Below are 97,029 nucleotides of genomic sequence, written 5' to 3'. Positions count from 1 at the left end.
CAAAAGCGGGGCGATGATCGCCCATTCCTCGTCCGTCAATTCGTGGCGGCGCATCTCTCTCTCCCCTATCGAGAGAGGTTGAATCACGCTCCTAGCCGGCCCGCAAATTTATGGGGCCACTGCCTAGACGGATCGGCGACGGACGGCTCAGGCCGCCGCGTCGCTGGCATCCGCCGCCGCGTCCTCGCCGTCGGCCGCGCGCAGGGTCTGGCGGGCACGTTCGGCCTCGCGCTGGCGCTCCCACATCGAATGGTACAGGCCATGGCGCAGCATCAGTTCGGCATGGGTGCCGCGCTCGCGGATCACGCCGTGCTCCAGCACGATGATCTCGTCCGCCCCCACCACTGTGGATAGACGATGCGCGATCACCAGCGTGGTGCGCCCGCGCGAGACGCGGTCGAGCGCGTCCTGGATCTCACGCTCGGTGTGGCTGTCCAGCGCCGAGGTCGCCTCGTCGAGCAGGAGGATGGTCGGCGCCTTCAGGATGGTACGGGCAATCGCCACGCGCTGCTTCTCGCCGCCCGAAAGCTTCAGCCCGCGCTCGCCGACTTCCGTTTCGTAGCCCTTGGGCGTGCGGCGCACGAAACCATCGATCTGGGCGAGCTCGGCGGCGGCGGCGACCTCAGCGTCGCTCGCACCGTGGCGGCCATAGCGGATATTGTAGCCGAGCGTGTCGTTGAACAGCACCGTGTCCTGCGGAACCATGCCGATGGCGGCGCGCAGGCTTTCCTGCGAGACCTCGCGCAGATCCTGCCCATCAATGGTGATACGCCCGCCCGCGACGTCGTAGAAGCGGAACAGCAGGCGCGAGATGGTCGATTTGCCGGCGCCCGAGGGGCCGACGATCGCCACCGTCTTGCCCGCCGGCACCTCGAAGGAGATGCCCTTCAGGATTTCGCGGTCGGGATCATAGGAGAAGCGCACATCCTCGAAGCGAACCGTGCCGCCGGAAAGCTGGAGTGCCGGCGCGGCGGGCCGGTCCTCGATCTCCGGCGAGCGGGAGAGGATGGCGAACATCGCCTCGATGTCGATCAGCGACTGCTTGATCTCGCGATAGATCATGCCGAGAAAGTTCAGCGGCTGGTAGAGCTGGATCATCATGGCGTTGACCATGACAAAGGAGCCGACCGACTGGCGCCCGGCGCGAATGTCTAACACGCACAGCACCATCACCGCGGTCAGGCCGAGGGTGAAGATCACCGCCTGCCCGAAATTGAGCCAGGCCAGCGAGGTGTGGGTGTGCACGGTCGCGCGCTCGAAGCGGGCCATGGAGCGGTCATAGCGCTGGGCCTCCCACTTCTCGGCGCCGAAATACTTCACCGTCTCGTAATTGAGCAGGCTGTCGACGGCCTTGGCGTTGGCGTCGGTGTCGCTCTCGTTCATGGCGGCGCGGATGCCCATGCGCCATTCGGTCATGATGAAGGTGAAGAGGGTGTAGCCGCCGATCATCAGCACCGAGGCCAGCGCATAACGCCAGTCGAACACCCAGAGCAGCACGCCGATCACCATGGCGAATTCCAGGATGGTCGGGGCGAGGTGCAGCACCAGCATGCGCACGATGGTCTCGATGCCCTCGCGCGAGCGCTCCAGGATGCGCGTCAGACCGCCGGTCTTGCGCTCCAGATGGAAGCGCAGCGACAGGGCATGCATGTGCTCGAACGTCTCAAGCGCGAGGCGGCGCACGGCATGGACCGCGACCTTGGCGAACAGGCCGTCACGCCACTGGGTAAGGCCGGCCATCACGATGCGCGAGAAGCCATAGGCCAGCGCCAGCGCGGCGGGCGCGGCGATGATCAGGCTGATGGCATCGGTGCTGATGCGCGCGCCCTCGGTCTCGGCCACCGCGTCCGTCGCCCATTTGAAGATGAACGGCGTCGCCATGGTGGCGACCTTGGCGAGCACCAGCAGCAGGAGGCCCCAGGTCACGCGGGCGCGCAAATCCGCCCGGTCCGCCGGCCAAAGATAGGGGACGAGCCCCTTGAGCGCGACAAGGAGGCTGCCGCGCGGATTGATCTCGGAGGCTTTGGTGGTGCGCGACAGGGCGGCGCCGCGGTCAGGTGCAGACATCATTCATTCCAGTCATTCGAGCGAGGCGGGCGGGGCGGCCTCACCCTGTACGTGATCATAGATAGGGGCGCCGACGGCGATATGCTCCGGCTCGGGCCGCATGGCAGACCCGACGCAGGCCAGCGCGGCCAGCGCATCGGCAAGCGCCGTGCGGTCGAGGCAGTAGCAGGAGCGCGGCCCCTCGACCGTTCCGTCGATCAGCCCGGCGTCCTTGAGGATCTTCAGGTGCTGCGAGACTGTGGACTGCGCCAGCGGCAAGCCCCGCACGATCTCCCCGCAATGGCAGCGATCCGCCCGCGCCAGCGCCCGCAGGATAGCCAGCCGTGCGGGGTGCCCCAACGCGCGCAGGCGCAGGGCGAGAAGCTCGTCGTCGATCGGGGCACTCATGGTCATCGTTCATCGTCGATAGACGATGATTGCGGCATTGGGAAGACATCGCCGTTTCTGGCGCGCCGGTTGCTAGAAGGCCGGGGTGCGTCCCGCTTGACGCCTTCCTGTCGCACGGCATCATGGTGAACATGACCAAGATCAAAAGCGTATGCGTTTATTGCGGAGCGGCCTCTGGGGCGGACTCCGTCTATCTCGAAACCGCCATCGAGCTCGGGCGCCTGTTCGCCCGGGAGAACATTCGTCTCATCTATGGCGGGGGCGGCGTCGGGCTGATGGGGGCGACCGCGCGGGCCTGCGCCGAGGCCGGCGGACGTGTCACCGGCATCATCCCGGATTTCCTGATCGGCAAGGAGCAGGCGTTCGAGCATGCCCATGAACTGATCGTCACCAAGGACATGCACGAGCGCAAGCGGCTGATGTTCGAGCGGGCCGATGCGTTCATCGCCCTGCCCGGCGGCATCGGCACGCTGGAGGAACTGGTCGAGCAACTCACCTGGGTGCAGCTCAACCGGCACACCAAGCCGGTCATGGTGCTGAACATCGCCGGCTTCTGGGACCCGCTGCTGACGCTGTTCGACCACATGCAGGCCACCGGCTTCGTGAATGTGGCGCGGCCAATCCGCATGCTGGTCGCGCACAATGTCCGGGCGGTGCTGCCCAAGCTGAACACCGCGCTCTCCGCCGTCCATGACCGCGATCCGCAGGGCGACGCGGCGGAGAAGGTGCTCGACCGCATGTGAGAGTCGCGCGACCTCGCCGGCGCCTATCGGTCGCGTAGCACGGTGCGCAGCGCGCTCGGCGGGGCGACGAATCGCGGGGCGGCCTCGGGCAATGCGTAGCGGTTGCGCCCGCGCCGCTTGGCCAGATACAGCGCGTTGTCAGCCTCCTCGATCATTGCGGCGATGGACGCATGGTGGCCCGGCTGCCAGACCGCGAGGCCGATGCTGAGCGTCACCGGGATCGTGGTGCCGTAATAGAATAGCGGGTTACGGCCCATCAACTCGACGAGGTCGCCGGCAATGGCGGCGGCGGGCTCAATTCCCGTGTCGGACAAGAGGACGCAGAACTCATCGCCGCCGAGCCGCGCCAGAAGATCGCCCTGACGCAGCCGCCCCGAGACCAGCGCGCTGAAATGGGTAAGGCAGGCGTCGCCGGCGGCGTGGCCATATTCGTCATTGATGGTCTTGAAGCGATCGATGTCTATCAGCAGCAGCGCGAAGCCGCGCCCCTCGCGGGCGCTCAGCTCCTGCTCCGCCTCCATCCGCGCGGTAAACATGCGCCGGTTGGGCAGGCCGGTCAGTTCATCCACCACGGCGAGCGAGTGCGCCTCCGAATGCAGGCGCTCGATCACCAGCAGCACAAAGCCGAAATTCCAGATGAAGCCGCCGAAGATCGTCGTCAGCAGCGTCACGAACAGCACCGCATTGTAACTCTCGTCGGAAAGCTCGCCGGCATAGTGCATCACCAGACCGCCATAGCGCACCGCGATGGCCGCGATCACGGCGAGCATCGAGACCAGCGCGAGCGGCGCGCCGGTATGGCGTCGCGCGCCCACCAGCAGTGGCAGGCACAGCACGAGCGGGACGGACTGGCCCAGCGCGTAGACCAGGTTCCGCATCAACCGGGAATCGTCGAAGGCAATCAGCACGCACAGCGCCAGCAGCGTGCTGATAAGGGTCGCGTTCCAGGGCGCGCGCCGCCCGAAGAAGCGGCAGAGCCCCGTCCAGTTGAGGAAGAAGCCCAAGATCACCAGCGTGTTGCCGAGAATGGCGGGCGAGAGCGGACCCGCGCGCGTCTCCAGCACCATGACCAGCCCGCCCGCGAGCGCCGCGAGGTTGGCGAGCATCCAGTGCCGCGCCGCCTCGTGCCGACTGTACAGCCGCCAGATCGCGCACCAGAGCACCGACAGCGCGAGCCCCTTGAACAGGATCACGGTGTACAGGGTGAACAGGTCCATCACCACGCGCGCAGGTCCCCAAGGCACGCTCATGTCGACTTCCCCGCCAAGGGTGAAGCCGCCGGCACGGTGTTCTGTATACCATAACCGAGGAGATGGTACGAAATCGCTGGCAATATCGTCGGATTCTCACCGACGCGCGGGGCGGCCGTGCCCCCCGAAAGGAACGGCGCTCAGCCGGCGGCTCTCTCGCCGGTCAGGCTCTTTTCCAGCGTCGTGTTGCCGAGCCAGACGTCGCCGAGGGTCACCGTGTTGCGCTGGCGCGGCACATAGCCCCGCTTCTGGAAGAAGCCGAGCGCGGTGTCGCTGGCGTCGACGGTGAGGCTTTTCGCCCCGCGCGCGGCGGCGAGCTTCTCGGCCGCGTCGCACAGCAGCGCGGCCACGCCCTCACCCGCGACGGTAGGATGGACATAAAGCAGGTCGATCTGGCGGTTGTCGGCGAGCGCAATGAATCCCGCCGGCTCGCCGCCGCGGGTCGCGACCAACGTCAGCCGGTCGCCGAGCCTTTGGGCGAGCGCTTCCTCGTCGTCGAAACGTGCGGCCCAGGCTTCCTGCTGGTTGGCGTCGTAATCCTCGCCCGTCAGCTCGAAGATCGCGGCCTGCGCGATGGCGGCGAGCATGCCGGTATCGGAGGGCAGGGCAGGACGCAGACCGATCCCGGGCACGCCCGGAGCGGCCGGGCTCACCGCTTCGGCTCCCAGCTCGTGGTGCCGTCCTTGTTGTCCTTCAGCGCCACGCCGAGCGCGAGAAGTTCGTCGCGGATGCGGTCGGAGGCCGCCCAGTCGCGATTGCGCCGCGCCTCGATGCGCTCGGCAATGCGCGCTTCCACCATATTCGCGTCGACATCGAGCTGCGGCGCGCGGGAGGCGGTCCACTCGCGCAGCGGCCCGGCCTCGAAGCCGAGGAAGGCCAGCGTTCCCGCCAGCGCCTTCTTGCCGGCATGGTCCTTGAGCCCGTGCATCTCGGCAATGGCCTTGGGCGTGTTGAGATCGTCGGCCAGTGCCTCCAGCACCGCCGGCGCCGGGCGCGGATAAGCGTCGGGCGCGGCAGCGTCGAACCACTGCTCCAGCGTCTTCGCGCTTTCCTCAAGCCCCTTCACCGTCCAGTCGATCGGTTGGCGGTAATGCGACTTGAGCATGTTGAGACGCAGCACCTGGCCCGGCCAGTCGGCGAGAAGCTGGTTGATGGTGATGAAGTTGCCGAGCGACTTCGACATCTTCTCGCCTTCCACCTGCAGGAAGCCGTTATGCATCCACACCTTGGCCATGATGCCGGAATGGAAGGCGCAGCGCGACTGCGCGACCTCGTTCTCATGGTGGGGGAACACGAGATCGATGCCGCCGCCATGAATGTCGAAGGTCTCGCCCAGATGCGCCCAGCTCATGGCCGAGCACTCGATGTGCCAGCCCGGCCGACCGGGAACCGCGATGCCGGCGGGAGACGGCCAGCCCGGCTCGCCGGGCTTGGACGGCTTCCACAGCACGAAGTCCATCGCGTCCTTCTTGTAGGGCGCGACGTCGACACGGGCGCCGGCGATCATGTCGTCGAGCGGCCGGCGCGAGAGCTGGCCGTAATCGGGCATGGAGGGCACCGAAAACAGCACATGATCTTCAGCGACATAGGCATTGCCCGACGCGACCAGCTTTTCGATCAGCTCGCGCATCTGGCCGATATGCTCGGTCGCGCGGGGCTCCACGTCGGGATGGAGCACGCCCAGCGCTTCGAGGTCGTCGTGGAACTGCGCCTCGGTCTTGAACGTCACCCTGGCAATCGCCTCGTTGAGGTCGAGCCCGGGGAATTCGCTGGCGGCGCGCGCATTGATCTTGTCGTCGACGTCGGTGATGTTGCGCACATATTTGACGTGCTCGGTGCCATACAGATGGCGCAGCAGCCGGTACAGCAGATCGAACACGATCACCGGACGGGCATTGCCGATATGGGCGTAGTCATAGACCGTCGGGCCGCACACATACAGCCGCACCAGAGCGGCATCGAGGGGCACGAAGGCCTCCTTGGCGCGCGTCAGCGTGTTGTAGAGTTTCAGCTCGGGAAGCCCCGACCCGGAAATGCCCGACATCCGTCAATCTCCTCCCGCTCCCCGCGCGGGGAGCGACGGCGCGTCTGTCGTCCGTTTGCACCGCCACGTCAAGCCGTCGTGCGGATTTGAACGACCCGCGCACCGCCGCGGCGACATATCGTCGGGCAGCCGAAATGGCGATTGACGCCCCTTCGGCCCGGGTCTATTCCGGCGCCGAAATCGCGGCGGAAACTTTCGCTGCCTGTCGTTAAAGGTCGATTTAAACCTTTTGCCCACATTGGCGTTATCGGACCGCACGTCCGATCAACCCGAACCTTCGCGAACCCCACCATGCGCTCCGCCCCGCGTTTCCGCCGCAGCCTCCTCGCCGCGCTCGTCCTCTTCGCCCCCGCCGTCGCGGTGGCGGAGACGAGCGACAACATCTTCATCGTGGACAATTCCGATGGCTACGGCGTCGACAGATGCCTCACCTCGGGCTCGGCCTGCGGGCAGGCGGTCGCCGATGCCTGGTGCCGCGTTCACGATTTCGAACGTGCCACCAGCTTCGGCAAGCTCAAGACCGATGCGATCCTTGCCTCGGCCTCGACCGCGCCGGTGCGCACCGCCTGCGTGGGCACCGCCTGCACCGACAGCGTGGCGATCACCTGCGCGCGCTGAGTCCGCGGGCGCGCCGGACTCCGGCGTGCCCCCTTCCGCCGAGGCTCAGTTCAGAAAATCCGCGCATTTCGGCGCCTCGGTCTGCGCGCCCCAGGGCATGATCGGCACGGCGGTGGTCGAGTTCTTCGGGCTGCCGTCGATCAGCTTGTCGGAATAGACGAGATAGACCAGCACGTTGCGGGTCGTGTCGCAGCCGCGCACGATTTGCATCTTCTTGAAGATCAGCGAGCGGCTCTCGCGATAGGCAACGTCGCCCTGCCCGAACTTCGACGTGAAGGCGATCGGACCGACCTGCCGGCAGGCAATCGAAATATCCGACACCTCCTCCGCCACGCCGAGCATGCCCTTCACCCCGCCCCGCTCAGGAATGGTGTAGTAGCAGGCGACGCCCTCGACCACCGGATCGTCGATGGCATAGGTGGCGAGCTTGTCGTCGGGGGTGAGGAATTTCCACACCGTGGACTTCTTGAAGATCAGGCTCGGCTCCTGCGCCTGAGCGTCCGGCGAAAACGCCACCGCTGCAATGACGGCGAAGGCGAGCAGGCCGCAGGAAACGGCACGACTGACAACACGGTGCATGGATGGCTTTCTCCGAAGGACCATAAGACATATGGGAACGCCGGGGCGACGCGCAAAGATCTTGAACGGTCCGGGGTTGCGCCGCGCGCCGAATGCGTCTTCAAACTTTGGCCCATCTCCGCGTGCTAAAGCACCCGGAGCGATTCCCCGCAGCCTTCTGGGGAAGCCGGCACAGGACATGAACGGCAGAGTGACGATGACCGAACGCACACCCATGGCCCGCGCCTTCGCGGCCACGCTCGCGAGCCTCGCCGTTCTGGCGCTTGGCCCGGTGGCCGCGAGCGCGCAGACCGATCCCAACCTGCCGCCCGGCGCGGTGGGCGGCGGGCCCGATCGCTCGGTGTGCATGCGGCTCGAAGGCCAGCTCGCCCAACTCGACCGCGGCGGCGGGCAGCAGCGCGACGTCGGCGCCCTGATCGCCCAGCAGCAGCAGGAACTGGCGAACATCTCCGCGCAGGTCCGCCAGCTCGGCTGCGACAAGCGCGGCTTCCTGATCTTCCAGCCGCAGCTTCCCCCGCAATGCGAGGCGCTGAACCGCAACCTCACCCGCGCCCGCTCCGCACTCGACCGCACCATGATGGAAGCGCGCGGCGAGCGCAGCGGCAATGACGAGCAGCGCCGGCAGCTGGTCTATGCCCTCGCGCAGAATGATTGCGGTCCGCAATACCGCGCCGCGCTCGGCAATGGCGGCGGCCGCGCCAGCAATATTGAGCGGCGCCCACGCAATTTCTTCGAGCAGTTGTTCGGCGCCCCGGTGCAGAGCGGCGAGGAGACAGGCCCGCTGGACGCCGAGCCGCTCTACGAGCTGCCCAAGGTCTCGACCTACCGCACCGTGTGCGTGCGCACCTGCGACGGCTTCTTCTTCCCGATCTCGTTCGCCGCCACCCCGGCGCGGTTCTCGACCGACGAGGCGCAGTGCCAGGCGCAGTGCCCGGGCACCGAGGCCAAGCTGTTCGCCTATCGCAATCCGGGGGAGGATATCGAGCAGGCGGTCGGCACCAATGGCGAGCGCTACATGTCGCTGCCGAACGCGCTGATGTTCCGCAAGCAGTACGTCAATGCCTGCTCCTGCCGCCCCGCCGGCATGGGCTGGGCGCAGGCGCTCGGCGGCGAGAACGACACCACGCTGCGCAAGGGCGACATCGTGGTGACCGAGGACGCCGCGCGCGAAATGGCGCAGCCGCGCCCTGCCGCCCCGCCCGCGACCCAGAAGAAGAACTGAGGCGGCTCAGGCCGTTTCGCCGAGCAGGCGCGCCCGCGCCTTTTCCGGCCCGATCAGCGGCAGCAGCGCTTTGAGCTCCGGCCCGCTCTCCGCTCCCGTGAGCGCAAGGCGCAGCGGGTGAAACAGCGCCCGCCCCGCGCGCCCGCTGGCGGGCTTCACGGCGGCGATCCACGCCTGATAGGTGCTGGCATCCCAAGGAGCCGGCGGCAGCAGCCCGGCGGCCTCCTGCAGGAAGGCTGCGTCGTCCGGCGCGGCGGCGGGCGCGATGGCGCCGTCGACCACACGCCACCACGCGGCGGCCTCCGCGAGCCGACCAAGATTGCCGCGAACTGCCAGCCAGAATGCCTCGCCGCCCCCGACGCCGAGCGCGGCCAGCCGCTCCGCAACCGCAGCGTAAGGTAGCCCGTGCAGCGTCGCGGCGGTGAGCGCGGCGAGGTCGTTGGGATCGAAGCGCGCCGGGGCGCGGGAGATTTTCGACAGGTCGATCCACCCCGCCAGTTCGTCGAGGCTCGCCGCCGGCTCCACCGCCAGCGAGGTGCCGGTCAGCACCGCGAGCGCGGCCACCGCCAGCGCCTCCTCACCCGCCTCGCGCAGCGCACGCAGCGAAAGATGGCCGAGCCGCTTCGACAGCCCCTCCCCGTTCGGCAGGGTCAAGAGATTGTGGTGGCCGAAGGCCGGCGCCACAGCTCCCAATGCCTCGATGATCTCGATCTGCACGCCGGTATTGGTAACGTGGTCCTCGCCGCGAATCACATGGGTGACGCCCATCTCGATATCGTCGACCACCGAGGTCAGCGTATAGAGATAGGAGCCGTCGGCGCGAACCAGCACGGGATCGGAGAGCGCCGCGGTGTCGACGCCCTGCTCGCCGCGCACGAGGTCGTCCCACGCCACGCGGCGCCCGTCGAGCTTGAACCGCCAATGCGGCACGCGGCCTTCGGCCTCCAGCCGCGCGCGCTCTTCCAGCGTGAGCTGAAGGGCCGCCCGGTCATAGATCGGCGGCAGGCCGCGGAGCCGGCGGCTGACGCGCTTCCTCTCCAGCTCGTCCTCGGTCTCGTAGGCCGGATAAAGCCGCCCCACCGCCTTCAGCCGCTCCACCGCCGCGTCATAGCGCGCGGTGCGATCCGACTGGCGCTCCACCCGGTCCGGCGTCAGGCCGAGCCAGGCAAGGTCCTCGGCGATGGCGTCGGCGAAGGCGGCCGTGGAGCGGGCAAGGTCGGTATCGTCATAGCGCAGGATGAAGGTCCCGCCCGCCCGCCGCGCATACAGCGCGTTGTAGAGCGCGGTGCGGGCATTGCCGACATGAAGAAGACCCGTCGGCGACGGGGCGAAGCGGAGGATGGGGGGCGTGGCGGATTTCGACATGGCGCGCTTATCGCCGAGGTTAGGGGATGGGAGCAAGCCGCCCAGCCGAATTGGCGTTCTCGATCTTTACCGGATGAGGCATAGCCGCGTATTCTGCGACCGGTCAGCCAAATACTCGACTTCGCAACGGGCCGACAGAATTTGGAGCCCGATGTGACGCCAATATTTCAGGATATTTTTTCGATCTTCTTTGTTCTCGCTTTAGGATACATTGCCGGAAAGCGCTCAAGTTTCGATCAGGCCCAAGCGTCCGGCTTCAATCACCTCGTCCTGACCTATTGCCTTCCGGCTCTTCTGTTCGTCTCTATTGCCAATTCCTCCCGCGAGGAACTGCTTTCCGACACGCGACTACTGGTCATATCCGTTGCCGTCCTACTTTTCTGGTATTTGGTAGCCTTTTTCGGCGCCCTGTTCGTGTTCGGACATGATCGCCGTGAGGCAGGTATCGCCGGGCTGAGCGCCGGCGCCCCGACCGTCGGGTTCCTGGGCATGGCAGTGCTCTCGCCGCTGTTCGGCGGCAGCGCCGCGCTCAGTGTCGCCATCGTTGCGCTGGTCGTGAACGTGATACTGGTACCTCTGGGCATGTTCTTCGTCGCCCCCAAGGGCACGAAGCCGATGGCCGCCCTGATCAATGCCGCCAAGGAGCCGGTCGTCCTCGCTCCGATGATCGCCGTCATCCTCGTCGTCACCGGCATCCAAATGCCCGAACTGTTCCGGGCGCCGCTGGCGTTGATCGGTCATGCCACGTCCGGCGTCGCGATATTTGCCGCCGGTTTGGTGCTCTCCGCACACAAGTTCCAGCTCAACGCCGAAGTCATCTGGAACTCGGTGATCAAGGTCGGCTTCATGCCCGCCTCGATGTTGGCACTGGCCCTCGCCACCGGCGTGAGCGCAACGCATCTTGAGCAGGTGGTGTTGCTCGCCGCGCTGCCGCCGGCATTCTCCGGGATCGTCATTGCCGGGCGCGAGCGCACCTATGTCAGCCTCGCCTCGTCGACCCTCATTGTCAGCGTACTGGGATTTGCGGTCGCCGCGCCGCTCTGGACGGCCCTGGCCCGCCACCTCGCGGGATGATGGGCGGCTACGCCCCCTCGCGGAAGCGGTTGGTGATCGGATAGCGCCGGTCGCGGCCGAAATTGCGGGGGGTCACCTTCACCCCGGGCGCGGCCTGCCGGCGCTTATATTCGGCAAGATTGAGCATCCGCTCCACCCGCGCCACCAGCGCGGCGTCGAATCCCTCCTCGACGATCGTGGCCACCGGGCGCTCCAGTTCGACCAGCCGTTCGAGGATAGCGTCCAGCACCTCATAGGGCGGCAGGCTGTCCTGGTCCTTCTGGTTCTCGCGCAGCTCGGCCGTCGGCGGCTTGACGATGATGTTCTCGGGGATCACCTCGCCGCCGGGGCCGAGCGCATAGGCCGGCTTCCAGCGGTTGCGCAGATGGCACAGGCGAAACACCTGGGTCTTGTAGAGATCCTTGAGCGGGTTGTAGCCGCCGTTCATGTCGCCATAGAGCGTGGCGTAGCCGGTCGACATTTCCGACTTGTTGCCGGTGGTGACCACCATCGCGCCGAACTTGTTGGAGATCGACATCAGCAGCGTGCCCCGGACGCGGGACTGGAGGTTCTCCTCGGTGACGTCGCGCGGGCGGCCCTCGAACAGCGGCCCGAGCAGCCGCTCCAGCGCTTCCACGCCTTCCGCGATCGGCACGATGTCGTAGCGGCAGCCCAGCGCCTTTATCACGCCCGCCGCGTCCGACAGGGATTCTTCCGAGGTGTAGCGATAGGGCAGCATCACGCAATGCACGCGCTCGGGCCCCAGCGCATCGACCGCCATGGCGGCGACCAGCGCGGAATCCACGCCGCCCGAGAGGCCCAGCACCACGCCGGGGAAGCGGTTCTTCTCGACATAGTCCTTCAGCCCCATGACGCAGGCAGCGTAATCGGCCTCGTCATCGGCGACCAGCGGGGCGCGCGCGCCCTCCTCGCAGCGCCAGCCATCGGCCCAGCGCTCCCAGCGGGTGATGCGCAGGCGCTCCTGAAAGTTGGGGAACTGGATCGCCAGCGAGCGGTCAGCGTTCAGCACGAACGACCCACCGTCGAACACCAGTTCGTCCTGCCCGCCCAGTTGGTTGATATAGGCGAGCGGCAAGCCGCTCTCGACCACGCGAGCCACCGCGACATTGGTGCGCTCGTCATAGGCGGTGCGGCGATAGGGCGAGCCGTTAGGCACCAGCAGCATTTCCGCGCCGGTCTCGGCGAGGCACTCCACCACGTCGGGGCCCCAGATGTCCTCGCACACCGGCACACCGAGCCGCACGCCCTTGAACGGGATCGGCCCCGGCATCGGGCCGGGCGAGAACACGCGCTTTTCGTCGAACACGCCGTAATTGGGCAGGTCCACCTTGTGGCGCACCGCCGAGATGGCGCCATCCTCCAGCAGCAGCACCGAATTGTGCAGCCGTCCGCCCTCGACCCAGGGCGAGCCGATGAGGATGGCGGGCCCGCCATCGGCGGTCTCGGCGGCGAGCGCTTCCACGGCCTGCCGGCAGGCAGCCTGGAAGGCCGGCTTCAGCACGAGGTCTTCCGGCGGATAGCCGGCGATGAACAGTTCGGTGAATAGGATGAGATCGGCGCCCTGCTCGCCGGCCTGCGCGCGGGCGGCGCGGGCTTTCTCCGCATTGCCGGCGATGTCGCCGACGATCGGGTTGAGCTGGGCGAAGGCGATGAGAAGCTGGTCGACCGGGGCGCTGGACATGGCAGGAAGATTTACCGTTCTGTCGCGCGCGGGGCAATCGGGGGGCGTGTCACTATTGCGCTCTCAGCGCCGCGACCAGATCGCGCGCCACCTCGTCCCATGTCCGCAGGTGAAGCGCGGCGACCTCCGCCTCGCGGGCGCGCAGATAGTCACGGTCCCGGATCGGCCGCTCCAGCGTGTCCGCCATGTCCTCCACCGCGTTCGGATCGAAATAGTCGGCCGCCGCGCCCACCACCTCGGGGATCGAGGAGGCATGCGAGGCGACGCAGAACCGGCCGAACCATGCGCTCTCGCCCACCGGCAGGCCCCAGCCCTCGAACAGCGACGGGTAGACCGAGAAAAGGCAATGCCGATAGAGCGCGGCGAGGCGCGCATCGTCGGGGCGCTCCACCAGCTCGATGACGCCGCGCATCTGCGGGTGGCGGGCGAGGAAGGCGTCGAGCAGCGCGCTCTTGCCGCCATGGCTCCCCGCGATGACCAGCTTGGGCAGGCTCTCGCCAAGGCGTTCGTGCAGCCGCGCCCAGGCCTGCATCAGCCGGGGGAAATTCTTGCGCGGATAGCCAAGCGAGCCGATGGTCAGCACATACTCGCCATCAATCCCGGCCGGCCCGATCTCCCCGTCATAATCGAAGACATGGGCGAGCGGTACGATATCGAGCCGGTCGACATGGCCGCCGAGGGCGGGCACCCGCGCCGCGATCTCCCGTCCGGTGAAGGCCGAGACCGACACATAGCGCCGCACCAGCAACGCCATGCGCGCGAACCAGTCGCGGAACTCGGGATTGTCGACGTCCATCGGCGGGTCGGCGAACGGGATGAGGTCGTGCACCAGCAACACGATCTCGACATCGCCCCGCGCCGCGATCTCGCGCAGCCGCGCGGGATGATCGTCAAGCGCCCAGGCGGTGCCCAGCACGACGAGCCGCACGCGGCCCAGCGGCAGGCCACCCTCGCGCAGCGCCCAGCCCGCGGGGCGGCTCTCGCCGGGCGGCGGCACATGGCGCACCTTGCGGCGGAAGCGCAGATAGCGCCGCCAGCGCCGATACCACGCGCGCAGCGGGCGGCCGCGATATTTCAGCTCGTTGATCGGGAAATAGGCGTCGGCGAGGCCGAGCCCGTGGATCAACGCCGCCGGCTGCTCCAGCGCCTGTGCGACCGCGGCAGGGTCGATCGCGGCATAGGCGCCGCGCGCGGGATGGAGAAACACCAGCGCCATGCCCTCGGCATCGGCGCGGTCCGTGATATGGCGCAGGATTTCCAGCACCACGCGGGCAATGCCGCCGACGCCCGCCTTGCGGTGCAGCAGCATGACGAGATCGGTAAGGTCGAAGACAAGGGCGGGTGCGGCTTGCGCCGTCTCAAGTGCCCCGGCGCGCGCGCCATGCTCATTCATAGGCTGGTTTCCGTCCGACCCGGCATTCCCGTTCCGGCATACCGCGCCGCTCGCGCCGACGTAACCCCCTTCGCACAGGCCGCCCGGCCGCCCGGCGCTCCGCTGCACTCAGGACGAAGGCTCCGCCCGCCAGTCCGCCGGCTTGGCCTCGCCGCCGCCGCCCGGCTGCGGCGGGTCCGGCCGGCGCCGGAGGCGTGCGCGCAGCCGCCACTCGATCACGCGTTCCAGGGTGCGGTAGCGGAAACGGCGGAAGGCGCTGGTGCTCTTGCGCTGGCGGTAATTGCGGTAGGTGGAGGCGTCGTGGCGCGCGGACCACAGGCGATATTCGAGGTCGGCCACATCCACCCGGTCGGCGGCGACATCGAGAACGATGCGCTCCAGCAAGCCGGTCTCCTGCGCGTAGAATATGGAATCATGCTCGCAGAAATAGACGCGTATCGGCTCGATCGTGGCACGCCGGCTCAGATAGCGGATGTGGCGCCTGTCGAGATTATAGGGATCGAACACCGCGTAGATGCGTACGTCGCGCGGCGGCACCCGTTCGTCCCACATCCGGCGAACGCGGGCCATCTCCCAGCGTTTTTCCCACGACAGGGTTAGGCTCGCCTGCGGAGAGAAGGCCAGAACGGCATCGGCGCGCAGCGCGTCCGCAAAGCGGATTGCCGCATAGCCGCCCATGCTATGGCCATAGGCAACCACCCGAGCACCGGGCGGAATCTCCGCGCGGATAGCCGCCAGAAGCTCGGGCATCTCGGGATACTGATACCAGAGGTTGCTTTCGCTGATGAAGTGATAGGCGGTGAAGCCGCGCTTGGCGAAGAAGGCCTCGCCGAAACCCTCGCGTCCCGGTTGGCGCTCGCCCGGCACCAGCGGCTCGAATGTCACGAAGACAACGTCTTCACGCCGACCCGGTGTCTTGATCACCGAGAGTTCTTCGCTCTCGAAAACGATCTGCCGCACCCGGACGCCCCTCCCTTCGAACCGGCATCCCCGGCAGCGCAAAGCCGCCGGGAATGTCGGACTTACGCGGGTAGCGCATTCTCACGGCTTCCGCCGCAAGATCACGCCGCCGTCGCCTCACTCGGCGGCGGCGATCACCGGGCGCTCGCGGCCCACGCGCGCCTGCTTGAGCAGTTCGGCGACGAGGAAGGCCATCTCGATGGCCTGCTCGGCGTTGAGGCGCGGGTCACAATAGGTGTGGTAGCGGTCCTTGAGGTCCGCATCCGAGATCGCGCGCGCGCCGCCGGTGCATTCGGTGACGTTCTTGCCGGTCATTTCCAGATGAATGCCACCGGGGAAAGTGCCCTCGGCCGCGTGAACCGCGAAGAAGTCCTTCACTTCGCGCAGGATCTGGTCGAACGGGCGCGTCTTGTAGCCCGAGGCGGCCTTGATGGTGTTGCCGTGCATGGGATCGCACGACCACACCACGGTGCGGCCTTCGCGCTGGACCGCGCGCACCAGACCCGGCAGGTGGTCGCCCACCTTGTCGGCGCCGAAGCGGGCGATCAGCGTCAGACGGCCAGCCTCGTCCTGCGGATTGAGCTGGTCGATGAGGCGGATGAGATCGTCCGGCTTCAGCGACGGGCCGCACTTCAGGCCGAGCGGGTTCTTCACGCCACGGGCATATTCCATATGCGCATGGTCCGGCTGGCGGGTGCGGTCGCCGATCCAGATCATGTGGCCGGAGGTCGCGTACCAGTCGCCGGTGGTGGAATCCACGCGGGTCAGCGCCTGCTCGAAGCCAAGCAGCAGCGCCTCATGCGAGGTGAAGAAATCGGTCGCTCGCATCTCCGGATGGCTTTCCGGATCGATGCCGATGGCGCGCATGAAGTCGAGCGCCTCGGTGATGCGGTCGGCGAGCGCCTGATAGCGGCCGGACTGCGGGCTGTCCTTGATGAAGCCGAGCATCCACTGGTGCGCGTTGGCCAGATTGGCGTAGCCGCCATTGGCGAAGGCGCGCAGCAGATTGAGCGTTGCCGCCGACTGGCGGTACGCTTCAAGCTGGCGGCGCGGATCGGGAATGCGCGCTTCCGGCGTGAACTCGATGTCGTTCACGATGTCGCCGCGATAGGACGGCAGCTCGACCCCGCCCACGGTCTCGGTCGGCGCCGAGCGCGGCTTGGCGAACTGGCCGGCGATGCGCCCGACCTTCACCACGGGAGAGGCGCCGGCATAGGTCAGCACCACCGCCATCTGCAGGAAGACGCGGAAGAAATCGCGGATGTTGTCAGCCGAGTGCTCATAGAAGCTCTCGGCGCAGTCGCCGCCCTGGAGCAGGAACGCCTCGCCCTTCGCCACCTTGGCAAGCTCGCGCTTCAGGCGGCGGGCCTCACCGGCAAAAACCAGCGGCGGAAAGGAGGCAAGCTGACGCTCCACGGAAGCCAAAGCTTCTGCGTCGGGATATTCCGGCACCTGCTGAATGGGCTTGGCCCTCCAGCTTTCCGGTGTCCAGCGATCGGACATGTTTGCCTCCTAAAGACATCAACCGCCCGCCCCTTCTTGACCTTCCGGGGGACGGGAAAGGCGCGCCTTATACACCCAAGCGCAAGGGAAACGCCAGAAGGCCGCGACGCACGCCCGCAGGAGCGCCGTTGCACCGATGCCTAGATCGCCGGCGTGGATTCCGCCGACTGCTCGGGCAGGTCGCTGCTGTCATGCTTGGTACGCAGCGTCACCAGTTCCTCGGCCGCGCTCGGGTGCAAGGCGAGCGTGCGGTCGAAATCGGCCTTGGTGGCGCCGACAGTCATGGTGATACCGACGATCTGGATGATCTCGGCCGACGCCTCGCCAATGAGATGCACGCCGATCACCTTGTCGTCCTTCTGGTCGACGATGATCTTCATGAACACCCGCGATGGGCTGCCGGAGAGCGTCGCCTTCATCGGACGGAAATCGGTCTTGTAGATGTCGAGCCGGCGGCCCTGCGCCCGCGCCTCTTCCTCCGTCAGCCCGACCACGCCGATCTCCGGCTCGGTGAACACGGCGGTGGGCACCAGCGAGTGATCCACCACCCACGGCTTGCCGCCGAACACGGTATCGGCGAAGGCATGGCCCTCGCGTATCGCGATCGGGGTGAGGTTCACCCGGTCGGTGACATCGCCCACCGCATAGATCGAGGGGATATTGGTGCGCGAATTCTCGTCGACCACGATGGCGCCGTTGGGATTGAGCTGGACGCCGGCCGCTTCCAGCCCGACTCCGACCGTGTTCGGCACCCGGCCGATGGCGAGCATCACCTCATCCGCCAGCAGCACCCGCCCGTCGTTGAGCCGAACGCGCCGGCCCTGATCGGTGGCGTCGATGGAATCGATGGTGACGCCGAATTCCAGCGCGATGCCGGCGGCCTCCAGCTCTTTCGACAGCCGTTCGCGAATCTCCTCGTCGAAGCCACGCAGCAGCTTGTCGCCGCGATGCACCACCGTGACCTTCGAGCCGAGGCCGGCCAGCAGGCTGGCGAATTCGAGCGCGATGTAGCCCGCGCCCTGGATCACGATGCTCGCCGGCAGGCGCGGCAGGTGGAACATCTCGTTCGATGTGATGCCGAGTTCGCGGCCGGGAATGTCGAGCCCGAGATTGGGCCGCCCGCCGGTCGCGACCAGGATATAGCGCGCGGTGACACGGCTGCCATCGGCAAGCTCGACCTCGTTCGGGCCGGTGATGACCGCGCGCTGCGGCACGATCTCGACGCCCGAGCGCTCAAGATTGCCGCGATAGGCGCCCTCCAGGCGCTCGATCTCGCGGTCCTTGTTGGCAATCAGGGTCGGCCAGTCGAAGCTCGTGCCCTCCACCGTCCAGCCGAAGCCGGCGGCGGCGGTGAACTCATGGGCGAAGCGCGACGCGTAGACGAACAGCTTCTTGGGCACGCAGCCGCGGATCACGCAGGTGCCGCCGAGCCGGTATTCCTCGGCTATCCTGACCCGCGCGCCATGGGAGGCCGCGATGCGCGCGGCGCGCACGCCGCCCGAGCCCCCGCCGATGACGAAGAGGTCGACGTCGAACTTGTCCATGAAAGCGCACCCGGTGACATTTCCAGCTCACCGGCATGTCGCCCCGACGGCGCGCCACGTCAAGCCGGCGCATGGCTGACCTCCGGCAATCGGTTAGCCTTCCGTGTATCTCGACAGCGCCCCCGTGCCGCTCTAGCTTCGCGTCCAGCGTAAAGACGGTGCTGCCCCCACAAGCGCCGCACGCACGACCTGGAGGAAAACCATGAATCAGAATTTCCGCGGCGCCCTGCTTGCGGCCGCTTTCGCCTTGGCCCTTCCGCTCGGCGCCGCCCAGGCGCAGAGCGAGCTGAAGATCATGGCGCCGGCCGGCCCCGGCGGCGGCTGGGACCAGACCGCGCGCTCCATGCAGCAGGTGCTCCAGTCCGAGAAGATCGTCCCGAACGTGCAGGTGATGAATGTTCCCGGCGCCGGCGGCACCATCGGTCTCGCCCAGTTCGTGAACTCCGCCAAGGGCGACCCGAACCAGCTCATCGTCGGCGGCTATGTTATGGTCGGCGCGATCATCACCAACAAGTCGCCCGTGAACCTCTCGCAGGTGACCCCGATCGCCCGCCTGACCGGCGAATACGAGGCCATCGCCGTGCCGGCCAGCTCGCCGCTGAAGTCGATGGCCGACCTCGTGGCCGCGCTCAAGGCCGATCCGCAGAAGGTGTCCTGGGCCGGCGGCTCGGCCGGCGGCACCGACCACATCACCGCCGGGCTGATCGCCAAGGCCATCGGCGTCGACCCGACCAAGGTCAACTACATCGCCTTCTCCGGCGGCGGCGAGTCGCTCGCCTCCATCCTCGGCGGCAAGGTCACGGTCGGCATTTCGAGCATGAGCGAGTTCGAGGCACAGGCCAAGGCCGGCAAGCTGCGCATCCTCGGCGTGTCGAGCCCCGAGCGGCTGGCCAACCTGCCGGATGTCCCGACCTTCAAGGAGTCCGGCGTCGACGTCGATATCCAGAACTGGCGCATGGTCGCCGCCGCGCCCGGCCTGACGCCGGAGCAGAAGGCGCAGGTCACTGCGACGATTGAGAAGATGGCCAAGTCCCAGGCCTGGCAGGACATGCTGGCCCAGAAGGGCTGGGTGAACACCTATCTCGCCGGCCCCGAGTTCGAGGCGCAGCTTGCCAAGGACATCGCCGCCACCCAGACCATCCTTAAGGACATCGGCCTCGCGCAGTAAGCGCGCGGCTGACCCGCCTGCCTTTTGCCGCTCCCCTGCCGGCCAACGGCCGCGGGGGAGCGCGCGTCTTCATCCCTCGGGAGCCGCCGATGTCCGACACTACTCCCTCATCACCCAGGACCGCCGACAAGGCTGGCTTCGCCATTGCCTTCGGCCTGGCGGCGCTCTCCCTGGTCGTGGGCTGGGACGCCTGGCGCCTGTCGAGCGTGAACGCGCATTCGGCGGTCGGCCCGGCGGCCTTCCCCACCATCATCTCGGCCGGGCTCGCCCTGCTCGCTGTCGCCACCGCGGTCGAGGCGATGCGCGCCGGCCCGGTTGACCGCCCGCGCGACGAGATCGTGCCCATGGCCTGGGTACTCGCCGGGCTCGTCGGGCAGATCGCTCTATTGCCGTTCCTCGGCTTCTCCATCGCCACCGGCTGGCTGTTCGCGGCCACCGCCAAGGGTTTCGGCAAGGGCCCGGTCTGGGGGCATTTCCTCGCCGGCACGGTGATGTGCTTCATCATCTACCTGATCTTCGCCAAGGGGCTGCAGCTCTCGCTGCCTGCCGGCCCGCTCGAACGGCTGATCTGAGGGGCCGCCGTCCATGGATACGTTCGCCGCTCTCAGCCAGGGCCTGCTGATCGCCCTGCAGCCCATGAACCTCGTCTTCGCCTTCGTCGGCGTCATGCTCGGCACGGCGGTCGGCGTGCTGCCGGGCATCGGCCCCGCGCTCACCGTCGCGCTGCTGCTGCCGATCACCTTCAAGCTCGACCCGGCCGGCTCGCTGATCATGTTCGCCGGCATCTACTATGGCGGCATGTATGGCGGCTCCACCGCCTCGATCCTCTTGAACACGCCGGGCGAAAGCTCCTCGATCGTCACGGCGCTCGAAGGCAACAAGATGGCCCGCGCCGGGCGCGGCGGCCCCGCGCTCGCCACCGCCGCCATCGGCTCCTTCGTGGCCGGCACCATCGCCACCATCGGCCTCGCGCTGATCGCCCCCACCGTGGTCGACATCGCCATCTCCTTCGGACCCGAGGACTATTTCGCGCTGATGGTGCTGGCCTTCACCACGGTGTCGGCGGCGTTCGGCTCCTCGGTCACGCGCGGGCTGACCAGCCTGTTCATCGGCCTCGCCCTCGGCCTGATCGGCATCGACCTGCAGAGCGGGCAGGCGCGGCTCTCCTTCGGCATCCCGGACCTGCTCGACGGCGTGGAAGTGACCACGCTCGCGGTGGCGCTGTTCGCCATCGGCGAGACGCTCTCGGTGGTCGCCGCCGGCGCGCGCGCGGACGAGATCATCCAGCCGGTGAAGGGCTCGGTGTTCATGAACCGGGAAGACTGGAAGCGCTCCTGGAGGCCGTGGCTGCGCGGCACCTTCCTCGGCTTCCCGATCGGCGCCATGCCGGCGGGCGGCGCGGAAATCCCGACCTTCCTGTCCTATGCGCTGGAAAAGCGACTGTGCAAGAAGCCGGACGAATTCGGCAACGGCGCCATCGAGGGCGTCGCCGGGCCGGAAGCCGCGAACAACGCGGCCGCTGCCGGCGTGCTGGTGCCCCTCCTCACCCTCGGCCTGCCGACCTCGGCGACGGCGGCGATCATGCTCGCCGGCTTCCAGCAATACGGTCTCAATCCCGGCCCGCTGCTGTTCGTCACCAATCCCGATCTGGTCTGGGGCCTGATCGCCAGCCTGTTCATCGCCAACACGATGCTGCTGATCCTCAACCTGCCGCTGGTCGGCCTGTGGGTGCGGCTGCTGGCGATCCCCCGTCCGTGGCTCTATGGCGGCATTCTCGTGTTCGCCACGCTCGGCACGCTCGGCGCCAACCCGTCGCTGGTCGAGCTTGGCATGCTGCTGATCTTCGGCCTGCTGGGCTATGTGCTGCGCCGCTACGACTACCCGATCGCCCCGGTCGTGGTCGGCCTCATCCTCGGCCCGCTGGCCGAGCAGCAGCTGCGCCGCGCGCTCGCCATCAGCGTCGGCGACCCGGTGGTGCTGTTCCAGAGCCCGATCGCGCTCACGCTCTACGCGCTGTCCGCGCTCGCCCTGTTCGGGCCGCTGCTGTTCTTCCTCGCGACCGGCCGCAAGGCCCCCGTGGGCGGCGACGAGGACTGAGGCGCGCCGGCCGCTGCCGCCTCCCGCACAAACAGAAATGCCCGGCTCGCGCCGGGCATTTTCATATCCGTCCTGCCGCGAGGATCAGATGGTGAAGCCGCGCTTCTTCATCTCCTCGCGCACCCGCGCTTCCATCTCGCGGGAGAACTTGGCGCTCCAGGTCTGGATGCCGCGCAGGCCCTCGTCCAGCAGTTCCTGCCGGCGCTGCACCAGCTTCACGCCCACCGGCGAGCGGTAGAAGGTCAAGAGCTCGGTCAGCTCAGCCTCGGAGAACTGCGCCGCATAGGTCTGCGCGAGGATCGCGGTGATCTCGGCGCGGCGGTTCTCATATTGCGGGATCATCGACTTGGCGACGTCGCGCAGGTCGCGGATCAGGTCCGGATTGGCCTGCACGAAGCTATTGGCCGCCTGCTCGATGACGCCGGGGATCAGCGCGTCGAAGGCGCTTGCCTCGCCATTGGCGACCAGCAGCTCGTTGGCAAGCTTGATCTGCCCGGCGCTCGGCGGGGTGGCCGGCTTGGCAGGGGCCGCCGCCTGCGCTTTGTCCATGGGGAAGGGCTGGCTCTGGGCCAGCGCCGGCCCGGCCGCCGCGATCCCGGCGATCAGCCCCAAGGCGGCGATCGTGTTCGCGGCCGGGTGCCGGAACCCGGAACGGCCTGCAAGCGCAAAACGCATGAATCTCTCCCTGACGAACTCGTGACCGTCACGCACGGTCGAGGACCGCTATGCCGTCGGCGCCCGCGAGAATGACGCGGCTCGCCAGATTGATGAACAGGCCATGATCCACCACACCCGGAACCTGCTCCAGCGCGCGGGCGAGGAGTACGGGGTCGGGAATCGCGCCATAGGCCGCGTCGAGGATCAGGTGTCCCTGATCCGTGACAAAAACATGGCCGTCCTTGCCGCGGCGCAGGGTAAGCAGCCCGGCGCAGCCGGCCGCGCGGGCGGCGCGCTCGATGCCCCGGCGGATCGCCGCGACGCCGAAATCCACCACCTCGATCGGCAGCGGGAAGGCGCCGAGGGTCGCGACATGCTTGGAGGCGTCGGCGATGACGATCATCTGCGCGGAGGCCGAGGCGACGATCTTCTCGCGCAGCAGCGCGCCGCCGCCGCCCTTCACCAGAGCGAGGCCGGGGCCGACCTCGTCGGCGCCGTCCACGGTGAGGTCGAGCGCGGGATGCTCGTCCAGCGTGCCGAGCGGCACATTCAAGCTCTGCGCCAGCGCGCGAGTCTGCTCGGAGGTCGGCACGCCGACCACCTCCAGCCCCTGCGCGACGCGCTCGGCCAGCAATTCGACGAAATGCTTCGCGGTGGAGCCGGTGCCAAGCCCGAGCTTCATGCCGGAGCGCACCTGCTCCAGCGCGCGGGCGGCTGCAAGGCGTTTGAGACTCTCGGCGTCGGACATGCGGGGCTCCAGAAATCCAGCTCCGCTGCCTACCGCCGAACCGCGGCGAGAACAAGCCCGCCGCGCCTTTTGCGCGCAGCTTCGCGCGCCGGAAAGCTGGTGCTCAGCGCGCCCCGGGCGTGCACACCACCACCGCCTCGGCCCCGCCATTGGGGCGCGGCATGTCGCGCACATAGCACACGCTCATCTCGCCGGTTTCCACATTGACCCGGAAGATGCCGGTCTCGCCGGAATAGCGGGTGGACACGATGTCGTAGCTGCCCTCCCCCGCCGGCCCGGCGCTGGGATCGCGCGGGAAGCACTTGGTCAGCCCGATCAGGCTGCCCTCGGGGCGCTCGAACTGGCAGGCCGAGACTTCGCCGGTGCGGGCATTGACCGAATAGAGACGGTTCGCCTGCGCGGAAGGCGGCGAGCCGAACACATAGGGCCCGGCATAAGACGGCGGCGCGGCGTCGGTGGAGGGCGCAGGCGCGGGCTTCGTCTCGGCCGGCGTGGTGGACTGGCCCTGCGCGAAGGCGATTTGCGGCGCGGCAAGCACCAGCACGGCCAGGGCGCCGGCGGTCAGGCTGGCGAGCACAGGCCTGCGCCGGACAGGGAAACGCGAAGGGCCGGTTCGGAACAGCGGCATCATCAGAAAACTCCCGGAAGCAAAGCCTTGACGAATGGATCGGCGCGCCGGCCGGCACCTGCGCCGTATGGACGCGGAACGCTGGACAGCAAAAGCGGCAGGATTGTAGGCCTGTAGCATCAAGCGCGTCGTCACGCCGTCCGCTCCCGCTTTTCGCCCGTTCGCATCTATCGCGTTTTATCTACGGAACCGTTTATGCCCTCATCGATCGCCTCCGCGCCAGCCGTCATCGCCTTCGATCTCGATGGAACCCTGGTCGATACGGCCCCGGACCTGCTCGACACGCTCGATCTGGTGCTGGCCGAGGCCGGCGCCCGGCCGCTGCCGCATGAGGACACCCGCAAGATGATCGGCGCCGGGGTCAAGGCGCTGGTGACGCGCGGCCTCGACGCCGCCGGTGTCACCGTGGACGAGGCGCGCTTCGCGGCGCTGGAGTCGATGTTCCTCGCCCACTACACCGACCACATCGCCGACCGTTCGCGCCCGTTCCCCGGCCTCGTCGAGGCGCTGGACGAACTGACCGCGCGCGGCCATGTGCTCGCCGTGTGCACCAACAAGCTGGAGCATCTGTCCAAGCTGTTGCTCACCCGGCTCGGCCTCGCCGAGCGCTTCGCCATCATCGCCGGCGCCGATACCTTCCCGGTGAGGAAGCCCGATGCCGGCCATCTGCTCGGCACCATCGCCGGCGCTGGCGGCCTGCCCGGCCGCGCGGTGATGGTCGGCGACAGCATGACCGACGTGCTCGCGGCCAAGAATGCACGCGTGCCAGTGGTGGTGGTGCCGTTCGGCTATACCGACATTCCGGCCGAGGAACTGGGCGGCGATGCCTTCATCGACCATTTCGCCCGGCTGCCGGAAACTGTGGAGCATCTGCTCCTAGCGCGTTGATTGCGGCAGGGCGCTTGACACCACTCATGTCGACACACTAAATCCAGCCCGCCTCACGGCACTGTTGCGGTTCGCCAAGAACCCGACGGGCGATTAGCTCAGCGGGAGAGCACTCCCTTCACACGGGAGGGGTCGCAGGTTCAATCCCTGCATCGCCCACCATTTCCTTCCGACATGTTGCAGTTGGCGGCCGCGTCTGCGGCCCTTAGAACTGGGTCCCTGTTCACAGCCGGGGCAAGCCGGGCGGGCGCGAGTATCTCCATGGCACAGTGGCAGTGGATTCTGACCCAGTTCAGCCGGCGCCTCTGGGTCCGGGCCAGCCTCATCGGCTTCCTCGGCGCCGCCGGCGCGGTGGTCGCCGCCTTCGTCGAGCCCTACGTTCCCTGGGAACTGCCGCACTCCATAGGCGCGGACGCGGTGGACAGTCTGCTGGACATCATAGCGTCCAGCATGCTTGCCGTGACCACCTTTTCGCTCAGCGTGATGGTGTCGGCCTATGGTTCGGCCACCAGCAACGTCACCCCGCGCGCGACACGCCTGCTGGTCGAGGATCGCGTCTCGCAGAACGTGCTGTCGACCTTCCTCGGCTGCTTCCTGTTCGGCATTGTCGGCATGATCGCGCTGAAGCTCAGCTTTTACGGCGAGCGCGGGCGCGTGGTGCTGTTCCTGATCACCATCGGCATCGTGATCCTCATTGTCATCACGCTGCTGCGCTGGATCGATCATCTCACCCGGCTCGGCCGCGTTGGCGAGACCACCGATCGCGTGGAGCAGGCGACCCGCATCGCCATCGAGCAGCGCCGGAAGGCGCCGTGCCTCGGCGGAAGGCCGCTCGGCGAGGCACCGCGCCCGCTACACGACGCGCGGGCAGTTGGGGCCGACCTCATCGGCTATGTCCAGCACATCGACATGCCGGCGCTGTCCCGCTGCTGCGAGGCCCGGCAGGTCGATATCCTCGTCCTTGCGCTGCCGGGAACCTTCACCTACCCGACGACGGCGCTCGCCCGCATATCGCCGCGCAAGGATGCCCCCACCGACGAGGGCGACGCAGATATGGACGGGCTGATGCACGAGGTTCGCGGCGCCTTCACCATCGCGTCGGAACGCAGCTTCGATCAGGACCCTCGCTTCGGTCTCGCCGTGCTCAGCGAGATCGCGATGCGCGCGCTGTCGCCGGCGGTGAACGATCCGGGCACGGCGATCGATGTCCTCGGTCGCGCGACGCGCCTGCTCGCGCTCTGGGCCGAGCCGGTGGAGGCGACGGAGCCGCAATTTCCGCAACTCTTCGTCGCGCCGCTCGCCGCCGACGATCTGATGGAGGATGCCTTCATGCTGATCGCGCGTGACGGCGCCGCGCTGATCGAGGTGCAGTTGCGGCTGCAAAAATCCCTCAATGCCCTCGCGCAGCTCGGCGATACCGATTTTCGCGCTGCCGCCCTTCGGCAGGCATCAATGGCACGCCAACGCGCGGAGGCGGCATTGACGCTCGTCGAGGACAAGCAGCGCCTGCGCGAGGTGCATGCGGATATCGAGGGCAGACCTGTGGCCCCGCTCTCCTGACCGACGCGACGCGGCACCTGGGCCATCACTGCCGGGGCCCGGCCCTCGGCTCAGGTCTTGAGCTGACGGGCGAGCCAGCCCATGGCGGCGAGCACCGCTCCGCCAATGACAAGTCCACCCAGGCCGCCCCAAACCGCGCCTTGGCTCCCGGCGAGCCAGTTGCCGCCGAGCAATCCCGCCACGCCGAGAATCAGCGGCGCCAGGCATCCGATCGCAATCATCCAGCCCCTCCCGGAACCCGTCCGGCCGAATCCGCAGACCACCGTCCACAGCGTCGCAAGACGTGTGGATAGCCACCCCTGAGACGGCGCCGCACGCGCGGTGACGCCTCGGGGGTCCTATGATAATGGCTGGAATGTCACGTGTCAGAGAAGCGGCGCCTTTTTGCACCAGTCCCTTTCCTATCGCTCCCATATTGACGGCCTGCGGGCGATCGCGGTTCTCGGTGTGGTCCTGTTCCATTTCGGGGCGGACTGGCTGCCGGGCGGCTTCATCGGCGTCGACGTGTTCTTCGTCATTTCCGGCTTCCTGATCTCGCGCTCCATCTTCGGGGACATGGCTGACGGCTCGTTCTCGATCGTCGGCTTTTATGAGCGCCGCATCCGCCGCATCGCGCCCGCCTTCCTGGTGGTAACGGCGGTTACCGCGCTCGCCGCCTCGCTGATCCTGCTGCCGCACGAATTGCTGATCTTCGGCCGCTCGATGCTGTGGTCGGTGTTTGCGGCCGGCAACATCTTCTTCTACCAGCGGCTGGACTATTTCGGCCCCGGCGCGCAGGAAATGCCGCTGCTGCACTACTGGTCCCTCGGCGTCGAGGAACAGTTCTATCTCGTCCTTCCCGCGCTGCTGCTGCTCTGCCGGCGCTACCGCCCCGGCGCGGTGCCGGCGATGATCGTGGCGCTGCTCCTCGCTTCGCTGGTGGCGAGCGAGGCGATGCTGCGCCATGACCCGGCCGCCGCCTATTTCCTGCTGCCGTTCCGCGCCTTCGAAATGCTGATCGGCTCCGCCCTCGCCCTGCCCGGCATGCGGTTCCCGGCCTCGGCGCCGCTGCGCGCGGGCGCGGTGCTCGCCGGCTGCGTGCTCATCCTGGGCGGCATGGTGTTCATCACCTCCGCCATGCCGTTCCCCGGCCTGCTGGCGCTGGTGCCGAGCCTCGGGGCGGCGCTGGTGATCTGGGGCGGGGAGAAGGGCGCGAGCCTGCCGTCGCGCCTGCTCAGCATCCCGCCCATGCTGTTCTTCGGACGGATCTCCTATTCGCTCTATCTGGTGCACTGGCCGATCGTCTCGCTGGTGTCCGAGCGCTTCGACGACCTCGACCCGACTTGGTTCCTGATCGGCGGCGTGCTGGCCTCGACGCTGCTCGGCTACCTGTCCTATCGCTTCGTCGAGCAACCGGTCCGCCTCAACCGGGCCTTGTTCACGCGCGCCCGGCTGGCCGGGGGTACGGCGGCGGCCACCGCCCTGCTCGCGGTGTTCGCGCAGGTCACGGTCTCCACGCGCGGCCTGCCGATGCGCTATGAGGGCGAGGTGCTGCGGCTCGCCAAGTTCGCCACCTACAAATCCGACCACATCTTTCGCTCGGGCAGCTGCTTCATCGTGTTCAGCCGGCGCGATACCGACCTCAAGCCGGAATGCCTGCCGACGCAGCGCCCCAACATCATCCTGTGGGGCAACAGCCATATCGCGCAGTTCGTCAACGCCATCGACGACGTGGCCAAACAGCACGGCTATGCGCTGGGTCAGGTCACCGGCGCGGCCTGTACGCCGTTTGCCGGCGGCCAGGGCGGGGGCTCGCCGTTCTGCGCCAGCATGAACCAGCTCGCCTTGGACTGGCTGATGAAGAACCGCCCCGACATCGTGGTAATCGGTGCGGTCTCGGCGATCTTCCCGGAATTCGACCGGGGCGTGGCTGAGTTGGCGAAGGCCGGCATCCGGGTAGTGGTGGTCGGGCCGGTTCCGCTCTTTCGGCGCACCGTGCCGAAAATCCTCGCGCGCCGCATCGCGCGCGGCGACACCGACATCATGGCGGGGCGCGACCTCAAGCCGGAGGTGGCGCAGGAAGACGCGGCGCTGAAGGCACATTTCGCCGGAAACCCGGACGTGACCTATCTCTCGGTGCTCGATACCGGCTGCCACGGCACCGACTGTCCGCTCTCAGCCAATGGCGAACCGCTGCAGTTCGACGCCTCGCATTTCACGCAGGCTGGCGTCGATTTCTTCGGCTTCCCCCTCGCCCGGCGCATCTTTGCGGATGCCGGCGTGGCGGTGGGCGCGTCGGCGACGCCTGTGTCTTCCGCGCCATAGCGCGTCCGCGACGGCGCCACCTCGCGACAAGATGAAGAGTTCTTTCGTACATTCGCCGCATACTTGCCACCTGCGCCCTTCGACGACGCCCGGCTCTCAAGCTAAGCTTGTCTGCCCGGCGCCGGGTCGGCAGGGGCAGGTTCGTTCCGTATGAGGCTGGCGATGCGACTGATGAAACTGGCGGCGGGGGCCGCCGCGCTACTAATGTTGAGCGCCATGGCACCCGCCATGGCCTATGAACCCGGCCAGAGCCGGTTCCTGGGCATCTTCCCGATGCCGTCCGATTTCGGCGTCGGGCCCAAGTCCGGCTATCGCGGCTCCTCGCCGATCCCGCGCCAGACTGTGCGCTATGACGGCAAATACGCGCCCGGCACGATCGTGATCAACACCGCCGAGCGGCGGCTCTATCTCGTCCAGCCCGGCGGCACCGCGCTGAAATACGGCATCGGCGTCGGCCGCGACGGCTTCCGCTGGTCCGGTACCAAGACCATTACCCGCAAGGCCGAGTGGCCGGGCTGGACGCCGCCGCCGCAGATGCTGAAGCGCCGCCCGGACCTGCCGCGCTATATGCCAGGCGGCATCGACAACCCGCTCGGCGCGCGCGCCATGTATCTGGGCTCGACGCTCTACCGCATCCACGGCTCCAACGAGCCGGAGACCATTGGCCAGGCTGTGTCCTCGGGCTGCTTCCGCATGACCAATGACGACGTGTCCGACCTGTACAACCGCGTCGCGGTCGGCACCCGGGTCTATGTGCTGAACTGACCCCGCGCAGGCGGCGCCGGCTCAATGCCGGCGCTGCGCTCCGGCCGGGTCGCGCGACTGGTTCTTCGCCGCGAGCTCCTGAAGGTAGCGCTTCCAGCGCTCCTCATACTCGTCGCCCAGCGTGCGGAATGTGTCCCAGGTGTAGATGCCGGTGGAATGGCTATCGTCGAAGATCAGCCGCACGGCATAATGCCCGACCGGGATCACTTCCTGGATGCGCACCTCGCGCTTGCCGGGCACGGTCTGGCGGTCGGCGGGCGAATGGCCCTGCACCTCGGCCGAAGGGCTCTCGACCCTCAGATATTCCGCCGACAGCGTGTAACTGGCGCCGTCGTCGAAGGCGATGGTGATGCCGCGGCGGTCCTTATGGACACGGATTTCGGTAGGCCAGGCGTCGGTCACGGGCGTTTCCCTCACATGTGCCCCCCACATAAGCCCACGGCGCGGATCCGCCAAGATGGCCGGGCAAAACGGAAATTTGAACGGTTTCCGCTATCGCCCGATAGGGTTCGCCGGCTTGGCAGTCCCACGGTCACCCCTTAGATAAGACAGGCGCGCCAATGCGATGCCAGGGAGTTGAGCGTGAGCGACCAGCGCGAGGCGATGATCGACAGGATACTTCGGGAGCCCGCGCGTGCGCCGCTGGTCGATACGTTCGGCCGCGCCGTCACCTATCTGCGCGTCTCGGTGACCGACCGCTGCGACTTCCGCTGCGTCTACTGCATGGCAGAACACATGACGTTCCTGCCGAAGCCCGAACTGCTGACGCTGGAAGAACTCGACCGGCTGTGCTCGGCCTTCGTGGCGCGCGGCGTGAAGAAACTCCGGCTCACCGGCGGCGAGCCGCTGGTGCGGCGCGATGTGATGACGCTGTTCCGCTCGCTCGGCCGCCATCTCGACTCCGGCGCGCTGGAAGAACTGACCCTCACCACCAACGGTTCGCAGCTTGCCCGCTTCGCGGACGATCTGGCGGCGTGTGGGGTCAAGCGCATCAACGTCTCGCTCGACACGCTTGACCCCGAACGATTCCGGGCGCTCACCCGCTGGGGCGACCTCTCCAAGGTGCTCGCCGGCATCGACGCCGCGCAACGTGCGGGCCTGCAGGTGAAGCTGAACGCGGTGGCGCTGGCCGGCGAGAACGAGCTTGAAATCCCCTCGCTGATCGAATGGGCGCATGGCCGCGGCATGGATGTCTCGCTGATCGAGGTCATGCCGCTGGGCGAGACCGGGGCCGAGCGCATCGACCAGTACCTCCCGCTCAGCCGCGTGCGCGCGCAGCTCGCCGAGCGCTGGACGCTGGAGGACATCCCCTACCGCACCGGCGGCCCGGCGCGCTATGTCTCGATTCCCGAGACCGGCGGGCGGCTCGGTTTCATTACCCCGCTCACCCATAATTTCTGCGAAGGCTGCAACCGGGTGCGCGTCACCTGCACGGGCACGCTCTATATGTGCCTCGGCCAGGACGACGCGGCGGATTTGCGCGCGCCGCTGCGCGCCTCGGAGAGCGACGAGAAGCTCCACGCCGCGCTCGACGATGCCATCTTCCGCAAGCCCAAGGGGCATGATTTCGTGATCGACCGCCCCGGCCGCCCGCCGGCGCTGCGCCGGCACATGAGCGTCACCGGCGGCTGAGGCGGCGGCGCACGCGGACATCTCATCGCCATCCGCACATGGCAGAACTGCGCCCCGGCCCCTTGCTGCGGCGCAGCATCGGGCGTTAAATCCGTAGAACTCCCTATAGCTGCGTCGCGCCCGTCAGGTCCCGACGCGCCGTGCGTGAAAGCCTCGTCCATGAGAATGCCGCTCCTTGCCCTCGCCATGGCCTCCTTCGGCATCGGCACCACCGAGTTCGTGATCATGGGCCTGCTGCCAGAGGTGGCGGCCGATCTCGGCGTCAGCATTCCCGCGGCCGGGCTGCTCGTGACGGGCTATGCCATGGGCGTGGTGATCGGGGCGCCAATCGTCGCCATCATCACCAATTCGCTGCCGCGCAAGGCCACGCTGATCGGGCTTTCCAGCATGTTCGTGCTCGGCAATTTCCTGTGCGCGGTGTCGCCGGACTACTGGATGCTGATGGGCGCGCGGGTGGTGACTGCGTTCTGCCATGGCGCGTTCTTCGGCATCGGCGCGGTGGTCGCCTCCAACCTCGTGCCGCCGAACCAGCGCGCCAGTGCCATCGCACTCATGTTCGCCGGGCTAACGCTCGCCAATGTGCTGGGCGTTCCCGCCGGAACGGCGCTCGGGCAGGCCATGGGCTGGCGCTCCACCTTCTGGGCGGTGGTGATCATTGGCATCGCGGCAGTCACCGCCATCGCGCTGTGGGTGCCGCGCAATATTCCCCATTCCAGCGGCAACATCGTTTCGGAATTCGCGGTACTGAAGCGCCCGCAGGTGCTGCTGGCCATGGGCATGAGCATCCTCGCCTCGGCCAGCCTGTTCACGGTCTTCACCTATATCGCGCCGCTGCTGCGTGACGTGACCGGCATGAGCCCGCACACCGTGACCTGGGTGCTGGTGCTGTTCGGCATCGGCATCACCATCGGCAACATCGTCGGCGGCAAGCTCGCGGACTGGCGGCTGATGCCGTCGCTGATGGGCATCTTCGTCGGGCTGGCCGCCGTCCTCGTGGTGCTGGTCTTCGCCGTGCCGTTCGCGGTCGCGGCCGTCGCCACGGTTTTCGTCTGGGGCATCCTGGTCTTCGCCGTGGTGCCGCCGATCCAGATGCGGGTGGTGGACAGCGCGGTCGGCGCGCCGAACCTTGCTTCCACGCTCAATCAGGGCGCGTTCAACCTCGGCAATGCCGGCGGGGCATGGATCGGCGGAGCGGCGATCACGCTCGGCGTCGGCTATGCCGAACTGCCCTGGGTTGGCGCGGCGCTGGCGGTCGGCGCGCTCGGCCTGTGCGTCGCCTCGCAGGCTCTGGAGAAGCGCGAGGGCGCGCCGCTCGCAGAGCCGGTCTGCGAGGAATGCTGAGCACGTCCGGCAAAAACACTGTAAAGCGTTTAACCTGTCCTGATCTGGCCGTGATTCACGGCTAAGGAACGCCGTCTCCCGCCGAAGCGTGATCCATGCATAACCATTCAGCCAATACCCGCGGCATCCTGCTGATGATCGCGGGTTCCTGCTTTTTCGCCGGCAATGACGCGCTCTCCAAGCTCGCCCTGACCGCGATCCCCTCCTCGCAGGTGCTGGCCGTGCGCGGGGCGATGGCTGGCGTGGTGCTGCTGGCGCTGCTGGCCATGCGCGGCGAACTGCCGGGGCTGCGGCATGCCTTCGACCGCCTCGTGATGCTGCGCGCGGTGATCGAGGCGGTGAGCGCGGTGCTGTTCATCACTGCCATTTCGGTCATCTCGATCGGCGACGCGGCGGCGATCATCCAGGTCGCGCCTCTGGTGACCATGGCGCTGGCGGTGCTGCTGTTTGGCACCAAGCTGAGCTGGCAGCGCTGGCTGGCGGTCATCACCGGCTTTCTCGGCGTGGCGCTGATCGTCAAGCCCGGCGCGCACGGCTTCGACCCGATGGCCTCGCTGCCCTTCCTCTGCGCCTTCCTGATCGCGTTCCGCGATTTCATCACCGGCCGTATCGGCGCGCATATCCCGACGTTGGTGGTGACGCTGGTGACCGCGATGGTCGGCATGATGCTCGGCTTTGGCGGCAGCGCGATCCAGGAATGGCAGCCGCTCGATGGTCCTGTGCTGATGCTGCTAGCGGTGGGCAGCGTGACGCTGGTGCTGGGCCACATGTTCACCATCGGCGCCTTCCGCGGCACCGATCCGGCGCTGATCACCCCGTTCCGCTACGCCACGGTGGTGTGCTCGGTGGCGCTGAGCGCGATCATCTTCCAGAACCCGCCGGATCTGGTCTCGATCGCCGGCATGGCGATGATCGTGGCGGCGGGGCTGTACACGATGCATAATCACCGCGCGAGCCACAAGGCCGCGCTTGCCACCACGGCGGCGGCCGAGCGCGAGGCGGTCTGAACCGCCTCGCCGTTGGAAGCCCTCAGGTCCGCGAGCGGGCGCGGATCATATAGCCGTCATAGGGATATTCGCCGACCTGCCACCAAAGATACGACTCGTTGCGGAAGTTCAGCATGGAGTCGTAGATCGTCTTGAAGTCCGCGTTCTGCGCGGAAATCTCGGCCATCAGCGCGGTGTTCTCCTTATAGGCGGCGTCCATCACCTCCGTCGGGAACGGACGAAGCTGCGCGCCCTGCGCCACCAGCCGGCGCAGCGCCGCCGGGTTGCCGGCGTCGTACTTCGCCAGCATGTCGGCATTGGCATAGGCGGACGCCGCCTCGAACGCCGCCTTGTAGGGCTTGGGCAGCGCGTCCCACGCCTTGTTGCCGGCGATGAAATGGATGGTCGGGCCACCTTCCCACCAGCCGGGATAATAGTAATAGGGCGCCACCCGCACGAAGCCGAGCTTCTCGTCGTCCACCGGCCCGACGAACTCGGCGGCGTCGATCGTGCCCTTCTCCAGCGCCGGGTAGATGTCTCCGCCGGCAAGGTTCTGCGGCACGAGGCCGAGCCGCGAGAGCACCTGTCCGGCAATGCCGGGAATGCGCATCTTCAGGCCCTTGATGTCGGCGACCGTCTTGATCTCCTTGCGGAACCAGCCACCCATCTGCGCGCCGGTATTGCCGCCGGCGAAGCCGATGACGTTGTACTTGGCGAGGAAGGCGTTCTGCAGCTCCAGCCCGCCGCCGTGATAGAGCCACGACGTCTGCATGCGCGCGTTGAGTCCGAACGGCAGCGTCGTGAAAGGCGCGAAGGCCGGGTTCTTGCCGATGTAGTAATACAGCGCGGTCTGGGCGACCTCGACCGTGCCGTTCTGCACCGCGTCGAACGCCTGGAGGCCCGGCACCAGTTCGCCGGGCGCGAACACGTCGATCCGGAACTGGCCGTCCGTCGCCTCGCCGACATATTTCGCCAGCAGCACCGCCGAGCCATAGATGGTGTCCAGCGACTTCGGGTAGCTGGAGGTCAGCCGCCAGCGTACCTTGGGCGCGGACTGGGCGATGGCGGGGGCGGCGAGCGTGGTGGCGGCGGCGGCAAGGCCAGCGCCCTTCAGCAGATGGCGCCGCGAGGTCGGTGTCGACATGGCGTTTTTCCTTCTTGGTCGTCGAGCCGATCGGCTCAACCGCGCGAACGGGCGCGGATCATGTAGCCGTCATAGGGGTATTCGCCGACCTGCCACCACAGATAGCCCTCGTTGCGGAAGGCGAGAAGCGAGTCCAGCACCTTCTTGAACTCGGGATTCTTGGCGGAAAGCTCGGCATAGAGCTCGGTGGTCGCCGTGTAGGAGGCGTCGAGGAAGCTCTGCGGGAACGGGCGAAGCTGCGCGCCCTGCCCCACCAGCCGGCGCAGCGCCGCCGGGTTGCGCGCGTCGTACTTCGCCAGCATGTCGGCATTGGCATAGGCAACCGCCGCCTCGAAGATCGCCTGATAGGGCTTGGGCAGCGCGTTCCACTTGGCGCGGTTCACCACGACGTTCATCGTCGGCCCGCCGTCCCACCAGCCGGGATAGTAGTAATAGGGCGCGACCTTCACGAATCCGAGCTTCTCGTCGTCATAGGGCCCGACCCATTCGCAGGCGTCGATCGTGCCCTTCTCCAGCGCGGCATAAATGTCGCCCGGCGCGATCTGCTGCGGCACCACGCCGAGCTTGGCCACCACCTGCCCGGCAATGCCGCCGATGCGGAATTTCAGGCCCTTGAAGTCGTCGAGCGTCTTCACCTCGCGGCGGAACCAGCCGCCCATCTGGGTGCCGGTATTGCCGCCGAGGAAGCCGACGAGATTGTACTTCTTTAGGAAGGCGTCCTGCAGCTCGCGGCCGCCGCCATGGTAGTACCAGGCGTTCTGCATGCGCGCGTTCAAGCCGAACGGCATGGTGGTGAAGCAGGCGAAGGTCGGGTCCTTGCCGACGTAATAATAGAGCGGGGTCTGGGCCAGCTCGACCGTGCCGTTCTGCACCGCGTCCAGCGCCTGAAGGCCGGGGACGATTTCGCCGGCCGCGAAATTCTGGATGACGAACCGCCCGTCGGTCGCTTCGCTCACATATTTCGACACCAACTCATTGGCACCGAAAATGGTGTCCAGCACTTTCGGCACGCTGGAGGTGAGCCGCCAGCGCACCTCGGGAGCGGACTGGGCGATGGCGGGGGCGGCGAGCGCGGCCGCCGGGGCGGCAAGGGCGGCGGAGCGAAGAAGATCGCGGCGCTTCATCAGGCTACTCCTTGGCGTCGTCCCTCCTTCGGAAGGACGATGGCCCGGCCGGGTGAGCGGCCGGGCCATGTGTCGAGCGGGCTCACGGACGAGCCGCAACGCGCGGGCCTATAGCACGGCCGGCGCGCCTGTGGGGAGGAAACGATCCCGTGATCAGCCGCGCGGGCGGGTGCGGATCTGGAAGCTGTCGAAGGTGTACTCAGCCACCTGCCACCACAGATATTCCTCGTTACGGAACGCCTGCATGGTGTCGATCGCCTTCTTGAAATCCGGGTTCTTGGCCGAGATTTCCGCCCACAGCTCGTTGGTCGCCTTCAGGCAGGCTTCCATAACCTCGGTGGGATAGGGGCGAAGCTGCGTGCCATTCGCCACCAGGCGCTTGATCGCCGGCGGGTTCTGCACGTCGTAGCGACCCTGCATGATGGTGTTGGCATAAGTGCTCGCCGCGATCAGCGCCTGCTGGTAGGTCTTGGGCAGGGAGTTGAACTTTTCAAGGTTGGCGAAGGCGTGGATGGTCGGGCCACCTTCCCACCAGCCGGGGTAGTAGTAGAACTTGGCGACCTTGTAGAAGCCGAGCTTTTCGTCGTCATAGGGGCCGATCCACTCGGCGCCATCGATCGTGCCCTTCTCCAGCGCGGGGTAGATGTCGCCGCCGGCGATCTGCTGCGGCACCACGCCGAGCTTGGCCATGACCTGCCCGGCGATGCCGCCGATGCGCATCTTCAGGCCGTTCATGTCGGCGACGTTCTTGATTTCCTTGGCGAACCAGCCGCCCATCTGCGCGCCGGTATTGCCGCAGGGCATGCCGTAGACGTTGTATTTCTTGTAGAATTCGTTGAACAGCTCATTGCCGCCGTTCTGGTAGAGCCAGGCGTTCTGCATGCGGGCATTGAGCCCGAACGGAACAGAAGCGGCGATTGCGAAGGTCGGGTCCTTACCGACGAAATAGTACGAGACGGTGTGGCACATCTCGACCGTGTTGTTCTGCACGGCGTCGAGCACCTGCAGGCCGGGCACGATTTCGCCGGCCGCGAAGACCTGGATCTGGAACTTGCCGTCGGTCAGCTCGGAGACCATCTTCGACATGACTTCCGCGCCGCCATAGATCGTATCCAGCGACTTCGGGAAGCTGGAGGCGAGGCGCCACTTGATCTCGGGGGCGGACTGGGCGATGGCCGGGGCAGCAACAGCCGTGGCCGCGACGCCGGTGCCGGCGGCGGCAAGAAACTGACGACGCTTCATCAGGGTGTTCTCCTTCGGGGGGTTCCTCATCGGCGCGGTTGGCGGCGACCGCCTCCACGCACGAAATGCTTGTTGGCAAAACAGTTACGCTAGGCCATCGCGGGGCGCAACGGCGTTGACCTGCGCCTTTTGTCGAGGGCAAACACGAGACCGTGCGGACGACCGCGCGGCTAAACGCACGCTCAAATATCTTACCCAACGTCACCCCCGACATCCCCGTCGCCGGCTCGCGCAGGACACGGCAATCGGCAGTACGCTTATCGGCCAGAGGTGGCTCTGCGCGCGGTCAGACGCTTTCCTGCAACGGGAACGCATCCATCAAGGTGATGATGCAGTCCGCCCGCTGGTGTGCGTTGATCAACGGCACCAGCCGGGTGAAATGCTCGCTCGCGCAATGGGCATCGAGTGCCGCACGGTCCGGCCATTCCTCGACGAAGACGAAATGGCCGGGGTCCTTCTGGTCGATGAACAGATCATAGGACAGGCAGCGCTCTTCCTGCCGGGTCTTCTCAACCAGCTCGCGATAGAGCGGCAGGACGGTGTCGACCGATTCCGGCCGGATGAAATCCTGCGCGATCACCTTCAGCATAGAGGGCGCCTCACCCCTCCATCACGATGCGCGGCGCCTGGCGGGCGCTGGCGTGCTTGCCGGCCAGCCGGTCGCGCACCGAGGCGGCGATGGTGCGGTAGATCTCGGCCTCGCGGCTCTCCGGGCTGGCGGCGACCACCGGGCGGCCGGCATCCGAGCTCTCGCGGATCGTCATGTGCAGCGGCACCTCGCCGAGGAACGGAACGCCAAGGCGCTTGGCCTCGTGCCGCGCGCCGCCATGGCCGAACACGTCGGAGCGCTCGCCACAGTGCGGGCACAGGAAATAGCTCATGTTCTCGACCACGCCGAGCACCGGCACGTTCACCTTCTCGAACATGGCGATGCCGCGCCGCGCGTCGATCAGCGCGAGATCCTGCGGGGTGGAGACGATGACCGCGCCGGCCAGCGGCACCTGCTGGGCCATGGTGAGCTGCGCATCACCGGTGCCGGGCGGCATGTCGACCACCAGAATGTCGAGCGGCGCCCAGTTCACTTCCTTGAGCATCTGGCTGATGGCGCTCATCACCATCGGGCCGCGCCAGATCATCGGCGTCTCCTCCTCGACGAGGAAGCCGATCGACATCACCTTGAGGCCCCAGGAGGCGAGCGGCTGCATGATGCGGCCCTGCACCTCGGGGCGGCCCTTCAGGCCCATGAGGCGCGGCACGGAGGGGCCGTAGATGTCGGCGTCGAGCAGGCCGACCTTGAGGCCGAGCGCGGACAGGCCGAGCGCGAGATTGGCCGCCAGCGTCGACTTGCCGACGCCACCCTTTCCGGACGCCACCGCGATGATCGCGCCGACGCCGGGCAGGCCGGGCGATTCCTTCTGCGGATCGGCCGGCGCGGCGTGCGAATGACCGGCGTGGGAATGCTCCGCATGCGAATGGCCGGGGTGCGAACCACCCTGACCCGAGACCCGCACCGGCTCGGCGGAAGCTCCCGCCGGGGCGCTTCCCGCCCGACGCTCGGCGGTCAGCGCCACCAGCGCGGAGCTGACCCCCGGCGTGGCGCGGACCGCGCGCTCCACGGCCGCGCGCACCGGCTCCCAGGCCTTGGCTTGCGCGGCGTCCACCGTCAGCGAGAGATAGACCTTGCCGTTTGACACGACGACTTCGGACAGCGCGCCGGTTTCGGTCACCGGCCGCCCGTCGGGCGCAGCCACCTGCGCCAGCCGTGCCTTCACCTCTTCCGCGGTCACCATGATAGCGCTCCAGATCTGGAATTCCTTGATGTTGTGAGACAACAGAGCCGGCGCAGCGTCAACCCGTTCTCCCCTGTCGAACGATCGGCGCAGCAAATGGTTTGGCGTTGCCCATAAGATGGACAGATGGAGCGGGTGGTCAGAATTGCATCACGCCCCGGTTGCGCTCCGCCTCGAAATAGTGCCAGCATCCGGCACCGGCAAAAAAACAATCCGGCACCAGAGCAACCTCCAGAGGGGAACAGAATGAGCCTCTTCACCCGCCTCGCTGCAGCGGCCGTTCTCGTCGCTGCGGCCACGACCGGCGTGTCCGCCAAGGAATGGAAGACGGTGCGCATCGGCACCGAGGGGGCCTACCCGCCCTTCAACTATGTCGAGAACAACGAGATCAAGGGCTTCGACATCGATATCGCCAAGGCGCTCTGCGAGAAGATGAAGGTCACCTGCACCTTCACCGCCCAGGACTGGGACGGCATCATTCCCGCACTGCTGGCCGGCAAGTACGACGCCATCGTCGCCTCGATGTCGATCACCGAGGAACGCAAGAAGCAGATCGCGTTCTCCAAGAAGTACTACAACACCCCGGCCAGCTTCGTGGCCCCGAAGGACACCAAGATCACCGACACCTCGCCAGCGGCGTTGAAGGGCAAGGTGCTCGGCGCGCAGGGCTCGACCATCCACTCCAACTATCTGGAGGACGTCTACGCCAAGGCCGGCGCCGAAGTGAAGCTCTACGGCAAGCAGGACGAGGCCAATCTCGACCTCGCCAATGGCCGCCTCGACGCCGTGCTCGCCGACAAGGTGGTGCTGCTGGAATGGATGGCCACCAAGGAAGGCGAGTGCTGCAAGTTCGTCGGCAGCGAGTACAAGGACCCGAAATATTTCGGCGAGGGCGTGGGTGTCGGCATCCGCAAGGACGACCCGGAACTCGTCGCCATGTTCAACAAGGCGATCGACGAAATTCTCGCCGACGGCACCTACAAGAAGATCAACGAAAAGTACTTCCCCTTCAGCGTCTACTGACGCGCTCCCCCAAGGACGCCGTTCCGGTCGAGGCTCCCGGAACGGCGCCCCCATGTCCCATGAAACGGCGTCGCAACGGCGGCGCGGCAGCGGAGCGCATTGGTCCACATGCTCAACCTCTTTGAGCTCCTGTCGTTCGGCCCGAACGGGTGGGGCGATGAAATCGCGCAGGGCGCGCTGCTGACGCTGGAACTGGCGATCGCCACCCTGCCGGTCGGCTTCGCCATCGGGCTCGCCGTCGCGCTCGCCAAGGATTCCGGCTCCTGGTTCGCCCGCAGCGCCGGCAACCTGTTCACCACCGTGTTCCGCGGCCTGCCCGAGCTGCTCACGCTGTTCATCGTCTATTATGGCGGGCAGATCCTGTTCACCCGCATCGCCGGCTATCTCGTCGAGGGCGCAACCATCGAGGTGAACCAGTTCCTCGCCGGCGTGATCGCGCTCAGCCTGGTGCTCGGCGCCTTCTCCAGTGAGGTATTCCTCGCCGCCATGCGCTCGGTCTCGCGCGGGCAAAAGGAAGCCGCGAGCGCGCTCGGCCTGTCGAAGTGGAAGGCGTTCCGGCTGGTGGTGCTGCCCCAGCTCTGGCGCGTCGCCCTGCCCGGCCTGTCGAACAACTGGATGGTGCTGCTGAAGGACACCTCGCTGGTGTCGGTGATCGCCATCAACGACCTGATGCGCCAGACCTCGATCGCGGTCGGCGTAACCAAGCAGCCCTTCTTCTTCTACCTGGTCGCCTGCACCATCTATCTGCTGTTCTCGATCCTTTCGAGCGTGGGTTTCAGCTATGCCGAGGCGCGCGCCAATCGCGGCCTGAAGCGGATCGGGGGCAAGGCATGATGGACACCTTGCTCTCCACGCTCGGCGCCGGCTTCCTCGCGCTGATGGGGCTGCTCGGCCTCAACGCCGACCTGATGGCGCGCTATGGCGAGCGCTTCCTCGGCGGCATCTGGGTGACGCTGGAGCTGGTCGGAGTCTCGGTGTTCTTCGGCTTCCTGCTGGCGCTGCCGCTCGCCATTGCGCGGGTGGAGGGCGGCAAATTCACCTCCCGCCTCGCCTTCGCCTATTCCTATTTCTTCCGCGGCACGCCGCTGCTGGCGCAGACCTTCCTGGTCTATTACGGCGCCGGCCAGTTTCGCGAACAGCTCACCGATATCGGCCTGTGGTGGTTCTTCCGCGACGCATTCAACTGCGCGGTGCTGACCTTCACGCTGAACACCGCCGCCTACCAGTCGGAAATCCTGCGCGGCGGCATCCAGAGCCTGCCGGTCGGCCAGACCGAGGGCGCCAAGGCGCTGGGTCTCAACGGGTTCCAGACCTACATCAAGGTGATCCTGCCGCAGGCCTTCGCCGTCGGCCTGCGCCCGCTCGGCAATGAGCTGGTGCTGATGGTGAAGGCGTCCTCCATTGCCTCCGTCATTACGGTCTACGACCTGATGGGCGTGACCCGCCTCGCCTTCTCGCGCTCCTACGACATGGAGGTCTATCTCTGGGCGGCGGTGCTTTACCTCCTCATGGTGGAAACCATCCGCCGGGTGTGGGATGTGCTGGAGCGCCGGCTCAACCGGCATCTGCTGCTGTCGCGCTAGAGCATTTTCCGCGAAAGTTGATCGACTTTCGCAAGGAGAAAATGCTCCAGCTTATTGAATCGAGAGCACTTTCTTATCGATCAGGCGATTCAGCCTGATCGGAAACGGCTCTGAGCAGTCGGGCGACCTCCGCCCGCAGCACCGGCACCAGCTCGGCATCGAACCACGGGTGACGCTTCAGCCAGCCGGTATTGCGCCAGGAGGGATGCGGCAGCACCAGAACGCGCGGCCCCTGCCGCGCCTGCCAGATCTCGCGCCAGCGCTCCACGCGCTCCGTCAGCCCGCCGGCCGCGAAGCGCTCCAACCCGAGCCGGCGCAGGTGATAGGCCTGCGAGGCCGCCCCGATCGCCAGTACCAGCTCGAAGGGCGGGCGCGCCGCGAACAGACGGTCGTGCCAGCGCGCCGCGCATTCCCGCCGCGGCGGCAGGTCGCCGCCCTTGGCGTCCTGTCCGGGAAAGCAGAAGCCCATGGCGGCGATGGAGATGATGGCGGGATCGTAAAAGGTCGCGCGGTCGATCCCCATCCACGCCCGCAGCCGGTCGCCGGATGGGTCGTTGAAGGATTGCCCCGACGCATGCACCCGCGTGCCCGGCGCCTGCCCGGCGACGAGAATCGGCGCCCGCGCGGAGACGCTGAGCACCGGGCGCGGCTCATGCGGCAGCGGTCGCCCACGCGGGCTCTCCACGCAGAACCGGCAAGCGCGAATCTCGGCGAGCAGGGTGTCGAGAGGGGACGGCGGGGCTGCATTCATGCGCCATAGATGAGGATGACGCCGCCCGCTGTCATCCCCTCACATGTTCCGCGCGCGCCAGTCCGCCGGCCGCTCGAACGGCCCGGCCCAGATGCCACGCTGGCTGGCGCGTGCCTCGCGCTCTTCCGCGCCGTAGGCGCCGAGCGAGATGGCGAGCCCCTGCGCCACCATGGCCCGGCCGAGATCGCGCCCGCCCGCCTCGCAGATCGCCACCGCGCGGCCGTAGCGGTCCTCGTCCACCGGGCGGCAGCTCACCTCGCCGGCATCGACCAATTTCTGAAGCGCCTCACGCGCTCGCCGCCCGCATGGCCATTCCCTGCCGGGCGCGCCGCAGGACTGGTGAAGCTCCGGCGCATCCAGGCCTTCCAGCCTGATGCGCTCCCCGCCGACCTCCAGGCTGTCGCCGTCGGCGACGCGCACACTGCCGGTGATCGCCGGGAGAAAACGCTCGACTGCGAGCGCGACCACGATCAGGATCAGCGCGACCAGCACCGATTTCCAGGTGTCCGGCCGCCAGCCGCGCCGGGAGCGGCGCCGGGGGGCGCTCAACGCCTCAGGCGTCCGCCACGCCGGCTTCCGCGAAGGTCGCCATGCCGGAATGGCAGGCCACCGCCGCCTTCACCACGCCGATCGCCAGCGCCGCGCCCGAGCCTTCGCCGAGCCGCATGCCGAGATCGAGAATGGGGCGCAGGCCGAGCTTCTGGAGCACCCGCGCATGGGCGGGCTCGGCGGAGACATGGCCGGCAAGGCAATGGTCGAGCGCGGCCGGGTTCAGCCGGTGCAGCAGCGCGGCGGCGGCGGTGACGACATAGCCGTCGAGCACGACCGGCACGTGCTGGAGCCGCGCGGCGAGGATCGCCCCGGCCATGGCCGCGATTTCGCGCCCGCCGAGCTTGCGCAGGATTTCCAGCGGGTCGTCGAGATGACCGCGCGCGCGCTCCACCGCCGCGCGCACCGCTTCGATCTTGCGCTCCAAAACCTCGCCGGAGGCGCCCGTGCCGGGGCCGACCCATTCCTCGGCCTCTCCGCCATAGAGCGCGTGGAAGATCGCGGCCGCGACGGTGGTGTTGCCGATGCCCATCTCGCCGAGGCACAGCAGGTCCGGCTCGCCGGCCAGCGCTTCCATGCCGAACGCCATGGTCGCCGCGCATTCCGCCTCGGTGAAGGCGTCGGCCTCCACGATGTCCGGCGTCGGCAGGTCGAGCGCGAGGTCAAACACGCGCAGCCCCGCGCCGAACGCCCCGCAAATCTGGTTCACCGCCGCCTTCCCGTCGGTGAAGGTCGCGACCATCTGCTTGGTCACCTCCGGCGGATAGGGCGAGACGCCCCGGCTGGCGACGCCATGGGTTGAGGCGAACACCGCGACGGTCGGCCGGTCGACCTTCGGAATGGGGCGCCCCTGCCACGCGGCGATGTGCACCGCGATTTCCTCCAGCCGGCCGAGCGCGCCCGGTGGCTTCACCAGCTGCGCCTGACGGTCGAGCGCGCCCTGCCGCGCCGCCTCGTCGGCGTGCGGCAGCGAAGCGGCGAGGTTGCGGATGTCGTCGAAGGGCAGTCCGGTGACGGCGCGCGGCATGAAGAGCTCCCTTGAGATGCATCTGGAGGGTGCATCGGGCGATGGCGCGGGGTAGACCCTCCTCGGGGCGAGAGCAACCCATATTCCCGCCTCCGACACCCGCGGAGACCGCATGAGCACGCCGCCGATCTTCGATGAGCGCTTCACCGGCGAACTGGCGCAGCTGTTCGCCTGGCGCCGCGACGTGCGCCATTTTCACACCCGGCCCCTGCCAGCGAGCGTGATCGACGAGTTGCTGGCGACCGCCTGCCGCGCGCCGAGCGTGGGCCTGAGCCAGCCCTGGCGCCTGGTGCGGGTGCGCCATGAGCCGCGCCGCGAGGCGGTGCGCGCGCTGTTCCGCCGCTGCAATGCCGACGCCTTGGCTCTCCAGCCCGCCGAGCGCGCGGGGCTTTATGCCCGGCTGAAGCTCTCCGGCCTGCAGGAGGCGCCGGAACAGATCGCCGTGTTCATTGATCCCGATCCCGCCACCGGCGGCGGACTGGGGCGCGCCACCATGCCGGAGACGCTGGCCTATTCCGCCGTGCTCGCGATCCACACGCTGTGGCTGGAGGCCAGCGCGCGCGGGCTCGGCCTCGGCTGGGTGTCGATCCTCGATCCCGACGCCATGTCCGCGACGCTGGATGTACCGGCACACTGGCGGTTCATCGCCTATCTGTGCATAGGCTATCCGCGTGAGCCCTCGGATGTGCCGGAGCTGGAGCGCGCCGGCTGGGAACGGCGCCTCCCGCTTGCCGACCTCGTGCTGGAACGCTGACGCCATGCCCGTTTCCATGGCCACCGAGTTCCTGCGCCATGTGCCCGCCGCGCTGCGCTTCCTGTCGCGGCTGCCGGTGCCGCGCCTGTCGTTCGAGCCTGAGAATGAGGCGCCGGACATGGCGAAGCTCGGGCCCGCGCTGCCGGTCGCCGGGGCGTTGATCGGCCTTGCCGGCGCGCTCGCTCTGCTGGTGGCGCATCTTGTGAGTCTCGGCGGCTTCCTCGCCGCCACCCTCGCCTTCGCCGTGCTGGCCGCGATCACCGGCGCGTTTCATGAGGACGGCCTCGCCGACACCGCCGACGCGCTGGGCGCGATGAACCGCGCGCGGCGGCTGGAGATCATGCGTGACAGCCGGATCGGCACGTTCGGCGCGGTTGCCCTCATTCTCGGCTTCGCCCTGCGCATCGGCGCGCTGGAGGCGCTGGCGGAGCTCGGCGTGATGGCCGCGGCCGGCGCGCTGGTGGCGGCGCAGGGCCTCGCGCGCCTCGCCGGGCTGTGGATATTGCACGCTCTGCCAGCGGCCCGCGACGACGGGCTCGCCTTCACCGCCGGCACGCCTGGCCCCCCCGGAATTCGCGAGGCCGCCCTCGCCGGCCTCGTGCTTGCCGCGCTGTTCGTCATTCCCGGCTTCGGGCTGATGGCCCTGCTGGCCGGGCTCGTGCTCGCCGCGCTGGTGCTCATGGCGTTCGGCCGCCTTGCAAGCGCCCAATTCGGCGGACAGACCGGAGATATTGCCGGTGCGGCGGCGGTGCTGGCCGAGATTGCCTTCCTGCTCGGCGTGCTTATCCTCGCGCGCTGATCTCGCGCGTGGCGAAAATTCGGACCCGGCCCCGCCGCGTAAGCAATGCCCTAATCATTATGGCCGATGATCCGTCCACCATGCCGATGACCATTTCCACCCCCTGCATCGCCGTGTGCACGCTGGATCGCGCCGGGCGACTCTGCCTCGGCTGCGGCCGCACCACCGAGGAGATCGGCGCGTGGGCGACGCTCGACGAGCCGCGCCGCCGCGCCATCATGGCCGAGCTGCCGGCCCGCCTCGATGCGGCACGGCCGGAGACGGCGCGATGAATGCCGATCGTTTCCTCTGGGTGGTCATTCTCGGCCTCGGCACCGGGGTCGGGCTGATCATGTGGGCGCATGAGGCGGGCGGGCTTGCCGGCCTCAGCGCCTCGGAGCTGGCCCATCTCGTGTTCTACGGCGCCATCCTGCTGGTGGTCGGCGCCGGCGCGGTGGCGCTGTTCACCGGCCGGATCGGTGAAATGATCGGCGCGGCGCTGATCTGGATGGCGATCTTCGCTGTCATCGCCACCGGTTACACCTATCGCTACGAGCTGCACGCAGCCGCCTATCGCGTGCTGGCGGAACTCGCGCCGGGCTATGCCGTGCCGCTCGCCCGCGATTCCGGACCGGCAGTCGAGGTCGCCCGCGCCCGTGACGGCGATTTTAACGTGCGCGTCGAGATCAACGGCACCCGCATCCCCATGCTCGTCGATACCGGCGCCTCCTCCGTGGTGCTGACGCCCGAGGACGCGGTAGCGGTCGGCCTGCCCATCGAGTTCCTGCGCTATGACATCCCGATCGACACCGCCAACGGGCGCGGCCGTGCGGCGGCGGTGGTGCTCGACCGGGTGGCGATCGCCGGCGACATCGACGAGCGGCAGGTGCCCGCGCTCATCGCCAGCCCCGGCACCCTCAAGCACAGCCTGCTCGGCATGACCTTCCTGTCGCGGCTCGACAGCTTCGAGATCCGCGGCGAGAAGCTGGTGATGCGGGCCAAGGTGGTCCAATAGGGCCGGCCCCAACGCGCCGCGTTCACCCGCTGCTGCGCCCCAACTCGCCGGCCCCCTGTCGACTTTGCCGGCGAATCCCTATCTTGAGACCCGATGATCGCCCGCCCGACACCTGACGCACCCGAATTCGACCCGGACGACGCCGAGCTGGCGGAGACCGAGGACGAGGCGCTTCTGGTCGCCGATCCGCTGTTTGAGGAGGCCGAGCCCAGCGCCGGCACGCTCAAGCTCGGCCGCGCCGCCATTCTCGCGGCGGTGAAGCACGCCCCGACCGGCGCCGGCGTCTACCGCATGATCGGCGCGGACGACGCGGTGCTCTATGTCGGCAAGGCCAAGAGCATCCGCAAGCGCATCATCGCCTATACCCGCCCGACCGGGCTCACCGCGCGCATCATGCGCATGGTGGCGGCAACGGTGCGGATGGAATTCGTCTCGACCCAGACCGAGACCGAAGCGCTGCTGCTGGAAGCCAACCTCATCAAGCAGCTGCGCCCGCGCTTCAACGTGCTGCTGCGCGACGACAAGTCGTTCCCTTACATTCTGATCACCCGCGACCACGCCGCCCCGCAGATCACCAAGCATCGCGGCGCGCGCAACCGGCCGGGCGATTATTACGGCCCCTTCGCCTCGGTCTGGGCGGTGAACCGCACCATCAACGCGCTGCAGAAGGCGTTTCTGGTGCGCTCCTGCTCCGACAGCTTCTACGAGGCGCGTACCCGGCCCTGCCTGCTGTTCCAGATCAAGCGCTGCGCGGGACCCTGCACCGGCGAGGTCTCCACCGCCGACTATGCCGACTATGTGCGCGAGGCGCGCGACTTCCTCTCGGGCAAGAGCCGGGCGGTGAAGGAACAGCTCGCCCACGAGATGCAGCAGGCCTCGGAGGACCTCGAATTCGAACGCGCCGCCGCGCTGCGCGACCGCCTTGCCGCGCTCTCAGCGGTTCAGGGAACTCAAGGTATCAACCCGCGCTCGGTGGAAGAGGCCGACGTCTTCGCCGTACATCAGGAAGGCGGGGCGACCTGCGTGCAGGTGTTCTTCTTCCGCACCGGGCAGAACTGGGGCAACCACGCGCTCTACCCCCGCGCCGACCGCTCCCTCGGCCCCGGCGAGGTGCTCGACGCGCTGATCGCCCAGTTCTACGAGGACAAGCCCTGCCCGCGCCTCGTGCTGCTCAGCCACGACATCGCCGAGCGCGAGCTTCTGGAGGAAGCGCTTTCCGCCCGCGCCGGCTACCGGGTCGAGATCGCCGTGCCCAAGCGTGGGGAAAAGCGCGAGCTGGTGGAGCACGCCCTGCAGAACGCCCGCGAGGCGCTGGGCCGCAAGCTGGCGGAGAGCGCCAGCCAGGCGCGGCTGCTCGACGAGCTGGCCCGCGCCTTCACCCTCCCCGCTCCGCCCCGGCGTATCGAGGTCTACGACAACAGCCACATCATGGGCTCGAACGCGGTCGGCGGCATGATCGTGGCGGGGCCGGAAGGCTTCGCCAAAAGCCAGTACCGCAAGTTCAACATCAAGTCGGCCTACCTCGTGCCGGGCGATGATTACGGCATGATGCGCGAGGTGCTGACCCGGCGCTTCTCGCGTCTTCTGCGGGAGAACCCACGCGCGGGCAGCGCCTCCCCCCCTGACGCGGCGCTTGCCGAGGCTCCCTCCCCCGATGGCGAGAGGGAATCGGTCGCGCCGCTCGGCGAGCGCCCCGCTACGATCGCACCTCCGGCTCCCTCTCCCCGTGAGGGTGAGGCGCCGGACCTCGCCGACGCCGCTACCACCGCATGGCCCGATCTGGTGCTGATCGACGGCGGTCTCGGACAATTGAAGGCGGCGCGCGAGACGCTGACCGAACTCGGCATCACCGACGTTCCACTGGTCGGCATCGCCAAGGGACCGGACCGGGATGCCGGCCGCGAGACCTTCTTCATCCCCGGCCGCGAGCCGTTCCGGCTGGAGCCGCGCGACCCGGTTCTGTACTTCGTGCAGCGGCTGCGCGACGAGGCGCACCGCTTCGCCATCGGCTCCCACCGCGCAAGGCGCAAGAAGGACATAGCCCAGGCCGGCCTGCAGGAAATTCCCGGCATCGGGCCGACCCGCAAGCGCGCCCTGCTGCATCATTTCGGCACGCTCAAAGCCATCGAGCGCGCCTCGCTGACCGACCTCGAAGCCGTGCCGGGCGTCAATGCCGCGACCGCGCGGGCGGTGTATGATTTCTTCCATTCCGGTCCCGGATGAGGCGAGCCGCATGGCCGGGACGGATTGACGTCGATGCCGAGGATGGCTACGTCCGTGGCAGGGAGCCCGACGAGCCATGGTTGATGTGACTTCCAGCCGAAGCAATGCGCCGGGTCCCGCTTCCGGCAAGCGCAGCCACGCCTTCTCGCTGCCGAACATGCTGACCTATGGCCGCTGCGTGGCGGTGCCGCTGGTCGCGGCCTGCCTGTTCTGGGCCGACATCATGGCCGGCGGCCTGTGGCTGCGCTGGCTGGCGCTCGGCATCTACATCGTCGCCGCCATCACCGATTTCTTCGACGGCTATCTCGCGCGCATGTGGTCGCAGCAATCGGCCATCGGCCGCATGCTGGACCCGATCGCCGACAAGCTGCTGGTCTCGACCTCGCTGCTGATGCTGGCCTCCGATGGCACCATTCGCGGCTGGTCGCTCTGGGCCGCCGCCGTCATCCTGTGCCGCGAAATCCTGGTGTCGGGCTTGCGCGAATTCCTCGCCGAGCTGCGCGTCAGCGTGCCGGTGACCCGGCTCGCCAAGTGGAAGACCGCGACCCAGCTCATCGCGGTCGGCGTGCTGCTGGCCGGCCCCGCCGCCGACAGCCTGCTGCCGGGCACCACGCTGGCCGGCATTCTGCTGCTGTGGATTTCCGCGATCCTGACGCTGTACACCGGCTGGGACTATTTCCGAGCCGGTGCCCGCCATCTGGTCGAGGACGAGCGGTGAAGATTCGCTATTTTGCCTGGGTGCGCGAGCGTATTGGGCGCGAGGCCGAGGACATCGAGCTGCCCGAGGACGTGCGCACCGTGGCCGAGCTCGCCGGCTGGCTCGCCGGACGCGGCGAGGGCTATGCCCATGCTTTCGAGAACCCGCGCGTGGTGCGCGCCGCCATCGACCGCCACCATGCCCGGCCGGACAGCCCGCTGGGCGACGCGCGGGAAGTCGCGTTCTTCCCGCCGATGACCGGCGGCTGAGACAGGAGGGCGGCATGTTCACCGTCCGCATTCAGGCCGAGGATTTCAACGCGGCCGACGAGACCGCCGCCTTGGCGCGTGGCCGCACCGATATCGGCGCCGTGGTCACCTTCGCCGGCCTGTGCCGCGCCGACGACACGCCCGGCGCCGCGCCGCTCAACGCGCTGACGCTCGAACATTACCCCGGCATGGCGGAAGAAGAGATCGGCCGCCTCATGGAAGAGGCCCGCGCGCGCTGGCCGCTCGCCGGGGCCACGGTGATCCACCGTCACGGCCGGCTGGTGCCGGGCGACAATATCGTGCTGGTCGTCACCGCCTCCGCCCATCGCGGCGCCGCCTTCGCGGCGGCCGAGTTCCTGATGGACTGGCTGAAGACCCGCGCCCCCTTCTGGAAGCAGGAGGAGCGCGGCGAGGGCCAGAGCTGGATCGCCGCCAAGGATGAGGACGACGTGGCGGCGGAGCGCTGGGGCTGAAGGCTGCGCGCGCTCTTTCCCGCACCTCCCTGAAACGAAAATGCCGGCCCGAGGGCCGGCATTTCTTTCAGTCACGGGGCTATGCCCTCAGGCCGCGGCCTTCTTGGGCTGCACTTCGGCCATGTAGTCTTCCATCAGCGTGCGCGTCACCGGGCCGGCCTGATAGTGGCGGCCGGCGATCTCGGAGACCGGCGTCACTTCGGCGGCGGTGCCGGTGATGAAGCACTCGGCGAAGTCCGGCAGTTCCTCCGGCATGATCGCGCGCTCGACCACGGTGAAGCCGCGCCGCTTGGCGAGCTCGATCACCGTCTGGCGGGTGATGCCGTTCAGGAAGGCGTCGGCCTCCGGCGTGTGGATCACGCCGTCCTTCACGAAGAAGATGTTGGCGCCGGTGCATTCCGCCACGCGGCCGCGCCAGTCCAGCATCATCGCGTCGGCATAGCCTTCACGCTCGGCGGCGTGCTTGGAGATGGTGCAGATCATGTACAAGCCGGCGGCCTTCGAGGTCGACGGCGCGGTCAGAGGATCGGGACGGCGGTACTTCGCCTCGCCGATGCGGATGCCCTTCAGCCGCTCGGTGGGGTCGAAATAGCTCGGCCATTCCCACGCCGCGATGGCAAGGTGGATGGTGTTGTGCTGCGCCGAGACGCCCATCATGTCCGAGCCGCGCCAGGCGACCGGGCGCAGATAGGCATTGGTGAGCTTCTGCTTGGCGAGAAGTTCGCGGCACGCCGCGTTGATCTCGGCCTCGCTGTAGGGGATCTCGAAGTCGAGCAGGCGGGCGCTTTCCTTGAGGCGCGCCGTGTGCTCGTCGAGCTTGAAAATCTCGCCGCCATAGGCACGCTCGCCCTCGAACACGCAGCTGCCATAGTGCAGCCCGTGAGTCAGTACGTGCACCTGCGCATCCGACCACGGCACGAAGGCGCCGTCATACCAGATCCAGCCGCTGCGTTTGTCGAAAGGTTCGCTAGCCATGGTTCTCGTCTCCCAAACCGGGGCCCGGCGCGCGCCATGGAAGGCGTCGAGACCCTTCTTGAATTCCTGAAGCATGTAGCCGCCCGGCATGCGCGTGAGCACATGTTTTGCCTAGCGGCCGAAGTCCCGTTATCGTTCGCGGCCCGCAAGGGTCCGCTTGAAGGCAACGCCCGGCGAAACGGTTTGGCAAGCGGTTCGAACCGTCTTGCCGAACGATCCTTTCGTCGAGCGGTGCATCTGGGTAACGATCATAACGAAAAAAGTCAACATGGCTGACATAAATGTCTCTTCGCCGGTCCGCGCCGGCGCCGTCGAATCCCCCGCTTCCGCGCGAGCGCCAACCGCGCCGGGAGACGAAACCATGCTCGACCTGATCGAGCTGTTCTTCTTTGCCTACAGGAACTTCGTCAGTGACCCCGACGAGATCCTGCAGGGCATCGGCTTCGGCCGCGCCCATCATCGCGTGCTGCACTTCGTGAATCGCCACCCTGGCATGCGCGTAACGGACCTCCTCGAAATCCTGCGCATCACCAAGCAGAGCCTGGGCCGCGTGCTGCGCGAGCTGGTGGATCAGGGCTTCATCGACAGCCGCGCCGGCAAGTCCGACCGCCGCCAGCGCCTGCTCCACCTCACGCCCAAGGGTGAGGCTCTGGCCCGGCAGTTCGTCGCCATCCAGTCCCGGCGCATCGCGCGCGCGCTCGCCGAATGCGGCCCGGAATCGCGCGAGCAGTCCCGCCGCTTTCTTGTCGCCATGATCGACCCCGAGGATCGCGGCTCGGTGGAGAAGCTCATCGCCCGCGCCGACCAGCTCGCCGCCGACCCCGCCCGCGGGCGCAAAACCTGACGCGCACAAAGCCTGAAGCGCCCGAGAGCACGCACCTCTGAGAGACCCGTGACATGCCGGATGTCGATGCGAAACCCCGTCCCCGCGCCGCCACCCCGGCGGACGACGCCCCGCATCTGTTGATCGTCGACGACGACCGGCGCATCCGCGACCTCATCTCCCGCTTCCTCTCGGAGAACGGATACCGCGTCACCACCGCGGAATCGGCGGCGGATGCGCGCGGCCGGCTCGCGGGCCTCACCTTCGACCTGCTGATCCTCGATGTGATGATGCCCGGCGAGAACGGTTTCGAGCTCGCCCAGTTCGTGCGCCGCGATTCGCACGTGCCGATTCTCATGCTCACCGCCCGCGCGGAGACGCAGGACCGCATCACCGGGCTGGAGATCGGCGCCGACGACTATCTCGCCAAGCCGTTCGAGCCGCGCGAATTGCTGCTGCGCATCGGCAACATCATCAAGCGCTCGGCCGCGCCGCCGACCCAGGCGATCGAGGCGGTGCGCTTCGGGCCGTTCGTGTTCCATCTGGAGCGTGGCGAGCTGACGCGCGAGGACGAGCCGGTGCGCCTCACCGACCGCGAGCGCGACATGCTCCGCGTGCTGAGCGAACGGCCCGGCGACACCGTGCCCCGGCAGGCACTGGTGGCTCCCGGCGTCGCGGCCGGCGACCGCGCGGTCGACGTGCAGGTCAACCGCCTGCGCCGCAAGATCGAGCGCGACCCGGCCAATCCCGCCTATGTGCAGACCGTGCGCGGCGTCGGCTACCGGCTGGTCGTCGCGCCTTGAGCCTGCTCGACGCCCATATGCGCGACGCCGCCCTCGAACGGGTGAGGCGCGCGCGCGCGCGCTGGCACGACGTGAACCTGCGGTTCGGCGGCTGGTTCAACCGCATCATGCCCAAGGGCCTGTTCGCCCGCTCGCTGATCATCATCGTCGCGCCGATGGTGATCCTGCAATCGGTGCTGGTTTTCGTGTTCATGGAGCGGCACTACAACACGGTGACGCGCCGGCTATCGGCCGCCGTCTCGCAGGACATCGCCGCGCTGTCCGACCTCGCCACCGCATTTCCCGACGCGGCGGATCAGGAGCGCATCAAGCAGATCGCGCAGTTCACCATGAACCTCACGGTGGACTTCCTGCCCGACCAGCATCTGCCGCCGCCCGGCCCCAAGCCGTTCTTCTCGATCCTCGATTCCAACTTCACCGGCGAGCTGGGAAAGCGGCTTCAGCGGCCGTTCTGGACCGACACGGTGGGCAATTCCAACCTGCTCGAAGTGCGGGTCCAGCTCGACGGCAAGGTCATGCGCGTCTTCGTCCGGCGCACCCAGGCCTATCTGTCGAACTCGCACATCTTCCTGGTGTGGATGGTCGGCACCTCGCTGGTGCTGCTGGCGGTCGCCATCCTGTTCCTGCGCAACCAGATCAAGCCGATCGAGGCGCTGGCCGAGGCGGCGGCGGCCTTCGGCAAGGGGCGCGACGTCACCGGCTTCCGCCCGCGCGGCGCGCGCGAGGTGCGCGGAGCGGCGCTGGCCTTCCTGGAGATGAAGCGGCGCATCGAGCGGCAGATCGAGCAGCGCACCACCATGCTGGCCGGCGTCTCCCACGACATGCGCACCATCCTCACCCGCTTCAAGCTGGAGCTGGCGCTGATCGGCGACAGCGTGGAAACCGAGGCGCTACGCGGCGATGTCGATGAACTCCAGAGCATGCTGGAGGCCTATCTCGCCTTCGCGCGCGACGATTCGGCGGGCGAGCTGCCGGCCCTGACCGACGTGTCGCGCATCCTCGACGATGCCCGCCGCAACGGCGAGCGCCACGGCGTCGAGATCGAGGCGCGGTTCACCGGCGAGCCGATGGTGATGCTGCGCGCCGACGCGTTCCGGCGCTGTATCGGCAATCTGGTCGCCAATGGCTGGCGCCATGGCCGCAAGCTGGCGATCAACGGCAATTCCGATGCGCGCTGGCTCACCGTGACCGTGGACGATGACGGCCCCGGTATTCCGCCGGACCGCCGCGAGGAGGTGTTCCGCCCCTTCGTCCGGCTGGACGACGCGCGCAATCAGGATGCCGGCGGCTCCGGGCTCGGGCTCACCATCGCCCGCGACGCCGCGCGCGCCCATGGCGGCGACGTCACGCTCAGTGACAGCCCGCTCGGCGGCCTGCGTGCCACGGTGCGGATACCGGTCTGAGCCTCAGAACAATCTCGCGCCGTTCGGCACCGGCTGGTCGGGCGCGAACAGCACCACCGCGCCGTCCTCATCGGGGAAGCCGAGCGTCAGTACCTCGGAGATCGCCGGGCCGATCTGGCGCGGCGGGAAATTCACCACCGCCGCCACCTGCCGGCCGATCAGGTCCTCGGGCGCGTAATGCACGGTGATCTGCGCCGTCGATTTCTTCACCCCGATATGCGGGCCGAAATCGATGGTCAGCTTCAGCGCCGGCTTGCGCGCCTCCGGGAACGGCTCGGCGAGGATGATCGTGCCGACGCGGATATCGACCTTCACGAAGTCCGCGATGGTGATCTGTTCGATAGGACCGAGACTCACGGGATCATCCTCATACTGAGTACATTCAGGCCGCCGCCGGCGCGGCGGGCGGTTCGGTCGAAGGCGACGGCTCCGGCCGGCGCGCGCCCCGGCGCCCGCAGCGCGCAAGGCGGAACAGCCGGTCCATCAGCCCGAGTGCCCGGCCGCCCTTGTCGAGTTCGCGGTCGAGCGCGGCCATGGTACGCGACAGCGCCGGGTCGTCATCGGCCACGAAAGTCTTCAGCACCCGCGCGAACAGCAGCGCCAGCCCCTGCGCGCGCACCGCGCCCTTGAGGCCGGAGGCGTCGATGCCCGCGCTCGCCAGCATCCATTGCTGCGAGCGCACGCTCAAGCGGTTCAGGCCCATGGCGAGTTGGGGATGGGCGCGGGCGGAGCGCGCGAGCGAGGCGATCGCCGCCTTGTGCGGAGCGAGGACGTCGAGCCGGCGCATCAGCACGTCGAACAGCCGGTCGCGGGCCGGCTGGTCGGCCATGTCGTCGCCGGTCCCCTCCAGCACCAGCGTATCGGTGCGCTTCACGAAGCCGGCGAGAATATCGAAGGTGGAGCCGAACGAGGCGCGCAGCTCGGCCAGCGAGACGCCGGCCCTGTCCGCGACATCGGCGAGCCCGATGCGCTCGAACGGCCGCTCGGCCAGCAGCGTGAGAAAACTGTCGATGATCGGGCCGCGCGGATCGGCGGCCTTGGCGCCGGAGCGGGTCCGGCCGGGGGTAGTCGCCATGAGAACCTCCTGTCCAGAAAATCGTCCTTCTGGAACTTAGGGTCAAAGGGTGGCCGGGAGAAGGCCTGCCCTTCGGGAAGCCTCAGCCGGCGAGTTCGCGCGAGCGCTTCGCGGCGGCGGCCACCGCTTCGGCCAGCAGCGGGGTGAAGCCGCGCGCCTCGTCCATCAGCACCGCCAGCGCCGCCGCCGTTGTGCCGTTCGGCGAGGTGACGTTCTTGCGAAGCTGCGCGGGATCGATGCCGGAACGGATCATCAACTCTCCCGCCCCGGCGACGGTGGCGCGGGCGAGCCGGTCGGCGAGGTCGGCGGGCAGCCCCGCCTTCGCCCCGGCCGCCGCCAGCGCTTCCGCCAGCAGGAACACATAGGCCGGGCCGGAGCCGGAGACCGCGGTGGCGAGGTCGATCATCGCCTCGTCGTCGACCCATTCCACCTCACCGGAAGCGCGCAGCAACCCGTCCGCGATCAGCTTTTGCTCCGCGCTCACCGCCCCGTTCGGCACCGCGACGGTGATGCCGCGCCCAATGGCGGCCGGCGTGTTGGGAATCGAGCGCACCACGGCGGTGCCGGGCGCGAAGCCGGCCTCAAGAAAGCCGAGCGTGCGCCCGGCCATCACCGACACCACCAGCGTGCCGGGCCCGGCCAGCGGGGCGACCTTGGCGATCACGTCAGGCGCCACCTGCGGCTTCACCGCCAGCAGCATCACGGCGGGCGGGCCGCCATTGAGCGGATTGAGCGCGACGCCGCGCGCCTCCAGCAGCGCCGCCACTTCCGGGGGCGGACCGGGATCGATCACCGCCGCCTTTGCCGGCTCCAGCCCGAGATCGAGCCAGCCTTCCAGCATGGCGCCGCCCATCTTGCCGGCGCCGACGAGCAGCACGCGGCCGGGAATATCGGAAAGTGCAGGCATGGTCGAAACTCTCGGCTGTCACCGGCTCACGCGCGAGCCCGCTGCACCATAGCGCCTTTGGCCGCGGGATGCCCGGCGCGAGGCTGGCCATCCACGATTTTGGCAGCAGCGCGAGGACGGGCGCCGCCCGTCACGCCTCGCCGACGGTCTCGAACAGCGTGGCGTCCATGGCCTCGCGGGCAGACTTGCCGGCCCAGACCACGAACTGGAATGCCGGAAAATAGCGCTCGACCGCCTCGATGGCGCATTCCATCAGCACCTCGCACTGGCGGTCGGTCGCTTCCGCGCCGGCCAGCAGAAGCGCATGGCGGAACATGATCACGCCCTCCTTCGACCACAGGTCGAAATGGCCGATCCACATCTGCTCGTTGATCAGCGAGAGCAGGCGCAGCACCTCGGTCTTGCGTTTCTCCGGCACCTTCAGGTCGAAGGCGCAGGCGACATGCAGCGCCTCCACCTCGTCCATCCACTGGAACGAGACATGGCAGTCGGTCCAGCGGCCTTCGAGGGAGATGGTGATCTCGTCCTCGGCGGAGCGCTCGAAGGCCCACTCATTGAGTGCAGCCATGCGTTCGATCAGATCGAGCGGGTTCAGGCGGGTATCGGCTTCGAAATCGGTATAGGTCATGCACGACCTCGCGAGGGTAGGCGCTGCAAGGACAGGAACGCACGCGACGCGCAGCCAGTAGCGGCGATGCCTGCAAATTTCGTTCGAATCGCCGTATCCGACTTTATCGCGCGCAACTCGCTCCCCGCTATGACCGACTGTCAGGAACCATCAACAATCGGTCCATGGCGACAAGATGTCCGGGATTCGGTGCCCCCTCGCAAGCGCGCAGGGGTCCCGTCCACAGGACCCGGCCGGAAGACTGGCCTTCAGCCCAGCGAATCCGGCGGGCTGAGTTTGGCTTCCAGCGCCGCGATGCGGGCTTCCAACCGCTCATTCTCCTCGCGCGCGGCGGCGGCGAGTTCCTTCACGGTCTCGAATTCCTCTCGGGTCACCACGTCGAGTTCGCGCAGGATGCGCTCGGCCTGCGCGCGCATCACGGTCTCGGCCTCGCGGCGCACGCCGGTGGCGACGCCGGCGGCGTCGTTCATGAGCTTGGCGAAATCATCGAAAATGCGGCTGGTGGTCTGGGTCATGCTCATTACTCCCGGTCTGGGCACCGAAGATCGGTCCACTCGCGCAGCCGTTTCTCTGAAGAGACAATGGGGCGCGCGGCTCCGCTTCGCAAGTGCAGCGCACAACTGCGCGCCGGTTAAGGCCTTGATCCCGTCACGCGACGCAGGCAAACCCGGCAGCATGCCGCGATACCCGTCCCGCCTGCCGGCGACGGGCCTGCCCCGGAAAGCGACGGACCCATGCTGCCCTTGCTTGCACTCCCCTTCCCCGCCATTGATCCGGTGCTGATCGAGCTCGGCCCCTTCGCGATACGCTGGTATGCGCTGGCCTATGTCGCGGGGCTGCTGATCGGCTGGTGGCTCGCCAAGAAGCTGTGCGCCAGTCCGGCGCTCTGGGGTGGCAAGGCGCCGATCGCGCCGGAAGAGTTCGACGATGCCATCGTCTGGGTCGCGCTCGGCGTCATCCTCGGCGGGCGCATCGGCTATGTGCTGTTCTACAACCTCGCCTATTACATCGAAAACCCGTTGCAGGCGCTCACCGTCTGGCATGGCGGCATGTCGTTCCATGGCGGCTTTCTCGGCTCGATCCTCGCCATGGCGCTGTTCTGCCGCCGGCGCGGCCTGCCGCTGCTCTCCATGCTGGACATCGCCGCTGCGGTGGTGCCGATCGGCCTGTTCCTCGGGCGCCTCGCCAATTTCATCAATGGCGAATTGTGGGGCCGGGTGACCGATGTGCCCTGGGCCTTCGTGTTCCCCCATGGCGGCCCGCTGCCGCGCCACCCGAGCCAGCTCTACGAGGCGGGGCTGGAGGGGCTGCTGATCTTCACCGTGCTGATGCTGGTGATCCGGCGCGGCGGCCTCGCGCGTCCTGGCCTTGTCGCCGGCCTGTTCGTGCTAATGTACGGCTTTGCCCGGATCATCGTGGAATTCGTGCGCGAGCCCGATCCGCAGCTCGGCTATCTCGCGGGCGGCTTCGTCACCATGGGCATGGTGCTTTCGCTGCCCATGCTCGCGGTCGGCCTCACGCTGATCCTGCGCGCGCGCCACCGGCCGGCGCTGGGCGGCGCGGCGTCATGAGCACGGGGCTCGCCGCCCTCATCGCCCGGCGCATCGCGGCAGACGGGCCGATGAATGTGGCCGAGTACATGGCCGAGTGCCTGTTCCACCCGCAGCACGGCTATTACACCACCCATGAGCCCTTCGGCGCGGCCGGTGATTTCGTCACCGCGCCGGAAATCAGCCAGATGTTCGGCGAGTTGCTGGGGCTTTGGGCGGCCGATTGCTGGATGCGCATGGGCTCGCCGCCCCGCTTCATCCTCGCCGAACTTGGCCCCGGACGCGGCACCATGATGGCGGACGTGCTGCGCGCCACCCGCATCGTGCCCGGCTTTCACGCCGCCGCGCAGGTCGTGCTGGTGGAAGCCTCCCCGCGCCTGCGCGCGAAGCAGGCCGCGACGCTGTCCGCCTACCCCGTCGACTGGCGCGGACGGTTCGAGGACATCCCGGACGGGCCGCTGATCCTGCTCGCCAACGAGTTCTTCGACGCGCTGCCGATCCGCCAGTTCGTCCGCACCGCCACCGGCATCGCCGAGCGCATGGTGGGGCTGGGCGAGGACGGTGCCCTCGCTTTCGGCCTGCGCCCCGATGCGCGTCCCGACCCGGCCGACGCCGCGCGGCTGATGGCAGCGCGGGAGGGCGCGCTGCTAGAAGTCTGCCCCTCGGGCACCGCCATCGCCGGCGACATCGCCGCCCGCGTCTCGCGCGAAGGCGGGACGGCGCTGTTCATCGATTACGGCCATGCTGGCGGCTTCGGCGACACGCTGCAGGCGTTGAAATCCCACGCCTATGACGATGTGCTCGCCCATCCCGGCGACGCCGACCTCACCGCCCATGTCGATTTCGCCGCGCTGGCGCAGGCGGGTATGGCGGCCGGGGCGCTCGCCCTCGGCCCGATCCCGCAGGGCGCGTTTCTCGCCCGGCTCGGCATCGCCGCGCGGGCGGAGCGGCTGAAGGCGAAAGCCGCGCCCGACGCCGCCGCCGCCATCGATGCTGCCACCCGCCGGCTCGCCGGGACCGGGAAAGACGAGATGGGGGCCCTCTTCAAGGCGCTCGCGCTGGTGCATCCTGCCCTTGGCGGCGCGGCGGGATTCGCGCCGCAGGATGTCTTCCCGACAGGCAAGAAGGTGGAACCATGAAGGTCGAATCCCCGGCGCTCGCCGCGCTCCCCGGAATCCGCCACGCCTTCTTCACCCGCGAGGGCGGCGTCTCGCAGGGCATCTATGCCGGGCTGAATGGCGGCACCGGCTCCAACGACGCCCCCGAAAATGTCGCCGAGAACCGTGCGCGCATGGCCCGCGCGCTCGGCGTGCCGGACGGCCATCTGCTCACCTGCTGGCAAATCCATTCGCCGGATTGTCTGATCGCCTCCGCCCCCTGGGACGAGCGGCCCAAGGCCGATGCGGTGGCGACCAACACGCCCGGCATCGCGGTCGGCGTCGCCATCGCCGATTGCGGGCCCGTCCTGTTCGCCGATGGCGAGGCCCGCGTGGTCGCCGCCGCCCATTCCGGCTGGAAGGGCGCAGTGGGCGGCGTGCTGGATTCCACCATCGCGCGCATGGAAGAGCTGGGGGCGAAGCGCGAGCGCATCGTCGCCGCCATCGGCCCGCTGATCCGCCAGCAGAGCTATGAGGTCGGGCCGGAATTCGTCAGCACGCTGACGGCGCTCGACCACGCCAATATCCGCTTCTTCGCCCCCTCCGAGCGCGACCACCACGCCATGTTCGACCTGCCCGGCTATATCCGGGCGCGACTGGAGACGATCGGCGTGGGTCAGATCGACGATCTGTGCCTCGACACCTATTCCGATGAGGCGCGCTTCTTCAGCTACCGCCGCACCACCCATCGCGGCGAGCCCGATTACGGCCGGCTGATCGCCGCCATCACCCTCGCCTGAGGAGCCGCGCCGATGACCCTGCATTTCACCGGCCCTGAATTCGCGCGCCGCCGCGTGCGCCTGCTTCAGGAGATGGCCGAGCGCCGTCTCGACGGGCTGCTGATGTTCCAGCAGGAATCGATGTACTGGCTCACTGGGTACGACACGTTCGGCTTCTGCTTCTTCCAGGCGCTCTACCTTTCCGCCGACGGCCGGCTGGCGCTGCTCACCCGCTCGGCGGACCTGCGGCAGGCGCAGCACACCTCGCTGATCGAAGACATCCGCGTCTGGACCGACCGCGCCGACGCCACCCCGCAGCAGCAATTGCGCGACATGGTGGCCGATCTCGGCGGCGCGGGCACGCGGATCGGCGTCGAATATGAGAGCTACGGCCTGACCGCCGCCAATGGAAAGAAGCTCGACGCCGCCTTTAACGGCTTCGCCACGCTGGAGGACGCCTCGCGCCTCGTCGACCGGCTGCGCGCGGTGAAGTCGGCGGCGGAAATCCTCTATGTGAAGCAGGCGGCGAAACTCGCCCTGGCGGCGCGCGACGTCGCCATCGACATGATCGGCGAGGGCGTCGACGAGGGCGACATCCTCGCCGGCATGCAGGGCGCGATCTTCAAGGGCGGCGGCGACTATCCCGCCAACGAGTTCATCATCGGCTCCGGCCCGGACGCGCTGCTGTGCCGCTACAAATCCGGCCGCCGCCGGCTGGAGGGCGAGGACCAGATCACGCTGGAATGGGCCGGCGCCTATCGCCACTACCACGCGGCGATGATGGAGACCGTGATCGTCGGCCCGCCGCGCGACCGGCATCTCGAACTGTTCGCCGCCGCCAGGCAGGCGCTGGAAGCCTGCGCCAACGCCATCGTGCCGGGCAGGACCGCCGGCGACGTGTTCACCGCCCACGCCCACGTCATGGACGGCCACGGTCTGGCCGGGCATCGCCTCGCCGCCTGCGGCTATTCGCTGGGCGCCAAGTTCACCCCGTCCTGGATGGACCCGCCGATGTTCTATGCCGGCAATGACTGGGTGCTGGAGCCGGGCATGGTGATGTTCGCCCACATGATCCTGATGGACAGCGAGACCTCGACCGCCATGTGCCTCGGGCGGACCTACCTCGTCACCGTTAACGGTAACGAGTGTGCGACCGATGCGCCTCTGGACCTGCTGGTCAAATAGCATTAACGGTTTCTTAAGGATTGCGGCGGCCGCGAGGCATCCCGTTGCGGGATGGGCGGGTGCCGGGCTCTCGAGAGAAACCGCGCCCCATGACCGATCGCCTTCGCCAGCGCCCCGCCCGACTGCTTCCGGTAGCGGCGGTTCTTTTCGGTTCGCTCGCGCTCGCGGCCTGCCAGACCGGCGGCGGCAATTCGCCGACCGCCAGCGCCGCCCTCTCCTCCGGCGCGCCCCGCGCCATTGCCTTCGAATCGATCGACGGTCCGCCTGAGCCGGTTTTCAACAAGCTGGTCGCCAATCTCTCCACCGCCGCCGATGCCCGCCAGATCCGTGTCGTCTCGCGCAATGGCGAGGCCGCCTATCGGGTGCGCGGCTATCTCGCCGCCTCGGTCGAGGGCGACAAGGGCTCGGTGGACTGGGTGTGGGACGTGTTCGACAAGGACCGCGAGCGCGTGCTGCGCGTGGCCGGCGTCGAGGCGGTCGGCAAGGGCAAGGATGTGTGGAACCAGGTCGACGACGCCACGCTCCAGCGCATCGCCACGCAGAGCCTCGACGAGATCGGCTCGCGCCTCGCCGGCAATCCTTCCGCTCCAGTCCGCAGCGCGCCGGCGGCCGCGCCCGCCACCGAGGAAGCGCCCGACATCCGCGCAGATGACGGCCCGCAGGTCGCCTCGACCGCGCCGGCCCCGGCCGATGCCGATCCCGACGAGACACTGCCCGCCGCCGCCGAGCCGACCGTCGGCGCCACGGCCCTCACCTTCGCCGCGCATCCGTGATCGGGGACGGCCGCGCCCGCTGCGCGCCAGCCCTGCGGAACATCGCGTCCGCAAGCGCTTTACAGCGCGCCTTCGCCCGCCTATCAGGGCTCCGCGACGGTCTTGCGACGGCCGCATTGTGAGATAGTACGGCTGGGAGCGTGCCGGATGTCGAGTGATAACGGGTCGATCAAAATCGTCGCCGGCAACAGCAACCGGCCGCTGGCCGAGGCCATCGGTACGTACCTTAATACGCCGCTGAGCAAGGCCGTGGTGCGGCGCTTCGCCGACATGGAAATCTTCGTCGAGATCCAGGAAAACGTGCGCGGCAAGGATGTGTTCATCCTGCAGTCCACCTCCTTCCCGACCAATGACCACCTGATGGAGCTGCTCATCATCACCGATGCGTTGCGCCGCTCCTCCGCCCGCCGCATCACCGCCGTGCTGCCCTATTTCGGCTATGCCCGGCAGGACCGCCGTTCCTCCGGCCGCACGCCGATCTCCGCCAAGCTGGTCGCCAACCTGATCACCCATGCCGGCGCCGACCGCGTGCTGACCGTCGACCTGCATGCCGGCCAGATCCAGGGCTTCTTCGACATCCCGACCGACAACCTGTTCGCCGCGCCGGTGATGGTGCAGGACGTCAAGGCGCGGTTCGACCTCTCCAACATCACCGTGGTCTCGCCCGATGTCGGCGGCGTGGTGCGCGCCCGCGCGCTGGCCAAGCGCATCGACGCCCAGCTTGCCATCGTCGACAAGCGCCGCGAGCGCCCCGGCGAGAGCGAGGTGATGAACGTGATCGGCGATGTCGAGGGGCGCCGCTGCATCCTGGTCGACGACATCATCGATTCCGGTGGCACGCTGGTGAACGCGGCCGACGCCCTGCTGGCGCGCGGCGCGACCGAGGTCCACGCCTACATCACCCATGGCGTGCTTTCCGGCGGCGCCGTGGCGCGCGTCACCGCCTCCAACCTCAAGGAACTGGTGATCACCGACACCATCCAGCCGACCGAGGCGGTGCGGGTGGCGCGCAACATCCGCGTCATCTCGATCGCCAGCCTGCTCGCGGAAGCGATCGGGCGCACCGCGCATGAAGAAAGCGTCTCCAGCCTGTTCAACTGAGCCGGCGACGCGCGATCCGTCGGACGAAAAGGGGCGCTGCGGCGCCCCTTGCTGTGTCTTCTCGGCCGCAGCCGCTAAATTCTGCCCGCACTTCCGCCATTCAGCTACCTGCGGGGGCACGGGATCGGGCGAAAATCGCCGGCATTGTGCATTGCGCCATGATCGCTCCACACTTCGTCAGCAGGTTTTGCACTCCGCAAACTTGTCAGGACGGACGACGCATGAACCGAGCCCTGCCGCGCGCCCATCTGGCGGCACGCCTCTCCTTCATCCTGCCGTTCACGCTGCTGGCGCTGCCGGCGGCCGCCCAGTCGGCGGGGACACCAGCCCCGGCCAATCCCTGGGGCGGCATCACCGTCATCCTGCTCTCGCCCACCGGCGAATCGCCCTATGAGGCCGCCCAGCGCGCGTCTGATGCCGCCGTCGCGGCGCAGACCGAGGCCGCGGCCGTCGCCGCACAGGCGGACGACGCCCCGCCCGCGGACAGCGAATATATGAGTGACGAGGACGCAGATGCCGCCATGCAGGGCTCGCTGGTCGAGGCCGGCGAGGCGCCGGCGCCCTCGCTGTGGAACGCGCTGCTCGGCAGCGTCGGCGTGACCTCCAGCGCCGCCCCCGCAAAATTGCCCGAACGTAAATCCATCGCCGCGCCGAAAACCGCCTCCATGCCGACCAAGCTGGAGCTGAAGCAGGGGCCGGCGAGCCTCGCGGTCTCAACCAGCGCCAGCGCCTCGGCCCCCGTCTCCGGCGCGCTCGCGACCAGCGCCGGCGGCGGCTCGGGCGAGATCAAGGGCCGGGTCGGCTTCGAACATGACAATCTCACGGTCTACAGCACCGGCGCGGTCGGGGCGTCGGCCAGCACTGGCACGCCCTCGCTCTACGACAATCTCGCCGTCGGCAGCACCTATTCCATGCCGCTCGCCCCGCTCGGGCTCGGCAATGAGAAGCTCGGCGCCAGCGTCGAGATGAACAGCACCCAGACCGTCACCACCGGGGTCGAGCTGCGCGCGCCGCTCGGCTCCTATGAGCGCTATATCAGCGTGAAACGCTCGGCCTCGCCGGATTCGGACGGCAGCGGCGTGGTCAGGGCCGGCGTGCTCGGCAAGTTCTAAAGCGCCGATCGCGGCGCACGCCTTGCCCCGCAACGCTTTTGCTGCTATGAGCCGCACCGGCTCGCGGCCTTTCCGCACCCCTGGAGGCGCGCCGCGGCCGATCCGATACCCAGCCGCGATTGGACGGGCCGCGCGAGCGGCCTTCTCCTTTTGCACCATATGCAAGGACTTATGCCATGACCGCCATCAAGGAACTGAAGGCGACGGCCCGCGCGAAGGTCGGCAAGGGGGCCGCTCGCGCTGAACGCCGCGCCGGTCGCGTCCCCGCCGTGATCTACGGCGACGGGAAGGCCCCCGTCACGATCTCGCTCGACCACACGCAGATCACCCGCACCATCTATGCCGGCCACTTCCTGACCACGCTGTTCAACGTCGATGTCGACGGCGAGAAGCACCGCGTGATCCCGCGCGACTACCAGCTCGACCCGCTCAAGGATCTGCCGGTCCATGTCGACTTCCTGCGCGTCGCCGCCGGCTCCAGCCTGACCGTTGACGTGCCGGTGCACTTCCTGAACGCCGACACCGCGCCGGTGATCAAGGAAGGCGCGACGCTGAACGTCGTCAGCCACACCGTTTCGCTGAACGTGCCCTCCGACGCCATTCCCGAGGCGATCGAGGTCGATATCTCCAGCTACGGCTTCGGCGATTCGATCCACCTCTCGGCGGTGAAGCTGCCGTCGGGCGTGACCTGGGCCGGCCATGGCGACGACACGCTGGCCACCATCGTGGCGCCGTCGGGCCTCAAGGAAGCCGAGGAAGACGAAGCCGCCGCCGCTGCGGCTGCCGCCGCCAAGGCGTGACCGGCGCGGGCCCCGGCCCGTCCGTCATTCTTCTCCTCGACAGGAGCCGGAAGTCCGCTTCCGGCTCCTTGTCGTTCCAGCGTCGCGGAGGCGTGCTGTGTACCTGTTCACGGGCCTCGGCAATCCCGGTCCGAAATATGCCGGCAACCGGCACAATATCGGCTTCATGGCGGTCGACGCGATCGCCCGGCATCACCGCTTCTCCCCCTGGCGCCGCCGCTTTCAGGGCGCGGCCTGCGAGGGCGAGATCGCCGGCGAGAAGGTGGTCGCGCTGCTGCCGGAAACCTTCATGAACGAGAGCGGCCGCGCGGTCGCCGAGGCGCAGCGCTTCTACAAGATCGACCTGCGCGACGTGTTCGCCTTCCATGACGAGCTCGACCTGCCGCCGGCCAAGGTGCGGGTGAAGCGCGGCGGCGGCAATGCCGGCCATAACGGGCTGCGCTCCATCACCGCCCATTGCGGCAACGAGTATGGCCGCGTCCGGCTCGGCATCGGTCACCCCGGCGACAAGGCGCTGGTGCACAATTACGTGCTGAGCGACTTCGCCAAGGCCGAGCGCGACTGGGTGGGCGCGGTGTGCGAGGGCTGCGCGGAGTTTGCCGGCCTGCTGGTCGCCCACAAGCTTGAGGAGTTCCAGAGCCGGCTGCACCTCTTCATGGAGGCGCGCGGCTTCGGCGAGCCGAGCCCCGTCGGCCGATCCGGCGCCAAGCCCGGCTGATACGCGAATTACGGGCCGAAGGCTTGCCTGCCGGCCCGCTCATGGCCTAACCAACGGCCACGTCCTTCAAGCGATTGCGAGCACCGACCCCATGGGCTTCAAATGCGGCATCGTCGGCCTGCCGAACGTCGGCAAGTCGACCCTCTTCAACGCGCTGACGCAGACCGCGGCGGCGCAGGCGGCCAATTACCCGTTCTGCACCATCGAGCCCAATGTCGGCGACGTCGCGGTGCCCGATCCGCGGCTCGACACACTGGCGAAGATCGCCGGCTCAGGCCAGATCATCCCGACCCGGCTGACCTTCGTCGACATTGCCGGCCTGGTGCGCGGCGCCTCCAAGGGCGAGGGCCTCGGCAACCAGTTTCTCGCCAATATCCGCGAATGCGACGCCATCGCCCATGTGGTACGCTGCTTCGAGGATGGCGACGTCACCCATGTCGAGGGCAAGATCGCCCCGCTCAACGACATCGACACCATCGAGACCGAGCTGATGCTCGCCGACCTCGACAGCCTTGAGAAGCGCGCCGGCGCGCTGGAGAAGAAGGCCAAGGGCGGCGACAAGGACGCCAAGGAAGCCATCGACCTGATCAACCGGTCGCTGGTGCTGCTGCGCGAGGGCAAGCCGGCCCGCCTCGTGGACGTGAAGCCCGAGGAGGAGAAGGCGTTCCGCATGCTGGGCCTCCTGTCCTCCAAGCCGGTGCTCTATGTCTGCAATGTCGAGGAAGCCTCGGCCAAGGACGGCAACGCGCTCTCCGCGCAGGTGTTCGCGCAGGCCGCCAAGGAAGGCGCCAAGGCGGTGGTGGTCTCCGCCAAGATCGAGAGCGAGATCGCCGTGCTGCCGCCCGAGGAGCAGACCGAGTATCTCGAAGCCATCGAGCTCGACGAGCCCGGCCTGAACCGCGTCATCCGCGCCGGCTATGAGCTGCTGAAGCTGGTGACCTACTTCACCGTCGGCCCGAAGGAAGCCCGCGCCTGGACCATCACCGCCGGCACCAAGGCTCCGGCGGCGGCGGGCGTTATCCACAGTGATTTCGAGAAGGGTTTCATCCGCGCCGAGACCATCGCCTTCGACGATTACGTCAAGGGCAATGGCGAGGCGGGCGCGCGGGACGCCGGCCGGCTGCGGCTGGAAGGCAAGGAATATGTCGTCGCGGACGGAGACGTGCTCCACTTCCGTTTCGCGAACTGACGCGAGGTCGCTCCGGCCTGCGGAGAGCGATTCAAGCCAGTTGAAACAGCCCGGCTGCGCAGGCAATCTCACGCGGCCGGTGGCACGCCGGCAGGGCGATAAGCGCGGCAGGGCGTCGTCGGGGGGCGGCATGATGAAGCTGGGGATCAAACTCGCGGTGCTGGCCGCCGTCGGGCTGTCGGCGCCGGTGGCGCATGCCGCGGACATGCCGGTGACGTCGGCGACGCCGGCGGTCGACTGGACCGGGTTTTATGTCGGCGGCCTCGTCGGCGGCGTGGCCAGCACCCTCGACCAGAACTCGATCGCCGGCGACGGCGGGCTGGGGTTCCAGAATTATGGCTGCGTCGGCGGCCTGTGCGACGGCAAGCGCGAGTCCTATGTGCTCGGCGCGACCTTCGGCTACAATCAGGCCTATGCCGATGGCGGCGTGCTGGGCATCGAGGCGGACGTCGCCTATAGCGGGCTCGACGAGGACCTCGACTTCGCCGGCATCGTGCCGCTCAGTGCCGACCGGCGCCTTGATGCCACCGGCACGGCGGGGATCGACACCCCGTTCTTGGGCACGCTGCGCCTGCGCGCGGGCTATGCGCTCGGCCGCTTCCTGCCCTTCGTCACCGCCGGCGTAGCCGTGACCTATTCCACCGTCGAGCTGCAATCGGTCAGCATCGTCGAGACCCAGGTCTCGCCCGGCAACTGGACGGCGACCGGGGCGACACCCACGTCGGTGCGCGGCAGCGGCTGGACGGCCGGATGGACCGCGGGCGGCGGGCTTGAATACGCGATCTCCGACCACTGGAGCGCCAAGGCCGAATATCTTTATGTCGACCTCATCACCTCAAGGCTAGGCGACGAGACGCCCACGCACCAGCTCGCGCGCGCCGGGCTGAACTATCGGTTCTGACGGCCCGGTACCGCCGGAGGCTCCGCCTCCGATGCGCGTCACGCCGCGTGCGCGCTGCTGTGCACGCCGGTCTGACACGCAATGGCCGGCCCGGTCATGAGCGCGCAGCCGCGAACGGGCCTCCCACATCCCCGCCGCCGACGTCCAACCATCCCACATCGCCACGCCGCTACCGCGCTGTTGGCCCTGCCGCCGCTTCGACCCGGCACCGACCATGAAAAAGGGCCCCGTGCGGGGCCCTTTCGCATTCGGAAATGATCGCGTGAGCCGCTCAGTGCTCGACGCTCTTCCACACCTTCTTCTTGGTGAAGTAGAGGAGGCCGGCGAACACGATCAGGAAGATCATGACCTGGAAACCGAGGCGCTTGCGCGCTTCGAGATGCGGCTCCGCCACCCACATCATGAAGGCGGTGACGTCCTGCGAATACTGCTCGACCGTCTCCGGCGAGCCGTCGGAGTAGGTCACCTGCCCCTCCGAGATCGGCTGCGGCATCTTGATGGCGTGGCCGGGGAAGTAGGCGTTGTAGTGCGCGCCTTCCGGCAGGTTGAAGCCTTCCGGCGGGGTGGTGTAGCCGTTCAGCAGGGCGTGGATGTAGTCCGGGCCCTGTTCCTGATACTGGGTGAAGATGTCGATCAGGAAGCCGGGGAAGCCGACCTCATAGGTGCGCGCCTTGGCCAGCGTCGAGAAATCCGGCGGGTAGGCGCCGCCATTGGAGGCGCGTGCCGCCTGCTCGTTGGGGAACGGCGAGGGCCAGCGGTCCGACAGCCGGCCCGGCCGGTCGAACATGTCGCCCGCATCGTTCGGGCCGTCCTGGATCTGGAAGCCTTCGGCGACCACGCGCGCCTGCGCGTCGGTGAAGCCCGGGCCGCCCGGCTGGGCAAGGTTGCGGAACGCCAGCAAATGCGCGCCGTGGCAGGAGGCGCAAACCTCCTTGAACACCTGGAAGCCGCGCTGCAGCTGGGCCTGGTCGAAGTGGCCGAACGGGCCGGCAAAGGACCAGTGCTCGCGCGGCGGCTTGGGCGAGCCGTGGCCGCCTTCTTCCGCCGCGACGGCGAGGCCGCCCGCCGCCGTGACCAGCGTCGCCGCCACGACGGCGCGGGCGATGAGCGAACGAAGGGAGGAGAGCTTGTTCATGGTCATGTTCATGATGTCCGCTCAACCCTTCGTCTGCGGCGCGTGAGCGCCAACCGAGGCGGGCGCGCCGCCCTTGGTCTTCTTGCCCAGCACCGCCTCGGTGATCGAGGCCGGCACCGCCTTCGGCCTCTCGAACAGGCCGAGCAGCGGAAGGATGATGAGGAAGTGCGCGAAGTACCACACGGTGAGGATGCGGCCGGCGATGACGTAGCCGCCCTCGGCCGGCTTGGAGCCCAGCCAGCCCAGACCGATGCACACCACGACCCAGATCCAGAAGAACTGCTTGAACAGCGGGCGGTAGACGCCCGAGCGCACCTTCGAGGTATCCAGCCACGGCACGAAGAACAGCACGATGATCGCGCCGAACATGGTGAGCACGCCGCCCAGCTTGTCAGGCACCGCGCGCAGCATCGCGTAGAACGGCAGGTAGTACCATTCGGGCACGATGTGGGCCGGGGTCACCAGCGGGTTGGCCGGGATGTAGTTGTCGGCGTGGCCGAGATAGTTCGGGATGTAGAACAGGAACCACGCGAAGAAGATCAGGAAGCACACCATCCCGAACCCGTCCTTGATGGTCGCGTACGGGGTGAAGGGAACGGTGTCCTTCGCGGTCTTGGGCTCGACGCCGGTCGGGTTGTTCTGGCCCACCACATGCAGCGCCCAGACGTGCAGGACGACGACGCCCGCGATCATGAAGGGCAGCAGATAGTGCAGCGAGAAGAAGCGGTTCAGCGTCGGATTATCGACCGAGAACCCGCCCCACAGCCACTCGACGATGGTCGGGCCGACCACCGGGAAGGCCGAGAACAGGTTGGTGATGACGGTGGCGCCCCAGAAGCTCATCTGGCCCCACGGCAGCACGTAGCCCATGAAGGCGGTCGCCATCATCAGCAGGTAGATGATGCAGCCGAGGATCCACAGCACCTCGCGCGGCGCCTTGTAGGACCCGTAATACAGGCCGCGGAACATGTGGATGTACACCGCGATGAAGAACATCGACGCACCGTTGGCGTGGATGTAGCGGATCAGCCAGCCATAGGACACGTCACGCATGATGTGCTCGACCGAGTCGAAGGCGAGCGTCACATGCGGGGTGTAGTGCATCACCAGCACCACGCCCGACAGGATCTGACAGACCAGCATCAGCGACAGGATGCCGCCGAAGGTCCACCAGTAGTTCAGGTTGCGCGGGGTGGGATAGGCGATGAAGGAGGAATGGATGAGGCCGACCAGGGGAAGCCGGCTTTCGAACCACTTGAGTGCCGGATGCTTCGGCTCGAATGTCGCGTGTCCGCTCATTGCATAGGTTTCCTGAAGCCGATCAGCCGATGGTGATCTTGGTATCGGACGCGAAGGCGTAGGGCGGCACCTCCAGGTTGGTCGGCGCCGGCCCGCGGCGCACGCGGCCCGCCTGGTCGTATTCCGAACCGTGGCAGGGGCAGAACCAGCCGTCATACTCGCCCGCATGGCCGATCGGCACGCAGCCCAGATGCGTGCAGATGCCGATCACCACCAGCCAGCGCTCCTTGTCGGGGGCGGCGCGGTTCTCGTCGGTCGCGGGGGCGTCGGGCGGCAGGTTGGCGTTGCGCGCGATCGGGTCCAGCAGCGCGGACAGCGCCACTTCCTTCGACTTGGCGACGTCCTCGGGGGTGCGATTCCACACGAAGACCGGCTTGCCGCGCCACTTCACGGTGACGATCTGGCCTTCGGCGATCTGCGAGGTATCCACATCCGTGGACGCCAGCGCCAGCACCGAGGCGTCCGGCTGCAACTGGGAAACGAAAGGCCACACCAGAGCGGCGGCTCCGACCGCGCCCATGGCGCCGGTCGCTATATAGAGAAAGTCGCGGCGCGTGGTTTCCGCCGTCCCGGTTGTTGCCACGATGGATCCCTTTCCCCTCATGCCCTCAACAGATACACGCCCGCCGGCGGTCCGGCTCCGCAATGCGAAGCAGGCAAGCGGACCCTGCGCAGGCTGGCGTACCTTCGAGTGCCTCTAATTGCACCGGAACAGCCCCTTGTCCAGATGAAGGCAGTGCGGCAGTCCGTCCTGCCCCCACTCTCCTGCCACGCCGTGTCCGCCGTTTCGCCGCCGAATGGCCATCGCGGACCCAACCTTCGGGAATGTCTCATGTCTCTCGTCCTGGCCCTGTTCGAACCCGACATCGCGCCAAACGCCGGCACGCTGGCCCGCACCGCGGCCTGCCTGGGGATCGAGCTGCACATCGTCGAGCCGGCGGGATTCCCCGTGGGCGATGCCGGCTTCCGGCGCGCGGGCATGGATTATCTCGACCGCGCCGTCATCCACCGCCATGCCAGCTTCACCGCCTTCGAGGGCTGGCGCGCCGGCGAGGGGCGGCGGCTCGTGCTGTGCACCACCCGCGCCGCGACGCCCTATACGGCCTTCGGCTTTGCGCAATCGGATGTTCTGCTGCTGGGGCGGGAAAGCGCGGGCGTGCCGGATTCGGTTCATGAGCGGGCGGACGCGCGGATCGTGATCCCGCTCCGCGCGCAGGCGCGCTCGCTCAATGTCGCGGTGGCGGGCGCGATGATTCTCGGCGAGGCGCTGCGCCAGACCGGGGGCTTTCCGGGCTGAGCGGGCGGATTACTCCGCCGCTTCCTCGACCGCCGCCTCGTCGGCGTCGATGAAGCCGCCGGACTGGCGCTTCCACAGCCGGGCATAGAGCCCGCCGCGCGCGATCAGCTCGGCATGGCTGCCGGTCTCGACGATGCGGCCGTGCTCCATCACCACCAGCCGGTCCATCTTCGCGATGGTGGAAAGCCGGTGGGCGATGGCGATCACGGTCTTGCCCTCCATCAGATCGTCGAGATTGGCCTGGATCGCCGCCTCGATCTCCGAATCGAGCGCCGAGGTCGCCTCGTCGAGCACCAGGATCGGCGCGTCCTTCAGCAGCACGCGGGCGATAGCGATGCGCTGGCGCTGGCCGCCGGAGAGCTTGACGCCGCGCTCGCCGACATGGGCATCGAGCCCGGTGCGGCCCTGCGGATCGACCAGCGTCTCGATGAAGCCCTCGGCATGGGCGCGCCGCGCGGCCTGCCAGATTTCCTCGTCGCTGGCATCGGGGCGGCCATAGGCGATGTTGTCGCGCACCGAGCGGTGCATCAGCGAGGTGTCCTGCGTCACCACGCCGATCTTCGCGCGCAGCGATTCCTGCGTGATTGCCGTCACGTCCTGCCCGTCGATCAGGATGCGCCCGCCCTCCGGGTCGTAGAAGCGCAGCAGCAGGCTCATCAGCGTCGACTTGCCCGCGCCCGAGGGGCCGACCAGCCCGACGCGCTCGCCCGGCTTCAGTTCAAGGTCGAGATGGTCGATCACCCCCTCACCCTTGCCGTAGTGGAAGCTCAGATCGTCGAAGCGGATCGCGCCCTGCGCCACGGTGAGCGCCGGCGCCGCTTCGCGGTCGGTCACGGTGTGCGGGCGCGCGATGGTGAGGATCGCCTCCTGCACCGTGCCGACATTCTCGAACACGCCGGTGACCACCCACATGATCCAGCCGGACATGTTGGTGATGCGGATGGCAAGGCCGGTGGAGAGCGCGATGGCGCCGAGATTGATCGCCTCGATCGACCACAGCCAGATGCCGATGCCGCCCACGGCGCCGAGCATGGCGCTGTTCAGCACGCTCACCGTCAGCGCCATGCGGGTGATCTGGCGCTGCTGGTCCTTGAAGGCGCGGTTGTGATTCTCCAGCGCGTCGCGGACATAGCTGTCCTCGCGGTCGCCATGGGCGAACAGCTTCACCGTCATGACATTGGTGTAGCTGTCGACGATGCGGCCCGAGAGCATCGAGTTCTTCTCGGAGGTGGCCTTGGACAAATGCCGCACCGAGGGCACGAACTTCGACAGCGCCAGTATGTACAGCGCGATCCACGCCACCATCGGCACGGCGAGCCGCCAGTCGGCCTCGGCGAACAGGATGACCGCGCTCACCGCATAGACGCTCACATACCAAAGCGCGTCGATCACCTCGACCACCGAGCCGCGCACCGCCGGCCCGGCCTGCAGCACGCGGGTCGCGATTCGGCCGGCGAAGTCGCCCTGGAAATAGCCGAGCGACTGCCGAACCACCCAGCGATAGGACTGCCAGCGGATCAGGCTGCCGACATTGGCGGTGATGGACTGGCGCACCAGCAGGTCGTGCAGCGCGTTGGACGCCGGGCGCGCGATCACCACGACAAACGCCATCCAGAGCAGCAGGCTGCCATGGTCGGTGAAGATCGTCCCCGGTGAGGAGCTCTGCAGCAGGTCGACGATCTGGCCGATATAGCGGAACAGCGACACCTCGACGATCGCCACCACGAAGGCGGCGGCGAGCGCGGCGATGAAGATCCAGCCGCTCTGCCGGACGAAATGCCAATAGAACGCAGCGAGCCCTTCCGGCGGCCGCGCGATGGGTACGGGACGGAACGGATCGACGAGATTTTCGAACCAGGCGAAGATGCGCGTGAACATGGCCCGCCTTGTGATACCGCGATGCGGCATGAGTGTGTCGTCGGGGCCGGAACCTAAGGACAATCGCCATGCGCAGCCATGTGGAACGCCATTACGTCACCCGCATCGGCTGGCTGCGCGCCGCCGTGCTGGGCGCCAATGACGGCATCCTGTCCACCGCGAGCCTGATGGTCGGCATCGCCGCCGCCAGCACCCAACGCGGTGACGTGCTGCTCGCCGGCCTCGCCGGGCTGGTGGCGGGCGCGATGTCGATGGCGGCGGGCGAATATGTCTCGGTGTCCTCGCAATCGGATGCGGAGCAGGCGGACCTCACGCGCGAGCGCGAGGAACTGCGCACCGACCCGCAAGGCGAGCTGGAGGAACTCGCCGGCATCTATGTCGCGCGCGGGCTGGAGCCGGGCCTCGCCCGCGAGGTCGCCGCCCAGCTCATGGCCCATGATGCGCTCAGCGCCCATGCCCGCGACGAGCTGGGCATTTCCGAAATCACCACGGCACGCCCGGTTCAGGCGGCCATGGCCTCGGCCGCGAGCTTCGCGGCCGGCGCGGCGCTGCCACTCGCCGCCGCGATCCTGGCGCCGGCGGACTGGATCGGCACCGGCGTCACCCTGTGCTCCCTCGTCGTGCTGGCGTTGCTCGGCGCGGTCGGCGCGCGGGCCGGCGGAGCGACGATGCTCAAGGCCGCGGTGCGGGTGACGTTCTGGGGCGCGTTCGCCATGGCGCTGACCGCGCTGATCGGCCACCTGTCGGGTACGCTGGTCTAGCGGCTTCCGGTCCGCGGCCGAAATCGCTACAAGCCGGGCCGACGAGACCCGCGCGAGGGAGGCCCGCCATGGCCGCGACGGAAGCAACCGCCACCGACATCGAGGCCCGCAAGGAAGCCGCGCGCCTCTGGTTCGAGGAACTGCGCGATCGCATCTGCGCCGCCTTCGAGGCGCTGGAGGACGAGGCGCCGGACGCGCTCTATCCCGGCGCGCCCGGCCGTTTCGAGCGCACGCCGTGGGCCCGCACCGACCATAGCGGCGCGCCGGGCGGCGGCGGGGTGATGTCGATCATGCGCGGCCGGCTGTTCGAGAAGGTCGGCGTGCACTGCTCGACCGTGCATGGCGAGTTTGCCCCGGAATTCCGCAAGCAGATTCCCGGCGCCGAGGAAGACCCGCGCTTCCACGCCACCGGCATCTCGCTGATCGCGCATCTCACCAATCCGCATGTTCCGGCGGTGCACATGAACACGCGCTTCGTCGTCACCACCAAGTCGTGGTTCGGCGGCGGCGCCGACCTCACCCCGGTGCTCGACGTCCGCCGCACCCAGGAGGACCCGGATTCGCTCGCCTTCCACGCCGCGATGCGCGGCGCCTGCGAGGGGCGGCCCCACATCGACTATGAGCGCTACAGGAAATGGTGCGACGAGTATTTCTACCTGCCGCACCGCAAGGAGATGCGCGGCATTGGCGGCATTTTCTACGACTGGCTGGATTCGGAGGATCGCGACGCCGATTTCCACTTCACCAAGGCGGTCGGCCTCGCCTTCCTCGACGTCTATCCCCGCCTCGTGCGTGCCAACTTCGCCACGCCGTGGACCGAGGCCGAGCGCGAGGAGCAGCTCATCCGCCGCGGCCGCTATGTCGAGTTCAACCTGCTCTACGACCGCGGCACGCTGTTCGGCCTGAAGACCGGCGGCAATGTCGATTCGATCCTCTCCTCCATGCCGCCCGTGGTGAAGTGGCCGTGAGCTAAATGGCTTCTGGAGATGCTGCCGATGGACAGGCTTGAGAAACAGTTCGACGAAGAGATGATGAGCATCTACCGACGAGCCAAGTCGGAAGCGAGATATACAGCCATAATTTTCTTCGACATGCTCAATCGAAATGGCGGCCTCGCAACTGCCAAGTATCTAATCAACTCGCCGAAAGTCTCTGACGGATATACTGCTCTCTATGAGAGAGGTTGCCTACACCTGACCGTCGAAGCAGTCGTTATCGAAAACACCCAATGGCATCGACTGTTCACGCCGGAAGAGCTCGAAAAGGCACGTAAACGTCTCGTGGCATATCAATATAAGTTCCGATAGCGGCTCTACCCCACCGCCTCCCGCACGAACCGCTCCAGCGCCGCCGCGTCCATCGGAAACCCCGCCTCGATCCACGCCTCTTCCGCCCGCTTGAGCGCGGCGCCGAGCGCCGGGCCGGGGGTGAGGCCGGCGGCGATCAGGTCGGCGGCCTTGAGCGGGAACACCGGCAGCGGCCAGCCCCGCGCGATGGTGATCAACGCGCGCCAGCCTTTATCCTCCAACGACGCGCCGGAGCGGGCGAAGGCGATCAGCGCGCGGTCGAGGAAGGCCTCGCGGCCCATGCGGTAGAGAAACGCCTTCTGCCCCTTCTCGCACATGCCTGGCGTCGCCGCCGGCCCCGCCATGGCGAGCAGCCGCGCCGCCTCGGCGTTTGAAAGGCGCAACTCCTCGCGCAGCGCCCGCGCGTCCTCCTCGCCACGCACCGCGAGCGCGCCCAGCCGGCGCACCGCGTCGGGCGGCAGGTCGAGCGCCGCCTCGATTTCGGCGAGCCGCGCGACGGTCGCGACATCGCCCGGCCGGCCGAGCACAAAGTCGAGCAGCCCGGCCTCGCGCATGATCGCGAGCGTTTCCGCCGCACGCGGGGCGACGAACAGCTTCATCAGCTCGGCCCGCACCCGCTCGCGCGACAGCCGCGCGAGGCCGTCTTTGTGGCGGATGGCAGCGGCCAGCGCATCGGCGTCGATGTCGCCGCGCCCATAGGCGGCGTGGAAGCGGAACAGGCGCAGGATGCGCAGATAATCCTCGGTGATGCGCCGGTCGGCCTCGCCGATGAAGCGGACATGGCCGGCGCGTGCGTCCTGTTCCCCGCCCACGAGGTCGACCAGCTCGCCGTCGCGGGTGAGGTAGAGCGCGTTCATGGTAAAGTCGCGCCGCTCGGCGTCGGCCCGCCAGTCGCGCCCGAAGGTCACCACCGCGCGGCGGCCATCGGTCTCGATATCCTGGCGCAGCGTCGTCACCTCATAGGGCTCGCCATCGGCAATGAGCGTGACGGTGCCGTGCTCGAAGCCGGTCGGCACCGCCTTCAGGCCGCCCGCGCGGGCACGGCGCACCACCTCCTCCGGCCGGGCGGTGGTGGCGATGTCGATATCCGAGCGCTGGCGCCGCCCGACCAGCCAGTCGCGCACCGCGCCGCCGACGATGCGGGCTTCCTCGCCGTCGCGGTCCAGCGCCTCCAGCACGCGGGCAAGGCCGGGACGCCCTTCCAGCAGGGGGTTCATTCGATATGGCCAGGGGTCAACACGCCGTCCTGCCAGGTCGGCGGCACGTAGCGCCCCGTGGTCGGCCCGCGCCCCTCGCCCTCGAACAGCACGAGGCTCAGCGTCACCAGCACCACGGCGGCAGCCGCGCACAGCGCGAAAGCGCGCGTCGACCAGCCTGCCAGCAGCGTGTCGACGCCCCGGCCATAGCGCAGATAGAGCGCGAACAGCACGAAGGGCAGCAGGAACAGCAGGATGTTGGTGATCGCGATACGGGCCATCAGGCGTACATCCTTTCATAGAGCGTGCGCAGGATGCCGGCGGTGATGCCCCAGATGAAGCGCTTCTCATAGGCCATGGCGTGGAAGGTGCGGATCAGCCCCTCCGCCTCGCGCGAGTGGCGCTGGTGGTTGGCCGGGCTCATCAGAAAATCCAGCGGCACCTCGAACGCTTCGTCGACCTCGCCGGGATTGAGCCTCAACCCGAAATCCGTCTCCACCGCCGCTACCACCGGCACGATGCGATAGCCGGTGCGCGAGAGATAGCTGTCGAGATAGCCGAGCGGGCGCACGCGGGCGCGCTCCAGCCCGACCTCCTCCTCTGCCTCGCGTAGCGCCGCGTCGAGCGGGCCGGCATCGGTCGGGTCGATCTTGCCGCCGGGAAAGGCGATCTGGCCGGCATGGCTCGGCAGATGCGCCGAGCGCAGCGTGAGCAGCACGGTCGGCTCGGGCCGCATGATCACCGGGATCAGCACCGCCGCCGCGCGCACTGGCCGCTGGTCCACCAGCGCGCGGAATTCCGGGGTCAGCTCATGGTCGCCGCGGCGCGGATCGCCGGCGATGTCCGGGGTGCTCATCAACTTCGTGCGCGCCCGCGTCAGGAAATCCGCCAGCGGCGCGGAAAGCTCCGCCTCGGCAGGGGCGGCATCAGAGAAAGGCACGGCGTGATCCATCATGTCCCGTTCCGTTCGTCCGCCGGCGCCAGCGGAAAAAAGGCGCCGGCCGATGCCACGCCGAACAGGCGCCGCCCATCGACCTCGCGCTCCTCGGCCCGCTCGGCCAGTTCAAGGAACACCGCTCGTGTGAGCCGGGCCCACAGGCGGCGCCGGACATATATATAGGGACGAACGCCGTCCGCGCCCGCCTGCGGCTCGAAGCGCAGCGGATGCTCAGTGTCGCAGCGTACGAGGTCGTCGAGATTGGTGCGGAACACCAGCCGCTCGCCCGCCTCATACGGCTCCGCCGCCATGTCGACCGCGAGGAACGGCGCGTCCTCCACCACGATCCCGACTTTCTCGACCGGCGTGATCAGCACATGGCGCTCGCCCTCGCGGGCCAGCACGGAGGCGAACAGCTTCACCAGCGCCGGCCGGCGGATCGGCGTACCGGCATAGTGCCACACGCCCTCGCGGTCGATTCTGAGATCGATGTCACCGCAATCGGGCGGATTCCAGCGCTCCAGCGGCGCCGGGCTGCGGCCACTCGCCTCCCCGACCGACCTCAATAAATCGTCAAGCCGCCCAGAAGCTTCTGAAATCACGGGAATTTCCCTGTCACACAGGCGTAATCGCGCAGTCGTGATGCCCCAACCAATGGTCGACGAGGCCCAAACTTAGCGTAAGCTTGAATGCGGGAAAGCCGCCCCGACGGCAACCGGTACGATGGTGCGTGCATTGCAATATCCATTGTTGCGGCGCAACATGGCCGGCAAAGGGTTTTCAGGAGCAGGACATGACGTCAGCGACCAGCGAGAACTTCCAATCCCTCGACGACATGATCGTGCGCTCGGCGGAGAGCACAGCCGCCAACATCCGCGCCGCCAAGGCCGGCATTGGCGCGGTGATCTTCGGCCAGGAAGCCGTGGTCGAGCGCACGCTCATCACCATCCTCTCCGGCGGCCATGGGCTGCTTGTCGGCGTGCCCGGCCTCGCCAAGACCAAGCTGGTGGAAACGCTCGGCACCGTGCTCGGCCTCGACGCGCGGCGCGTGCAGTTCACGCCGGACCTCATGCCCTCCGACATTCTCGGCGCCGAGGTGCTGGAGGAAAGCGCGGGCGGGCGGCGCTCGTTCCGCTTCATTCCCGGCCCGGTCTTCGCCCAGCTCTTGATGGCGGACGAGATCAACCGCGCCTCGCCGCGCACCCAGTCGGCGCTGCTGCAGTCGATGCAGGAAGGCCATGTCACCGTCGCCGGCGTGCGGCATGACCTGCCCAAGCCGTTCCATGTGCTCGCCACCCAGAACCCGCTGGAGCAGGAAGGCACCTACCCGCTGCCCGAAGCCCAGCTCGACCGCTTCCTGATGGAGATCGACGTCGATTATCCCGACCGCGACGCGGAACGGAAAATCCTGTTCGACACCACCAGCGCCGAGGAGACCAAGCCCAAGGCGGTGATGACGGCCGACGACCTCACCGCCGCCCAGCGCCTGGTGCGCCGACTCCCGGTCGGGGAATCCGTGGTGGAGGCCATCCTCACTCTGGTGCGCTCGGCCCGCCCCGGCACCGATGCCGGCGACCTGTCGAAGTTCATCTCCTGGGGCCCCGGCCCCCGCGCCTCCCAGTCCTTGATGCTGGCGGTGCGCGCTCGCGCGCTGCTGGACGGGCGCTATGCGCCGTCCATCGACGATGTGGTGGCGCTGGCCGAGCCGGTCCTCAAGCACCGCATGGCGCTCACTTTCGCCGCGCGGGCCGATGGCGAAACAGTGCCGGGCATTATCGCCAAACTTGCGTCCAAGATCGGGTGATGATGCGCGGGTGATGATGGCAGGGCGGACGACCGGGCGCGTACAGGAGTTCTGATCGGGTGGAGATGGACGCCGACATCGCCGTGCGCGGCGCAGCACAGGACGCGGCCGGCCTCATCGCCGCCATGCCCCGGCTCGTGCTCGAAGCCCGCAAGATCGCCGCCAGCGTCTATCACGGGCTGCACGGGCGCCGGCGCGCCGGCACCGGCGAGAATTTCTGGCAGTACCGCCGCTTCATGGATGGCGAACCTTCCGCCCGCGTCGACTGGCGCCGCTCCGCCCGCGACGATCATCTCTATGTCCGCGAGCGCGAATGGGAGGCCGCCCACACGGTGTGGATCTGGCCGGACCTCTCCGCCTCCATGGTCTATGCCTCGCCGCTGGTGTGGGAGACCAAGCGCGACCGCGCGCTGGTGGTCGCCTTCGCGCTGGCCGAACTGCTGGTGAAGGGTGGCGAGCGCGTCGGCATTCCCGGCATCATGCGCCCCTCCGCCTCGCGCCGCATTGTCGAGAAGATGGCCGAGGCGCTGGTGCATTCCCACCGCCTGCCGGAAAGCTTGCCGCCGAATTTCTCGCCCTCGCCGCTGGCCGAGGTGGTTCTCCTCGGCGATTTCTGGAGCCCGGCGAGCGAGGTGGTGGCGAGCCTAGCCGCGATTTCCGCCTCCGGCTGCCACGGCCATGTCGTGCAGGTCTGCGACCCGGCGGAAGAGACCTTCCCGTTCTCCGGGCGCATCGAGTTCCGCGAGCCGGAAAGCGGCAGCGTGCTCACGGTCGGCCGCGCCGAGACCGTGCGAGAGGATTATATCGCCCGCGTCGCCCGGCATCGCGCCACCATCCGCCATGAGGCGGAGCGGCGTACCTGGAGCTTCATCGTCCACCGCACCGATCGCCCGGCCAGCGAATTGCTGCTCGCTCTCCATGCCCGGATGAGCGGCGGCCTGCACACGCCCGCGATCGAGGCCGGCAGCGACAAAGCCACGACGGACCGGGGGCGCGCGGCATGAGCGGATTGTTCGGACTGCCCCTCGCTTTCTCCTCGCCGCTGATCCTCGCCGCGCTCGCCGGCCTGCCGCTGCTGTGGTTCCTGCTGCGGCTGGTGCCGCCGCGCCCGCGCCGCATCGCCTTCGCGCCGATGCGGCTGCTCATGGACATTCCGCCCAAGGAAGAGACGCCGGCGCGCACGCCGTGGTGGCTCACCGTCCTGCGCCTTTTGCTGGCGGCGCTCGTCATCTTCGCCGCCGCCGGCCCGGTGTGGAATCCCCCGGTGGCCGGCCCGGCCTCGACCGGCCCCGCCGTGCTGCTGATCGATTCCGGCTGGCCCGCCGCCGCGCACTGGAACGCGCGCCGCGCCAGCGCGGAGGGCGTGGTGGCCGATGCCGACATCGAAGGCCGCGGCATCGTCCTCATCCCGACCGGCGAGCCCCCGCTGGAGCCGCGCGTCATGTCGCCCAGCGAAGCCCGCGAGCGGCTACGCACGCTGGCCCCGGTCGCCCATCTGCCCGAGCGCGGCCCCGCGCTGGCGAGCCTTTCCAAGGCGCTGGCCGGCGCGCCGGACGCCTCGGTGATCTATCTCTCCGACGGCGTGGCGCTGGAGGGCACGGACGGCTTTGCCGCCGAGCTCGCGCGCACCGTCGGCACTCACCCGCTGATCACGCTGGCCGATGGCGTCGAGGAACCGCTGGCGCTGACCGGCGCCGACAATGCGGTGGACGCGCTCTCGGTGAAGGTGGTGCGCGCCGATCGCGACACCCTGCCCCGTGCCGGCATGGTCCGCGCCCATGATCTGCGCGGCCTCGCCCTCGGCGACGCGGGCTTCTCCTTCGAGCCGGGCGCGAAAGAGACCGAGGCGCGCTTCACCATTCCGGTCGAGATCCGCAACGAGATCGCCCGGCTCGAAATCGTCGACGAGGCCTCCGCCGGCGCGGTGCAACTGCTCGACAAGCGCTGGCGCCGCCGCACGGTCGGCCTCGTCTCCGGCGCCGCCGCCGACCAGCGCCAGCCGCTGCTCGCGCCCTCCTATTACCTCACCCGCGCGCTCGGCCCCTTCGCCGATATCCGCACCGCCGACGGCGCTTCGACCTCGGAGGCCATCGACCGCTTCATCGACCAGAAGCTGCCGGTGATCGTGCTCTCGGACATCGGCACGCTTCAGCCGGAGACCCGCGCACGACTGGATCGCTGGATCGAGGGCGGCGGCGTCCTGATCCGCTTCGCCGGCCCGCGCCTCGCCAATGCCTCCGACGACCTGGTGCCGGTCACGCTGCGGCGTGGCGGGCGCGTGCTCGGCGGTTCGCTGTCCTGGGAGCAGCCGCAGGCGCTGGGCGGCTTCGCGCCCGAAGGCCCGTTCCGCGACGTGCCGGTGCCGACCGACGTGACGGTCGAGCGCCAGGTGCTCGCCGAACCGGACGGGCTGCTCGCCGCCCGCACCTGGGCGACGCTGACCGACGGCACGCCGCTGGTCACCGGCGAGCGGCGCGGTGCCGGCACGCTTGCGCTGTTCCATGTCACCGCCGACACCTCCTGGTCCAACCTGCCGCTGTCCGGCGCCTTCGTCGACATGCTGCGCCGTGTGGTGGCGCTGGGCGGGGCGAGCGCGGCGGAGGTCGCCGCCGATGAGAGCGGTGCCAATGCCGTGACCGGCGAGACCGTAGCGCCGAGCCGCATCCTCGACGGTTTCGGCGCGTTCCGCCCGGTGACGCCGACTGCCAAGGCGATCCCGGTCGGGTTCAACGGCCGCGCCAGCGCCGACCATCCGCCCGGCTTCTACGGCCCACCGGAAGGCATGGTCGCGGTCAACGCCCTGCTGCCGCGCGACCGGCTGGCGCCGCTCGACCTCGCCTCACTCGGCCGGATCGAGCCCTATCGCGACGCGACGCCCAGCGATCTGCGCGCGCCGCTGCTGCTCGCTTTGCTGGCGCTGCTGCTGGTGGACGCGATCATCGTGTTCCTGCTCGGCGGCGGCCTCTCGCGCCTCGTGCCCCGCCGCGCCGCCACCGCCGCGCTGCTGGCGCTCGCCGTCGCGCTCGGCGCGGCGATGCCGATGGAGCGTGCGTTCGCGCAGGGAACGCCGACCGCCCCCACGCCTGCCGCGCAAAGCGAGGCTGCGGCCAAGCCGCCCGCGCGCCGCGAACTGACGCCGGCCGAGATCGAGTTCGCCACCAAGGCCTCGAATGCCACCCGCCTCGCTTATGTGATCACCGGCGATGCCGACACCGACCAGATCAGCCAGGCCGGCCTGACCGGGCTCACCGAATTCCTGCGCGAGCGCACCGCGCTGGAGGCCGGCGAGCCGATGGGCGTCGACATCGCGCGCGACGACCTCTCCTTCTTCCCGCTGCTGTACTGGCCGGTGCTGCCGGGCGCGACCACGCTGCCGCCGGAGACGCTGGCGCGGGTCGATGCCTTCATGAAGCAGGGCGGCACCATCCTGTTCGACACGCGCGACGCCGAATCCGTGCTGCCGGGCTCCAACGGCTCGGGCTCCCCGGCCAACACCGCGCTGCGCGCCATCCTTTCCGGGCTCGACATTCCCGAGCTGGAGCCTGTGCCGCGCGACCATGTGCTGACCAAGGCATTCTATCTGCTGCGGGATTTCCCCGGCCGCTTCGCCGAGGGCACCACCTGGGTCGAGGCGCTGCCCGCGGCCGAGGATGGCGAGGACCGCCCGGCCCGTGCCGGCGACGGCGTGTCCCCCGTGGTCATCACCTCGAACGACCTTGCGGGCGCCTGGGCGCTCGGCAGCGACGGCCAGCCGCTGCTGCCCATGTCCGCCGGCAGCCCGCGCCAGCGCGAAATGGCGTTCCGCACCGGCGCCAACCTCGTAATGTATGTGCTCACCGGCAACTACAAGGCCGATCAGGTCCACGTCCCGGCGCTGCTGGAAAGGCTGGGGCAATGACGCACCTCTCCCGGATGAAGACGACCTCCCCGATCGCCGCGGGCCGTGCCGCCCGGCTCACCCTCGCCGTCGCGGAGAGGCATAAGGCCCCCGCCGCCGTCATGCCGGGTCCCGTCCCGGCCATCACGACCGCCACAACTGATGCAGGCCATTCATGAATCTCGGCCTCGCCTTCGACCCCCTGATTCCGCTGCCCTGGCTGATCGCCGCCGCGGCCGTCACCGCCGTGGTCGCCCTGCTGCTGCTGGTGACGCGTACTCGCGGCGCGATCTTCCGTGCCCTCGCCCTCGTGCTCGCCGTGCTCGCGCTCGCCAATCCCTCGCTCACCCGCGAGGAACGCGAGCCGCTCTCCACCGTGGTCGCCGTGGTGGTGGACCAGAGCGCCAGCCAGGATTTCGGCGAGCGCACGCAGATGACGCAGGCCGCCCGCCAGGAGTTGGAGCAGCGCCTCGCCCGGCTGAAGGAGCAGGGCGCGGAGGTGCGCATGGTCGAAGCCGGCGGCGGCGCGGGCGAGGTGGACGGCACCCGCCTGTTCACCGCGCTCTCCGCCGCGCTGGCCGATGTGCCGCCCGAGCGCGTGGCCGGCGCGATCTTCCTCACCGACGGCCGCGTCCACGACATTCCCGCGACCATGGCCGGGCTCGGCTTCCGCGCGCCGGTGCACGCCATCATTTCCGGCCATGAGGGCGAGCGCGACCGCCGCGTCGCCCTCACCTCCACCCCGCGCTTCGGCATCGTTGGGCAGAAGCAGAGTGTGGGCTACCGCGTCGAAGACGAGGGCGCGCCCGCCGGCGCCCGCGTCGGCGTCACCGTGCGCCGCGACGGCGAGGTGGTGGCCCGGCCCATCGTCACCGCCGGCCAGCCGGCCAATGTGGAGGTCGAGATCACCCATGCCGGCGCCAACATCATCGAGATCGAGGCCGCCGCGCTCGACGGCGAGCTGACCCCGGTCAATAACCGCGCCGCGCTGTCCATCGACGGCGTGCGCGACAAGCTGCGCGTGCTGCTCGTCTCCGGCGAGCCCCATGTCGGCGAGCGCACCTGGCGCAACCTTCTGAAGTCCGACGCCAATGTCGACCTGGTGCACTTCACCATCCTGCGCCCGCCGGAGAAGCAGGACGGCACGCCGATCAACGAACTCTCGCTCATCGCCTTCCCGACGCGCGAGTTGTTCCAGCAGAAGATCAAGGATTTCGACCTGATCATCTTCGACCGCTACGCCCAGCAGGGCGTGCTGCCGATGATCTATTTCGACAATATCGTGCGCTATGTCGAAGAAGGCGGCGCGCTGCTGGTGGCGGCGGGGACCGACTACATTTCCGATGGCTCAGTCTATTACACCTCACTGGATTCCATCCTGCCCGCAGCCCCGACCGGGCGCATGGACGAGACCCCGTTCCGCCCCACCCTCACCCAGGCCGGCCAGCGCCACCCGGTGACGCGCGCCCTGCCCGGCTCGCAGAGCGACCCGCCGAACTGGTCGCACTTCTTCCGCGTGGTCGACACCCAGGGCGCTAAGGGCACCAGCGTGATGGACGGCCCGAACGGCAAGCCGCTGGTGCTGCTCGACCGGGTGGGCGAGGGCCGGGTCGCGCTGCTGCTCTCCGATCATTTCTGGCTGTGGGCGCGCGGCTTTGAGGGCGGTGGCCCGCACATCGACCTGCTGCGCCGGTTGTCGCACTGGCTGATGAAGGAGCCGGACCTGGAGGAGGAGCGCCTGCGCATGTCCGCCCATGGCGGCGACATCGTGGTGGAGCGCCAGACCATGGGCGACACCGCGCCGACCGTGGTGGTGACCACCCCCACCGGCGCCACCCGGCGCGTCACGCTCGATCAGGCCGAGCCCGGCCTGTTCCGCGCCACCTTCCCGGCCGATACGCTCGGCCTGTGGCGCGCCAGCGACGGCACGCTGACCGCGCTGGTCAATGTCGGCCCGCTCAACCCGCGCGAATTCTCGGAAGTCACCTCCACCACCGAAACCCTGCGCCCGGTCATCGAGGCCACCGGCGGCGGCGTCTGGCGCATGGCGGACCTTGCCGGCGGCGTGCCCCGCGTGGTCGGCGTGCGCTCGGGCGAGCGCTATGCCGGCGAGGACTGGATGGGCGTCGCGCTGCGTGATGTCTCGGTGGTGCGCGGGCTCGGCCTGTTCCCGCTGTTCGCCGGACTGTCGGGCCTGCTGATCCTCATGGCCGGCATCGCCGCCGCCTGGGCCCGCGAAGGGCGGTAGCCGTCCCCTCAGCCCGTATAGGGTACGATCTGCTTCTCGAAAACCTGCACGCCGAAGCCCGGCTTGCACGCACACTGGTACTGGCGGGCAATCTCGTTCACCAGCGCGGCGCGGCTGGCATGGGTGCCGGCAATGTGCTTGTCGAGCCATTCGTCCGGCACGCTCAACGACATGCCCGGCGCCATCCGGCACAGAATCAGCTTCAGCTCATCGCCCTGCACGCGAACCTCCCGACTGTCGCGATCAAACGTTCACCCACGCTATAGGATGGCCGACACCGCCGGTTCAAGCCGGCGGCGCATCCAGCGCGGCGTGAAATCAGCGTGAGCCGAAATCCTTGCGCACCGGCCCGCGCACCGCCTCGACCGGGGTGCCGTCCAGCGCGCACAGCAGCACGCGGCGCGGGTCGACCGGGCCGGGCAGCGCCACCTGGCCGGGCGGCACGCGCTTGAAGCCCATGCGCGCGTAATAGGGCTCGTCGCCGACCAGCAGCACCAGCGTGGCCCCGCCCGCCTTCGCCGCCTCCAGGGCGCGCTCCACCAGCCGCCGGCCGATGCCATGCGAGCGGAACGGCGGCTCCACGGTGAGCGGGCCGAGCAGCAGCGCGGGCGCGTCCCCGATCACGATCGGGGTGAGCCGCACCGAGCCGACCAGCATGGTGCCGATATGGGCGGTGAAGGACAGGTCGCGCCGGTGCGGATTGCCCTCGCGCAGGCGATAGGCGGTGCGGGCGAACCGGCCGGGGCCGAAGGTGCGCGCCACCAGCCGCTCGATCGCGGCATCGTCGGCGGGGGTCTCGTTCAGCAGGGCGATGGAAAGTTCAGTCATCGGGGCACTCGGACAGTGGAGTGAGGCAGCTCGCACCAGCGCCCCGCCGCGTTCACGGTCGCCGGCACGCACGAGCGTCGCAGCACACGCGCAGGGCTGCGCGGGCTCGCGGGTCTCGTCGTCGCTGGATGGACCGGGCGGTCATGAAGTCGGTTCCCGAAAAGGTCCGGCCGGATAGCACAGGCCGGGGGCGAGGTCGAGGGGCGCGCGTCCCGTATCAGATCGCGATTCGCCCCGTCGCCAGCCCGAACACGGCCAGCACCGCCCCGGCGCCCACCGCCATGAACAGCGCGAGTTCCACCGGGGTGAACACCTGCCGCCCGCGTTCCCGCTGCGCGATCACGAACAGCACGCTGCCCGGCGCGTAGATCACCAGCGACAGCAGCAGGAATTTCAGCCCGCCGGCATAGACCAGCCCGGCCGCGTAGAGCGTCGCGAGCCCGGCGCGCACCAGATCGCCGCGCCGGCCTTCATCCGGCCGGTAGCCCTCCCCGCTCAGCGCCAGCTTGAGCGCATAGGCGCCGGTCAGCAGATAGGGCAGCAGGATCATCGAGGAGGTGAGCTTGAGCGCCAGCAGGAAGGCTTCCTGCGCGAACAGCGTCACGATGAGGAAGAGCTGGATGAGCAGGTTGGTCAGCCACAGCGCGATGAAGGGCACGCCGTTGCGGTTCTCGGCGGCGAGGAAGGCCGGCATGCTGTGCATCTTCGCGGCCGAGAACAGCACCTCGGCCGCGAGCAGCGACCACGACAGATAGGCGCCGAGCACCGAGACGATCAGCCCGATGCTGACGAACACCGCGCCCCACGGCCCGACCACCGCCGCCAGCACGCCGGCCATGGACGGGTTGCGAAGGCTGGCGAGGTCCGGGCGCAGCATCACGCCATAGGAGAGCATGGTGACCAGCACCAGCAGGCACAGCACGCCGAGGAAACCGAGCAGCGTGGCGAGCCCGACATCCTCGCGCCGTCGGGCATAGCGCGAATAGACGCTCGCCCCCTCGATGCCGACGAACACGAACACCGTCACCAGCATGGTGCCGCGCACCTGCGCGAACAGGCCCGCGCCTTCCAGCCCCGGCCCGCCATGGAAATTCACGGCGAAGATGTCCGCCTTGAAACCGAAGGCGACGAAGATCAGGAAGATCAGGATCGGGATGATCTTGGCGACGGTCACCACGGTGTTGATGAACGCCGCCTGCTTCACCCCGCGCAGGATCAGGAAATGAAACAGCCAGATCCCGACCGAGGACAGCGCCACCGCCGCCACCGTGTTGCCGTCGCCGAAGACCGGGAACAGCGCGCCGAGCGTCGACTTGATCAGCACCCAGTAGGACACGTTGCCGAGGCAGCACACCGTCCAGTAGCCGAGCGCGGAGAGGAAGCCGGGATAATTGCCGAAGCCCGCTTTGGCATAGGCATAGACGCCGGCATCGAGCTCGGGCTTGCGCCGCGCCAGGGTCTGGAACACCAAGGCGAGCATCAGCATGCCCGCGCCGGCGATGGCCCAGGCGATCAGCGCGCCAAGCCCGCCGGTAACGCGCCCGAAGGTCTGCGGCAGCGAGAAGATGCCCGCCCCGACCATGGAGCCCACCACCATCGCGGTCAGCGTGGGCAGGGCGAATTTCTGTTGTTCGGGATGGGTCATGCAGGCGGGCCGCTCCGATGCGACGTGAAACGGGACGACTCGGCAGGGGGCGATTGCCGAGCCGTCCCGCGACTACCGACCGGATAAGAGGTCAGTAGTCAACGGCGTCGCGGATGATCGGGCAGGTCATGCAGTGACCGCCGCCGCGCCCGCGGCCCAGCTCGGAGCCGTCGATGGTGATCACCTCGATCCCCGCCTTGCGCAGCAGCGTGTTGGCATAGGTGTTGCGGTCATAGGCGAACACCACGCCCGGCGAGGCGCAGACCAGGTTGGCGCCGGAATCCCACTGCGTGCGCTCGCGCATGTAGTCGTTGCCGCCGGTCTCGACCACGCGCAGCTCCTTGAGGCCGAGCGCCTCGCGCACGGTCTCGACCAGCCCGCCATCCTTGGAGAGGGTGAGCCCGCCCTTGCCGTCCGGGCGATAGGAGAAGCATTCGATCTTGTCGACGATATCGGGGTAGAGCAGCACGCAGTCGCGGTCGGCGAAGGTGAACACCGTGTCGAGATGCATCGCCGCGCGCAGCTTCGGCATGGCGGCGATGATCACGCGCTCGGCCCCGCCCTTGTCGAACAGCGTTTGCGCGAGCTGGCTGATGGCCTGGCGCGAGGTGCGCTCGCTCATGCCGATCAGCACGTTGCCCTTGCCGATCGGCATCACGTCGCCGCCTTCCAGCGTGGCGAGGCCCCAATCCTGCGTCGGGTCGCCCCACCACACATTCACCTTGCCGGCGAAGTCGGGATGGAACTTGTAGATCGAGGTGGTGAGGATGGTCTCCTCATGCCGCGCCGGCCAGTAGAGCGGGTTCAGCGTCACCCCACCATAGATCCAGCAGGTGGTGTCGCGGGTGTAGAGCGTGTTCGGCAGCGGCGGCAGCAGGTACTCATTGGCGCCGGCGGCGTCGCGGATCAGGTCCAGCGTCGCCCCGCCGATGGTCTCGGGGAATTCGGTGGTCGACAGGCCGCCGATCAGCGTCTCGGCGAGCTGGCGCGCGCTCAAGCCTTCGAGATAGGAGCGCACCTCCTCGACGAATCCGAGCCCGATCTGGTTCGGCACCACCTGGTTGTCGAGGATCCACTTCTTCGCCTCGGGGATCGCAACGGTCTCGGTGAGCAGATTGTGCATCTCCACCACCTCGATGCCGCGCTCGCGCATCTTGTTGATGAAGTCGAAATGGTCGCGCTTGGCGACATCGACCCACAGCACGTCGTCGAACAGCAGGTCGTCGCAATTGCTGGGGGTGAGGCGCTGATGAGCGCGGCCGGGGGCGCAGACCATCACCTTGCGAAGCTGGCCGACCTCGGAATGCACGCCGAACTTGGTTTCCATCTTGGCAGTCCTCGTGTTTTTCTTGTCAGGGAGAGATGAGGCCGGTCAGCAGCCCGTACGTGCCGACGGCGCCGCCGATGAGCACGACGACGAAGATCGCGAGTTCGACCGGCGTGAACAGCCGGGCCTTCTGCTCGCGCCGGGCCCAGAAATAGAGGACGGTGCCGGGCACGAAGAGCACGGTGACCAGCAGCACATATTTCAGCCCGGCGGCGACGAACATGAACAGCGTGTAGACCACCGCGATCCAGCTGAAGATCTGGTCGCGCCCGCGCTTGTCCGGCGCCGCCTCATAGCCCTCGCCGCTGCGCGCCAGCAGCACGCCATAGCCGGCGACCAGCAGATAGGGCAGCAGCGCGGTGACGCTGGTCATGTCGAGCATGAAGTTGAAGGCGTCGCGCGACCAGTAGGTCGAGATCACGAACAGCGAGACCACGATATTGGTCAGCCACAGCGCATTGGCCGGCACGCGATTGCCATTCTGCGCCGCGAACATCTTCGGCATGTCCTTGGACTTGGCGGCGGCGAACAGCACCTCGGCGCAGATCAGCGACCAGGCGAGATAGGCGCCGAGCACCGAGACCAGCACGCCGATCGAGATCAGCACCGCGCCCCAATGGCCGACCGCCAGCTCCAACGCCCCGGCGAGCGAGGGGTTGGCGACCCCGGCAATGTCGGCGCGCGGCGCCACCGCATAGGGCAGCAGCGTGACAGCGACCATGAGCCCGGTCACCGCGACGAAGCCGAGAATGGTCGCCGAGCCGACATCCGAACGCTTCTTTGCGAAGCGCGAATAGACGCTGGCGCCTTCGATGCCGAGGAACACGAACACCGTGATCAGCATGGTGTCGCGCACCTGCGCCAGCAGGGTCTTTTCCGGCATGCCGACGCCGCCGAAGAAGTTCTCGGCGAACTGGTCCCAGTGGAAGAACAGCACGAAGCCGACGATGGCGACGATCAGCGGCACGATCTTGGCGATGGTGACGACCGTGTTGATGAAGGTCGCCTGCTCCACCCCGCGCAGGATCATGAAATGGAACGCCCAGATGCCGGCGAGCGACACGGTGATCGCGATCATCGACGAACCGTCGCCAAACAGCTCGGGGAAGAAGCGCCCCAGCGTCGAGCCGATCAGCACCCAGTAGAATACGTTGCCGAGGCAGCTCCCGAGCCAGTAACCGAAGGCCGAGAGGAAGCCCATATAGTCGCCGAAACCGGCCTTGGCATAGGCGAACACGCCGGAATCGATGTCGGGCCGGCGCTCCGCAAGCGCCTGGAACACCCGCGCCAGCATGTACATGCCGGTACCGGCGATCAGCCACGCGATGATCGCGCCGAACGGCCCCGTGGCGGTGGCGAAGCGGCCTGGCAGGTTGAAGATGCCGGCGCCGACCATCGAGCCGACGACCATGGCAGTGAGCGAATAAAGGGAGAGTTTGCCGGCCGTCTCGTTCGCCATGAAGGGCCTCACAGTTTGCGGAGGTAATCGTTCGCGATAGAGCTATAGAACAGTTATCCGTCCAATAAATTGACCCGACATCCCAATTATCGACGCAAAATCCCGAATAGTCACGCGACCGAATTCAATGAGACGCATGGCTTATTATTGCAATCGCGAACGAAACTGTACGCATATGCAACAATAAAGTATTATTTTACCGCAAACCGATCCTTATCAGTTCGCCTGCGCAACAAGCCCGCCGCGCGCGCCGCCGGAATTTCAGCCTCAGCCGACGAGGCCATGGAGCAGCGCGGCAAGGCTCGGCGGCGCACTCGCGAGGGCGGGCGTGCCGGATGCGGCGCCGGCGGCGCCGAGCCCGATCCCGCGCACCTCGCGCGGCGAAACGCCGAATTCGTGCCGGAACGCGCGGCTGAACACGGAAGGGTCGCGAAAGCCCCAGTCCTCGGCGATGGTCATGATCGGGCGGGTCTCGAACGGATCGACCAGCGCATGGCGCGCCTGCATCAGGCGCTGCCGGCGGATATAGGCCGCGATGCCGCCGATCGGGGCGAACAGGCGGTAGAGCCGCGAGCGCGACACGGCAAGCTCGCGGCAGATCGCGTCCGGCCCCAGCGCCTCGTCCTTCAGCCGTGAGCGGATGATCCGGCGCGCGCGCTCCAGCACCGACAGATCGTTGGTGGAGGCCGAGAGCGGTGACGCCGCGCCCCCCGCCATCGTGCCGTTGAGCAGCAGGCAGGCCGCCTCGGCGGCATGGGCGATGGCGTCGGCGTCGAGCCCCGGCAGCCGGTTGACGAGCGACAGCATCATGTCGCCGAGCAGGCCGGCCATCCCGTTTCCGCCCAGCGCCGCGCCCGCCTCCCCCGCCCGCACCGCGCCGGGCGGCACGAACAGCAGCAGCGCGCCCTCGCCGGCCAGCGTCACCGCATGGGGCTGGGCAAGCGAATGGAGCGCCGCCGCGGGCGTCGACGCGGCAGGCACGGCCTGCCCCTCGACGAAGCGGCACGGCAGCACGGCGTACCAATGGTCGAACGCCGTGCGGCCCGCATGGCTCCAGCGCAGCGGCGGGGCGCCGTGCGGAAGGTTGAGGGCGGCCAGCAGGCATCGCCCCATCGGCCACAGCCGCTGGCTGACCGCATATCCCGCCGCACGCTCCGGCGACGGCGCAATGTCGACGATGCCGTCATAGGCGGCGCGAAAGGCTTCGAACTGGCGGTCCGGGGCAAGCCCCGAATTGGTAAGGATGAGCGGCAGCAAGATGTTCGGCAGACGCGGGTTGGTGTGAAACGGGCGATGGACCGGCGCGCTGGCGAGGGGAGGCTGAACGCGAAGCATGCCGACACCGGAACAGGCAGGCCATCGGCCCTGGTGCGGCCTTGACTAGTCGGGCACGCGAGCCGCGCGAACCGGGCCGTGACAACTGGATATAGATCGTGAAGGAGTGCACTATCCCCGCACCCCCGCGGCCGCCTCTGGCGGCGGGGAAATCGGTCGAGGTGGTATTGGACGAGCCGCGCAAGTTCGCCGTCGACTTCCCCGCGCTGCGGTCCGGGCTGGGCCTTGGCGAGTTCGCCGCCTCGGAGCGTGTGGCCGGCGGCCTCGGCCAGGCGGTGCAGGCGCGCGAGCACGGCTATCGCCGGGTCGATGCCCACACGCTGCTGCACCTGATGAATTTCGAGGTCCGCGAGCCCTATCGGCTGACCATGGCGCGCGCCGATCTCGTGTGCATCCAGGCGATCATCGCCGGCACCTATGATCGCTGGATCGGGCCGCGCATGGACCCGGTGTCCCCGCATATGCTCCAGATCAGCAACACGCCGGTCTCGACGGCGAATGTGCAGGCGGGGAGCCGGCTGCGCGGAGTGCTCATCGTCTGCGACCGCCAGCATCTGCTCGACCATTACCGGCTGAACCCGGAGCATGTGCCGCCGGCCTTCCGCCCGATCTTCCTGTCGCGCGAGGGCTCGCCCGAGGTGTTCCAGCTCACGCTGACCGCGACCGGCATCGGCCTTGTCGACCAGATGCTCGCCTGCCGCTATCCCGAGCCGCTGCGCGGCATCTTCCTCGGCGTGAAGACCGTGGAACTGCTCTGCCACGTCGTCGCCCAGCTCCAGCAGCCCCAGCGCTCCGCCGCCCCGCGCCTCATCGGCGAGAACGCCCGGCGCAAGGCGATCGACACCGCCGCCGACATCTATCGCCGCGAAATCGAAAACCCGCCGCGCATCGACCAGCTCGCCCTGCGGGTGGGGCTGAACCGCAACGAGCTCACCGGCGGTTTCCGCGAGGCGTTCGGCCTCACCCCGCATGCCTTCGCGCAGGCCCGGCGCATGGAGCGCGCCCGCGACCTGCTGCGCGAGGGGCGGCTCTCGATCAGCGAGATCGGCCGGCGCGTCGGCTATGAGGGCTATTCCAGCTTCGCGCGCGCCTATCACGCCCATTTCGGCCACGCGCCGGCATTGGGGGCGGCCGCCCGTCCGCCCGACGCCGCAGATTAGCCGAGCGGGCGGTGCGCGGTCTCCGGCATGCGCCAGGCCGTGATCAGGCTGATCGCGCTGGCGAGCATGACATAGCCGGCCGGCGCCAGCGGCCAGTCCAGCGTCGTGGTCAGCCAGACCGCGATGAACGGCGCGAAGCCCCCGAACACCGCCGCCGCCAGAGCATAGGCGATCGCCGACCAGCGCGAGCGGTCGCGCGTGGCGAACAGTTCCACCATCACCGCCGGCGCCGCGCCGGAATAAAGCGCGATGCCGCAGCCGAGCAGGAACTGGATCGCGGCGATCGGCACGAACGCGTCGGGCAGGACGCTGCCGAGCCAGGTGATGCTCCACAGCGCCGGCAGCGCCAGCACCAGCACCAGCCCGCAGGAGGCGATGAGGAACGGCCGCCGCCCCACCCGGTCCGACAGATGCCCGACCAGCGGCACGACGATCAGGATGGCGAGGGTGGAGAGCGCGTTCGCCCAGTTCGCCTCGCCAGCGCTCAGCCCAGCGTGCTTCTGGGTGAATAGCGGCAGGTAGATCAGGAAGATGTAGAAGCACACCGTCCAGTGCATGGTGAGGGCGAACACGGTGAGCATCGGCCGGCGCACCCTTTGCAGCACCGCCTCTGGCGCGGCCGGCGCCGGCGCGGCGCGCTCATAGGCCGGCGTCTCGTCGATGCCACGGCGCAGCCACAGCGCCAGCGCGCCCAGAAGCCCGCCAACGAGGAACGGCACGCGCCAGCCCCAGTGCTCCATCGCCGCCGCCGGCAGCAGCCCGACGAGCAGCGCCGTGCTGACGCTGGCGAGCCCGCTGCCGAGCGCCACCGTCATGGAGAGGAAGCTGGTCGAGAAACCGCGCCGGCCTTCCGGGGCGGTCTCCAGCAGGAAGGCATTGGCGACACCGAACTCGCCCCCCGCCGAGAAGCCCTGCAGCATGCGCGCGGCGACCAGCAGCAGCGGCGCGGCAAGACCGATCCGCTCGAAGGAGGGGATGAGGCCGATGGCGAAGGTGCTCGCCGCCATCAGCAGCGCGGCGGCGAGCAAGGCGGGCTTGCGCCCCCGGCCATCGCCCATGCCGCCCAGCAGCAGCCCGCCGAGCGGCCGCATGACGAAGCTGACGCCAAACACCGCGAGCGTCGCCAGCAGCGCCACCTGGGAGTGATCCTGCGGGAAGAAGGCGCGCGACAGATAGACCGCCAGCAGTCCGTAGACCGCGAAATCGTACCATTCCAGCACGTTGCACAGCAGCACCGCGACCAGCGCGCGCCGCTGCCGCGACTCCACCCGCGGGGCGGCCGGCATCAGCATGAGGGCGCCGGAGCGCGGCGGAGCAGGACGGCAGGCGCGGCGTGAGGCATAACTTCCGTGAGCGGCCATAAGATACCGGCGCAGCGGACCACAGCGCGCCGGCACTGGCAAGCGCGGGCATCGCGGCACGCGCGCTTCTGCGCCGATGCCCGCGATTTCCCCGGGAAATCCGGCGCCGTCCGCACTAGTCTCCTCTTACAAGAGGAGACATCGCGATGGGACTGCTGGTCGACGGCGCATGGGCCGACAAATGGTACGACACGTCGAGCACGGGCGGGCGCTTCCAGCGCACCGTCACCCGCTTCCGCAACTGGGTGACGGCGGACGGCGCCGCCGGCCCCACCGGCGAGGGCGGCTTTGCCGCGCAGGCCGGGCGCTACCACCTCTATGTTTCCTATGCCTGCCCCTGGGCGCACCGCACGCTGATCTTCCGCAAGCTCAAGAAGCTGGAGGACGTCATCTCGGTCTCGGTGGTGGATCCGCATATGGGCGAGGAGGGCTGGGTGTTCGCCGACCACGCCGCCATCCCCTCCCCCGGCGCCACCCGCGACGAGGTGCTGGGCAAGCAGCGGCTCTATGAGGTGTATCTCGCCGCCGACCCGCATTATTCCGGCCGCGTCACCGTGCCGGTGCTGTGGGACAAGGAGCGCGGCACCATCGTGAACAATGAATCGGCGGAGATCATCCGCATGTTCAACTCGGCCTTCGACGCCCTCACGCCCGACCGCCACGACTATTACCCGCCGGCGCTGCGCGAGGAGATCGATGCGATCAACGCCAAGGTCTATGACCGCGTGAACAACGGCGTCTACAAGGCGGGCTTTGCCACTGCGCAGGACGCCTATGAGGAAGCCGTGACCGCCCTGTTCGCCATGCTGGACGAGCTGGAGGCGCGGCTGTCAGACCAGCCTTATCTGATGGGCGACACGCTGACGGAAGCCGACTGGCGGCTGTTCACGACGCTGATCCGGTTCGATCCGGTCTATGTCGGCCACTTCAAATGCAACATCCGCCGCATCGCCGACTACCCCAACCTCACCCGCTACCTGCGCGCGCTCTACCATGTCGAGGGTGTGAAGGAGACGGTGAACCTCACCCACATCAAGCGCCACTATTACGAGAGCCACAAGACGATCAACCCGACGGGGATCGTGCCGGTGGGGCCGGAGTTGGCGTGGGGGTGACGGAGTATGTCTACTGTGTTTTCCTAAGAAGAGCAGCGAGACAGTACTCGAGGTAGATCCTGCCATGCAATTCGTTCGATATCAAGTATTCGTAAGCTCAACCTTCACCGATCTTAAAGAGGAGAGAGCCGAAGTCATTCAGGCGATTTGGGAACTCGACTGTATACCCACTGGAATGGAAGCGTTTGTGGCCAAAAACGAATCGCAGTGGGAAGTCATTCAAAAAGTAATAGATGAATGCGACTATTACGTACTCATTGTCGGAGGCCGTTACGGTTCAATAACACCCGAAGGAATTAGCTACACTGAAAAGGAATACAACTACGCCAAAAAACTACAGATTCCTGTACTTTGCTTTATTCATGGCGAGCCAGAAAATATAATATCATCAAAAACAGAAAGTGATGACTCCAGCAGAAAGCAATTATACAATTTTAAAGATAGAATATTAACGGAATACCCAGTAAAGAAATGGACCCATCCACAGGAATTAGGCGGACATGTCTCTAGAAGCTTATCCAGAGCGATAAAAGTAAATCCAAGGCCAGGGTGGATACGAAATGAAGGATCGTCCAATCTAGAATTACTTGAGCAGATAAATAATCTTACAAAAGAAAATTCAAATCTCAAAGATAAATTAAATTCATCAAACAATTCATATGAAAATATAGATGAATTATCAGGAGGATCAGACACTCTGATCATTCATGGGCACGCTAGAATAATAGGTTCTGCAGGCCACAAAAGAAACATGGAAAATAAAAATTGGTCTTCGACCTTGACTTGGGATACCATATTTCGAGAAATTGGTCACAAATTACTTACCGAAACGACAGAGAACGAAATAAGATTAACCATTTCACGATTTATAGGATGGTCAAAAGAAATGATTGAAATTAAAAATGATATATACAACTATGATATAACGGATGAGACATTTGGAAGCGTCATAGTTCAGTTTAGAGCGCTTGGACTAATAGAAAAAGGTACAAGAAAAAGGGCAGTGAGCGATCGAGCTAACTACTGGAGACTTACCGAAAGAGGGGAAAGACACTTGGTTGGGCTCCTAGCGCAGAAAAAACCAAGCCCCGCCGCCAAACCTCAGCACGAAAATCTATTTTCGTAGTCACCCCGCCAGCGCGACGCCCTCTTCCGCCCCGGCCATCTCCGCCGCGCTGCGCTTCCTGAAGCGCACCATGGTGTACATGCCGAGCCCGACATTCTTCGCCACCGGCACATCCACCGTGCCGTTCTTCACCGCCCAGTTGCGCAGGCGGGCGAACTGGAATTCCGGGCGCCAGCCCAGCTTTCGGGCGCGGCGGGCGAACCATTTCTCGAACACCGCGCGCGGGCCGTCCTCGGCGCCGAGATGGTTCACGAGGATGATCTCGCCGCCGGGCTTCAGCACGCGGGCCATCTCGTCCAGCGTCGCTTCCGGGTGCGGCACCACGGTGATGACGAACTGCGCGATCACCACATCGAAGCTCTCGTCCGCGAAGCCCATATGGGCGCCGTCCATCAGGCACAGGCCCTCGACATGGTCGAGCTTTTCCTTCTGCACCCGCTCGCGCGCCTTCTGGAGCATGGGTTCGGAG

The 97,029-nt window shown here is 67.9% G+C and carries 98 protein-coding genes and 1 tRNA gene (1 of these 99 running past the window's edge); 52 read left to right on the top strand and 47 right to left on the bottom strand.

Going from position 1 to position 97,029, the window contains the following annotated elements; translation table 11 throughout:
- Nucleotides 1-147 precede the first annotated feature (147 nt).
- Nucleotides 148-2,067 (bottom strand): ABCB family ABC transporter ATP-binding protein/permease, encoded by a 1,920-nt coding sequence (locus VRZ77_RS05570; RefSeq protein WP_414591659.1) that lies wholly within the window; start codon nt 2,065-2,067, stop codon nt 148-150.
- Nucleotides 2,068-2,079: 12 nt separating this feature from the next.
- Nucleotides 2,080-2,454: an ArsR/SmtB family transcription factor gene (locus VRZ77_RS05565; protein WP_414591658.1), complete on the bottom strand. Its 375-nt coding sequence runs from the start codon at nt 2,452-2,454 to the stop codon at nt 2,080-2,082.
- A gap of 122 nt (nt 2,455-2,576) precedes the next feature.
- On the opposite strand from VRZ77_RS05565, the gene VRZ77_RS05560 reads away from it, so the two are divergent.
- Entirely contained in the window at nt 2,577-3,197 is a 621-nt protein-coding gene (locus tag VRZ77_RS05560; RefSeq protein ID WP_414591657.1) for a TIGR00730 family Rossman fold protein, read from the top strand.
- 23 nt (nt 3,198-3,220) lie between these two features.
- Here VRZ77_RS05560 and VRZ77_RS05555 read toward each other — a convergent pair whose 3' ends face one another.
- From VRZ77_RS05555 to cysS, 3 genes are all read right to left on the bottom strand, one after another.
- The gene (locus VRZ77_RS05555) at nt 3,221-4,447 is read right to left on the bottom strand and encodes a diguanylate cyclase (RefSeq protein WP_414591656.1); all 1,227 of its coding nucleotides are present in this window, start codon (nt 4,445-4,447) and stop codon (nt 3,221-3,223) included.
- Nucleotides 4,448-4,587: 140 nt separating this feature from the next.
- The gene (locus tag VRZ77_RS05550; protein ID WP_414591670.1) at nt 4,588-5,034 is read right to left on the bottom strand and encodes a GNAT family N-acetyltransferase; all 447 of its coding nucleotides are present in this window, start codon (nt 5,032-5,034) and stop codon (nt 4,588-4,590) included.
- A 62-nt stretch (nt 5,035-5,096) separates the two neighbouring features.
- A complete protein-coding gene (gene cysS / locus VRZ77_RS05545) occupies nt 5,097-6,491 on the bottom strand; it encodes a cysteine--tRNA ligase (protein WP_414591655.1) in 1,395 nt (464 codons plus the stop codon).
- A 291-nt stretch (nt 6,492-6,782) separates the two neighbouring features.
- Between cysS and VRZ77_RS05540 the strand changes: the two genes are divergently transcribed.
- Entirely contained in the window at nt 6,783-7,109 is a 327-nt protein-coding gene (locus VRZ77_RS05540; protein ID WP_414591654.1) for a hypothetical protein, read from the top strand.
- Nucleotides 7,110-7,154: 45 nt separating this feature from the next.
- Here VRZ77_RS05540 and VRZ77_RS05535 read toward each other — a convergent pair whose 3' ends face one another.
- Nucleotides 7,155-7,688, bottom strand: coding sequence for a CreA family protein (locus tag VRZ77_RS05535; RefSeq protein ID WP_414591653.1), 534 nt, complete (start codon nt 7,686-7,688; stop codon nt 7,155-7,157).
- 196 nt (nt 7,689-7,884) lie between these two features.
- Here VRZ77_RS05535 and VRZ77_RS05530 point away from each other — a divergent pair, with 196 nt between their 5' ends.
- Nucleotides 7,885-8,910 carry a DUF2865 domain-containing protein gene (locus tag VRZ77_RS05530; protein WP_414591652.1) on the top strand — a complete coding sequence of 342 codons (1,026 nt, stop codon included), beginning with the start codon at nt 7,885-7,887 and terminating at the stop codon, nt 8,908-8,910.
- 6 nt (nt 8,911-8,916) lie between these two features.
- Here the strand turns inward: VRZ77_RS05530 and VRZ77_RS05525 are convergent, their stop codons facing one another.
- Entirely contained in the window at nt 8,917-10,275 is a 1,359-nt protein-coding gene (locus tag VRZ77_RS05525; RefSeq protein ID WP_414591651.1) for a glutamate--tRNA ligase, read from the bottom strand.
- A gap of 141 nt (nt 10,276-10,416) precedes the next feature.
- Between VRZ77_RS05525 and VRZ77_RS05520 the strand changes: the two genes are divergently transcribed.
- A complete protein-coding gene (locus VRZ77_RS05520) occupies nt 10,417-11,349 on the top strand; it encodes an AEC family transporter (RefSeq protein ID WP_414591650.1) in 933 nt (310 codons plus the stop codon).
- A 7-nt stretch (nt 11,350-11,356) separates the two neighbouring features.
- Here VRZ77_RS05520 and VRZ77_RS05515 read toward each other — a convergent pair whose 3' ends face one another.
- The 5 genes from VRZ77_RS05515 to gor form a co-directional block, all read right to left on the bottom strand.
- Nucleotides 11,357-13,030: an NAD+ synthase gene (locus VRZ77_RS05515; RefSeq protein ID WP_414591649.1), complete on the bottom strand. Its 1,674-nt coding sequence runs from the start codon at nt 13,028-13,030 to the stop codon at nt 11,357-11,359.
- Nucleotides 13,031-13,082: 52 nt separating this feature from the next.
- Nucleotides 13,083-14,423, bottom strand: coding sequence for a glycosyltransferase family 4 protein (locus tag VRZ77_RS05510; RefSeq protein ID WP_414591648.1), 1,341 nt, complete (start codon nt 14,421-14,423; stop codon nt 13,083-13,085).
- A gap of 108 nt (nt 14,424-14,531) precedes the next feature.
- Entirely contained in the window at nt 14,532-15,383 is an 852-nt protein-coding gene (locus VRZ77_RS05505) for an alpha/beta hydrolase (protein ID WP_414591647.1), read from the bottom strand.
- Between the two features lie 117 nt (nt 15,384-15,500).
- The gene (locus VRZ77_RS05500; protein ID WP_414591646.1) at nt 15,501-16,886 is read right to left on the bottom strand and encodes a class II 3-deoxy-7-phosphoheptulonate synthase; all 1,386 of its coding nucleotides are present in this window, start codon (nt 16,884-16,886) and stop codon (nt 15,501-15,503) included.
- A gap of 140 nt (nt 16,887-17,026) precedes the next feature.
- Entirely contained in the window at nt 17,027-18,430 is a 1,404-nt protein-coding gene (gor, locus tag VRZ77_RS05495) for a glutathione-disulfide reductase (RefSeq protein ID WP_414591645.1), read from the bottom strand.
- A 202-nt stretch (nt 18,431-18,632) separates the two neighbouring features.
- Here gor and VRZ77_RS05490 point away from each other — a divergent pair, with 202 nt between their 5' ends.
- The 3 genes from VRZ77_RS05490 to VRZ77_RS05480 all read left to right on the top strand — a co-directional run bounded on the left by VRZ77_RS05490 (nt 18,633) and on the right by VRZ77_RS05480 (nt 21,695).
- Complete coding sequence (locus VRZ77_RS05490; RefSeq protein WP_414591644.1) at nt 18,633-19,598, top strand: Bug family tripartite tricarboxylate transporter substrate binding protein; 966 nt, start codon at nt 18,633-18,635, stop codon at nt 19,596-19,598.
- Between the two features lie 89 nt (nt 19,599-19,687).
- Nucleotides 19,688-20,170, top strand: a complete 483-nt coding sequence (locus VRZ77_RS05485; RefSeq protein WP_414591643.1) for a tripartite tricarboxylate transporter TctB family protein — start codon at nt 19,688-19,690, stop codon at nt 20,168-20,170.
- A gap of 13 nt (nt 20,171-20,183) precedes the next feature.
- On the top strand, nt 20,184-21,695 hold the full coding sequence (locus tag VRZ77_RS05480) for a tripartite tricarboxylate transporter permease (protein ID WP_414591642.1): 1,512 nt from the start codon (nt 20,184-20,186) through the stop codon (nt 21,693-21,695).
- A gap of 84 nt (nt 21,696-21,779) precedes the next feature.
- Here VRZ77_RS05480 and VRZ77_RS05475 read toward each other — a convergent pair whose 3' ends face one another.
- The 3 genes from VRZ77_RS05475 to VRZ77_RS05465 all read right to left on the bottom strand — a co-directional run bounded on the left by VRZ77_RS05475 (nt 21,780) and on the right by VRZ77_RS05465 (nt 23,731).
- Nucleotides 21,780-22,370 carry a DUF2059 domain-containing protein gene (locus VRZ77_RS05475; protein WP_414591641.1) on the bottom strand — a complete coding sequence of 197 codons (591 nt, stop codon included), beginning with the start codon at nt 22,368-22,370 and terminating at the stop codon, nt 21,780-21,782.
- A 28-nt stretch (nt 22,371-22,398) separates the two neighbouring features.
- Nucleotides 22,399-23,100, bottom strand: a complete 702-nt coding sequence (rpiA, locus tag VRZ77_RS05470) for a ribose-5-phosphate isomerase RpiA (RefSeq protein ID WP_414591640.1) — start codon at nt 23,098-23,100, stop codon at nt 22,399-22,401.
- Nucleotides 23,101-23,203: 103 nt separating this feature from the next.
- Entirely contained in the window at nt 23,204-23,731 is a 528-nt protein-coding gene (locus VRZ77_RS05465) for a hypothetical protein (protein ID WP_414591639.1), read from the bottom strand.
- A gap of 192 nt (nt 23,732-23,923) precedes the next feature.
- Here VRZ77_RS05465 and VRZ77_RS05460 point away from each other — a divergent pair, with 192 nt between their 5' ends.
- The 3 genes from VRZ77_RS05460 to VRZ77_RS05450 all read left to right on the top strand — a co-directional run bounded on the left by VRZ77_RS05460 (nt 23,924) and on the right by VRZ77_RS05450 (nt 26,176).
- Entirely contained in the window at nt 23,924-24,616 is a 693-nt protein-coding gene (locus VRZ77_RS05460) for an HAD-IA family hydrolase (protein ID WP_414591638.1), read from the top strand.
- Nucleotides 24,617-24,703: 87 nt separating this feature from the next.
- A tRNA-Val gene (locus tag VRZ77_RS05455) sits at nt 24,704-24,778 on the top strand.
- A 99-nt stretch (nt 24,779-24,877) separates the two neighbouring features.
- The gene (locus VRZ77_RS05450; protein ID WP_414591637.1) at nt 24,878-26,176 is read left to right on the top strand and encodes a DUF2254 domain-containing protein; all 1,299 of its coding nucleotides are present in this window, start codon (nt 24,878-24,880) and stop codon (nt 26,174-26,176) included.
- Between the two features lie 50 nt (nt 26,177-26,226).
- Here the strand turns inward: VRZ77_RS05450 and VRZ77_RS05445 are convergent, their stop codons facing one another.
- Complete coding sequence (locus VRZ77_RS05445; RefSeq protein ID WP_414591636.1) at nt 26,227-26,397, bottom strand: hypothetical protein; 171 nt, start codon at nt 26,395-26,397, stop codon at nt 26,227-26,229.
- A gap of 163 nt (nt 26,398-26,560) precedes the next feature.
- On the opposite strand from VRZ77_RS05445, the gene VRZ77_RS05440 reads away from it, so the two are divergent.
- On the top strand, nt 26,561-28,480 hold the full coding sequence (locus VRZ77_RS05440; RefSeq protein WP_414591635.1) for an acyltransferase family protein: 1,920 nt from the start codon (nt 26,561-26,563) through the stop codon (nt 28,478-28,480).
- 162 nt (nt 28,481-28,642) lie between these two features.
- The gene (locus VRZ77_RS05435; protein WP_414591634.1) at nt 28,643-29,245 is read left to right on the top strand and encodes a L,D-transpeptidase; all 603 of its coding nucleotides are present in this window, start codon (nt 28,643-28,645) and stop codon (nt 29,243-29,245) included.
- Between the two features lie 21 nt (nt 29,246-29,266).
- Here the strand turns inward: VRZ77_RS05435 and VRZ77_RS05430 are convergent, their stop codons facing one another.
- A complete protein-coding gene (locus VRZ77_RS05430) occupies nt 29,267-29,677 on the bottom strand; it encodes a gamma-butyrobetaine hydroxylase-like domain-containing protein (RefSeq protein ID WP_414591633.1) in 411 nt (136 codons plus the stop codon).
- A 171-nt stretch (nt 29,678-29,848) separates the two neighbouring features.
- Here VRZ77_RS05430 and moaA point away from each other — a divergent pair, with 171 nt between their 5' ends.
- The 3 genes from moaA (at nt 29,849) to VRZ77_RS05415 (ending at nt 33,225) form a co-directional block, all read left to right on the top strand.
- Complete coding sequence (moaA, locus tag VRZ77_RS05425; protein WP_414591669.1) at nt 29,849-30,877, top strand: GTP 3',8-cyclase MoaA; 1,029 nt, start codon at nt 29,849-29,851, stop codon at nt 30,875-30,877.
- Between the two features lie 159 nt (nt 30,878-31,036).
- Nucleotides 31,037-32,218, top strand: coding sequence for an MFS transporter (locus VRZ77_RS05420; protein WP_414591632.1), 1,182 nt, complete (start codon nt 31,037-31,039; stop codon nt 32,216-32,218).
- 95 nt (nt 32,219-32,313) lie between these two features.
- Nucleotides 32,314-33,225: a DMT family transporter gene (locus VRZ77_RS05415; protein WP_414591631.1), complete on the top strand. Its 912-nt coding sequence runs from the start codon at nt 32,314-32,316 to the stop codon at nt 33,223-33,225.
- A gap of 22 nt (nt 33,226-33,247) precedes the next feature.
- On the opposite strand, the gene VRZ77_RS05410 is transcribed toward VRZ77_RS05415, so the two are convergent.
- The 5 genes from VRZ77_RS05410 to VRZ77_RS05390 form a co-directional block, all read right to left on the bottom strand.
- Complete coding sequence (locus VRZ77_RS05410) at nt 33,248-34,348, bottom strand: TRAP transporter substrate-binding protein (protein ID WP_414591630.1); 1,101 nt, start codon at nt 34,346-34,348, stop codon at nt 33,248-33,250.
- 35 nt (nt 34,349-34,383) lie between these two features.
- On the bottom strand, nt 34,384-35,472 hold the full coding sequence (locus tag VRZ77_RS05405) for a TRAP transporter substrate-binding protein (protein WP_414591629.1): 1,089 nt from the start codon (nt 35,470-35,472) through the stop codon (nt 34,384-34,386).
- Between the two features lie 153 nt (nt 35,473-35,625).
- Nucleotides 35,626-36,714, bottom strand: coding sequence for a TRAP transporter substrate-binding protein (locus VRZ77_RS05400; RefSeq protein ID WP_414591628.1), 1,089 nt, complete (start codon nt 36,712-36,714; stop codon nt 35,626-35,628).
- A gap of 286 nt (nt 36,715-37,000) precedes the next feature.
- Nucleotides 37,001-37,303, bottom strand: coding sequence for a putative quinol monooxygenase (locus VRZ77_RS05395; RefSeq protein ID WP_414591627.1), 303 nt, complete (start codon nt 37,301-37,303; stop codon nt 37,001-37,003).
- A gap of 10 nt (nt 37,304-37,313) precedes the next feature.
- The gene (locus VRZ77_RS05390; RefSeq protein ID WP_414591626.1) at nt 37,314-38,504 is read right to left on the bottom strand and encodes an Mrp/NBP35 family ATP-binding protein; all 1,191 of its coding nucleotides are present in this window, start codon (nt 38,502-38,504) and stop codon (nt 37,314-37,316) included.
- A gap of 246 nt (nt 38,505-38,750) precedes the next feature.
- Here VRZ77_RS05390 and VRZ77_RS05385 point away from each other — a divergent pair, with 246 nt between their 5' ends.
- The 3 genes from VRZ77_RS05385 (at nt 38,751) to VRZ77_RS05375 (ending at nt 41,110) form a co-directional block, all read left to right on the top strand.
- Nucleotides 38,751-39,527 (top strand): ABC transporter substrate-binding protein, encoded by a 777-nt coding sequence (locus VRZ77_RS05385; RefSeq protein ID WP_414591625.1) that lies wholly within the window; start codon nt 38,751-38,753, stop codon nt 39,525-39,527.
- Between the two features lie 108 nt (nt 39,528-39,635).
- Complete coding sequence (locus tag VRZ77_RS05380) at nt 39,636-40,361, top strand: ABC transporter permease (protein ID WP_414591624.1); 726 nt, start codon at nt 39,636-39,638, stop codon at nt 40,359-40,361.
- Nucleotides 40,361-41,110, top strand: a complete 750-nt coding sequence (locus VRZ77_RS05375) for an ABC transporter permease (protein ID WP_414591668.1) — start codon at nt 40,361-40,363, stop codon at nt 41,108-41,110. The genes VRZ77_RS05380 and VRZ77_RS05375 overlap by 1 nt, the downstream gene beginning before the upstream one ends.
- A gap of 73 nt (nt 41,111-41,183) precedes the next feature.
- Here VRZ77_RS05375 and VRZ77_RS05370 read toward each other — a convergent pair whose 3' ends face one another.
- Genes VRZ77_RS05370 through cobT form a run of 3 tightly spaced genes read right to left on the bottom strand, consistent with a single transcriptional unit; the run spans nt 41,184 to nt 43,437 of the window.
- Entirely contained in the window at nt 41,184-41,861 is a 678-nt protein-coding gene (locus VRZ77_RS05370) for a uracil-DNA glycosylase family protein (RefSeq protein ID WP_414591623.1), read from the bottom strand.
- A 39-nt stretch (nt 41,862-41,900) separates the two neighbouring features.
- Complete coding sequence (locus VRZ77_RS05365) at nt 41,901-42,410, bottom strand: thermonuclease family protein (protein WP_414591622.1); 510 nt, start codon at nt 42,408-42,410, stop codon at nt 41,901-41,903.
- A gap of 4 nt (nt 42,411-42,414) precedes the next feature.
- On the bottom strand, nt 42,415-43,437 hold the full coding sequence (cobT, locus tag VRZ77_RS05360; RefSeq protein WP_414591621.1) for a nicotinate-nucleotide--dimethylbenzimidazole phosphoribosyltransferase: 1,023 nt from the start codon (nt 43,435-43,437) through the stop codon (nt 42,415-42,417).
- 112 nt (nt 43,438-43,549) lie between these two features.
- On the opposite strand from cobT, the gene bluB reads away from it, so the two are divergent.
- From bluB to VRZ77_RS05320, 8 genes are all read left to right on the top strand, one after another.
- Entirely contained in the window at nt 43,550-44,191 is a 642-nt protein-coding gene (bluB, locus tag VRZ77_RS05355; RefSeq protein ID WP_414591620.1) for a 5,6-dimethylbenzimidazole synthase, read from the top strand.
- A gap of 4 nt (nt 44,192-44,195) precedes the next feature.
- Nucleotides 44,196-44,990 (top strand): adenosylcobinamide-GDP ribazoletransferase, encoded by a 795-nt coding sequence (gene cobS / locus VRZ77_RS05350; protein WP_414591619.1) that lies wholly within the window; start codon nt 44,196-44,198, stop codon nt 44,988-44,990.
- 80 nt (nt 44,991-45,070) lie between these two features.
- Entirely contained in the window at nt 45,071-45,262 is a 192-nt protein-coding gene (locus tag VRZ77_RS05345; protein ID WP_414591618.1) for a DUF1289 domain-containing protein, read from the top strand.
- Nucleotides 45,259-45,984 (top strand): TIGR02281 family clan AA aspartic protease, encoded by a 726-nt coding sequence (locus tag VRZ77_RS05340; protein WP_414591617.1) that lies wholly within the window; start codon nt 45,259-45,261, stop codon nt 45,982-45,984. Before VRZ77_RS05345 ends, VRZ77_RS05340 begins: the two co-directional genes overlap by 4 nt.
- 93 nt (nt 45,985-46,077) lie before the next feature.
- Entirely contained in the window at nt 46,078-48,207 is a 2,130-nt protein-coding gene (gene uvrC, locus VRZ77_RS05335) for an excinuclease ABC subunit UvrC (protein WP_414591616.1), read from the top strand.
- Nucleotides 48,208-48,283: 76 nt separating this feature from the next.
- The gene (gene pgsA / locus VRZ77_RS05330; RefSeq protein WP_414591615.1) at nt 48,284-48,925 is read left to right on the top strand and encodes a CDP-diacylglycerol--glycerol-3-phosphate 3-phosphatidyltransferase; all 642 of its coding nucleotides are present in this window, start codon (nt 48,284-48,286) and stop codon (nt 48,923-48,925) included.
- Nucleotides 48,922-49,173, top strand: a complete 252-nt coding sequence (gene moaD / locus VRZ77_RS05325) for a molybdopterin converting factor subunit 1 (RefSeq protein WP_414591614.1) — start codon at nt 48,922-48,924, stop codon at nt 49,171-49,173. Before pgsA ends, moaD begins: the two co-directional genes overlap by 4 nt.
- A 14-nt stretch (nt 49,174-49,187) precedes the next feature.
- Nucleotides 49,188-49,646, top strand: coding sequence for a molybdenum cofactor biosynthesis protein MoaE (locus tag VRZ77_RS05320; RefSeq protein WP_414591613.1), 459 nt, complete (start codon nt 49,188-49,190; stop codon nt 49,644-49,646).
- An 87-nt stretch (nt 49,647-49,733) separates the two neighbouring features.
- On the opposite strand, the gene VRZ77_RS05315 is transcribed toward VRZ77_RS05320, so the two are convergent.
- Nucleotides 49,734-50,621: a branched-chain amino acid aminotransferase gene (locus tag VRZ77_RS05315; RefSeq protein ID WP_414591612.1), complete on the bottom strand. Its 888-nt coding sequence runs from the start codon at nt 50,619-50,621 to the stop codon at nt 49,734-49,736.
- A gap of 36 nt (nt 50,622-50,657) precedes the next feature.
- On the opposite strand from VRZ77_RS05315, the gene VRZ77_RS05310 reads away from it, so the two are divergent.
- From VRZ77_RS05310 to VRZ77_RS05295, 4 genes are all read left to right on the top strand, one after another.
- Nucleotides 50,658-50,897, top strand: coding sequence for a hypothetical protein (locus tag VRZ77_RS05310; protein ID WP_414591611.1), 240 nt, complete (start codon nt 50,658-50,660; stop codon nt 50,895-50,897).
- Between the two features lie 85 nt (nt 50,898-50,982).
- Complete coding sequence (locus tag VRZ77_RS05305) at nt 50,983-51,465, top strand: MarR family winged helix-turn-helix transcriptional regulator (RefSeq protein ID WP_414591610.1); 483 nt, start codon at nt 50,983-50,985, stop codon at nt 51,463-51,465.
- A gap of 53 nt (nt 51,466-51,518) precedes the next feature.
- The gene (locus VRZ77_RS05300; protein WP_414591609.1) at nt 51,519-52,247 is read left to right on the top strand and encodes a response regulator; all 729 of its coding nucleotides are present in this window, start codon (nt 51,519-51,521) and stop codon (nt 52,245-52,247) included.
- Nucleotides 52,248-52,264: 17 nt separating this feature from the next.
- The gene (locus VRZ77_RS05295; protein WP_414591667.1) at nt 52,265-53,650 is read left to right on the top strand and encodes an ATP-binding protein; all 1,386 of its coding nucleotides are present in this window, start codon (nt 52,265-52,267) and stop codon (nt 53,648-53,650) included.
- 3 nt (nt 53,651-53,653) lie between these two features.
- Here VRZ77_RS05295 and VRZ77_RS05290 read toward each other — a convergent pair whose 3' ends face one another.
- The 5 genes from VRZ77_RS05290 to VRZ77_RS05270 form a co-directional block, all read right to left on the bottom strand.
- Nucleotides 53,654-54,007, bottom strand: a complete 354-nt coding sequence (locus VRZ77_RS05290) for a tRNA-binding protein (protein ID WP_414591608.1) — start codon at nt 54,005-54,007, stop codon at nt 53,654-53,656.
- A 25-nt stretch (nt 54,008-54,032) separates the two neighbouring features.
- On the bottom strand, nt 54,033-54,725 hold the full coding sequence (locus VRZ77_RS05285; RefSeq protein ID WP_414591607.1) for a TetR/AcrR family transcriptional regulator: 693 nt from the start codon (nt 54,723-54,725) through the stop codon (nt 54,033-54,035).
- Between the two features lie 82 nt (nt 54,726-54,807).
- Nucleotides 54,808-55,632, bottom strand: coding sequence for a pyrroline-5-carboxylate reductase (proC, locus tag VRZ77_RS05280; RefSeq protein ID WP_414591606.1), 825 nt, complete (start codon nt 55,630-55,632; stop codon nt 54,808-54,810).
- A 130-nt stretch (nt 55,633-55,762) separates the two neighbouring features.
- A complete protein-coding gene (locus tag VRZ77_RS05275) occupies nt 55,763-56,260 on the bottom strand; it encodes a YbjN domain-containing protein (protein WP_241616682.1) in 498 nt (165 codons plus the stop codon).
- A 248-nt stretch (nt 56,261-56,508) separates the two neighbouring features.
- Nucleotides 56,509-56,775, bottom strand: coding sequence for an accessory factor UbiK family protein (locus tag VRZ77_RS05270; RefSeq protein WP_414591605.1), 267 nt, complete (start codon nt 56,773-56,775; stop codon nt 56,509-56,511).
- Between the two features lie 219 nt (nt 56,776-56,994).
- On the opposite strand from VRZ77_RS05270, the gene lgt reads away from it, so the two are divergent.
- From lgt to VRZ77_RS05215, 11 genes are all read left to right on the top strand, one after another.
- Nucleotides 56,995-57,831, top strand: a complete 837-nt coding sequence (gene lgt / locus VRZ77_RS05265; protein ID WP_414591604.1) for a prolipoprotein diacylglyceryl transferase — start codon at nt 56,995-56,997, stop codon at nt 57,829-57,831.
- The gene (locus VRZ77_RS05260) at nt 57,828-58,949 is read left to right on the top strand and encodes a class I SAM-dependent methyltransferase (protein ID WP_414591603.1); all 1,122 of its coding nucleotides are present in this window, start codon (nt 57,828-57,830) and stop codon (nt 58,947-58,949) included. The genes lgt and VRZ77_RS05260 overlap by 4 nt, the downstream gene beginning before the upstream one ends.
- Nucleotides 58,946-59,707, top strand: a complete 762-nt coding sequence (gene pgeF, locus VRZ77_RS05255; RefSeq protein WP_414591602.1) for a peptidoglycan editing factor PgeF — start codon at nt 58,946-58,948, stop codon at nt 59,705-59,707. Before VRZ77_RS05260 ends, pgeF begins: the two co-directional genes overlap by 4 nt.
- Before the next feature lie 12 nt (nt 59,708-59,719).
- Nucleotides 59,720-60,871, top strand: coding sequence for a M24 family metallopeptidase (locus tag VRZ77_RS05250; protein ID WP_414591601.1), 1,152 nt, complete (start codon nt 59,720-59,722; stop codon nt 60,869-60,871).
- Nucleotides 60,872-60,960: 89 nt separating this feature from the next.
- Complete coding sequence (locus tag VRZ77_RS05245) at nt 60,961-61,644, top strand: hypothetical protein (RefSeq protein ID WP_414591600.1); 684 nt, start codon at nt 60,961-60,963, stop codon at nt 61,642-61,644.
- Nucleotides 61,645-61,791: 147 nt separating this feature from the next.
- Nucleotides 61,792-62,745 carry a ribose-phosphate pyrophosphokinase gene (locus tag VRZ77_RS05240; RefSeq protein ID WP_414591599.1) on the top strand — a complete coding sequence of 318 codons (954 nt, stop codon included), beginning with the start codon at nt 61,792-61,794 and terminating at the stop codon, nt 62,743-62,745.
- A 221-nt stretch (nt 62,746-62,966) separates the two neighbouring features.
- On the top strand, nt 62,967-63,857 hold the full coding sequence (locus VRZ77_RS05235) for a hypothetical protein (protein WP_414591598.1): 891 nt from the start codon (nt 62,967-62,969) through the stop codon (nt 63,855-63,857).
- Nucleotides 63,858-64,033: 176 nt separating this feature from the next.
- Nucleotides 64,034-64,657, top strand: a complete 624-nt coding sequence (locus VRZ77_RS05230; RefSeq protein ID WP_414591597.1) for a 50S ribosomal protein L25/general stress protein Ctc — start codon at nt 64,034-64,036, stop codon at nt 64,655-64,657.
- A gap of 97 nt (nt 64,658-64,754) precedes the next feature.
- A complete protein-coding gene (pth, locus tag VRZ77_RS05225; protein ID WP_414591596.1) occupies nt 64,755-65,375 on the top strand; it encodes an aminoacyl-tRNA hydrolase in 621 nt (206 codons plus the stop codon).
- A gap of 91 nt (nt 65,376-65,466) precedes the next feature.
- On the top strand, nt 65,467-66,564 hold the full coding sequence (gene ychF, locus VRZ77_RS05220; RefSeq protein ID WP_414591595.1) for a redox-regulated ATPase YchF: 1,098 nt from the start codon (nt 65,467-65,469) through the stop codon (nt 66,562-66,564).
- A 130-nt stretch (nt 66,565-66,694) separates the two neighbouring features.
- On the top strand, nt 66,695-67,465 hold the full coding sequence (locus VRZ77_RS05215) for an outer membrane protein (protein WP_414591594.1): 771 nt from the start codon (nt 66,695-66,697) through the stop codon (nt 67,463-67,465).
- Nucleotides 67,466-67,736: 271 nt separating this feature from the next.
- Here VRZ77_RS05215 and VRZ77_RS05210 read toward each other — a convergent pair whose 3' ends face one another.
- Genes VRZ77_RS05210 through petA form a run of 3 tightly spaced genes read right to left on the bottom strand, consistent with a single transcriptional unit; the run spans nt 67,737 to nt 70,482 of the window.
- On the bottom strand, nt 67,737-68,612 hold the full coding sequence (locus VRZ77_RS05210) for a cytochrome c1 (protein ID WP_414591593.1): 876 nt from the start codon (nt 68,610-68,612) through the stop codon (nt 67,737-67,739).
- 9 nt (nt 68,613-68,621) lie between these two features.
- Complete coding sequence (locus VRZ77_RS05205; protein WP_414591592.1) at nt 68,622-69,899, bottom strand: cytochrome b; 1,278 nt, start codon at nt 69,897-69,899, stop codon at nt 68,622-68,624.
- 22 nt (nt 69,900-69,921) lie between these two features.
- Nucleotides 69,922-70,482: a ubiquinol-cytochrome c reductase iron-sulfur subunit gene (petA, locus tag VRZ77_RS05200; RefSeq protein ID WP_414591591.1), complete on the bottom strand. Its 561-nt coding sequence runs from the start codon at nt 70,480-70,482 to the stop codon at nt 69,922-69,924.
- 249 nt (nt 70,483-70,731) lie between these two features.
- Here petA and VRZ77_RS05195 point away from each other — a divergent pair, with 249 nt between their 5' ends.
- On the top strand, nt 70,732-71,196 hold the full coding sequence (locus VRZ77_RS05195; RefSeq protein WP_414591590.1) for a tRNA (cytidine(34)-2'-O)-methyltransferase: 465 nt from the start codon (nt 70,732-70,734) through the stop codon (nt 71,194-71,196).
- A 9-nt stretch (nt 71,197-71,205) separates the two neighbouring features.
- On the opposite strand, the gene VRZ77_RS05190 is transcribed toward VRZ77_RS05195, so the two are convergent.
- The gene (locus VRZ77_RS05190; RefSeq protein ID WP_414591589.1) at nt 71,206-73,074 is read right to left on the bottom strand and encodes an ABC transporter ATP-binding protein; all 1,869 of its coding nucleotides are present in this window, start codon (nt 73,072-73,074) and stop codon (nt 71,206-71,208) included.
- A gap of 68 nt (nt 73,075-73,142) precedes the next feature.
- Between VRZ77_RS05190 and VRZ77_RS05185 the strand changes: the two genes are divergently transcribed.
- From VRZ77_RS05185 to VRZ77_RS05175, 3 genes are all read left to right on the top strand, one after another.
- Nucleotides 73,143-73,835, top strand: coding sequence for a VIT family protein (locus VRZ77_RS05185; protein ID WP_414591588.1), 693 nt, complete (start codon nt 73,143-73,145; stop codon nt 73,833-73,835).
- A gap of 68 nt (nt 73,836-73,903) precedes the next feature.
- Nucleotides 73,904-74,803 carry an oxygen-dependent coproporphyrinogen oxidase gene (hemF, locus tag VRZ77_RS05180; protein ID WP_414591587.1) on the top strand — a complete coding sequence of 300 codons (900 nt, stop codon included), beginning with the start codon at nt 73,904-73,906 and terminating at the stop codon, nt 74,801-74,803.
- 27 nt (nt 74,804-74,830) lie between these two features.
- Nucleotides 74,831-75,142 (top strand): hypothetical protein, encoded by a 312-nt coding sequence (locus tag VRZ77_RS05175; RefSeq protein WP_414591586.1) that lies wholly within the window; start codon nt 74,831-74,833, stop codon nt 75,140-75,142.
- A gap of 5 nt (nt 75,143-75,147) precedes the next feature.
- Here VRZ77_RS05175 and VRZ77_RS05170 read toward each other — a convergent pair whose 3' ends face one another.
- From VRZ77_RS05170 to VRZ77_RS05155, 4 genes are read right to left on the bottom strand one after another with little or no spacing between them, the layout of a single operon-like run.
- The gene (locus VRZ77_RS05170) at nt 75,148-76,359 is read right to left on the bottom strand and encodes a CCA tRNA nucleotidyltransferase (protein WP_414591585.1); all 1,212 of its coding nucleotides are present in this window, start codon (nt 76,357-76,359) and stop codon (nt 75,148-75,150) included.
- Nucleotides 76,356-76,619 (bottom strand): DUF6111 family protein, encoded by a 264-nt coding sequence (locus VRZ77_RS05165; RefSeq protein WP_414591584.1) that lies wholly within the window; start codon nt 76,617-76,619, stop codon nt 76,356-76,358. The genes VRZ77_RS05170 and VRZ77_RS05165 overlap by 4 nt, the downstream gene beginning before the upstream one ends.
- Nucleotides 76,619-77,290 carry a CoA pyrophosphatase gene (locus tag VRZ77_RS05160; RefSeq protein WP_414591666.1) on the bottom strand — a complete coding sequence of 224 codons (672 nt, stop codon included), beginning with the start codon at nt 77,288-77,290 and terminating at the stop codon, nt 76,619-76,621. The genes VRZ77_RS05165 and VRZ77_RS05160 overlap by 1 nt, the downstream gene beginning before the upstream one ends.
- Complete coding sequence (locus VRZ77_RS05155; RefSeq protein ID WP_414591583.1) at nt 77,290-77,877, bottom strand: DUF1285 domain-containing protein; 588 nt, start codon at nt 77,875-77,877, stop codon at nt 77,290-77,292. Before VRZ77_RS05155 ends, VRZ77_RS05160 begins: the two co-directional genes overlap by 1 nt.
- A gap of 191 nt (nt 77,878-78,068) precedes the next feature.
- On the opposite strand from VRZ77_RS05155, the gene VRZ77_RS05150 reads away from it, so the two are divergent.
- From VRZ77_RS05150 to VRZ77_RS05135, 4 genes are all read left to right on the top strand, one after another.
- On the top strand, nt 78,069-79,079 hold the full coding sequence (locus VRZ77_RS05150; protein ID WP_241616658.1) for an AAA family ATPase: 1,011 nt from the start codon (nt 78,069-78,071) through the stop codon (nt 79,077-79,079).
- A 65-nt stretch (nt 79,080-79,144) separates the two neighbouring features.
- Nucleotides 79,145-80,083, top strand: a complete 939-nt coding sequence (locus VRZ77_RS05145; protein WP_414591665.1) for a DUF58 domain-containing protein — start codon at nt 79,145-79,147, stop codon at nt 80,081-80,083.
- Between the two features lie 5 nt (nt 80,084-80,088).
- Nucleotides 80,089-82,977, top strand: coding sequence for a DUF4159 domain-containing protein (locus VRZ77_RS05140; RefSeq protein WP_414591664.1), 2,889 nt, complete (start codon nt 80,089-80,091; stop codon nt 82,975-82,977).
- Nucleotides 82,978-83,131: 154 nt separating this feature from the next.
- Nucleotides 83,132-85,204, top strand: a complete 2,073-nt coding sequence (locus VRZ77_RS05135; RefSeq protein ID WP_414591582.1) for a hypothetical protein — start codon at nt 83,132-83,134, stop codon at nt 85,202-85,204.
- A gap of 8 nt (nt 85,205-85,212) precedes the next feature.
- On the opposite strand, the gene VRZ77_RS05130 is transcribed toward VRZ77_RS05135, so the two are convergent.
- From VRZ77_RS05130 to VRZ77_RS05105, 6 genes are all read right to left on the bottom strand, one after another.
- Nucleotides 85,213-85,425 carry a hypothetical protein gene (locus VRZ77_RS05130; protein WP_414591581.1) on the bottom strand — a complete coding sequence of 71 codons (213 nt, stop codon included), beginning with the start codon at nt 85,423-85,425 and terminating at the stop codon, nt 85,213-85,215.
- 97 nt (nt 85,426-85,522) lie between these two features.
- Complete coding sequence (locus tag VRZ77_RS05125; RefSeq protein WP_414591580.1) at nt 85,523-86,032, bottom strand: GNAT family N-acetyltransferase; 510 nt, start codon at nt 86,030-86,032, stop codon at nt 85,523-85,525.
- Between the two features lie 217 nt (nt 86,033-86,249).
- Nucleotides 86,250-87,677: a basic amino acid/polyamine antiporter gene (locus VRZ77_RS05120; protein ID WP_414591579.1), complete on the bottom strand. Its 1,428-nt coding sequence runs from the start codon at nt 87,675-87,677 to the stop codon at nt 86,250-86,252.
- A 91-nt stretch (nt 87,678-87,768) separates the two neighbouring features.
- Nucleotides 87,769-89,004, bottom strand: coding sequence for an arginine deiminase (locus VRZ77_RS05115; protein ID WP_414591578.1), 1,236 nt, complete (start codon nt 89,002-89,004; stop codon nt 87,769-87,771).
- 25 nt (nt 89,005-89,029) lie between these two features.
- Nucleotides 89,030-90,463, bottom strand: coding sequence for a basic amino acid/polyamine antiporter (locus tag VRZ77_RS05110; protein ID WP_414591577.1), 1,434 nt, complete (start codon nt 90,461-90,463; stop codon nt 89,030-89,032).
- Nucleotides 90,464-90,730: 267 nt separating this feature from the next.
- A complete protein-coding gene (locus tag VRZ77_RS05105; RefSeq protein WP_414591576.1) occupies nt 90,731-91,798 on the bottom strand; it encodes a helix-turn-helix domain-containing protein in 1,068 nt (355 codons plus the stop codon).
- 98 nt (nt 91,799-91,896) lie between these two features.
- Between VRZ77_RS05105 and VRZ77_RS05100 the strand changes: the two genes are divergently transcribed.
- Nucleotides 91,897-92,958: a helix-turn-helix domain-containing protein gene (locus VRZ77_RS05100; protein WP_414591575.1), complete on the top strand. Its 1,062-nt coding sequence runs from the start codon at nt 91,897-91,899 to the stop codon at nt 92,956-92,958.
- Here the strand turns inward: VRZ77_RS05100 and VRZ77_RS05095 are convergent.
- On the bottom strand, nt 92,955-94,250 hold the full coding sequence (locus VRZ77_RS05095) for an MFS transporter (RefSeq protein WP_414591574.1): 1,296 nt from the start codon (nt 94,248-94,250) through the stop codon (nt 92,955-92,957). The genes VRZ77_RS05100 and VRZ77_RS05095 overlap by 4 nt on opposite strands.
- Nucleotides 94,251-94,465: 215 nt before the next feature.
- Here VRZ77_RS05095 and VRZ77_RS05090 point away from each other — a divergent pair, with 215 nt between their 5' ends.
- Both VRZ77_RS05090 and VRZ77_RS05085 read left to right on the top strand, forming a co-directional pair.
- Complete coding sequence (locus tag VRZ77_RS05090; RefSeq protein ID WP_414591573.1) at nt 94,466-95,434, top strand: glutathione S-transferase family protein; 969 nt, start codon at nt 94,466-94,468, stop codon at nt 95,432-95,434.
- A 64-nt stretch (nt 95,435-95,498) separates the two neighbouring features.
- Nucleotides 95,499-96,560: a DUF4062 domain-containing protein gene (locus VRZ77_RS05085; RefSeq protein WP_414591572.1), complete on the top strand. Its 1,062-nt coding sequence runs from the start codon at nt 95,499-95,501 to the stop codon at nt 96,558-96,560.
- Here VRZ77_RS05085 and VRZ77_RS05080 read toward each other — a convergent pair whose 3' ends face one another.
- Nucleotides 96,561-97,029, bottom strand: partial view of a class I SAM-dependent methyltransferase gene (locus tag VRZ77_RS05080; protein WP_414591571.1) — the 3' portion only. The gene runs 215 nt beyond the window's last position; 469 of the gene's 684 nt are visible here — the last part of the coding sequence; its start codon lies off the right edge, out of view; its stop codon occupies nt 96,561-96,563.

This window comes from Ancylobacter sp. G4_0304 (assembly GCF_047501495.1).
Taxonomy (GTDB): domain Bacteria; phylum Pseudomonadota; class Alphaproteobacteria; order Rhizobiales; family Xanthobacteraceae; genus Ancylobacter.
This window is presented reverse-complemented; position numbering and strand designations above follow the sequence as displayed.

Coding starts and splice junctions, on each gene's coding strand:
- VRZ77_RS05295 (WP_414591667.1), top strand. CDS start 52,265: ATGCGCGACGCCGCCCTCGAACGGGTGAGGCGCGCGCGCGCGCGCTGG.
- VRZ77_RS05400 (WP_414591628.1), bottom strand. CDS start 36,714: ATGAAGCGTCGTCAGTTTCTTGCCGCCGCCGGCACCGGCGTCGCGGCC.
- VRZ77_RS05145 (WP_414591665.1), top strand. CDS start 79,145: ATGGACGCCGACATCGCCGTGCGCGGCGCAGCACAGGACGCGGCCGGC.
- VRZ77_RS05530 (WP_414591652.1), top strand. CDS start 7,885: ATGACCGAACGCACACCCATGGCCCGCGCCTTCGCGGCCACGCTCGCG.
- bluB (WP_414591620.1), top strand. CDS start 43,550: ATGAGCACGCCGCCGATCTTCGATGAGCGCTTCACCGGCGAACTGGCG.
- VRZ77_RS05475 (WP_414591641.1), bottom strand. CDS start 22,370: ATGCGTTTTGCGCTTGCAGGCCGTTCCGGGTTCCGGCACCCGGCCGCG.
- VRZ77_RS05250 (WP_414591601.1), top strand. CDS start 59,720: ATGACCCTGCATTTCACCGGCCCTGAATTCGCGCGCCGCCGCGTGCGC.
- VRZ77_RS05095 (WP_414591574.1), bottom strand. CDS start 94,250: ATGCTGATGCCGGCCGCCCCGCGGGTGGAGTCGCGGCAGCGGCGCGCG.
- VRZ77_RS05270 (WP_414591605.1), bottom strand. CDS start 56,775: ATGACCCAGACCACCAGCCGCATTTTCGATGATTTCGCCAAGCTCATG.
- VRZ77_RS05125 (WP_414591580.1), bottom strand. CDS start 86,032: ATGACTGAACTTTCCATCGCCCTGCTGAACGAGACCCCCGCCGACGAT.
- gor (WP_414591645.1), bottom strand. CDS start 18,430: ATGGACAAGTTCGACGTCGACCTCTTCGTCATCGGCGGGGGCTCGGGC.
- VRZ77_RS05500 (WP_414591646.1), bottom strand. CDS start 16,886: ATGTCCGATCGCTGGACACCGGAAAGCTGGAGGGCCAAGCCCATTCAG.
- VRZ77_RS05120 (WP_414591579.1), bottom strand. CDS start 87,677: ATGACCCATCCCGAACAACAGAAATTCGCCCTGCCCACGCTGACCGCG.
- VRZ77_RS05535 (WP_414591653.1), bottom strand. CDS start 7,688: ATGCACCGTGTTGTCAGTCGTGCCGTTTCCTGCGGCCTGCTCGCCTTC.
- moaA (WP_414591669.1), top strand. CDS start 29,849: ATGATCGACAGGATACTTCGGGAGCCCGCGCGTGCGCCGCTGGTCGAT.
- VRZ77_RS05340 (WP_414591617.1), top strand. CDS start 45,259: ATGAATGCCGATCGTTTCCTCTGGGTGGTCATTCTCGGCCTCGGCACC.
- VRZ77_RS05190 (WP_414591589.1), bottom strand. CDS start 73,074: ATGTTCACGCGCATCTTCGCCTGGTTCGAAAATCTCGTCGATCCGTTC.
- VRZ77_RS05105 (WP_414591576.1), bottom strand. CDS start 91,798: ATGCTTCGCGTTCAGCCTCCCCTCGCCAGCGCGCCGGTCCATCGCCCG.
- pgeF (WP_414591602.1), top strand. CDS start 58,946: ATGAAGGTCGAATCCCCGGCGCTCGCCGCGCTCCCCGGAATCCGCCAC.
- VRZ77_RS05315 (WP_414591612.1), bottom strand. CDS start 50,621: ATGGCTAGCGAACCTTTCGACAAACGCAGCGGCTGGATCTGGTATGAC.
- VRZ77_RS05320 (WP_414591613.1), top strand. CDS start 49,188: ATGTTCACCGTCCGCATTCAGGCCGAGGATTTCAACGCGGCCGACGAG.
- VRZ77_RS05210 (WP_414591593.1), bottom strand. CDS start 68,612: ATGAACATGACCATGAACAAGCTCTCCTCCCTTCGTTCGCTCATCGCC.
- VRZ77_RS05085 (WP_414591572.1), top strand. CDS start 95,499: ATGCAATTCGTTCGATATCAAGTATTCGTAAGCTCAACCTTCACCGAT.
- VRZ77_RS05135 (WP_414591582.1), top strand. CDS start 83,132: ATGAATCTCGGCCTCGCCTTCGACCCCCTGATTCCGCTGCCCTGGCTG.
- VRZ77_RS05260 (WP_414591603.1), top strand. CDS start 57,828: ATGAGCACGGGGCTCGCCGCCCTCATCGCCCGGCGCATCGCGGCAGAC.
- hemF (WP_414591587.1), top strand. CDS start 73,904: ATGGCCGCGACGGAAGCAACCGCCACCGACATCGAGGCCCGCAAGGAA.
- rpiA (WP_414591640.1), bottom strand. CDS start 23,100: ATGTCCGACGCCGAGAGTCTCAAACGCCTTGCAGCCGCCCGCGCGCTG.
- VRZ77_RS05550 (WP_414591670.1), bottom strand. CDS start 5,034: ATGCTCGCCGCCATCGCGCAGGCCGCGATCTTCGAGCTGACGGGCGAG.
- pgsA (WP_414591615.1), top strand. CDS start 48,284: ATGGTTGATGTGACTTCCAGCCGAAGCAATGCGCCGGGTCCCGCTTCC.
- VRZ77_RS05305 (WP_414591610.1), top strand. CDS start 50,983: ATGCTCGACCTGATCGAGCTGTTCTTCTTTGCCTACAGGAACTTCGTC.
- VRZ77_RS05460 (WP_414591638.1), top strand. CDS start 23,924: ATGCCCTCATCGATCGCCTCCGCGCCAGCCGTCATCGCCTTCGATCTC.
- VRZ77_RS05110 (WP_414591577.1), bottom strand. CDS start 90,463: ATGGCGAACGAGACGGCCGGCAAACTCTCCCTTTATTCGCTCACTGCC.
- VRZ77_RS05090 (WP_414591573.1), top strand. CDS start 94,466: ATGGGACTGCTGGTCGACGGCGCATGGGCCGACAAATGGTACGACACG.
- VRZ77_RS05170 (WP_414591585.1), bottom strand. CDS start 76,359: ATGAACCCCCTGCTGGAAGGGCGTCCCGGCCTTGCCCGCGTGCTGGAG.
- VRZ77_RS05235 (WP_414591598.1), top strand. CDS start 62,967: ATGAACCGAGCCCTGCCGCGCGCCCATCTGGCGGCACGCCTCTCCTTC.
- VRZ77_RS05115 (WP_414591578.1), bottom strand. CDS start 89,004: ATGGAAACCAAGTTCGGCGTGCATTCCGAGGTCGGCCAGCTTCGCAAG.
- VRZ77_RS05415 (WP_414591631.1), top strand. CDS start 32,314: ATGCATAACCATTCAGCCAATACCCGCGGCATCCTGCTGATGATCGCG.
- VRZ77_RS05515 (WP_414591649.1), bottom strand. CDS start 13,030: ATGTCCAGCGCCCCGGTCGACCAGCTTCTCATCGCCTTCGCCCAGCTC.
- VRZ77_RS05540 (WP_414591654.1), top strand. CDS start 6,783: ATGCGCTCCGCCCCGCGTTTCCGCCGCAGCCTCCTCGCCGCGCTCGTC.
- ychF (WP_414591595.1), top strand. CDS start 65,467: ATGGGCTTCAAATGCGGCATCGTCGGCCTGCCGAACGTCGGCAAGTCG.
- VRZ77_RS05490 (WP_414591644.1), top strand. CDS start 18,633: ATGAATCAGAATTTCCGCGGCGCCCTGCTTGCGGCCGCTTTCGCCTTG.
- VRZ77_RS05300 (WP_414591609.1), top strand. CDS start 51,519: ATGCCGGATGTCGATGCGAAACCCCGTCCCCGCGCCGCCACCCCGGCG.
- VRZ77_RS05430 (WP_414591633.1), bottom strand. CDS start 29,677: ATGTGGGGGGCACATGTGAGGGAAACGCCCGTGACCGACGCCTGGCCT.
- VRZ77_RS05410 (WP_414591630.1), bottom strand. CDS start 34,348: ATGTCGACACCGACCTCGCGGCGCCATCTGCTGAAGGGCGCTGGCCTT.
- VRZ77_RS05165 (WP_414591584.1), bottom strand. CDS start 76,619: ATGGCCCGTATCGCGATCACCAACATCCTGCTGTTCCTGCTGCCCTTC.
- VRZ77_RS05195 (WP_414591590.1), top strand. CDS start 70,732: ATGTCTCTCGTCCTGGCCCTGTTCGAACCCGACATCGCGCCAAACGCC.
- lgt (WP_414591604.1), top strand. CDS start 56,995: ATGCTGCCCTTGCTTGCACTCCCCTTCCCCGCCATTGATCCGGTGCTG.
- cobT (WP_414591621.1), bottom strand. CDS start 43,437: ATGCCGCGCGCCGTCACCGGACTGCCCTTCGACGACATCCGCAACCTC.
- VRZ77_RS05390 (WP_414591626.1), bottom strand. CDS start 38,504: ATGGTGACCGCGGAAGAGGTGAAGGCACGGCTGGCGCAGGTGGCTGCG.
- VRZ77_RS05380 (WP_414591624.1), top strand. CDS start 39,636: ATGCTCAACCTCTTTGAGCTCCTGTCGTTCGGCCCGAACGGGTGGGGC.
- VRZ77_RS05310 (WP_414591611.1), top strand. CDS start 50,658: ATGGAAGGCGTCGAGACCCTTCTTGAATTCCTGAAGCATGTAGCCGCC.
- VRZ77_RS05385 (WP_414591625.1), top strand. CDS start 38,751: ATGAGCCTCTTCACCCGCCTCGCTGCAGCGGCCGTTCTCGTCGCTGCG.
- uvrC (WP_414591616.1), top strand. CDS start 46,078: ATGATCGCCCGCCCGACACCTGACGCACCCGAATTCGACCCGGACGAC.
- VRZ77_RS05570 (WP_414591659.1), bottom strand. CDS start 2,067: ATGTCTGCACCTGACCGCGGCGCCGCCCTGTCGCGCACCACCAAAGCC.
- VRZ77_RS05445 (WP_414591636.1), bottom strand. CDS start 26,397: ATGATTGCGATCGGATGCCTGGCGCCGCTGATTCTCGGCGTGGCGGGA.
- VRZ77_RS05275 (WP_241616682.1), bottom strand. CDS start 56,260: ATGACCTATACCGATTTCGAAGCCGATACCCGCCTGAACCCGCTCGAT.
- proC (WP_414591606.1), bottom strand. CDS start 55,632: ATGCCTGCACTTTCCGATATTCCCGGCCGCGTGCTGCTCGTCGGCGCC.
- VRZ77_RS05485 (WP_414591643.1), top strand. CDS start 19,688: ATGTCCGACACTACTCCCTCATCACCCAGGACCGCCGACAAGGCTGGC.
- VRZ77_RS05480 (WP_414591642.1), top strand. CDS start 20,184: ATGGATACGTTCGCCGCTCTCAGCCAGGGCCTGCTGATCGCCCTGCAG.
- VRZ77_RS05230 (WP_414591597.1), top strand. CDS start 64,034: ATGACCGCCATCAAGGAACTGAAGGCGACGGCCCGCGCGAAGGTCGGC.
- VRZ77_RS05345 (WP_414591618.1), top strand. CDS start 45,071: ATGCCGATGACCATTTCCACCCCCTGCATCGCCGTGTGCACGCTGGAT.
- VRZ77_RS05205 (WP_414591592.1), bottom strand. CDS start 69,899: ATGAGCGGACACGCGACATTCGAGCCGAAGCATCCGGCACTCAAGTGG.
- VRZ77_RS05435 (WP_414591634.1), top strand. CDS start 28,643: ATGCGACTGATGAAACTGGCGGCGGGGGCCGCCGCGCTACTAATGTTG.
- VRZ77_RS05560 (WP_414591657.1), top strand. CDS start 2,577: ATGGTGAACATGACCAAGATCAAAAGCGTATGCGTTTATTGCGGAGCG.
- VRZ77_RS05525 (WP_414591651.1), bottom strand. CDS start 10,275: ATGTCGAAATCCGCCACGCCCCCCATCCTCCGCTTCGCCCCGTCGCCG.
- VRZ77_RS05160 (WP_414591666.1), bottom strand. CDS start 77,290: ATGGATCACGCCGTGCCTTTCTCTGATGCCGCCCCTGCCGAGGCGGAG.
- VRZ77_RS05175 (WP_414591586.1), top strand. CDS start 74,831: ATGGACAGGCTTGAGAAACAGTTCGACGAAGAGATGATGAGCATCTAC.
- VRZ77_RS05240 (WP_414591599.1), top strand. CDS start 61,792: ATGTCGAGTGATAACGGGTCGATCAAAATCGTCGCCGGCAACAGCAAC.
- VRZ77_RS05565 (WP_414591658.1), bottom strand. CDS start 2,454: ATGAGTGCCCCGATCGACGACGAGCTTCTCGCCCTGCGCCTGCGCGCG.
- VRZ77_RS05150 (WP_241616658.1), top strand. CDS start 78,069: ATGACGTCAGCGACCAGCGAGAACTTCCAATCCCTCGACGACATGATC.
- VRZ77_RS05465 (WP_414591639.1), bottom strand. CDS start 23,731: ATGATGCCGCTGTTCCGAACCGGCCCTTCGCGTTTCCCTGTCCGGCGC.
- VRZ77_RS05510 (WP_414591648.1), bottom strand. CDS start 14,423: ATGAATGAGCATGGCGCGCGCGCCGGGGCACTTGAGACGGCGCAAGCC.
- VRZ77_RS05185 (WP_414591588.1), top strand. CDS start 73,143: ATGCGCAGCCATGTGGAACGCCATTACGTCACCCGCATCGGCTGGCTG.
- cysS (WP_414591655.1), bottom strand. CDS start 6,491: ATGTCGGGCATTTCCGGGTCGGGGCTTCCCGAGCTGAAACTCTACAAC.
- VRZ77_RS05375 (WP_414591668.1), top strand. CDS start 40,361: ATGGACACCTTGCTCTCCACGCTCGGCGCCGGCTTCCTCGCGCTGATG.
- VRZ77_RS05405 (WP_414591629.1), bottom strand. CDS start 35,472: ATGAAGCGCCGCGATCTTCTTCGCTCCGCCGCCCTTGCCGCCCCGGCG.
- VRZ77_RS05450 (WP_414591637.1), top strand. CDS start 24,878: ATGGCACAGTGGCAGTGGATTCTGACCCAGTTCAGCCGGCGCCTCTGG.
- VRZ77_RS05395 (WP_414591627.1), bottom strand. CDS start 37,303: ATGCTGAAGGTGATCGCGCAGGATTTCATCCGGCCGGAATCGGTCGAC.
- VRZ77_RS05555 (WP_414591656.1), bottom strand. CDS start 4,447: ATGAGCGTGCCTTGGGGACCTGCGCGCGTGGTGATGGACCTGTTCACC.
- VRZ77_RS05285 (WP_414591607.1), bottom strand. CDS start 54,725: ATGGCGACTACCCCCGGCCGGACCCGCTCCGGCGCCAAGGCCGCCGAT.
- cobS (WP_414591619.1), top strand. CDS start 44,196: ATGCCCGTTTCCATGGCCACCGAGTTCCTGCGCCATGTGCCCGCCGCG.
- VRZ77_RS05420 (WP_414591632.1), top strand. CDS start 31,037: ATGAGAATGCCGCTCCTTGCCCTCGCCATGGCCTCCTTCGGCATCGGC.
- VRZ77_RS05370 (WP_414591623.1), bottom strand. CDS start 41,861: ATGAATGCAGCCCCGCCGTCCCCTCTCGACACCCTGCTCGCCGAGATT.
- VRZ77_RS05215 (WP_414591594.1), top strand. CDS start 66,695: ATGATGAAGCTGGGGATCAAACTCGCGGTGCTGGCCGCCGTCGGGCTG.
- VRZ77_RS05245 (WP_414591600.1), top strand. CDS start 60,961: ATGACCGATCGCCTTCGCCAGCGCCCCGCCCGACTGCTTCCGGTAGCG.